Genomic DNA, 115,343 nt, shown 5'->3' with positions numbered 1-115,343 from the left:
ATCAAGTTTCCAATGCTCGTGTGTCAGTCTATGGTGTCACTTTCCTGGTGATTGCCTTAATCGTGTCAGGTTGCACAGTGAAGCTTATAAGCAGTTATGACGAAACTACTGATAAAGCTATAACTGCATTACACAAAAAAACAGAAATGCATTTGGTTGGTCTTGAAGTTATAGAGGATTTGCCAGAATGCAAATATGAAAATCAAAAGAAGTTTTATGAAGAGGCAAAGGTCGATGTGAGTGCTATTGCTGTTCGTGCCGCCGCTATCCCAAAAAATGAAATCACAGTAGATCAAACGACATTGCTATCGAAAAGCTTGGAGAATCTCGAGAGTCTCCACAAGATTGCGTGCCTATCTAAGAATGAAATTGCACCCTTACGGGTGCAATTTAACACTATCTTTACAGCAATTCTTAAGCTAGAGATCGCGAAACGTCGCGATGAATAATCCAATTTGAATTCTAATCTGAAGGAGAAATCATGAGTCTCGATGCAGCCCAATTAGGTAAAGACATTCTCAGCGCCATTAAAGGCGTCCTCGCAGAAAAATGGCCTGATGTTAAGGATTATGGCGAGGCCGAAGCCAAGAAGCTTGCTCAAACACTGGTCATGATCGAGGCATTAAGAATCTCGGGAAAGATCAATGAAGAGCAAGCAGCGCTTCATCTTGAAATACAAAAAAACGCCACACGCACGGTTTTCTTGACGCTTGAAGGACTGGGTATTCTTACCGCTGAAGCTGCAATCAATGCAGCGCTCAATGTTGTGAAGGATACGGTCAACACAGCTATTGGTTTTACATTACTTTAACTTATTACCCGAAAGCTTTGGTCAGTGGCTGAATCTGTATAGGAAGTACAGTCAATAAAATTAACAAAATATAAGGGGAAATGATAAATGGATATCTATTTTACGAAAAGAGTGAAATATTTAGTTGCTTATGTTATCGGTATCTTCCTAATAGCAGTTTCTTTACAAGGCTGCAAAACTTTAGAGGATTTTCAAGGCACTGTAGCTAATACCACAGGTCAAGTAACTACTCAGTTAGAAAATGCTATTACTCGACTAAGTGGAGAATCGGCGGATTGGCAGGCAACACTAAAAGAACTTGAGCAGCAGCTTGTTCTTGATGGTAAGGATATTATTTCAAATGATGTTTCTCGTTTAGTGCAACAAATCCCTGCTTCTGTCGGTGTAGAAGCCAAATGTGGTGCTGATTTTGTACGCATGCGAGTGAAGCAGGATCTTGAAAATTTACTAGCCAAAGTAACGAAAAAGCCTATACAAGAACCTGCCCCATATTTTTGTAATCCAATTCCACCCGTTGCTACGATAGGTACAGATAGAAGTATGCAATATTATGGTTTTAATCTAAAAGAAACAAACATGAAAGTATTTCTAGAGCATGATGGGGGCCAAGAACCATTAGGTCGAGCTGTGGCATACCCAACCGAATACTTGATGACTGTTAATTTAACAGATCCAATCTTCTGTGGTAAAGAAAATCGTAGAATAATTATAAACCATGATGGGCAAACCAAAAGTTTTCATATCATCAGAAAGATATGTCCAGGTCCTGTACCTCAACCAGCTAGGGAAGTTGAGAAACTTCATTCAGTTACTCCTCATGTTGAGAGTTGTGGGGCGTGTGGATTTAGTGTAGAACCAGAGATAGGAGGAGATTGTGCTCCGGGATATGAGCGTAGCCGATTTATGGTAACAAAATTGGGTGGAGATGGCTGGTGTTCTGCAGATGGGGAATACAATGGTAAACAACTCGGTTGGGCTGATCCAGGGAATCCGAATAACTGTAGAGTACGTGTGCATTTTGGAGGTGGATGGTTTCATAAACTTATATGCCAAATAACGATATATGAAATCGGCAAGGAAAAGCCGGTTCCTCCCACGCCTGATTGTGGGTGCTGGTAATGAAGAAATTTATTTCTTTCCCTTTTCTTGTGGCGGTGCTCATAGTCATGGGTTGTAAAAGCCCTCCGCCAAGACCGATAGGATTTGAATCTCCTTTTAACGAGGGACGTAATAGTGAAATTCCAATGACTCACCTGCTTGTTTCTAGTGATTGGGAAACGCTTGATGCTATAGTAGGAATAAACCCGCCATCGCGTTATATTTGTGTATATGAAGGGGGATTTAGATTACGCGTCAAAAGAGGACCGATTGCTACCTCCGGAAACCCCACTCCTGCTTGCGTGAATTATGGTGGAGCTTCCTCAATTGTTAGCCATACTGTTGAAATAATGGGTAATAAAGGGAGTGTAGTGAATTTCGTCCAAGGAGCCGGTAGTCTTAAATAATAATCTCTGCGGACTCAACTCACTACCTCTTGTGGTACGCTAAGGTTAGTTGAAAAACAGCAAGCTGAAGAGTGCAGTTAATACCCCGCCGCTTGCGGTGGAGTGCTTTATTGAATCTTTATAACTGGAGTTATGGCAATGAAAATTATAAATTTTGGTAATTTCCTGTTGTTTATCAGATCCACCGTTGCAAGCCTTGGGTTGTTAGGTTTTTTAGTTTTGGGAGGTTGTGTTTGGCCTGGGACTACTGTTCCCATTAAGCCTTCCACAACTGGTATTCTTGTGGTCAATATAGGATTTGGCGCCAGTGCTGCTTCTGGATATGAATGTAAAGGAAATGGAACTGTAAGAATTAGCTCGACAAGCGGCGCATCTCAGAACCAACTTTTCAGTTTTTCTGGCATTTCATCCAGCTCGTCACCAGCCTGCAATACTGCTGTCACATTTTCTAATTTAAATCCAGATACTTGGACAATTCAGATTGTGCCTGTTGGCATCGCATGCCCTAAACAGGTTGTGGCTAATAATGTTACAACCGCTACGATCCGGATGGATGGTGGCACGTGCCAATAGTGACGTATTTAATGTTGAGTAATAAAAATAGCCTATGAGATGCTAAAAAATAGTTTGGTTGCTAAGTTATCCTGCCGATCCAATTTTTGTTGATCTCAATAGTGACTTCACCAGCTTTGAGAAAAATTTAAAGCGATCTGTGGACGAATAAGGTATTTCAAGTAGATTTGTGTTGTGTTGTCAATTCTACGAATATGTATTTGCACTGTGGTGATCTATGAGATCTTATTATGTCATTGCAGTGTAGGAAGTGTGCGGCGATTGAGCCCATTATCGGTCAACTGAAATCGGATTACCGAATGGCCAGAAATTACCTGAAAGGCGCCATCGGTGATTGCTCAATCTGTTGATGGCTGTTGCAGAGTGGAATCTGAGAAATAGCTACTGGTCATTTTTTGGTTCTTCTTTCCGCGGTGAAAACTGCTGGCTTTACAAATTCTATGATGGAGAAAGATCAAATTGCTTGATTTTGTCTTTATTAACACTCCGTTTTTTGAGGCTACTGATCCGAGATAGCGATTGACGGGAATTTTTCAGGGCCGACTATGTACGTCTTGCGCCGCAACGGGAATGGAGAATATCAAGGCGAGGTGCAAAATGAAAAACTAAAACTTGAAATTTAGTGATTGCTTGCCGTATAAACTGGATTCTCTAGTGACGATACACTCAACGTACATGGGATTTAATCACCACCCTTAATAATCCTGAACTCTATTTCTGTCATTCACTTCTCTATGAAATATGGCAGGAGAATCCAAAATAATTGAATTGCTATACCGATTCAACTTCTAAAAGACACCATTTCCCAGGCCTTATTCTGTTTTTGATTACCTGCCCCCGCGGTTAAGCTAGTAGCTGAGAGTGGCAATACCGAATGTATTTGCCGCCAATGTGCCTGAAGATTCGGGCAAGCTGAACTTAGAGCCGGAGAAAACAATGGAAAACAATTTTTCTAAATTTGAATTAACCACCAGTCTGGTTGCGATAGGAAAGAAGCTACCGGTTATATCGCTGCCGACAAAAAAAAAATGTTCCGAAAAAAATCTCCTTACTCAACCACAGCTGGATACTCGGTCTCGTCGTGATGTTTTTTACTATATTGCTGCTGATTACACTGATAATGAGTGTGCTGCAGGCCAGAAACAATGGGGTGCAGCCCGAATTTGTTTCACAGTTGCAATTGCAGCATTTACGCTCATCAAATGCGGCTCAGCAAATAATCATCGGTAATGTATCAGCTTTTGCACAATTGCACGATAGCCGGAATCAACTGAATCGATATATCAGGCTGTTATCGCAAGGTGGTTCGTATCATGGCACGACTATTTCCGCTGTTGAGGACGCATTGTCGCCGAGCTTGGATGCGTATCTTGGAAACTGGCAAATTGAGGAAGGAAATATCCATCTGATTCTTAGTCAGCAAGAATCACTGTTACAGCTCATTAGCAGTATCCGGGCAATCCACATTGCGCATAGTCAACTTAACCGGCGCAGTGAGGAATTAATCAGCCGCATGGCGCAAATTGGCAATCTGTCGCATGAAATTCGCACACTCGAGGTCATAAGGATGCATGCACGCAACGTGGCAAGAAATGTTAGAACGCTATTGCCAATGGAATTGTCACTGGCGGAAGTTAGCGCGCAATTGGTGCAGGATCATGCCCATATTTCGGCGATCATGCACGCGTTAAGTCAAGGCGATAACGGCTTGGGCATAGCTTCCAGCCGGGATGAGATGATCCAGGATCTACTTTCGCATGTTTATGCCCAGGTAAGAAAATTCGACGACCACTTGCATGTTATCCAGAAAGAGATTTCTGCTGCAGCGACGGTGCAGTCGGCAATAGATGAGATGGTAAGCAAGAGCGATGTGATGTTGGACAGTGCACGCGTGCTGGGCGATGAGATTCGAGCGCAAACCATGCATACGATTTCGTGGTTAAATACACTGATGATAATACTCGGTGCCTGTGCGTCGCTTGCCTTGATCTTTTTTATCCGGATAGTGCGTCAGAATGCGCGCTATCAAGATTTGGCCAGCCGCAACGAAGTGGCCAGAACACAAAAGGCTATTGTGACTTTACTGGATGATATGAAAAGAATTGCCGATGGCGATTTGACGGTTCGCACCGACATCACCCATCACACAACCGGCGCCATTGCCGATGCCATCAATTGTACCATTGAGGAATTGCATACCCTGGTGGAGCAGGTTAATCAGGCTAGCGCGCTAGTGGTGAGAGCATCCAATCAGGCGCAACAGGTTTCATCCGGTTTATTGACCGCGGCGCAACATCAAACGGAAAAAATCGAACAAACAACGATTGCAGTTTTAAGTATGACGGAATCGATCAGCGAAATATCGGATATGGCCACTGAGTCTGCCAGAGTGGCGAAACAATCGCTGGCAACAGCGGAGAAGGGGGCATCGGCGGTGCGTGAATCGATTATCGGGATGAATGAAATCCGCACCTATATCCAGGATACTTCGAAGCGGATCAAGCGCCTGGGTGAGAGTTCACAGGAAATTGGCGAGATTGTCGCGTTGATCACCGATATCACGGACCAAACCAATGTTCTGGCTTTGAATGCAGCATTGCAAGCGACTGCTGCCGGCGAAGCGGGGCATGGATTCACCGTGATAGCCCAGGAAGTGCAGCGTCTTGCCGAGCGTTCGGCGGAGGCCAGCAAGCAAATCGGTGAATTGATTGTCACCATTCAAGGCGATACTCAGGATGCCATCGCTGCGATGGAGCGAAGCACGCTGGGTGTGGCAAAAGGCGCAAAGCGCTCGGATGCAGCCGGACGGGCCCTGGAGGAAATCGAACGAGTATCCAGGCAGCTCGCTCAATTAGTAGCGAATATTTTTGATGTGACTAATACGCAAACTCGGGCAGCACACAAGGTGGTTGCCAATATGGAAGAAATTCTTCATATTACCCGTCAGAATACCCAGGGAACCCTGAAAACCACCGGATCGATTAAACAGATTACTGGTTTTGCATCCGAACTGAAAGCATCGGTGTCTAATTTCAAGGTGTGATGGTATTGTCGATCTCACTATGAACTGATAGTAAGGATAAATGAGCGCTCAACCCAAACTTAACATTTCGGCCATTATCGGCATCAAAGACGGTATTTATCAGATATTTGCATTGATCGACCAGAATTTGGAGGTGTATAGCCAGCATCCCGGCAATGACAAGCTGATCAAAGACTGCCGGGATTATATTCATCAGCTGGATGGCTTGCTGGAGATGCTCAATCTGACGAGTATTACCATTGTCACCGAAAAGATGGAGCAAGTGGTTGATGCGCTGATTTATAAAAAGATTGAAATTAGCTCGCCGGTTATCGATGCGCTGAAACAATCCACCAAAGCTTTATTGTTTTATTTAAATGAACTCATTGATGGTGCCGAAGAAAACGCGTTGCGCTTGTTTCCGGCTTATCGCTCATTGATGCAAGTGTATGGTTTCGAGAATGCGCCCGAAAGTGATTTGTTTTTCCCGCGATTAACGGTGGATCCGGTGCTGAAAGCCCAAGCCGCGCATATTGATGCGGTATCCGTCAAATCCCTGGCCAAACAGTTGGGTACGGAATATCAGGCCGGTTTACTGACGTGGCTGCGTGATCCTTCGAATCAGCAGGGTTTGCAGCAAATGGCAGTGGCTGTGAATCAGATCGAGACATTCCCGGGAACTCCCGAGCAACGTGTTTTCTGGTGGGTGGCGGCTGGTTTCCTGGAAGATTTGCTGCATTTGGATAGTACTCATATTGACCTCACGATCCGGCGGTTGTGCGGGAAAATTGAGCAAGCGATTCGACATCTTGCTGCCGAAGCACCGGGTAACCCTGCAGTGTTAATGCGTGAATTGCTGTATCACCTGGCGCATAGCGCATCGATCGGACAGCGTATCGATGAAATCAAGCGCAGCTTTGCTTGGCCAGGCCTATCAGCCACCGGTGCGCTGACATTTGAACAATCGGAATCTCTGAATCCCGTGTTGGAAAGATTGCGCAGTACGTTGATGCAAACCAATGATATCTGGCGGGAGTTTTGTGCCGGGGATCAGGAAAGCCTGGTTTCGTTGTCAGAGTATATCGACTGGCTCTTGCACCAAGCGCAGCAAACGGAATGTGCGCCGCTGATAAAATTGATCGAAGCGATGAGCAATACCGCCGCGTATTTGCATGCCCAGCCGCAAGACATGAACGAGGAATTGGCCATGGAAATGGCTACCGCTTTATTGATGATTGAGAGCATTCTCGATGATTTCCACAAACTGCCGCCGGAGCTGCCACATCAGGTCGAGGTACTAATTACCCGCTTACAGGGTGTTACCGCCGGCGATGTCAACGTTAACGAATTACCGGCTCTTCCTTTTTTTAATGCGCTAGAAAGTAATACGCAGGACAAGGATTTGCTGGCGCGGGTGGCACAAGAAATGCTGACCAGTCTGGCGCAAATCGAGAGTATTCTGGATAAATTCTTTTTTGAACCCACTGAACGTTCCGAGCTGTCTTTGCTTTCAGGTTTATTCCAGCAAGTTTCAGGCGCCTTGGTGATGCTGCAATTGGAGCGTGCTCAAACTTTATTGAAACTTTGTCAGAATCTGGTTGAGAGATTGCTGGAACCCAACTATGAAATCATTGAATCAGAACAGATTCTGCTGGTGGATGGATTAAGCAGCCTGGGTTTCTTTATTGAAGCGCTCAGGAGCGGGCAACCCGATTGTATTCAGATAATCGAGGAAGCGCTTGCATTGTTTCAAATGACAGCGATACAAAAAGATGCTTTGCCGCCAAATCCGGAAAATGAAACTTTGCACGCTAACAAAGTTAAACCGGAAACAGTGCGTACTGAAACAACAAACACGGATATGGATTCGGAGTTGCTCGAGATTTTTCTGGAAGAAGCGGATCAGGTATTGGCAGAAATGACCCGTGATTTACAGCGATTTTGCGCCGATCCCGCCGATCGCGATGCACTTTCCAGCTTGCGGCGTGAGTTTCATACACTGAAAGGCAGCGGTCGCATGGTCAAGCTGGAGGAAATGAGCGATGTCGCATGGAATCTGGAGCAAGTGCTGAATCATTGGCTGGATGAGCAAAGACCGGTTACCGATCAATTAACAGATTTGATTATCCGTACGCACCAGGCTTATGCCGGATGGTGCAGGGATTTGCGCGCACAGGGTGCGGTTCATGTTGACGCAAAGGCATTGTTGCTGGCAGCAAAAGAATTGCTGGTTCAACAGACAAATGCCGGAGCTATGAGCGCTGCTGTCGATGCCGATGAACCCACAGTAAAATCCGAAGAATTGGCGGCATTACCGGAATCATCGCCTCGCCCCGCATCAGCGGGATATGCTGCGTTTTCCGATGCTGCCGGGAAAATCGACCCGGAACTGTTTCAGGCATTTCTTGAAGAAACGTATGACATTATTCCGCAAATCGGTAGCAAATTGCGCGCTTGGCGCATGTTGCCGGGGGATGACGATATTCACCGCGCGATGCTACGGCTGCTGCATACCCTGAAGGGAAGCGCCCGCATGGCGGGAGCGGTATTGCTGGGCGATTCGATTCATGCCATGGAAAGTCATGTCGAAGTGGCTTTCCGTGAGCGTAACATATCGGACTCTGCATTGGATCAGCTTGAAAATGAGTTTGATATCATCAGCAGTCAGATTGAACAGCTGCAAAGTATGAACGCTCCAGCGGTTTCGGAACCAGTCGATATCGCTAGTGCAGCGGATTCATCAGAGCAAGATCAGGCTTCACCCGAGAAAACTGATCTGCTTCAATCCAAGGCCATTTTACGCATCAATTCCGAGCTTATTGACCGGCTGATGAATGATTCCGGCGAAGCCAGCATTCTGCGATCCGGAGTTGAAGCGCAACTGAACAGTTTCAAGCAGTCTTTGCAGGATCTTGCCGAAAGCACCCACCGCCTGCATGATCAGTTGCGCGAGGTGGAAATTCAGGCGGAATCACAAATGCAATCCCACCTTGCGCAACAACATGAAAATCAACATGTATTCGATCCTCTCGAATTCGATCGTTTTTCCCGCTTGCAGGAATTGACGCGACTGATGGCAGAAAGTGTTGATGACATAATTACCGTGCAAAAGAGTCTACGCACAACCCATCATGCCGCTGAAGAATCGGTTGCGCAGCAATCCATCATCAACCGCCGGTTGCAGCAATCCTTGCTGCAAATCCGTACCCTACCGTTTAGCAATTATGCCGAGCGTTATTACCGCATTGTCAGGCAAGTTTCTGAGGATATGGGAAAAAGAGTTCATTTGGAAATTCTTGGCGCGGAAGTTGAGATAGATCGCAATGTATTGGAAAAAATTAACCCTCCGCTCGAACATCTGCTACGCAATGCCATTGCGCATGGCATCGAAGAGCCGGCACAAAGACAACAGATGGCTAAGCCCGAAACCGGGAAAATAACCCTGCAATTGCGCCAGGAAGGCAATGAAGTGATTATCACGCTCAGCGATGATGGCGGTGGCTTGAACCTGTCGCGTATCCGGGAGGAAGGACAACGGCTTGGATTGATCCGGGAAAAGGAGGCTCTGGACGACGCTGCGATCACGTCGTTGATTTTTGCACAAGGTCTGTCAACTACCGATTCCATCACCGGAATTGCCGGTCGTGGCATTGGATTGGATGTCGTGCGGAATGAAATCTTGATGTTGAGTGGTCGCATCAGCGTCCATTCCACCCCTCATCAGGGCACAAGTTTCACGATGTCTCTGCCGCTTACGCTGTCGGTGGCGCAGACATTCATGATTCGCGCGGGAAAACAAACCTATGCGATACCGGCTTTCATTGTGGAGCATCATCGGGAATTTGACCCGGACGAATTAAAGAAAGTCTATCAGGATCATTGTGTTGAATTTAACGGAAAAAAATATCCGTTTTCCCACCTGGCGCATGTATTGGGCGAATCCGATCGCAAGCCGGAAATTGCCCGGCACAACCCCGTGTTATTTCTGCATAGCGGTACCCAATATCTGGCGATTCAGGCTGATGAATTTCTAGGCGATACCGAGGTGGTGATCAAGAATACCGGCTCGCAACTCGCTCATGCACCCGGCATCGAAGGTGCCACCATCACCGGCGACGGCGAAATCATTCTGATCCTGAATCCGGTCAAATTGATGCAACGCAGTGATGTACAAAAAATGCTCAGCACACCGCTGCCTCAATTAACTGTCGTCACACAAAAGAAATCCGTCAAAACGTCCACCATCATGGTAGTGGACGATTCATTGACCGTGCGTAAAGTAACCTGCCGTCTTCTGGAACGTGAGGGTTGCAATGTAGTGATTGCGAAAAACGGCATCGAAGCGATCGAAAGTCTTCAGGAAATCATCCCTGATGTCATGCTGATTGACTTGGAAATGCCTAAAATGAACGGCTTTGAATTGATCGAAAAGATACGTGCAAACCCGGCAACAGCTCATATCCCGATGATCATCATTTCTTCACGAACCGCAGAGAAGCATCGCAAGATTGCCAAGGATTTAGGCGTTGATATATTTCTAGGTAAACCTTATAAAGAAGAGGAATTGTTAAATCACTTGTCCGAGTTGGTGAGAAATAAAGCGTAATTTGTGGCTAAATAACTTTGCTGACAGGAGCGTTTTGCCCTAATTTTTTCTTAATAGTTCATAATATCAATTTTGACAGTATAACCTTCTGATTTACCCAGATTCGGTTAATCTCATAAAATAGTAAAATCAATATTTGACTTTGAACTAACAAATACTTAGCTATTCTTTGCAAGAATCTATAAAACAATGAACGAGATAGAGCATGAAATTGAAATTGCAAAGCTAAAAGCCGATTTAGAGAAATCAAAATCAGCAAATCGCTATCAGTTGATTAGTACCGCTTTGGGAACATTTCTGGCATCGGTATTTGGCACTTCCTTACTATTTATTCAGAATACCGATAAAAATTTGCAGGAATTCGACGATGGCCATCGGGAATTTATTTCCAAATTCGTTGAAGTTGCCATGGACGCTGATATGGAACCAAGGCGAAGGCTTGCGCACTATTTCGCTTTTGTAACCCTTGATGAAAAGCAAAGATCTCGATGGGAAGAGTACGCGAAATACCTAGAAGAGTTGAATGAAGAAACTGAAAAAAAGGTTGACGTATTAAAAGAGCAGTTACATGAAACAATTTCTGATATCGATCGCTTAATTTTAGAAACCCAAATACGCAACTATCTATCCCAGCTAGAGCCCTTTAAGAGCAATGACGATGTATTACTCAAGAAAAAACTAGTGCAAGCTATTATATTAAATCGAGATAGTGAGAAGGAAAAAAGAATGTTCCAATCATTATCTCAAAGACTTTCCCATTTACCTGCATGCAAGAAACTTGACTCTATATCATCAAATAAGAAGGAGGCATTGCTTGATTGCATCAGAGAAATTGGAAGCAGATCAGAAACGGCCGCCTATGATCTTAAAGAATTTCAATTAATATCTAGTGAGGCCGGTTTAATATCTCCATAAACTTTACTAATATGAAGTCTTTCCTAAAAGTATAAATACAAAACTCTCACAGAAAAATCTCCTCATCGAATTGTATTAGCAATTCCAGAACTTCGCTCGAACACTACAAACTTGAAGCAATTGTGACAAAAATCACAGCATAGCTCTAAAAGCTGTGCTGTAATGTAACTCAATAATTTTAAATAAGATAGGGCGTTGCTTCATTGTTTTATTTAATAAAAACAGAGTCGTAAGAATATTGAGCTATTTTGATTAAAGCAAGCAACTAATCTAATGAATTTAACTTGATGTACTCACCTTCAACAATTATATTTGAAGCAAGGAAAATTTCTCATGGCTAGAAAATTGATCAGTATTGAAGCTCTGAATTTTCGTTCTACACCCGATACATCCTCCCTTGCTAATAGAATTGATATTTTGCATTTAGGTCAGTCGGTTACGGAAATTGGTCCAGCCACTAAATCGGGATGGGTGGAAATAGCGGTGGAGATCGACGGTATAACCAAGCAAGGCGTAGTAAAAGCAGAAATTAACGAACTACTTACCCTGAGGGAGCCGGTTTCAAATAGCCGTGAAGCTTTAGTTGTGGAAGCTATTAAGGAATGGTTGCGTTTCGAGCAAGGTCAAGCAAAAGATCATATTGATCCTTATTTTAGATTTGTGGGTGAAATGTGGAAAGCGATTGGAAAAGACCATCTAGATGGGCAAGATGAGAACCCTTGGTCGGCTGCTGCTATTTCATTCATGGTTCGTAATGCAGGCAAAAGTTTCCAGAAGTATAACAACTTCAAATTTTCGGGGAGGCATTCAGACTACATGCACGATTCAATAAAAAAACAAAAAGTGGCGGACATCAATGCACCCTTCTGGGGATTCCGATTATTCCAGAAAAAACCAGAGATTGGCGACATTGTTGGAAAATGGCGTGAGGAGCAATCTGATTTTGACGATGCTGAAGTAGGCCGCAATTTTTCCAGTCATTGCGACATCATTGTCAGTATTCATCCGGATTTTGTGCTCACCATCGGTGGCAACGTCAAGCACTCCGTCAGCATTAGCCGGTATGCAAAAACACCCAATGGCTATATTGATGACGAGAATGAAAACAACATTATTCTGATGGTTAACAAGGTATAAAAATTTAGCTAGTAGAGAACGGTCAATTTGTATTTCCTGCTAGTACTATCATCTTAACATTACATAGCAATATTATTGATGGAGAGATTTTCCATTTAACAATAATTGAGGATTACCATGCGTTTAATATCAAAATTCCTTTTAGTTACATTCTTCATAGCCATCTTATCTGGATGTGCTCTTTTAAAAGGAACCCCCAATGCACCTATTGATGTAAAGACAGTTGCAGAAAATATTGAGAAGAATCTTAATAATATTAATGATGTATATATTGATCCAGATACTAAAGAAGAGAAGAAAAGATCAATCACAAAAGAAACAAGGGATGGTCGAATAAATTCAGCGTTTATATTGATCGATCTACGCTATCAGGAATTTGTTAACGAGTCTGGTTTTGAGCATCGCTCTAAAACAATGGCATCAGAGTTTATTCAATTGTCGTTAAATCTTGCAGGAACAGCTGTTGGTGGCGCAGGTTTAAAAACACTACTGGCCGCACTATCCGCCGGTATTTCAGGTACCAGCTTAGCATTCGATAAAAATTTCATTTATGAATCGACAGTACCGGCACTCGTTATGCAAATGAATGCCGATCGATCAGTTATAAAAAGCCAAACTCTCAAGAGAATGGAACAAAATATATCTGATTATCCATGGGAAGCGGCGGTTCATGACTTAATCGATTATTACAATGCTGGAACTCTGCAGAATGCAATCAATTCGATCAAGAAAAATGCTGGCGCTATTGAGAAGCAAATGGAAGCAGAAATTGTAATAATCAAAAATATTGCCACGAACGACGATGTAGTACTCAAGAAAAAACTAACACAAGCTATCTTATCCAATCAAGATCGTGAGAAGGAAAAAAGAATGCTTAATCCATTATCTCAAAGACTTTCTCATTTACCTGCTTGCAAGAAACTTGACTCTGTATCATCAAATGAGCGCGAGACATTGCTTGATTGCATCAGAGAAGTTGGAAGCAAGTCTGAAACGGCCGCCTATGATCTTAAAGAATTTCAATTAATATCTAGCGAAGTCGGTTTAATATCCAATCCGTAGTAAGTTTAAAAAATTGTAACTTAAAGGAGCAAGGAGAATTGTTATGAAAATATTTGGTTATCAAGGCAATTTAAGCCTGGGAGAAATTCAAACACAAATACGTTTTCAAGAAGCAGGGGCTTTAAAACTCGTTGATTGTGTAGCTTCCACCGATAAAAGTAATCAACCGATTAATATTCTTAAATTCGAGGAACTTGCAGAGATACCCAATGATATTGTTTTAGTCAAAGCAAATGATCCGAAACCTACAGGCACAAGTGAAAAAGTTTTAACGGATGTTCTTGTGATTAATAACCAATTTACAACCATAGATTTTTATCGTTAATTTGTAATTTCCTGTGGTCTTGTCGCGGGGGATAGGTGCTGAAGAGAAGTGTTACATCGCAAGCGGTGAGTGCCTTACAGCGTAATCGTTAAGTTTATTAAAGAAATGGAGATATTAATATGCCTGAAAACCAAAAGCCAAGATCAGCAGATGTTCTGGTAAACACAGCAATTGAAACCCCGGGCGTAATGGATCAACTAAAAGCGCACCCAGAAGAAACCTTAAAAAAATTGGCTGAGCAATCAACTCAACAGGTACCGGCTTATGTCCCAGATACATGGATATATCGAATGGTTGTTGGTTCATTGGGCTTTGTTTGTATCGCTGTTGTTGTTGGGTCGATTGGCCTTGCATTTGTTTCAGATAGTAGTGAAGCAAAAATACCTGACATACTAACCGCCCTAGGTTCAGCTGCAATTGGTGCTCTAGCAGGAATTCTCGCGCCTTCGCCCTCAAGCAAGTAATAGGTGAATAAACACTAAGTTTTGTCATTTTTTAGGAGCGTTGCCATGAGCAAATTCAAATTTGGCGAGAAATCACTCAGCGAGTTGAAAGGTGTTCATCCGGAACTGGTTGCTGTTGTAAATAGAGCACTTGAGCTGACAGTACAGGATTTTTCCGTTCATGATGGTTTGCGAACGGTTGAAGAACAAAAGAAAATGGTTGCTTCTGGTGCTAGCAAAACAATGGATTCACGGCATTTGACCGGACACGCCGTTGATTTGGTTCCCTATATTAATGGGAAGCTCAGATGGGAATGGGTGCCAATTTATAGAATTGCTGATGCAGTAAGAATAGCCGCCATCGAATTGGGAACTCCAATTCGATGGGGTGGGGCTTGGGATATTACTTTTACGGAAAATCCCGATTCTCCGGAAGATATGGTAATCGACTATGTTGCTCGAAGGAAGAAGGCTGGAAAAGAGGCATTTATAGACGGGCCTCATTTTGAGTTGCCTAAGTCTAAATATTCATAAATACATACTAAAGTTCAAATTTGGAATGCTTATTGCATTATATAAAGCAATGCTGATGATTGATTCTGTGCTCTTGCGTTAACGCTTAAAACTGCTGGTTGTAATTTCTTCTTTTCCGCACAGTTTTGCGGTTTCATTGACGCAACCGATTGCGGCAGTCATTTCAAATTCCGCTGCTTTGGCTTCGGCGATTGCTCTTTCTATTGTTTCTGTTTCCGTATCAAGTGTTCGGGTCGGATCGTCGGCTAAACTGCGTATTTGTTCCGCAAGATTGTGAAGTACAGCAAAGCGTTTTTCCGCTGCATTCTTGGCTTGTTTCATAAAGGCGTGATATTCACCCAGCAATTCATATTTCATTGCTTCTCCTTCAAATTTGGATGCGAAGACGTCTGCTTGAAGTCAAGCAAACGGATAAATGGCAAAATCTGTACCGGGGCGTTTGCAAGTACAGGGTTTTGAGATCAAGAAAATGGAAATGCGTGAACTCGTATTTAAAGCCCTGATTAGCTTTTAACTACGCTCATGTGCGAACGAATATCAGATATAGCGTTGGATGTCCGTTCGATACGCACTCCCAGCTTTTTGACCCCTCGTATTATACCCAGCTTGGCAACACTGACCTTGATCCACGGGGATTGAAATTCCGTCAGAACAGTTTGAGCGATATGCTCGGCCAATGCTTCCAGCAGTGAAAAATGATGGGTCGCCAGAATCTCATTAATTTTCTCAACGATCAGAGCATAATCCAATGCGTCTGCAATGTTATCGGACTGACAGGCACGGCTGGTGGGCAGTGCGATTTCCAGGTCGATCCGGATGGTTTGCGGCACAATGCGTTCCCAGGGGTAAATGCCAATCAGGGTCTTGGCTTTAAAGTCATGCAGAAAAATAATATCCATCGGTGATTAAGCGCTAAAATACGAGAGTTATTCTGGAAGTATCAAAAGCTTCACGGGTGTGAACAAGTACGCGATTCTATTCTATTTTGTCCGGATGGTGCTAATTACATGACGTTATGGATATTTGCCATGTTGGCATATTTGCTGGGATCGGTTTCTTTTGCCGTGATATCCAGCTGGATTTTTAAATTACCGGATCCGCGCACGTACGGCTCAAAAAATCCTGGGGCGACCAATGTTCTGCGTAGCGGCAAGAAAACGGCGGCGATTTTTACCCTGCTGGGTGATGCCGGGAAAGGTTGGCTGGCAGTGATTCTGGCGCAAATTTACGCCCCATTCTGGGGATTGGAAAACGAAGCGATGGCGGTGGTTGCGCTGGCGGTATTTATGGGGCATGTGTTCCCGGTATTTCTACGTTTCCAGGGCGGAAAGGGGGTGGCCACGGCAGTGGGTGTATTGCTGGGATTGTATTTCTGGTTGGGCCTGTTGGCTATCGCAACCTGGATTCTGGTCGCATTGATCTGGCGCATTTCTTCGCTGGCGGCTTTGCTTGCAGCCGCGTTGGCGCCGGTATATGCTGCAGTGCTGCTGGGCTTTGGAAGCAATACATTAGCGGTGTTGTTGATGTCACTGATACTGATTTGGCGTCATCAGTCGAATATTGTTAATTTACTGGCGGGCAAGGAAGGGCGCATTGGCGAAAAAAAATCTCCCGGTATCTAAGGAAACACTGATTAATTGGCTTCCGGTTTCTCAAGCATTTCCAAATCCCAGCGTGCCTTGACGGTAAAACTGCCGGCCGGTTGCCAATTTTTTTCCGGCATTGCCTGGAGTCGCATTGCGCCGGCAAATGCAATCATGGCGCCATTATCGGTGCAGAATTCAAGTTCCGGATAAAAGACCGCCGCGCCTTTCAGGGCCGCTTTATAATCGAGACTTTCACGCAATTGCTCGTTAGCGCCGACGCCACCGGCTACCACCAGTTGCGTTAATCCGGATTGTGATAAGGCGGCCAGTGATTTTTGCGTCAATACCTCCACAACCGCGTCTTGAAATGCCAAAGCAATATCCGCACGGGTTTGTTCTGTAAGCTCCTGTTTGTTGACTAAAGTCAGAACTGCGGTTTTCAGCCCGCTGAAACTGAAATTGAGATCCCCGCTGTTCAGCATTGGCCGTGGCAATTTAAATTGTCCGGGGCGGCCTCGCCGGGCGAGTTTCGATAACGCCGCGCCACCCGGATAACCCAATTCCAGTAATTTGGCCGTTTTATCAAATGCCTCACCGGCAGCATCGTCTACGGTTTCACCCAGCAATCTATAGTGACCGACTGCGTCCACTTGCATCAATTGCGTATGTCCTCCCGATACGAGTAAAGCAATGAATGGGAAATTCGGTGCTGGGGTGGATAATAACGGGGACAGCAAATGCCCTTCCAGATGATGAATGCCCAATGCAGGAATTTTTAATGCAAAACTCATTGCCGCGCCAATGCTGGCGCCGACCAAAAGCGCACCGGCCAGGCCGGGGCCCTGCGTGTATGCTATTGCATTGATTTGATGCAAGTCACATTTTGCAGCGGCCAATGTTTGTTTAATCAAAGGTAATACGCGCCGGATATGATCGCGTGATGCCAACTCAGGCACCACGCCACCATATTCACTATGCATTTCTACTTGTGAATACAGTGCGTGACTCAACAGACCGCGCTCCGTGTCAAAAAGCGCAATTCCGGTTTCGTCGCAGGAAGTTTCAATACCTAAAACAAGCATTAGAAAAAGTCATGAAGGTAATATTTTGGGATCGATTGTCATGGGGTATGGGGTTATTTTAGCATTGCGATTCTCAATTAAAATTGTAACTTTTGCCTCATTCTCATTGATCATTCCGGCGCACATAATGCCCGATTCACGATCTTATTGCCTGGGTTCATTTCATATCGGGAAAGGCTGTCAGTAGATAAATTCCCACGGAGAAGATATAATTCTCTGAATAATTAGCCTTTACAACAAGAAACCAAAAACTATTTATTCTAACAATTCACCTCATCAAGATTACCTGCGTTGCTAATCCACGAATCACAGAATGCCTTAAGGGCACCTCTAAACTCATCCGGCATGTTCGTTAATTAGCGCTATTGAAACTTAAAAATTTATTAATTCTGGAGGAAAAATGAGTCACACGCTTTATGAAACCACCGTACAGCGGGTACAACGCTGTGAATTGGCCGTTCCGGGTTCCAACCCGGGTATGTTTGAAAAGGCATTGAACAGCGGTGTCGACTTTGTTTTTCTCGATTTGGAAGATGCTGTTGCTCCCGATGACAAAGTCCAGGCACGTAAGAATGTTATTCAAGCGCTTAACGATCTGGATTGGAAAGGGCATGGCATCACGGTTTCAGTGCGCATCAATGGCCTGGATACACAATACATGGTGCGTGATGTGGTGGATCTGGTGGAGCAGGCGGGAAGCAAGATCGATACGCTGCTGATCCCGAAAGCAGGTGTGTATGCCGATGTTTACATGGTGGAAGCCATGGTGACGCAGCTTGAGAAGCAGCAAGGCCTGACCAACCGCATCGGTCTGGAAGCGTTGATCGAAACCGCGCTGGGCATGGCCAATGTGGAAGATATCGCGCGTCATGGCGCAACCGCGCGATTGGAAGCGTTGCATTTTGGCGTGGCCGATTATGCCGCCAGCAACCGCGCCAGAACCACCAACATCGGCGGATTGAATCCGGATTATCCCGGCGACCAGTGGCATTTCGCCATCAGCCGTATGATCGTGGCCTGCCGTGCGTATGGTTTGCGTCCCATCGATGGGCCATTTGGCGATATTAAAGATCCGGATGGTTACGCGCTAGCGGCGAAACGCGCAGCTGCGCTGGGATGCGAAGGCAAATGGGCCATTCACCCCACGCAAATTGAACTGGCCAACGATGTGTTTACACCGCCTGAGAGAGAAATTGAAAAAGCCAAGCGCATTCTGGCCGCGCTCAAGGAAGCTGCTGCCCAAGGTAAAGGCGCTGCAGCATTGGATGGCCGCTTAATTGATGCCGCTTCGGAAAGAATGGCCAATAATGTGGTGAAAATCGCCGATGCGATTGCCGCCAAAAACGGCCGCCGATGAATGACTAAAAGAGCCGCTGATTGCGGCTTTTGTTTTTATCATGCAATGAATTGAATTTATTGAATTAACGCAGTTATTGCAATTGTTGGGGAAATTGAATTGAACATTCACGAATATCAAGCAAAAGAAATTCTGGCGGAATACGGCGTCAAGATTGCTGAAGGCGGTTTGGCCTACAGCGTTGTCGAAGCGGTACAACGTGCCAGAGAAATAGAGGGCGATGTATGGGTCGTCAAGGCGCAGATTCATTCCGGTGCGCGTGGCAAGGCGGGTGGTATCAAGGTGTGCAGAACGCATACGGAAGTCGAGCAGGCAGCTGAGGAATTAATCGGCAAAAAACTGGTGACCCACCAAACCGGCCCGGCTGGAAAAATTTGCTCCCGCATCTATGTTGAAGCCGGAACCAATATCAGCAAGGAGATGTATCTGTCCTTCATGATCGATCGCGCCAGCGAGCGCGTCATCATGATCGGCGCCGCCGAGGGCGGTATGGAAATCGAGAAACTGGCAGAGACCAATCCGGAAGCGATCATCAAGATTTATATCGAACCCGCCGTCGGGTTGCAGGATTTTCAAGCGCGTAAAATGGCATTTGGCCTGGGTATCGATCCGGCCCAACTGAACCATGCGGTGAAAACCATTAAAGGCTGTTATCGTGCGTTGCGCGATCTCGACGCCAATATCCTGGAAATCAACCCGCTGGTTATCACCGCCAATAACGAAATCGTAGCGCTCGATGCCAAAATGGTATTTGACGAGAACGCATTGTTCCGCCGTCATAAAATTGCTGAGTTGCGGGACAATACGCAAGTGGACAATCGCGAAGTCGCAGCTGCCGAAGCCGGTTTGAGTTACGTCGGCCTGGATGGCGATATTGGCTGCATGATCAATGGCGCAGGCCTGGCGATGGCGACCATGGACATGATCAAGTTGGCGGGTGGCGAGCCTGCAAACTTTCTCGATGTCGGTGGCGGCGCATCCGCCGAACGCACCGAAAAAGCATTTCGTCTGGTGCTTGCCGATTCAGGCGTTAAAGCGATGCTGGTGAATATTTTCGCGGGTATCAACCGCTGCGACTGGATTGCGGAAGGCGTAGTGCAAGCGGTCAAGAATATCGATATGAAAATCCCGTTGGTGGTTCGACTATCGGGAACAAACGTCGAAGAAGGCCGTAGCATCATCAAGAACAACGGCTTGCCTATCATCACCGCCGATACGTTAGCGGAAGCCGCGGAAAAAGTCGTCCGCGCGCGTAACGAAGTCGTCGCTCAAAAAGCCTAGGAGTTCAAAGTGGCCATATTAATCAACGAAAAAACAAAAATAATTGTGCAAGGTTTTACCGGAAGGATCGGTACCTTTCACGCCCAGGAAATGATCGACTACGGCTCCAACGTGGTTGGCGGTGTTACGCCCGGCAAAGGTGGACAAACGCACCTGGGATTGCCGGTATTCAACACCGTCAAGGAAGCGGTTGAACAAGTAGACGCGGAAGCCAGCATCGTCTTCGTGCCTCCGGCCTTCGCTGCGGATTCGATCATGGAAGCCGCCGATGCCGGAATCAAATACTGCGTTTCGATCACCGACGGCATCCCGACGCAAGACATGATGACGGTCAAGAATTTCCTGCGCCGCTTTCCGAAAACGGAACGCATGCTGCTGACCGGCCCGAATTGCGCCGGCACCATCAGCCCGGGCCGTGCCATGCTCGGTATCATGCCCGGCCATATCTATATTCGCGGCAATATCGGCGTAGTTGGCCGCTCTGGCACCCTGGGCTACGAAGCGGCTGATCAAATGCGTCTGCTCGGTATTGGTATTTCAACATCGGTCGGTATCGGCGGCGATCCGATCCCCGGCAGCTCGCACCGCGATATTCTGGAACGACTGGAACAAGACCCGGAAACCAAAGTCGCGCTGATGATCGGCGAAATCGGCGGCCCGCAGGAAGTCGACGCCGGAAAATTCGCCAAGGAACACATGACCAAACCGCTGGTGGCTTACATTGCCGGACTCACCGCACCCGAAGGCCGCCGCATGGGCCATGCCGGTGCGATCATCTCCTCCGCCGGAGAAAGCGCCGCCGAAAAAGTCGCGATGCTGAAAGAACTCGGTGTTACGATCTGCCCAACCCCGTCGCTGATGGGGCAGACGGTTGCGGAAGTGCTGGCGAAGTTGTAACCGTTACCATTGTTCAAAATAAAAACCCGGGAGCTGATGCTTCCGGGTTTTTATTTTGTCGAGTTAAAATCACGGTGTTTTTTACGTAATATACTGCGTCATTTCGGATGTATATTTTAGCTAGGTATCAGATGATGATAGCAAAGGTTACTGCAGATCGAGACATTAGTCAGAAAAGTATTCTTCGGCGATACATGGACTTGCCGAAGCTGCTAGATCTGCTTCATACGAGATCGTTGTACTTTCGACGCGCTGATGGATTCTCTGATCGCTTTGAAGGGGCTTTGTTTCCGAGTTTACGAAAATCGCTAGATGAGGCGTTTGTTCAAAAGTTGGCATCTGATGGTGCAGACTATTTTTATCGACGGGCAAGAGAAGGCAATTATGTCAGTTGCTGGACGATTGGTGCCACAGACAACATGGCTCTGTGGCAGCTCTATGGCGGATTGAAGACCTCCATTGCCGTGACCTCCACTGTAGATTGCCTATTTGAATGTGCGCTTTTCTGGAACCGCTCCACGCATTTTCATAAGGTAAGATATGTTGACCATCGCCGAGTCCGGAACTACGTCATAGGTAACTATACTGACGTCCTACAATACAAGAGCGATGCTTACAAATACGAAAAAGAGCTCCGAGTAATTGTGCCGCAACAGGAAGATGGATGGGAGAAGAATCCAATCGAAGTGAGGCTTGCCCTTCCGAGTGTCGATACGCTTGTTAGAGGTGTGATTGTGGCGCCAGAAGCCGATTCAAACTTTCTTGAGGCTGTGCGTGAGCTTTGCAAACGGTACGATCTGAAGGCTCCGGTCAAGCGCTCAAGGCTGTCCACTTATCCAAAATAATAATAACCTTCTAGCGAGGTGGGTTGAGCTGTCGAGGAAAGTCCAACATCAATCAGGGGTAAAACAAAGACAAAGGGTTCGTTTCGTAATTAATGATCCGAGTTATTGAATCGCAACCCCAAATTCCAGGCAAGAATCGGTTTTGAAGAGACTGAATTTTGTTTTAACCGTCGCTATGATAATCTTGCGCACTTTTGGATGAACAATGAATGATATGGAAAATAATTTACCCGGACGGCCGATAAAACGAACTCATCCGATAGCACAATTTCTTTTTCTCACCCGGTGGTTGCAGTTACCCTTATATCTGGGGCTGGTACTGGCGCAATGTATCTATGTGTTTCATTTCTGGGTCGAGCTGGTGGATCTCATCGGTGCCGTGATGGGCAATCAAAGCGCGTTACAGCATATTCTCGATACCGTTACGATTAAAGGTGCCGAAAGGCCGGAGAAATTGACTGAAACGGCCATTATGCTTGTCGTGCTGGGATTGATTGATGTGGTCATGATCTCGAATCTGCTGATCATGGTAATTATCGGCGGTTATGAAACCTTTGTATCACGTATGAACCTGGAGGGGCACCCTGATCAGCCGGAATGGCTGTCGCATGTCAATGCTTCCGTGCTGAAGGTCAAGCTGGCAACCGCCATCATCGGTATTTCGTCGATCCATCTTCTGAAAACATTCATCAACGCCAGTGCTTATGACGAAAAGACGCTGATTGCACAAACCGGAATACATATGGCGTTCTTGCTTTCTGCCATGGCTATTGCCTACTGTGATCGTCTGATCTCTCAAACCGGTCAACAATCGGGCGGACATTGATATTGCGCGCTTCCACATAAAACAGTAGCGACTGCCCGATTTCTACTCGTTTTGCGATGGTTTTTAAAGTAATGTATTTATTGCCACGCAAGACGATCTCCGATCAACCCAGTAATAAATCACCTCGCTGCGCTTTGGGGTTCATTTGGTAAGTTTCATAAGGTAAATTTATCAATGAAAACAGTGGTATATTTATTTATGAGCGCCCCTGCAAAAATTGAATTCTCAAATGAATTCAGTGCTATGATTTCACCTTGTTCCATCACAAACGGAACAAGCAGGCACAGCAGTTCCGGCCGGAATTCAGCCAAGGATATGCTGTAGCCAAAAACTAATAAAAGGCGATTTCAACGATAGCGCCTGATAAACTTTATAAGGATAATAATAATGACAACGATTCGAGTTGATGATGTTTTTGTTGATGAAAGCAATGCAACCGCAAATTTTACCGTGTGGCTGGATGTTGCAAATGCCGCTCCGGTAACCGTTAATTACCGGACAGATTTGAATACGGCCACTTACGCCGGTAACCAGGATTTTGTGTTTACTTCTGGAACCTTAACTTTTAATCCCGGTGAAATATCTAAAACGGTTAGTGTTTCTATCACCAATAATGCAATCGCTGAAGCGATTGAGAACTTTGAACTCAATCTATCTTCACCCAGCGCCAATGCAACCATTGCTGATGCTTCCGCACTGGGAACAATTTTCGATAACGATGCGCCATCGGGCACACCGGTGGTCTCGATCAATGACTTTACCGTGGACGAAGCGACGAAAGAAGCCACGTTTGTCATCGCGCTTGACCGGCCATCGACCAGCGTGGTGTCGATGAACTATGCCACGCAGAATGGCACCGCCCTGGCGGGATCGGATTTTGTCGCCAAGAGCGGCTCGTTAAGCTTTTCACCGGGGCAGACTGCAAAAACAGTTAAGGTTAGCTTGCTTAATGATATTGCAGCAGAGTCATCGGAAGCGTTCAATCTGGTGTTATCCGCACTGACCAACGCCACCACGCTGGATGCTATCGGCACTGCGATCATATTTGAGAATGATGCAGCCGCGGTGAGCAATTCCAGGATTTCCGTCGACGATATTTTTGTCGATGAATCACAAGCCTATGCGGACTTTCTGGTACGTCTGGATGCGCCGAATATCAATCCAGTCACGGTGAATTACCGGACAGACCTGAATACGGCCACTTATGGCGGTAACCAGGATTTTGTGTTTACCTCGGGAACGTTGAATTTCGCCCCGGGAGAGATGGTTAAAACGGTACGGGTCACGATGTCGAATGGTTCAATCGCCGAAGCGATCGAGAATTTCGAATTCAATCTATCTTCGCCCAGCGCCAATGCAACCATTGTTGACGCGTCCGCGCTGGGCACCATCATCGATAACGATGCACCGTCGGGCACACCGGTGGTCTCGATCAATGACTTTACCGTAGACGAAGCGACGAAGGAAGCCACGTTTGTCATCGCGCTTGACCGGCCATCGACCAGTGTGGTGTCGATGAACTATGCCACGCAGAATGGCACCGCTCTGGCGGGATCGGACTTTGTCGCCACGAATGGTTCACTTAAATTTGCGCCGGGCGAGACCGCCAAAACGGTGAAAGTCACGTTAGTGAACAACGCCGCGTTTGAAGCATCGGAAGCGTTCAATCTGGTGTTATCCGCACTGACCAATGCCACCACGCTGGATGCTATCGGCACTGCGATCATATTTGAGAATGATGCAGCGGCGGTGAGCAATTCCAGGATTTCGGTCGACGATATTTTTGTTGATGAATCGCAAGCCTATGCGGATTTTCTGGTACGCCTGGATGCACCGAATATCAATCCTGTCACCGTTAATTACCGTACAGACCTGAATACGGCCACTTATGGCGGTAATCAGGATTTTGTGTTTACCTCGGGAACGTTGAATTTCGCACCGGGAGAGATGGTTAAGACGGTACGGGTTACGATGTCGAATGGTTCAATCGCTGAAGCGATCGAGAACTTTGAATTCAACCTATCTTCACCCAGCGCCAATGCAACCATTGTTGACGCGTCCGCGCTGGGCACCATCATCGATAACGATGCACCGTCGGGCACGCCGGTGGTCTCGATCAATGACTTTACCGTAGACGAAGCGACGAAGGAAGCCACGTTTGTCATCGCGCTTGACCGGCCATCGACCAGTGTGGTGTCGATGAACTATGCCACGCAGAATGGCACCGCTCTGGCGGGATCGGACTTTGTCGCCACGAATGGTTCACTTAAATTTGCGCCGGGCGAGACCGCCAAAACGGTGAAAGTCACGTTAGTCAACAATGCTGCATTTGAAGCATCGGAAGCGTTCAATCTGGTGTTATCCGCACTGACCAACGCCACCACGCTGGATGCTATCGGCACTGCGATCATATTTGAGAATGATGCAGCCGCGGTGAGCAATTCCAGAATTTCCGTCGACGATATTTTTGTCGATGAATCGCAAGCCTATGCGGACTTTCTGGTACGCCTGGATGCGCCGAATATCAATCCTGTAACCGTTAATTACCGTACAGATTTGAATACGGCCACTTATGGCGGTAACCAGGATTTTGTGTTTACCTCGGGAACGTTGAATTTCGCACCGGGAGAGATGGTTAAGACGGTACGGGTTACGATGTCGAATGGTTCAATTGCTGAAGCGATCGAGAACTTTGAATTCAATTTGTCTTCGCCCAGCGCCAATGCAACCATTGCTGATGCTTCCGCGCTGGGCACCATCATCGATAACGATGCACCGTCGGGCACGCCGGTGGTCTCGATCAATGACTTTACCGTAGACGAAGCGACGAAGGAAGCCACGTTTGTCATCGCGCTTGACCGGCCATCGACCAGTGTGGTGTCGATGAACTATGCCACGCAGAATGGCACCGCTCTGGCGGGATCGGACTTTGTCGCCACGAATGGTTCACTTAAATTTGCGCCGGGCGAGACCGCCAAAACGGTGAAAGTCACGTTAGTCAACAATGCTGCATTTGAAGCATCGGAAGCGTTCAATCTGGTGTTATCCGCACTGACCAACGCCACCACGCTGGATGCTATCGGCACTGCGATCATATTTGAGAATGATGCAGCCGCGGTGAGCAATTCCAGAATTTCCGTCGACGATATTTTTGTCGATGAATCGCAAGCCTATGCGGACTTTCTGGTACGCCTGGATGCGCCGAATATCAATCCTGTAACCGTTAATTACCGTACAGATTTGAATACGGCCACTTATGGCGGTAACCAGGATTTTGTGTTTACCTCGGGAACGTTGAATTTCGCACCGGGAGAGATGGTTAAGACGGTACGGGTTACGATGTCGAATGGTTCAATTGCTGAAGCGATCGAGAACTTTGAATTCAATTTGTCTTCGCCCAGCGCCAATGCAACCATATCCGATCCTACTGCTCTTGGGACCATCATCGATAATGATGCAACCTCCGGGGTGCCGGTCGCAAGAATTACTGACACTGTTGTGGACGAGACCGACCAAACGGCAACCGTCACCGTCATTCTTGACAAACCAAGTGTTAATGGCACAAAGGTTAATGTGGCAGGGCAGGATGTGACGGCTAATAATGGTGGCGATTTTCGCAATCTGCACATTGGCACGGTTGCGTTTGCGCCTGGCGAAACAGCTAAAACGGTTACATTTGGCCTGTTGAACGATAATGCGGTTGAAGATGCGGAGCTATTTGATGTGATGTTAAGCAGCCCGGTTGGATTGACCGTGGGGGATGGGCGCGGACATGTCATTATCGCTGGCAGCGATAGAGCTGCCCTGGCTTCACCTGTGATCAATGTCGCCAATGTCGCTGCCTCGGAAGATAAAGGATTTATCGACTTCCAGGTTACGTTGGCAGCACCCAGTGTTGGCGGTGCTCGTGTAAATTACAGTACTGCTGCAGGGACAGCCAGTTCCGGTACGGATTATGTGCATGCCTCCGGAACCTTGGCTTTTGCACCCGGTGAAGTCTCCAAAATCGTTCGCGTTGCTTTGGTAAACGATCTCACTGTGGAAGCGCTCGAGAATTTTAGCTTTAACCTAAGTGGCGTCCTCAATGCCACGATCGGTAATGCCTCGGCCAGCGCGGCCATCATCGATAACGAAAGCGCCGCTCCTGCAGCGCCGATTGCAATGGCGGGTACCTCTGGAAATGATATTTTGCAGGGTACGCAATTTAGGGATGCTTTTACAGGGGGTGCCGGCAATGATACCTTCAACGGCGGTGATGGCAACGACAGTATGGTGGGAGGAGGGGGTAACGATACCTTTCTCCTGGAGAATGCAGGCGATACGTATTCCGAAGCGGGCGGCGGCGGTACCGATCTGGCGATCAGTTATCTGCCAAATCATACGCTGGGCGCTAATGTTGAGAACCTGCTTTTGGCCGGCACCGCAACAACGGGAATCGGCAATACACTCGCCAACACGATTACCGGCAATGGCGGAAACAACACGATCAACGGCAGTTCCGGGAATGACATCCTGAACGGCGCTGCAGGCTCCGACAATATTTCCGGGGGTACGGGTTCTGATTTCATCGTGTTCAATACCGCGCTGAATGCCGCTACCAATGTCGATACGCTGGCGGATTTTAACTTGATTGACGATACCATCCGTCTGGAAAATGCCATTTTTACCCAGTTTACGGCAACTGGCGCTATTCCCGCGAATACGCTGGTATCCGGCCCGGGCGCAGTGGCGTTGGATAGTAATGATTTCCTGATTTATAACACCACCAATGGAAATCTTTCTTACGATGCGGATGGCAATGGTGCCGGTGCGCAAGTGGCTTTTGCAATATTGACAGGAGCGCCCGCGCTGACAGCCGCGGATTTTGTAATCATTTAGAATCTTGTTTCCGGCATTGCCGATAGTTTCCTCGGTAATGCCTGGCGATGATACTCAGGGTGCTTGCGGGTACCCTGAGTATTTTTATTGCTAAGCATCATGCCATAACAATGGCATTATCCAATAAATGCAATATGCCTTGCAGGGCAGTCGTCACGGCTGAATACCGGATGCTTTCACGGCTACCCTTGAAGTGACGGGTTTCTTGTTGCACCAGACCATCCTTACTCGCCCACGCAAAACACACCATTCCTACCGGTTTTTCGGCTGTTCCGCCATCGGGTCCGGCAATGCCGGTAATGGATAAGCCTATTTGCGCATGGCTTCGTGTAAGCGCTCCGGCGACCATCGCCTGTGCGGTTTGCGGCGATACGGCGCCAAATTGATCCAGGAGTGCGGGTTGCACTCCAAGCATTTCGCATTTGGATCGGTTGCTATACGTGATAAAGCCCCGGTCATACCAGGTTGAACTGCCCGCCACCGCGGTAACCGCCTGACCCACCCAACCACCGGTGCAGGATTCGGCTGTCACCAGCATCCATCCGTGCTGCCTAAGGCTTTCCCCGACACATGCCGCCAGATCGAGAAGGGCTTGATCGTCATCAAAGTCAAGTGTTTTACGGGTCATGGGTCGGTTGCCTTCTATTTATTACAAAAATCAAACTAATTTATGGGTGACGCCAGATGTTCATCCATAAATGTTCTCAGAGCTTTTTGCCAGGCGGGTTGCATGAATATAAAGCCGTTATTGTGACCGCCTTGCAGGGTTAAGAATTGTTTTGGTCCAGAGACGGTTTGATACAATCGTTGGCCATGCTGAAACGGAACGATTTCATCTTGCGGGCTGTGCGCGATAAAAACCGGGCACGTCACCGATTGCAAGGATTCCAGCGTGTTGTACTCAAAACGGCTGATCCAGCGGACCGGCAGAAACGGATAGATTTGCGTGGCCAGATCGGAAACCGAAGTAAATGTCGAAGCCAGCACCAGCAAACCGGGATTTTCACGTGCAGCCAGCCAGGCTGCGATCGGGCCGCCGAGTGATTCGCCAAACAATATCATTTGCTCAGGTGCGATCTTTTGCGTCACGATCAAATGCTGCCAGGCGGCCTGGGCATCCAGATAGGTGCCGGATTCCGATGGTGTTCCGCTGCTCTGGCCATAACCCCGATAATCAAATAACAAGGTGTTATACCCCAACCGCCTGAACATGGTCAGATAATTGATGCGATGGGAAATATTCCCCGCGTTACCGTGAAAAAACAGTACCGTGCCTTTAGCATCCGGTACAGGCACCCACCATCCATGCAGGGTTTCGCCATCAGCGGTGGCGATACTAACGGATGAATAATCCAGGCCGAACATGGCTGGTGTATTGCTGAGCTGCTTGTCGGGAAAAAATACCAAGCGGGATTGACCCAGATAAACCAATAAAACCAGTGCGAGATATGTAATCGCCAGAAGAATGAACAGGTTCAGCAGCATGCGCATGGCACAATGAATCAGGGTTGCTTCAGATTGATCACGATGTCCGCACCCAGGCCGGTTGCAGTAAATGCGGAATCGCTGAATTTCGGAAAGCCCATGTGCTGCTCAGGATTGTTCGATAAGCCGAATGGTTCTCTCGGTAACAGATTCCACTGCCTTTTTAATTTACGGTTCCCGTCCAGATCATGATAAGCCGCGACGGCGTAGGTTCCCGGCTGTTCGAGATTGATACAGACTTGCTGCGATCCCTCTTCCGCAGGCGTGCGAACCTTGCGCTTGCGTCCCTTTTTAAACAGAAAATGCTCCGGATCATCATACAACTCAACGTTCAGTACACCGCGTGGTTCAATGCCATGAACGGTTACCCTGATTTGTGCGAGGTCTGCATTGCAGGTATCGGGGATTTCCTGTGGCCTGATACTCAATGATTCAGCAGAATAAGCCTGAGCGCAGATTAAGAAGCCGAGCACCAGAGCCCATACCGGTTTTTTGGGAGAAATAAATAATAGATGAAGTGTTTTGAATTTCATGGTTTTCATCAGTGTGGTTTTTTGTTTTGTACCGAATGGATGGTTCACTATAACCGATTCGACAAGAATAAAGCCATACAACCGAAGAAAAACGCAATTCGTCCCGAAGATGTATGGACAATGATTGAAGAAATAAATACAAAAGCCGGATGATTTCTACTTAATCAGATCCTTAGTTCAAATGCTTGAGTTATTGCCAGCGGAGACAGGGGCATAGTAAACATTATAGCCGCATTAAAAAAGAGAATAGCTGCTATGTTCTTGTCTTAACTGCTTATGGCAGAGGCGTTTCCATTCATGATGTCGATGGTCTTCATAAAACCCTCGGGGTGCATCGGATAAAAATAAACCCAGATTGTTTCCATCGAAAGTCAGATTTTTATATGAGGGAATAGAAAAGGGAAGAACGGTTTCGCCTAATTCGAGTAAATTCATAATAATTCCTTATATTAAGATTGAAATCATTATTATCCGAATTTATAAAAATACTCATTGTTGGATTGCGTACCTATAAACCTGCCGGAGCAGGTTTATAAGGCTGGTTAAAAATACTTATACACTCCACAAAATTAGACCTGCAATTATCTGACCATATATCAAAATATAATACATGACGGGTACATTAACACGGTCAGTTTTATGATAATGAAAGATTTGTGTTGACATGATACACCTCCAAATAAGTGGGTGAGTATTGATACTAACAACTTAAGCTAATGATTTATATACGGTATGACACTTAAGGTATAGTACTTACTGATTGGAATGAGCTATTTATAGTGAATTGAAAATACCTCTAAGGTTTTCGGTATGCCCATCAACTCACAAGCAAGCTTCATCCTTATCAACCCCGCGGTAAGCATATCTCACATGATCGGCATCTTAATCCCTTCTTAATCAGGTCTTTAGTTCAAACAGCTATCAAAGCTTGGTGTGATGATCCGAGTTGTCTTAATCCCTTCTTAATCAGGTCTTTAGTTCAAACAACGCTTACTGGATAATCCCCGACGATCCGCTGCGGTCTTAATCCCTTCTTAATCAGGTCTTTAGTTCAAACATCTAAGCATGTTTAAATCACTAATTAATTTTTGTCTTAATCCCTTCTTAATCAGGTCTTTAGTTCAAACAGCTCGGAAGTATAAAACTGTTTAACTGCATCCGCGTCTTAATCCCTTCTTAATCAGGTCTTTAGTTCAAACAAGTAGAAGGATTTAAAGTAGAAGTATTTTGTTTGTCTTAATCCCTTCTTAATCAGGTCTTTAGTTCAAACCCCAAGGCTATAAGAACTATAATGTTTTATATTGTGTCTTAATCCCTTCTTAATCAGGTCTTTAGTTCAAACGCCAAAAATTTCACGAATTTTAAGGGCAGTGAAAAGTCTTAATCCCTTCTTAATCAGGTCTTTAGTTCAAACTCACCACATACAGAAGGTTACTTAGATGATGAGTCTTAATCCCTTCTTAATCAGGTCTTTAGTTCAAACCAACGTTCAGGTTAGTACTTAATGCAGGAGCGTAAGTCTTAATCCCTTCTTAATCAGGTCTTTAGTTCAAACTACGTGGGAAAATATCACTCGCTCAAGATGAATTAGTCTTAATCCCTTCTTAATCAGGTCTTTAGTTCAAACAATTTAAAAATGGCTGTTACTATTGGAAAATGGTCTTAATCCCTTCTTAATCAGGTCTTTAGTTCAAACCATAATATAAAAGATGCTACTTTTATACACTTGCGTCTTAATCCCTTCTTAATCAGGTCTTTAGTTCAAACTTCAAAAGAGCAGGATATCCTTATTGCTTTAGAAGTCTTAATCCCTTCTTAATCAGGTCTTTAGTTCAAACATTAGAAATTATTAAGTAAAGCAGTAAAGCAGGTCTTAATCCCTTCTTAATCAGGTCTTTAGTTCAAACTTAAGTAAAGCAGTAAAGCAGTAAAGCAGTAAAGGTCTTAATCCCTTCTTAATCAGGTCTTTAGTTCAAACTTTACAAAATAATCAAACTAACTGAATTAGTTTTTGTCTTAATCCCTTCTTAATCAGGTCTTTAGTTCAAACGAATATATATTAACTGGTACGATGCAAAGGAAGTCTTAATCCCTTCTTAATCAGGTCTTTAGTTCAAACCGCATGATTCGTTTCTGCATTATTTTTCATAGGCTTATAGAGAGGGTTGACAAAAAATTTCATTTTTAAAAAGTTAGCCTCGCGTGGTTAGCCAATTGGTTAGATGTTGCTGTAAGTGCTTCAACTCAGTTTTACAACACAAAGAAACATTGAGTTCCCTGGCACGGGCGCGGCTGGCTTTGCCGAGATTGTTGAAACTGACCAGCATCGTACGGCCCTGCAGACCGCCCATCAAATCACGCAGACTATCCAGTTTATACAGCATATCTGCATCCTTTTCAAAGTGCCTCGTTTTGCACTCGATCAAATGCAAGCGGTTGGCATGAATCAGGCCAACATCGATTTCATTTTTTACCGCAGTTTTACCTGCCGGATGGCGTTGAATAACAATGTTGCACGCCACATCCTGAATACCACATTTCTGTTTGAGCTGAAGACAGGCCGCATACGTATGCATTTCAAGCCAGCCGCCGTTGGCGATGAAGCGCATCTGCGGATCGGAAAAACGGATCAGTCGGTGTTCGAGGCAACAGATACCGGCAGCTTCAAATAATTCCAGCAATTCCCATAACACCGGACGGGATTGGCGGCTGTGGCCGATTTTGGCGCTTAACTGTGCATTATCCGATTGATACGCAAGATAATTCAATGTACCCAATTCGTCCGCGTAACGGTCGATACCGGCCAGTAATTCGCCGGTTAATTCCTGAATCGCTGGCGGCACGCTTTGCATTCCGGCGGGAATATCAACCAAGTCGGCGCCATAAGCCATCAGATAATCCTTCAGCTTCAGACGGTCAGCCAGTTCATGTGGCGGCAGTTTCGGCGACAGCCATAGCAACCGATCATACCGTGGATGCACATAGTAAATCGGCGCATTTGCCGAGCGAAATGCCTCACAGGCGGCGATACTCATCAGCTTGGTGCCGCCGGTGGCATTGAGCGCGATACCGCCATCAGGGTAATGGCAGAGGATGTCGAGAACTTTGTCGCTGATCAACTCTGCATTCCACGGGTCTGCGATGGCATAAGACTCAATACCGATACCGCGTGGCTTGAAAATATTCTCCAGCGCCCGCGCCCGTTCCTGCATGTCCGGACTGACCAGCATGACAACTTTTTTAGGCTTGACGGCATCGTCCAGCATGGGGGTGATGCTGGGAATGGGTTGGGCGGAGACGAGGATGAGATGGGTGTTAAGTTTCATCAGATTTGCAGCACTCAAGGGTTGCCGGTTTAGCCGGGATAATCGTCCGGGAGCTGTGATGGTAAGGTTTTGATGCCCGACTTTGCGGTTTCTTCCAGAAGCATGGGTATAAATTGACTTTCCAGCCAGGCATAAATGGGCTGCCATTGATTGTTTTGAATGGGCGTAAAACCATGCGCAAGTATCGAAGTATTGCGTGCTTCAATGTGGCTGCGCAGGATGTTTTCCTGCTCGGAGATAAAAATCGCCGCAGGCCCTTTTGTATAATGCTTAACCAATTGCCAGGCGTTAAACAGCCCCGCTTGCCACTGGCCTTTACGGTTTTGCGTCAGGGTTAGATGATCAGGAATTTGCTCCGGCTTAACATCGCCGGTCTCGATACCGGCTTGTACTTTCAATAACCATTGTGCGCTCCATTCAATAAGCCGGTAAATGCGGGCAACCGCATCATCATAGCGGCCTTGGGCAGCGCGACGCTCGGCGTTGCGGTAGAGGTCGAACAATCGGGCGGCATCGCATTTATCCGTACTTTTGTCGTTGAGTTGCCTTGCGTTACCGATGTATTGTTTCAAATGATCCGGCAGGCTCGGCGCATACGATTGCAAGATGCTTAGCGCCTGCATATGGTTGAAATTATCCCATTCGGCAAACGCACGGCTCAATTCACGAAAGCGCGTGTATTCATTCCGCAGACCACCGGGCGGCTTGAGTCCGACCAGCCCCGCCACCGCCTCGCTATAGGCATAGCGCTGCCATGCCCGCCGATAAGGTTCGGTTAATCGCCGGTAACGTACCCGTTCGCAATCCGCTTTGTCGGAAAACTGCGAGCCATCCTGCACCTTGATCAAATCGGCGCGGCTGCCGGTAACAAGTTGCAAGTCAATGCCGGGACTTTCCACCACAGCCATCACCAGCCCTGCGCTCATCGACTTGGTGCCGCCGGTATAATCGGCCGTTATCCGGGCATACGGAAAGCGGCGGCTGATGCCATCAATCGCGGCAATACAATCCAGGTAAGTGCGGTCGAGATTGTCTGAAAGGGTCAGCACCGTTTCGTACTGTTCGGACGCAAGACCGGTTTGGGTTGGAATGTTGGGCAAGGTGGGATTGGCGTCGCTGTTGTGCGCTTTAATGCAGTTACCCTTACCTTCGATTTGTACGCGGGAACCGGGCTGATTGGTCGCCGGGTCTTTGTCGGTACAGATAAACACCACGAAATCCGGCCGCAAATCGTTAATCGCACTAACGATGGGCTGGTGGCTGCCACCGACGGTACAGATGAGGATTTGGGTCATGAGGCTAATCTATTGGATTATTTAGAATATTATTCATTCTGGATACTTTCAACCGGTTTGTCAGCTTGAAATTGCTAATGCATTAGCAAGGTTTTTATCAGCTCCTTAGCTTTTTTATTGTCCGCAGCGCCAATAAATTGCACGATATTTTTTGCCACGGCTGAAAGCTCTAATCTGGCTTCATCAGGCCAATCAGCGGCCTGTTCGATCAACCTGCGTAAATCGCCGTAGAGCTGTCCGCTAATCTGCTCGCGTACTTTGTTGGCCTGTTTTTGCTCAAACTGCTGGCGCAGGGTTTCGATTTGCAGTTGTTGCGGCGTTAGGGCGGCGCGGCGTTGTTCTTCGGCCTGCTGCTCGGCAATCCGGGCTTGTTCCTCTTCCAGGAGGCGCTGCCGCTCAATCGCTTGCTGCTCCCGGTGCTGTTCTGTCGCCAGACGTTCTGCGGCACGTTTCTCAGCCCATTGCATTGCCTGCGCGTGCTGACTGCGGCAGAGCTCGGCCAGTTCCGTCCAGTCATTGACTGGTGTGTTGCTAGGGTGGACTTCGACCAGCAACCAGCCGAAGGGAAACAAGCCGGTGCGCTGTTTGGGATCATTGGCAGCCAGCCAGAGGGTTTTGGTTTTCGATTGGTACTCGGGATTGCCTTTCATGATTTTAATATGGCGCACGCCTTCGATGGTGACGGCCTCGGCTCCGGAATGCCGACCAACACGTAGTAAAAAAACCCGCTCGCTGATTGATTTGGCTGATAGGTTACTTAGCAGTGCCTGCATATTCTTGTCCCATTCGCTATCCAGAAAGCCGCGCTCACGCATGACTTCTATTTCTGATTCCAGAATAGGTTTGTAGTGATCATTACAATAGGCGGCTATTTGCCTGATGTTGAATAACAGATTTTCATTCGGTAGTTTTTCTTTGCTCATCACACCGACGGTGGTTTGTAAATTCAAAGCCCCTGAAAACGCCCGATAACGCCATGCCGGAACTGACTCCAGTAATTTGCAAAGATTTTCGTTTTTTTCCGCCTGACCAAAGATTTCGTTGCCGTGTTTATCGCGCTTCAATTCCTTTTTGCGATTGACGCTCACCAAAATTTGAGCCGTAGGTAATCCATCACAATCATTCCACGCGGCGTCAGCAAATTGCAATAACCGCAACGGATCAAGTTCGAATTTGCCTGCACTGAATTGAAACAGCGTTTGGTTGAGCCTGGGAAAAATGTTTTTTTGCTCGCGTTCGCGTTGTTTACGCTCGTAAGGTGACAGATTTTCCAAATTAAACTTTTCCGCATCTTGCTGGGACAGTGCTTGTTTACCGTTGACTTGGCTGAGCAACGCTGTGCGTATCGCACCTTTAATTGACGAACCGAACAATACCGGATGCCGGTTGATCGGGTTGTAAGCGGTCCGGTCGATTTCCAGTTTGTTGAACTTTTGGTTGCCACCGCCTTTATGGTTGTCAGTTTGTCCAATACGCTCGGCGTAATAATTTGCCACTCCATCCAATACTGGCATCGTATTGATCGCCCAGGGTTTGAGTCTATCGCGACGCTCGTAAAAAAAGCGCTGCACGGCTTTCAGCATGTCCTCGCTGGCGCGGGCATTGACGATTCTGTTCAGTTCGTTGCGGTCGGTTTCGGTCAAGGCCGTCAAAGCGCCGCCGGTGTCGAATTCGTACAACGTACCATTGTCGATAACATAGTTGGTGGGCTCGTAACTATCGCCGGTACCGATATGAATGGGCGACAAAGGCGTGTAAGTCAGGGTGTAGTGTTGTAAAAAATCGCTCATATTCTTTCCTGGAGATGAATGGCGATGCCGGGTGCATAGCCCTGATGCACAGTGGCGGACAGCGTTTTCGACAATTTACCGTTACCACCGATGCCCTGGCCGATAAAGCCGGATGCAGATGGTTGGGCAGCAAACACGGCGGCGGTCTGCGCCAGCAGCACCGGGTTTTTGAAGGGTTTGCCTTCCTGATGCACCGCGATATCGCCATGACGGCCGAAGCGGGTGAACAATTGATAAAAGCTGTTTTTACCGTCAAAGCCCAGTCCTTGCGGTGCGCATGGGGCTAGTGTCAGGCAGGCGTTGGCTCCGGCTTGACCGGGTAGCGTAGTTTCCGCAAACCCGATTACCGAAAATTTGCCCAGACCGATACTGGCGTCGCGGCCAAAGCCAATGTTGCCGATGTCTTCCAGGCATTGCCGGCAGTCATCCAAGCTTAAGCGATCGGTGTCGAGCAGCAAGTAAATTGACCAAGCTATATCGGGTACAAACCATTCCTGCTCGATGCTATAGGGCGCAAAACCGCCTTCACCGGTAGTATGAGTCTGGCGGTTGATGGTGTTGTGCGGTTGCGGGTGTTTTTCACTGAGGTTTTTAACCTGGCCGATAACGTCTGACACCGTTTTTGCCTGTACCAGCCATTGTGTTACCGGCACGCTCGCAGCTTCTTCCGGCAGCCAGCAGCGTTTTTTAATGGCTTTCCTGTCTATGCCATCAATCTTATCGTAAAAACGACCGGGCAGTTTCGGCAGCGGCAAATAGTCTTGTGGAAAGGCATCCGATACTACGGCAAAAGGCTGACCGCGCGTATAGCCGTCCAACAGTCCGGTCAAACGGTTTTCACCCAACCGGTTTCTGATCGCCCAGCATAGTTGGCCGAACAGGGCATCACCTTTCAACGGGGTGGCGAAAGCCGATTCCAGATTAAGCGTGATTCGATAAGTTTTCATCTCGCTTTCCAGTGTGGCGCGTTGATAGATTTAACTCTGACCATTCCGCTTGGGTCAGGGGCCAGATTATGATTTCCACAGGCTGGTGACGCAATTCTTCCGGTATATCAATGCTGTCGGGTGCATCCTGGTAAATTTTGCGTATCGGTTTCATCTTGCCTCCCCTAGGGGTTAATCGTTTCAAGTTTGTCCTGAACGGATTGATCGTCCAATTTCAAGCCAGTGAATCTGATTTTGCCGTAACCGCGCGAACCGGAACCGCCCAAACCGGTTAATTCCAAGAGTTTCAAACCCTGCAACACGGTATCTAATAAATCCTCGTTGTCATGGACGCGGATGGTCAGATTGAAATCGAATTTCGCGGTAGCCGGGACGCGCTCGGTGTTGCGAGGATGTTCGGCTACGCCACGGATGCGGTCAATCATGTTTTCCATTTTGGTTTCGGTAAGTAGCAGATTTTTCTCATTCATCTCCGTAACCCATTTAGGGTCGAGCGGACAATCCCAGAACGACAAGCGGCTGGGGCCGATTTTCTTTACCAGATCATCGTTATTGTTGCTGTCAGGTGCACCGCCAAACAAGCGAATCAAATTTTCAGCCTTTTCTTTAACGCCATTATTTATATCGTTCAGGTGTTTGAAGCTCAATGGCTGGCCCTGGGTAATTTCGACCACGCCCAAATGCCATTCCAGCAAACTGCGCATTTTGCCTTTAATGCTGGAGCCGGGAATGTAAGGCTCTTGAGTAATCGGGTTTTTGATCACCGGATTGTCGGTACCGCCGATGTGAATTTCGGTGTTGCCGCTGCCGATGTGCAGGCCACTCAGGAGTTCGATTTGTCCGGTGAGTTTTTGGATTTTAGTGAGTTGCATTTCTGGCTCCTTAATCTTTGGGTCTTTTTTCTTTGTAAAAGCCCATAAAGGCTTCCATGAACAGTTTGAAGTGGCGCAAATCATTGGTTGTTTCCACTTGTTTCAGACAATCAGCTATCAACTTGACATAGTTGTCATCGATCAGCTTTCTTCCCCGCGCATAAGCCGCTTTGGCATTGATCATACGGACGAATGGCAGATATTCTGGGAATTTGCTTGGATTGAGGCTGGCTTTGTTCTCCCACATGACGATTTCATCGTAAAAACGGCGAAGTTGCGTCGGTTTGTTGCTGTTTTTGTTTTCGGCGATCTTTTCGGCTGCTTTTCTGGCAACGTCATCGAATAAATCAGAAGCGATGTTTTTAAACAATACTTTTGAAGTGTCGATAGGCGTCGGCTGCCTATCCTCGTATCCGCCCCGGTTCTGGCCAGTTCTTGATTGCGATTGGTATGTCATCGAAATTCTCCTTTGTAATTTTAATCAGACTGCGGGAATAACGCTCTTACAAGCTGCATCAGTCACGTTGCTGGTACAGATGACAAAACAATGCGACGCGATAATTGCCACCATGCATTCCGATACCGGCACTGGCGATTTCTTCCGCCAGCTCGTCTTGTCGGTCTTTGCGCTGGTCTTTGTTGAGTTTTTTGTTGCGTTCCAGCATTCGCGCGGTGCGATAGGCGAAATAACTGTGCCAGAGCGCATTCTCGGGTTTTTTGCTGACTTTCTCTGCCATGTCGATCAGATGTAGCAAGCCATAGACGTAGCCTGTACTCAAAGTATTCTCCTCAACCAGGCTTTGAAGTCGCGGCAAACGCTGCGTCAGTAATTCTTGAAACTCAACCCAGGATACGGTTCGTCCGAAACAGGTCACGGCATTTTTCGGCGGTTTATCGGCTTTCTTAGAATTATGCGCCTTGGCTTCTTCCAAAGCCTGTTCCGCCAAGCCGCCGATTTGATTGATCGGCAATCCGGGCTTGGTGGTGCTGATACCTGCGGAAAAGTGTACGCCGGTATTGTGCGCCACGTAATCTTGGAAAGCTTGCCGCATAGCGTTGGCCAGTTTGATCTGCGACAGCCACGGCCCGATCAGGAAGAAATCATCGCCACCGGCAAATACGGTGTAACTATCGGGATATTCGCGCTGGCATAGCCAGGGCAGATAAACAGTAAAGAAGTTATTAAGCTGACGCGACAGGGCAGCGGTTTTGCTGAAGCTGGCATCGTCACCCAGGCCAGACTGAAAGATATTGCCCAGATTGTCGACATCGCCTTTCAGAGTGGATAAAGCGCTGATGCCGATCCATCTGTCTTCTTTGTCTGGATGGGGCCGCCGATCCTTACAAGCCAGATGATTCAGGGTTTTGGCGGCACCAATTTCAAGTTCTTCATCGATGCCAATGTATTTTTTCCATTGCTTTTCCAGTAAGTCTTTTTCCGACGCAGTGGGTACATAGGCGTTGATATTGCGGCGGGCGTAACCGTTCCAAAGTTCTTGATCGGGTGATTTGGGCAAAGAAAAATCCCAAACACGCAGCAGATTACCGTTTCTGGCTTCGGCACCGAATTCACCTTTTGCGCTTTCATCGTCGGTGAAACTGATGGCATAGCCAAAAATCGTCAAACCCAGGGTACTCAGTTTCTTATCTTCCCGCAGTTGTTCGCGGGTGATCAGGATGCGTTGTTTGTTGGATTTAACCAGCCATGAACCAACGTCGATTTGATCATTGGCCAGTTTGCTGATCCATTCGCCATCTTTTTGCACTTTAGCCGGTGAGCGCCCATCGATTTTGCACTCACCGTGTTCGAATTCGTCGAGAAAACCATCGAAAATGATCCGTTCGCTATTACATAGGTCGAAACGCTGGCATTTTTTGATTTCCATTTGCGCGAACAGCTTGTCGATCAACTGACGGTAAGGACTTCTCTCGTTTGTTTGATTTCCAGCTTTGCGGCGAAAATCGTTGCAGCAGGTTTCCGTCCAGGCCAGACCGACACTGGCCTGACCGAAACTATGGGACAGAAACCACTGATCGAGTTCATTCTGCACCTGCTGCAATTTAGCTTTGGTTTGGTCAGTATTTGGCGCGACAATCATGAATTTACCAGCTGCGTTGATGACCTGACTGGTAGCTGGCAAATCCAGTGCGTCCAGCATTTTCAGCGCCGCACATTCGGTCAGCAGCGACACATAAAACGATCGTCCGCGCAGCAATTTGGCTGCACGCTTGCTGGTTTCGCCGCTGCTGGCGAAGATAAAATCCTGAATACCGAAAAAATCGCCTTGGATCAGTAAAAATTTTTTCTCATCCCAGCTTTCCGCCTGTTCGCTCAGTTGCTTGCGAGTATTGTCATCGGTTTGGTTTTTTTCGTGGTGGAAACGCCATAATGCAGTCGCCAACGCGGCAGTTACACGGGAATGATCGTACAGCGAAACGTCCGGGCGCACATTGAATGCCGTTGCGGATGGGATGGCATGGGTATAAACACCCCACACCGTTTCGAAATGATCCAGCCAGAGTGACCAGTTATTGCGGTGCGATTGCGGTATTTTCTGCAACGCTTGGGTAAATCCATTCCAAAGCGCAAGATATTCCTGCTGGGCTTTATCTTTATCGTTGTGTTCGTAATTCCCCGCACTGACAGGAAAAATGCTGTCCGGCGATAGCGGTTTGAGCGGATAACGATAAGCGAATTGTTGCTTATCCAAATCTACTTTGTGGATTTGCTCAAATAGCGTCAACTGCCGGGCGGTATAATGATTTTTCCCGGTTGCCGTGCCTTCTTCGGCCTGGTTGTATTGCTCGAACTCCTCACGATCAAAACCCGAGGCAACCCGGTCTGCTGTGGCGATGATCCATTGCAGAAATGTTGTTGGCTTATGGTGCATTGCAGCAGCGTTGATAAACGAATCGTCGGCATCTTTGGTTTTCCAGGAACCGAAAGGCGCGAAATCAGTGCCGGTTAAATCGGGCAAATAATCTTCGATCAAGTCCATCGCCAAGCCGGTATAGGCGGCATGAACATGGGTAAATCGAACATTTTTGTCGTCAGCAAATTTTTTCTGCCTGGGACAATACAGATGTTTGTTCGCTTCTATAGCTTCCTGGTTATTGGATATTCTTGCCCGCTCGGCAAACTTGCCGAGATCATGCAAAAACGCCGCCAGGGCAATGCGGCTGGATTGTTCCAGCAAAGAACTCATACTCATCCAATGATCTCCTGTTGAATTTCAATTTGATTGTGTTCCAGTGTAATTCGATACTGCGTCCTCGGCCGCTTCCCTTCCGGCGCAATCAAATACGGTTGCGCGGCGTAAGCCAGAGTTTGTGTCAGCATTTTATTGATTCTGGATTTGCGCTGCTCGAAAAAGGTTTTACTCATACCATCCTTCAAAGTATCGATAGTGCGGTCGGCACCGCCGAGTTCGCCGTTGATTCGGCGGTAGTTCTGTAGAAACTGGCTTGCATACATTTCGTCCGGCGCGCCGTCACTGGGACAGCTTGGTGCAGGAAGGCCGGTTTGCTGGCGATCGAGCAGCCACAGATAAAATGCCAGATCGGCTGGGCTGAGTTTGACCGGCTTGCCGTGCGCAATGAACTGGCGGGGTTTCGGATTGATGATCAGGTGCGGCGGGCCGAGCGCCTGTTGCGCGGCTGCCACCGACTGGCTGAAACTCGCTTTACCTTCCAGTAAAGCCTGATCGAGCCCATGCCGCAGGCGCACGAAGGCGATGTCGGCCAGCATGACTTCTGCATTTTGCGTATCCAGCGGCTTGCGGCTGGGATCGTTGCCGTAGATGACGTGCGAATACGGCGTCGGGTAATAAAACTGCGGGTGCGACTCATAATCAGGCGATACCAGCACATGACTGAGCCGGTCTCTGGCGCGGCCGTACAGTGACAAGGCGTAACCCGCGTAAAAACCCATAGTTTTTCGGCCACCCGCAATCGATACATGTAAATCGGTATGCGGGTCGGCGGTAAAAGTCCTGATCCATTCGGTAATGGCATCGGCCATGGCCCGATTGTCGGCCTGTGTTCGGATGTCGGCGAGTGGTTCGCCATTGGCTTGCCGCAGAACATGGATACTGGCTACTGTAAATTCCGGTTGCTTAAGATGATAGTCCCGGCAGAAACGCGCCAGCCAGCCATCATTGATCAGCGTCAGTCTGGCGTGCTGAATGCCTTCCGCTGTGGTCAGGATATGAACGGCGGACGGCAGTTGTTCGCCCTGATCATTCAGGGCATACAAGGTTTCGGTGACAACCTGCGGAGTCAGCCCGGTTACAGCCAGTAAGATGGATTGCGTGTCCATTGCGTCAGTATAGTCTTTTTATTTAAAAATCAGGTATCCAACAAGCTTGTGAAATCAATCGTGTAGGCACCCATGCCCATGCTGGTGCCCTTGCCGACATGCGTCCATTGTCCGAGCCAAAGGTAGGGCCAGAAATCGCCCAGACCTTGCATGTCCAGGCTGACACTGCCCAGCACCCCCCCCATTTGCATTTCGGTTTGCTGGCGCGAGGAATAGCGGGTCCAATCGTACCAATGGAGATTTTGCGTACTGAATTGGATGTTCCGGGCAGCGGCGGCTAGTTCGGCAAAATCCGTTTCCAATGGCGTGTCGGTGTGAAAGTAGCAGATCATTGAAATACGCCGCAATAAGGAACCGAACAGCGCGCCGAAGTTGAAATGATTGTCGCCAAGATTTTTATTGTCTTGCTTGATACGCACCGGCGAATGAAAAGTGATGTTGATTTTTTCCGGCATTTGAGGCGGCGATGGGCTTTGCAGCGGCGACTGGTTGCGTAATTCCGCTTCCTGATAAACCGTGATAGGCGGGCCCTGAAAATCAATCGCGTCAATCCTGTTCAAGCGAAACGGCTGCCGGTTCCCCCCGATGCCATCCTGTCCCGCCATGTGCATGGCGTGAATAATATAAGGAAAAAAGCGCTGACCATGACCGAACAGATTCATATCGAGGCTGTATTCCTCTGTTGTGGGTTTTTCAGCGAAGCGAAAAACAAATGGATGCGGCGTACTGTTGTATTTGCGCATCTTTTCGGTATTGCTCGGCGGTGGAGTCTCGAAGATATAGCTATAAGCACAGGCATGTTTCAACAGGCATTGATGACAAGGCGTATTTCGGATCACGCAAACTGTTTTTTTCAAGGCATGGCCAAAAGCACCTCGCCAGGCTGATCCGGGGTAATCAGGTAGACGGACTGGTTGATGCGTATCGAAGTAAAAGCGATAGGTCATGAGTGGAATAGAAGGGCTGTTGATGGCTGACATTCGCTAATCTCCTTTATTCATATAAGCCGGTGCGGATCATGCTTTACTGGGTGTTCCATATTATTTTCCTTGGTAAGTGTCGCCAATCCGGGAACAATGTTGTTTATTGGTGAGCTGTGCAGATTTCAATGATCAGTTTAATCGCCTTGCCGTCGATCGCAGCAACAATTATGCCAGTCAATAGTAAATACCGCGAAAGTCAAATTCGATCAATGCTGTATCCATATTCGATTAACCCCGTTGGTAAACAGCATCACATCTTCTGGAAAGAATTGTCGACCCAGCGCATCAGCCTCGTTATTTTCCGGCAAATGGTAGCAACGAACATCATCTTCGCGCTTATTAATCAGTGTGCTGATGCGTGCTAGTAAACGTAACAAGGCCTTGCGTTTTAAAACTACAATAAATACGGAATATTGAACCGGTAATCCTTGCTTCTTTAATGCTGAATGAATTCGTGTCAAACGTTTGGGATCAGCGATATCGTATGCCACCAGATATAAACTGTGTTGATTATCAGCCATTAACTCACCTTCAATAAAAATTGGTGCAATTTATTGATGCTACTTCGAAACAATGAGTAGCAACGATCATTTTGCAATTGAAATAAGGCGGCGATGGATTGCAATGAGGTTTCATCCTTCGATTCAGTTCGCTTTAGCAATGTCAAATAGCAATCCCACATTAGCAATTTACTCAAATCAGCAGCTAAATCGAATTCCGCAGATATTAAGACTTCATTGTCTCGTTCGAAGCCGTATTTCGGCAACCAGATCAATAATTCACCGTAGAGGATGCTTTGGAGTAGCTGAGCACATTGCCATCCTCCGCTGCCTAAACTTATTTTTAGTCGTTGGCGCAATTCCGCTACGGGATTCTCGCGCCAGTCTGATAATCCTATTCGGCGTGCGAAGCTGCGTGCTGCCAGCTTTTCCATTGATAAATACCAGTTCGTATACAATTCTGGTCCGTTAGCACGAGATAGCAAATCTACCAGTCGCTGAGTCAATGATTGTCGCTCACCACTCCAACTTAGCCAGCGCGCGCGAATCTCCCCATTGTTTTTTAGAAACAAGAGCTGAATATCTTTGTCGGCACAGACCAATAATGCCGACATTGACCAATCCACGCATCCCTGACAAACCACCCGGGAAATTCTCTGTAAAGGAAACAGCTGATCCGCTTGCTCCGGAACTATTACTCGCAAAGCCGGGTCATCAAACACTACCCGGCAACCGCTAACTCCATCGATATACAGTGGTCTCATCATTTATCATCAAGTACTAATTGATATTGCTTGACCAGCGCATATCGATAACGTCTCAGCAAGCGCCGCATCGCGTCACAATGTGATTCATAAAATTCGTAGAAATGCCGCCGTCCAGCCTTATGCAACACGCATCGTCCGTTATCATCACTGAAATATTCCAGGCGTAAATGCCGATCGTAAAACATTTGCCACACCCAGCTATCTATCAACGGACGCAGAGGTTCGATCAAGTCGCAAGCCAGAGATTCTCTCCCGAAACTGACTTCATGATAAAAACCCAGCATTGATCCAAACCGGCAATATGACAAGCATGTACTGCTTCATGGTGCAACAAGGTATAGCCAAGCGACAAACACGCATTCACGGGGTCACGGGGAGGGCGTTTGTTTCGTCCGGTAAAATTCAAAGTTGAAGCGAATAATCGTGTGAATCCTGAGAAATAAACTGCAGCAGCGGCACCTTCGAAACCTCTCAAACTGGGCACAGTATGTTTGCCGGATTCCTCCTGTAAACGATCGGCGATGTTATTTAGGTTCTGCAACGCAGTGGTTAAGGGGTGTCTCAGATCAGCACGTGCTGACAACGCCTTCTGTAACATAGAATGCTGAGCCTTTATCTTTAGCAGAACCAGTTGATGCGCCAATGGAGTGCGCAAGCTATCATCCGTGCTAATACGGTATTGTCCAAGTCTACGGTAACTATCACTATGTGTTCTTCCTGCCAGCATGGCAGTGGCTTCCGCATTGCGTCCTGATAGCACGAGAAAGCTGATGTTCCGTGATGATAATGCCCCCAATACCCTGCTTTCCAATTGCACATTGCCGCGTACAATTACGCGTTCCAGTAAATGTAAAGGCACTGATCCCTTTCGTATGCCATCTTCGTACAAGGCTAGGGCCTGCCCATCAAGCTTGACGCCAAGATTTTTTCGATCAAGATATAAACAGCTCATTCGTCACCCCACATAATAAAAAGAACCGTCCTGAGGAAGTGTCGCCTTGCCAAGTGCATGGATATACTTGGCACCGCTCAGTCGAATTAAAATGAAACGATCTTCTTCAAGATTTATGACTAAATTGATATCCTTGAGCAAGATAGATTTTTCGGAGTGTGTCAAAAAACATTCGAATACTGATTTTTGACCACCTGATGCATAGCCTCGAAGCACATACAATGCTTGCCGTAATCTTCGATTACATGAAATATCGTAAGCTGCCAAATAAAGTTGTCGTTGAGTCATGGTGTCAGTCTACGAAGAAAAACGTTTTGCATCAGCCTTGAAAAGCTTGTCAGAAATGCAAACGAATGGTTTTGAATTTTTCGGGAATGAAATGATTTAAGAGAGTCAGAGATGAAAAACCAAATCGGTTATTCAGTGGGAGTAAGAGAGTGAGCAGTGTGCTTGGAATTTGAACAACAAAGATGCATGGATCATAGCGATCGACGCACAAATCAATTGTATTGAAGATTGGTCGCGTAGCAGTAGAATCCGTTCTACACGATTAGACGTATGGCTCACTTCATCCATTAGGGTACAGCAATAAAAAGGATTACGTATTATTGACCCGAGTGTTCTTCAACAAAAAAATGGAAAGAAATTAAAAACGGAAATGAAAGTATAAAGCCCATAGGTACTATCAATTTATTTGATACCCCTTAAATTCCGTTTCTCGCAAGAAATCATTCCAGACAAAAACAGGATCAACCAACGGGTTGGTTGGAATCATAAAGGTCACAAGGTCCACTACACCGCATCCAGTACGATTGATGGTGTACCAGGCACCTTGCAATACGCCTAGGGTTACGGCGGTCAATCCTGAAACCGGGGTATCTTTTTGGCCGGTTAAATTTATATTTTTGGGCAATTCTACCCATCCGGTAGCCACGTTGACCAAACCGGAAAGAAATTTCAGACCCGCTTTGTTAAGGTACGAATCTCCGCTAATTTCTTCATTGGCAATGGCTTGAGACGAAAAAAGAAAAGACAGGGAAACCACTAAAGCTAATTTGGATATTGATTTCATCAAAACTCCGTTTTAATTGTAGGATTCTTAATATTGTCGACGATGGTCAGCTGATTATCATCAATGAATGCGTTTTACTGTTTTTTGATCGGCAGATTGCCGGGTTGACTATATCCAGTACGATGCCTAAATGTAATGCATCTGAAAGATTGTCATAAAACAGCAGGTTAATGATTGATCAAATTCATATCTGTAGCAACGATGGTTGTAAACCAACGTTAAAGTATAAAACACATCTGAAATGCGCAGTACATGGAAATAGCATAAATTTTTTGCCGGATGAGATCATTTCAATTTTTCTATGCCGACGGTTACTTAAAACTAATTATTCTTCCAATTCATAGTTTCTCCATAGTCAGGCAATTCCGGGAAATATCGTATATTGGTCACTCCAAACAAGCCTTGTAGAAAATATGTGCGTTTCAAAGGCGATTAACAATAGCTTACTTTTGTACGGTTTGGGTGGGTAGCTCCGCAGTTTTTAGCTCTACGATCTACGTTATAATATCGCATTCCTACCTTTTACTCATTTTCAAATTCATGACTAGAGATTCCCGCACTGCTTTATTGGAAAGCTTATTCGCACAACGCATTCTGATTCTGGATGGTGCGATGGGTACAATGATCCAGACATTCAAACTTTCAGAGGCGGATTTTCGCGCGCAGCGTTTTGCCGATTTCCCGCATGATCTAAGAGGGAACAATGATTTGCTGACCTTGACTCAGCCGGACATTATACGGTCGATCCATATTGGATATCTTGAAGCGGGTGCTGATATTATCGAAACCAATACGTTCAATTCCACCGCGGCTTCGATGGGCGATTATCATTTGCAGGATGTGGTTTATGAATTAAACGTTGCTGCGGCAAAACTGGCGTGTGAGGCAGCACGGATTTATGAAGAAAAAACACCGGATAAGCCGCGTTTTGTTGCTGGCGTGCTCGGTCCTACTACCAAAACCGCGTCTATTTCGCCCGATGTCAATGACCCAGGCTTTCGCGGCATTACATTTGATCAATTAGTAGCTGACTACACTGAATCGATTCATGGATTGGTCGACGGCGGAGTTGATATTCTGCTGGTTGAAACCATTTTCGATTCGCTCAATGCAAAAGCGGCCTTATTTGCTATAGACCAATACTTTGAAGATCATGACATACGCCTGCCGATCATGATCTCGGTTACCATAACCGATGCCTCCGGGCGCACATTGTCAGGGCAAACGCCGGAAGCGTTCTGGAATTCGGTCAGTCATACCCGGCCGTTATCGGTGGGAATCAATTGCGCTTTGGGTGCCGAATTGATGCGTCCGTATATTGAAGAATTGGCTGGTGTGGCGGATGTGTATACCAGCGTGCATCCCAATGCCGGTTTGCCGAATCCTTTGTCCGAAACGGGTTACGACGAATCGCCGGAATATACTGCGAATCAGATCAAAGGTTTTGCCGAATCCGGTTTTGTCAATATTGTCGGGGGTTGCTGTGGCACGACACCGGCGCATATCAAAGCCATCGCACAAGCGGTTTCCGATATCGCGCCACGCCGGGTACCCGAAATCCCGAAGAAATTACGCCTATCCGGACTGGAGCCACTGAACATCGGTGATGATTCATTGTTCGTCAATGTCGGGGAACGTACCAATGTTACCGGCTCCAGAGCCTTTGCGCGCTTGATCCTCAACGACGATTACGCGGAAGCGTTGAACGTGGCGCGCAGCCAGGTAGAAAATGGTGCGCAGATCATTGATATCAATATGGACGAAGCCATGTTGGATTCGCAGAAAGCCATGGTGACTTTCCTGAATCTTCTGGCTGCCGAACCGGATATCTGCAAAGTGCCCATCATGCTCGATTCCAGCAAATGGACCGTAATTGAGGCTGGTTTGAAATGCGTGCAAGGCAAACCCATTATCAATTCCATTAGCATGAAAGAAGGCGAAGCGGAGTTCTTTCATCATGCAAAATTGGCGCGCCGTTATGGTGCAGCGGTGATTGTGATGGCATTTGATGAGCAGGGCCAAGCCGATACCTTGCAGCGCAAGGTGGGGATTTGTAATCGCAGCTATCGCTTATTGGTGGATAAGATCGGTTTCCCACCCGAGGACATCATTTTTGATCCGAATATTTTTGCCATTGCGACGGGAATTGAGGAACATAATAACTACGGTGTCGATTTCATCGAGGCGACCCGCATCATCAAGCAGACTCTTCCATACGCCAAAGTAAGCGGCGGAGTCTCCAATGTCTCGTTCTCCTTCCGCGGCAATGAGCCGATTCGCGAAGCGATTCACACCGCTTTCTTGTATCACGCGATTAAGGCCGGTATGACGATGGGTATCGTCAATGCCGGACAATTGGGGGTTTATTCGGATATTCCTGCCGAGCTATTGGAAAAAGTGGAGGATGTCATCCTCAATCGGCGCACGGATGCAACCGAGCGCTTGGTTGAGTTCGCGGAAAATTTTAAAGGCCAAAAGAAAGAGCAAGTTGAGGATCTGGCGTGGCGCGATGAGCCGCTGCAACAGCGCTTGACGCACGCATTGGTTAAGGGCATATCTACTTTTATTGTGGAAGATACGGAAGCCGCACGTTTGGAAATCGATAAGCAGGGCGGCCGTCCGATCCAGGTGATTGAAGGGCCGTTGATGGAAGGCATGAGCGTGGTTGGTGATTTATTTGGCGCCGGAAAGATGTTTTTGCCGCAGGTAGTTAAATCGGCGCGCGTGATGAAACAAGCGGTGGCACATCTCTTACCTTTTATCGAGGCGGAAAAGAAATTATCGGGAGATAATAAACCTAAAGGAAAAATTGTTATTGCTACTGTCAAAGGTGATGTGCACGATATTGGCAAGAATATTGTTACCGTGGTTTTGCAATGCAATAACTACGAAGTGATCAATATGGGCGTGATGGTACCAAGCGCACAAATTCTTGATATGGCGCGGCGTGAAAAAGCCGACATCATCGGTTTATCCGGCTTGATTACGCCTTCTTTGGAAGAAATGGCGCACGTTGCCAAGGAAATGCAGCGTGAGGGATTTACCATTCCGTTGCTGATCGGTGGCGCAACGACGTCGCGTGTTCATACCGCAGTCAAAATTGCGCCACACTATGAAGGCCCGACCGTTTGGGTGCCGGATGCCAGCCGTGCGGTGGGTGTGTGTAGTAATCTGCTGTCACAGGATTTGCGGGTAAATTATGTACAAGAAATAAAGGACGAATACGAGAAAGTGCGCACTCAGCACAAAAACAAGAAAGGGCCGGCTAAATTGTTGACGCTTGCTGAAGCACGTGCCAATGCGTTCAAGACTGACTGGATAAATTACCATCCCTATCAACCGGAATTGATAGGTATCCGTACGTTGAATAATTACCCGCTGGAGAAAATTGTACCGTATATCGATTGGACACCTTTCTTCCAAGCCTGGGAGCTTGCTGGGCGCTATCCGGATATTCTGCAAGATGAAGTGGTTGGGGAAACAGCAAGTCAGCTATTTCGCGATGCGCAAACGATGTTGAAGAAAATAATCGAACAGAAATGGTTGAGTGCTAATGCAGTGATTGGCTTGTTTCCAGCTAATTCCGTCGGCGATGACATCGAAATTTACACTGACCCTTCACGTAACAAGCTTGCCATGACTTATCATTGTTTGCGGCAACAAGATCAAAAACCGTCAGGTAAGCCGAATCGGTGCTTGTCTGATTTTATCGCACCCAAGGAAACGGGTATTCAAGATACGATTGGCTTGTTTGCGGTAGGCGCGGGATTTGGTATTGACGAGCGCGTTAAAGCCTTCGAGGATGCTAATGATGATTACAGTGCGATTGTACTCAAAGCATTGGCGGATCGTCTGGCGGAAGCGTTCGCCGAACACATGCATGCGCGAGTGCGCCGTGAATTCTGGGGCTATGCCAAGGATGAAGCTTTAACCAACGCGCAACTGATCAACGAAGAATATCGCGGCATTCGTCCCGCGCCTGGATATCCTGCTTGCCCGGATCATACTGAGAAAGGTGCGCTGTTTTCGACTTTGAGTGCAACCGAGAATGCCGGAATCATCATTACCGAATCGTTTGCCATGGTTCCGACTGCTGCGGTATCTGGTTTCTATTTCGCACACCCTGATTCAACATTTTTTGCTGTCGGCAAGATCGGCAAAGACCAAGTGGAAGACTACGCCAAACGGAAAGATTGGTCCGTACAGGAAGCAGAACGGTGGCTGGCACCGGTACTGGCGTATGAGCGTTAAATGCCATGATCTTGCAATTATTCATAGATGTGGTGGCACGTATAAAACGCAGGCGATAGTGTTGTGGGGGCGGGTGTTTCCCAACCGACTTTTTCTTGTACCTCACGTATCTTATAAGATATAGTTAAGAGTGAATTGGGTGTAGGCCTGCTTAATTTTTAGTTTGATGGTAATTCATTCTTATCTTGATAAATTTTCTGGAGGTTGCGATGAAATCAAAATTGATGCGCTTCATGATCATTCTACTCATTATTCCACTGATGTCGGGATGCTGGCTTCTTGCTGCAGGGGGAGCCGGTGCATATGGCGGCTACAAGGCTAAGGAAGAAGGCTATGGGCTGCAGAATCCTATTACAAAGGAAAAGAAGAGTAATATTGAGGAACAGAAAAAGTAGCAAGAAAGTTTTTGGTAAAATCCCGCTTGCCCTATGCGGATTTCTGTTTAGGGAAGTGGGGATCAGGCTTGAAGTATTTGATTTGTAATTTAATTACTTTTGAATGCCACTAGAATGGTTGGAATAATGGCTAGAGATTACAGAAGGTTATTTCAAATGCTACATCATTTTCATAAATTTTGTTTTTTTGCCCTGCCTGTGTCGGAACAAAACGAATGTTTAATGCATATTTATTAGCGCTGATTTCGGGTACGCAGGGAAGTTGATCGCTTAAGTTAAGTCTGAGCATATGCGCTGAATATTCTGCGCCGGTCTGCTGAAAAACCCCCTGATTCGCAACGACTCTTAGAGTTCTTCCGCTCTTGCGTAACAACAGCAACACAATTCTGAATGCATTACGGATGGGTTGGAATGGGGATAGCCATTCGTTAAAATCTTCGTGCCGGTATATAGGATCCAAATTGAGCCAATAATGATAGGATGGTAAATCAAACACACAACAGCCACCCGGTATTCCGATGCGTTGTTTAATCGCCATCAACCATTCATTTTCACGCAAGTGTTCGCCAACTTTACCTGGAAAATCCAACATTTCCCTGAATGTGATTTTTATGTCATTGAGCACACTATCAAGAGCTGCTTCAGAAACATCCGGACTTTTTCGTAACATCTCGAGTAGCAGTTTTTGCCGTTCCAGTTCCTGTAATAAATCTGACTTAATATCTGCACGATTGGTAATTTCAAGAATCTCAAATAAAGCGATAAGTGAAGCATGATGTTCAGACGCGCTCTCTTTAGTTGAAAAGAAATCAATTTTATTGAATAAGTCTTCAAGCCGGAGAAGGGTTCGTATGCGCTCATTAAGGGGGTGTTCATAACAAATCACAATAACTATGCATCCACAACAAAGATTAGAAATATTGAATCCAGCTTCAGGGACATTATTTCACAAAAGAAGTAAATTTCCCAGTTATATTCTTGGGTGTTATTGTGTAACGTGATGTTTATTATGATAAAGACAAATATTTTTTGTGTAGCTGAGCTACCTGTACTTTCAGATATGCAATATCCAGATTGTTGACGATAATATCATCGGCTTTTTGCAATCGACTTGCTCGTGAAATCTGGGTGGCGATGATTGCTTTTATTTGATTTTCAGGCAGCTTGCTACGTTTCATTGTCCGTAATATTTGTTGTTTCTCTTCACAATCAACAACTAAACTGCGTTGGATTAATTTGTTGAAGTCATCCGTTTCAAATAGAAGCGGAATGGCGATTATGATGTAGGGCGATAGAGCTTTACTGACTTGTTGAAGAGTTTCGGCAAGAATGAGGGGATGAAGAATATTTTCTAATGCAAGTTTATAATTATTATCTGAGAAGATTAAATTGCGCATCTTTTCTCTATTTAGAGAACCATCCGCAGCTAACATGGTTTGTCCAAAAGAGTCTTTAATTGAATTCATGGCTAAACCATCGGGTTCAGTTAGCATCCGAGCGATTGCATCAGTATCAATAACATCAATACCCAGATCTACGAAATATTGGCCTACAGTTGATTTGCCACTGCCAATTCCTCCAGTTAGCCCTACAATCAAAGTCATTAATTAGAACAATCCAAAGTAAGCATGATTTAACTTTTCTCCCCAGAACAATGCAATAAGTGCCCCACCAGCAAGGTAAGGGCCAAAAGGGATGGGTATATTCTTATTGAGTTTTGCAGCGACGATCATTCCGATTCCTACGATAGCACCCACCAGCGAGGAAAAGAGTATGACCAGTGGAAGCATGCTCCATCCTAGCCAAGCCCCAATAGCGGACAGCAATTTAAAGTCACCAAACCCCATACCTTCTTTTCCGGTTATCAATTTAAAACACCAATAAATTGACCATAAGGAAAGATAGCCTACTGCGGCGCCAATTACGGCTGATTGAATATCGGTAAAACCATTATTAATATTTACCAATAATCCCAGCCATAATAACGGCAAAGTTATATCATCCGGCAATAGTTGTGTATTGAGATCAATCACTGTCAAAGTAATGAGTGCCCATACAAAAATCAATGCTGCGATGGTTATCAGACTGTATCCATAGTACCAAGCAACGATGCCGCTCATTAAAGCTGTTAGCGCTTCTACAGCTGGATAACGAAAAGAAATGCGCGCGTTACATTGGGAGCAACGGCCGCGTAACAGTAGGTAGCTGATCACTGGAATATTTTCCCATATATTCAGCTTGTGCCCGCAATGAACACAAGCTGAACGCGGACTAGTGAGATTAAATGCTGGTGATGTTTTGCTTGTTTGGTGACCTTGCAACTCTGCACATTGTTGCAGCCAACTTCTTTTAAGCATCTCGGGCAGTCGATAAATCACAACATTCAGAAAGCTACCCACCATTAAACCCAGTAGTGCTATCAAGGAAATAAAAAGAACAGGAGAATCTTGCAATATGCTGAGTAAGGTCATGGCTATTTTGTATAGATGAGAAAAAATAAAACCTAACTAACGACCATTCCCATTTTGAAAATAGGTAAATACATTGCGATCACCATACCACCAATGAGTGTTCCCAGAACAACCATGATCATGGGCTCCATTAAGCTAGAAAGTGCGGCAACAGCATCGTCGACTTCCGCTTCATAAAAATCAGCTATTTTACCAAGCATGGAATCAAGCGATCCCGCTTCTTCACCGATAGCTACCATTTGAATAACCATATTGGGAAATACGGTGCTGTTGGCCATTGATGACATTAAACTATTACCTGTGCTAACTTCAAGCTGTATATTTTTTGTGGCTTCATAGTAGATATGATTTCCAGCAGCACCCGCGACGGAATCTAATGATTCTACCAAAGGAACGCCTGCTGCAAACATTGTAGAGAGTGTGCGTGCCCAACGTGCAATAGTAGCTTTACGAATTACTTCTCCAAAGACAGGAATCTTAAGTGCGACACGATCGATAATCCGCTGCATGGGGATAGATCTTTTCCAAGTATAAAAGAAAGCATAAATTCCGCCACCCACGATACCAAAGATTGCCCACCAATAGTCGACGAAGAAATCTGAGATAGTCATTACAAAGAGTGTTGGAGCAGGTAGATCTGCACCAAATCCCTCAAATAAATCCTTAAAGGCCGGAATCACAAAAATCATTATTATTGCCGTGATGACAAATGCAACTACAATAATTGAAATAGGGTAAAAAAGAGCAGACTTAATTTTTCCCTTGATAGCTTGGATTTTTTCTTTATAAGTAGCTAGGCGGTCTAAAATAGTATCAAGAATACCTGCTGCCTCCCCTGCGCCAACAAGATTGCAATATAGCGCATCAAAATAAAGCGGGTATTTGCGGAATGCATCCGTAAGATTACTGCCCGTTTCGACATCAGCTTTAATATCCATCAACAACTTACTCAATGCCCGATTGCTATGGCCTTTCCCTATAATATCAAATGCCTGTAGCAGTGGTACACCCGATTTCATCATGGTTGCCAGCTGACGCGTAAATAGCGTTATATCTTTCTCAATAATTCTACCATTGGACTGCATTTTTTCTATTTTTGTAACTTTAATGCCCTGTCGGCGCAATGTGGAAGTTACAATTACAGTTCCTGCGGCTCGCATTTCACCTTTTAGTTGCTTTCCAAACTTATCTTTTCCTTCCCACGAATAATTGATTTCTTTTATTCTTTTCTCGGTGCTTGCGGTTACAGTTGCCATAATAAACTCCTTCAAAACTCAATATACGATTGATAGCTAAGAATTATTAACAGATACATCACAAAAATTCTAATTTATCTTTTTTGATAACAGAATCAGAAGATTGTTTTAAAATTGTGCGGATTTAACGGCATCGATTGACTATTACTTAGTGCGAGCTAAAAAATTGACGAATTAATAGCAGACTGAGTGTTTGATTTACTGATTATTAATCAATGCTGCTTTAACGCCGTCATGGACTGTGGGATATAGCAAACTTATATGTAATTCTTTTTTTATTCTGACGTTTCTAAGCCGCCTCGATTCTTTCATAAAAGATAGCATACCGGGCGTTATTTGTTCTTGAGCTTGATCTCGAGTGATACGACGAGGATGCGGCAAGCCAGAATAATCAGCTACTAAGTCAAAATATTCCCCCATCTTTAGATGAGAATCATCACAGGCGTGATAAATTCTATTGGTTTTGGCAAACCGTATGGCAGCAAAAATAATCTGAGCGAGATCATCAGCGTGTATATGATTGGTATAACTATCCTCAGCGTCCAATAATGTGGGATGGCCGTCTCGCAAACGTTGCAAAGGTAATCTATTGGCTGCATAGATTCCAGGTACCCGCACTATGCAGGTCGAAATGTGATTACGTTTCCCCCAGTTACGTATCTGTTTTTCAGCAAAGACACGTCGTATTGCTCGATCATTCTCAGGCTGAACAGGATGAGTTTCATCAATTAAATCTCCCCGGCAGTCACCATACACCCCGCTGGTGCTGATATAGATGAATCGTTGTGGTAAAATCGTTGAATTGGTTTTCGTTTTTTTTGTTAGAGCAGACAATAAATGCAGTGTTCTTGTGTCCCGTTTTCCATAATTGGGCGGAGGGGCCAAGTGTAATACCAAATGTGCTATTCCCTCGAGCTTCTTAAGACTTTTGGGGCAATCTAAATTACCGTAAATTGGAGTAATGTCATTTGCGCGTAACAGATCAGCACGGTCTGCGTTACGATATAAACCGAGGATACGGTAGTGTGTTTTTAGCAGTGGTACTGTCCGCAAGGCGACATCACCGCAACCGATAATTAACAGTGTTTTTTTCATACAATCTATTTTATTTCCAAATAGTACTCATTCTTATCTGCTACCCAATGTCGCATCAAATCTTTATCCAACCTAGCGGACATATATTAACAGTAAAGTCAGGAGAAACCATTCTTGATGCGGCTCTGCGCGAAGGTTTCTCGCTTCCCTATGGTTGTCGTAACGGTTCCTGTGGGGTTTGTAAAGGAAAAATCATCCAGGGGTCGGTGAATTATGGAGGATATAGCGAAGAAACCCTGACTAAAGAAGAAAGAGAGGGTGGTAAAGCTCTATTTTGCTGCGCTTCTCCATTGACTGACTTGATCATTGAGTGTCAGGAAATCAACGCGATCAAAGATATCGAAATAAAGACGTTGCCTTGCCGTGTGCATAAGCTCGATCTTGTTGCTCCCGATGTTATGGTTATCTCATTAAAGCTTCCTGCCAAACAGCGATTACAATTTTTACCAGGTCAATATATCGACATCTTGCTTAAAGATGGGAAACGTCGGAGTTTTTCTTTGGCAAATGCTCCTCATAATGATGAGTTTTTGCAATTACATGTGCGCAATTATCCCGGCGGTGCATTTACGGAATATGTTTTTAACCAAATGAGGGTTAAAGATATTGTTCGCTTTATTGGGCCGCTCGGATCGTTCTTTTTGCGGGATGCACCTGAAGATGCTGCAATAATTTTTCTAGCTAGTGGAACAGGATTTGCGCCAATAAAAAGTATCCTTGAGCACGTTTTATATCAAGAAAATGATCGAAGCAGCAAAAGAAAAATGATTCTCTACTGGGGTGCCCGCACAAGAGCTGATTTATATTTAGCTGGGTTAGCTGATAGCTGGCAACAACAGCATAAAAATTTCACCTTTGTGCCTGTATTGTCCGAACCCTTGCCCATTGATAACTGGGAAGGAAGAACGGGATTAGTTCATGAGGCTGTGATGCAGGATTTCAAGAATCTGGAAAAATATCAAATTTACGCCTGTGGCGTCCCTGCTATGATAAAAGCAGCGTATCAAGACTTTACTCTTTATTGCAATTTGCCTAAAAATGCTTTCTTTTCGGATGTATTCACGCCATCGACTAGCAATCCTTCAAGCCCAAGCAGTTAAGTTCATTTAAAGAAAAGGCCGCTGAATAGCTAAAAATGTAATCACAGTTATGTAAGCTAGCACAGATTCTTGTAATTTTAGTTATATTCTTTTCTTCTGTTCTTGCGGCCTTTTCATCAACCTTCCGGAAAAGAAAGCGCTTTTTAGCGATCTATTAAATGAGCTGCTTTAGACATGGTTCGAGCCCTTTATTATAATGACTCATAGCCAATTCATGTTTGCCGAGCTTCTCGTTTAGTTGTGCCAATGCGAAATGTGCTTTATAACTTGGCTCAACCGATAAACTGGCTTCTAGATAATTTTGCGCTTTGCCCCACAGTTCACAATGTGTGCAGAGTTTACCAAGCGTCAGTAACAGTTGTGCATTATTGGGCTGTGATTTCAACCATACTTCAGCGCATTCAATTTGCCTGTTGACATGATAACCTAGGCACTCCGCATAAAGTTCAATTAGGTCGTTATCCCATGTGATCGGAACATTCTGTTCAATAATCCGATTTGCGGTTGCACAATTTCCTAGAGAAATGTATGAACGTACTGCAGCTGCACAAAGCTTACTATCCATTTTTTCCAGTGGTGATATGTGCAACCAATACTGATTCAAAGATTGCGAATCGATTGCTTTGCTTCTAATATTTTCTATTTGTGCATCGTGTTTTAATTTTTTTATGTATGTTTTATTAGCCGATTGACGTTTTTCCAGCACTTCAGTTAATTCCAACACCGCATCCCAATTTCTGCCACGTTGCTGAGCTTCCAATTCTAATTGCAACACAGCAGTTGGCTGTAATCCTCCTCCTGAATATAATGACTGTAAGGTTTTAAGTGCATCCTGATAATTTCCGTCATTCAATTGGAATTCAGCTTTTGTGGCAAGGCATAAGGACTTCTCACTTGGTACTTGATTGAGTGCATTATTTAAATATTGATCTCGTGCGTTAACTTGATTGAGTTTGTGCGCTGAACGAGCTGCAATAACGGCACTGATGGCTTTCACAGTTGCTGAATTTGCTAATTTTAATGCTACGGTGGCATTCTTTTGTGCTTTAACAAAATCGCCTTCAAAGTAAGCTTTCAGCCCGGACAACAGCATTTCATCCGTTTTTTTATGGCGATGCCTTTTGCTGAATCCGAATATCCCCAGGACGAGTCGTACTAGAAAATAGAAAACTAGAAAAGCTACGATCACTACAATAATAAACTGGTCGAGCGGTAGTTCTAATTGATAAGGCGGCATCACCAATGAAGCATGCCCGGTGATGTGTTTAGCAGTAAGTGTAACAGCTACAGCAGCAGCGAATAGTGCTATTAGCCAGACTATCAGTTTCATATATTCTCCTCATTGCAATAGAGTCGATCATTATTAATTCATATCACGGATTATAGATACACACCCACCCACCGCTGCGGTGAGTACGATTGATATGCGACTATTTATACTTTATTTAAGGTCCTTTTATATATTTCATTCAAAAAAACACTGTCTTTCCATTGACTGAAAGTATATATACAAACCTTTCAGTAAACCTTCATCACCTGCGTATGGCACTTTCACGATTTTCTTCAATCCTAATTCTCTGGCTGCTTGGGCGATGCGTTCATGCGCTGTAAAAACCGGAGTTGTTTTCAGCAATTGTTGGCCAAGCGTGCCTATTATGTCAAATAAATTATGCAATCCCTCACTACTTGTAATGATTACTGCGTGTATTTTTCCTTGCGACCAGGCAGCAAGCAAGGGTGCGCTATCAATGTTGGGTTTTCTGCGCAGGTAACATTCTGCATATTCGATGTGCGCACCGCGTTGTGCGAGCGTATCACCCAATAACGCTCGCCCGCCATTGCCACGAAAAATTACCACATGTTTTTCGGTCATGTTTTGTAACTCTTCCGACTTAAGCAATGCTTCACTATCAAAACGCTCGATTGGAATAAGAATCTCGTTGACTCCATACCGTCTTAAGGTATCCGCAGTGCCTTTTCCAACGGCAGCTATTTTTAAGTAAGGAGGTAGCGTGCGTTGCTTGGTAATTAAATCCATGCTTTTGGTAACAGCATTAGGGCTGACAAATACCGCCCAATCAAATTCATCCAAACGATTAATCAGATCAATCAAGGGAGTAATATCCGTGACATCAGCAATTTCCAGTACTGGAAGTAAAATCGGATTACCACCGCTAACGTGAATGCTTTCTGCAAGAAAAGTGGATTGATGAATTGGACGAGTAACCAGTATGTTAATCCCGGTCAGTTGTTTGCGGATAGGCAATGTTATTTCCAACCTTCTGCGGCAGGCACCAAAGCAGCCAGAATTTCATCTGCGCCTTGTTTAATTAGCTTTTGCGCCAATTGTTGCCCCATTGCAATACCGGTTTCAGGTTTACCCTCTAAAGCTCCGCTCACTATGCGTTTTCCATCGGGCTGAGCAACGAATCCACGGAGTCGAAGCTTATCGTTGTCAATCTCAGCAAATGCTCCGAGCGGTACCTGGCAACTGCCTCCCAGTACACGACTCATCGAACGCTCAGCTTCAACGCAATAAGCAGTTGCCTGGTGGTGTAGTGGCTGCATAAGCTGAACCAGATCCATGCGATCAGCTCTGCACTCGATTCCCAAGGCGCCTTGTCCAACTGCAGGCAGGCTTTGTTCAGGATTGAGTAGGGCGGTAATGCGATTGGAGAGTTCAAGCCGTTTTAAACCGGCGGCAGCCAGAATAATTGCTGCATACTGATCTTCATCGAGTTTGCGTAACCGGGTTTGAACATTTCCCCGCAGCGGTTGTACTTGAAGTTGCGGAAAATGTGCACGCAATTGACTTTCGCGTCGCAAGCTTGATGTGCCGACGATACTGCCGGCAGGCAACACGTCCAAGCTGGCATAGTGATTAGAAACAAACGCGTCGCGAGGATCTTCTCGCTCAGTTATGGCAGCTAGCTTGAACCCTTCCGGAACATTCATGGGCATGTCTTTCATGGAATGCACCGCAATATCAGCACGGTCATCTTCCAGAGCTTGCTCAAGCTCTTTGATAAATAGGCCTTTTCCGCCAATTTTAGATAATGATTGATCCAGTATTTGATCACCGCGCGTTGTCATACCAAGTATGCTGATTTCAGTTTGCGGGTATAATTCACTTAGGCATTTCTGAATGAACTTGGCTTGCCACATAGCAAGCAGGCTTTCTCGTGAAGCAATAACGATTTTCTTGGGAAATAAAAATGAATTGGGCATTAATAATATAAAATGAAAAAATTACAAAAAATTCCTATTGGCAATCATTTTAACATGGCCGACCCTGACTTGGCGTGCCGGAAATGGATATTGGTTTCATTTTTTATAGTGGATGTAGAACGTAATGAATGATGTTGATTCAGAGAATTATGATATTAATAAGTTAGCCAATGATAAAGATTTGCCATTGCGCGAGGATATCCGTTTCCTTGGACGTATGCTGGGTGACACGGTACGTGAGCAAGAAGGAGATAAGGCTTTTGAGCTGGTAGAAAATATACGTAAAATAGCGATTCGTTTTCATCGAGAGCAAGATCCCACTGCGCGGCATGAACTGGAAGCGATACTCAAGCAATTAAGCGATAAGGATTCATTGCCGGTCGTTCGGGCTTTTAGTTATTTCTCGCTGCTTTCCAATATTGCAGAAGATGTGCATCATAACCGGCGGCGGCGGGCTCACCTACGTGCCGGCTCAGCGCCGCAGGCCGGAAGTGTGACATTAGCGCTTGAGCGTGTATTGGAGAGCAGTAGTAATGCACGCACAATCCTTGCCGATTTTTTCAAGCAAGCGATCGTTTCTCCAGTACTGACAGCACATCCAACCGAGGTGCAGCGTAGAAGCATACTGGACTGCCAACTCGCCATTGAGCGTTTGTTGAAAGAACGAGCCTGGGTTGAGTTGACTCCGAACGAATTACGCCATAATGAAGAAAATCAACGCGCTACAATTCAAATTTTGTGGCAAACGCGTATGTTACGTCCGACTCGCTTGTCCGTTTATGATGAGATTGAGAATGGTTTGGCGTACTACAGTTATACCTTTCTAAGTGAAATCCCATACATATACGCAAAGATCGAAGATCTGCTCGAGCGTCGACTGGCTAGCGATATTCCATTGGTGACTTCATTTTTGCGAATTGGGAGCTGGATTGGTGGTGATCGCGATGGCAATCCTTTTGTCACACATGAAGTCATGTTGCGAGCTATGGAACGTCAATCAGCCGTGGCATTGGAATATTATATGGATGCTGTGCAAAAGATTGGTCGTTCCATGAGTTTGACTGAACGTTTGGTAGAGGTCAGTGACGAAGTCAAAAAATTGCTTGCTACCGCTCCGGATATTCCTAATCGATCTGATGAGCCTTATCGGCGAATATTCTTGAGCATTGGTGCTCGTTTGGTTGCCACTGCAAAAAAATTCGGACATCAAGTTTTGCAGCTTAGTACCGAAGAAACCAAAGAACCCTATGCTGATAGTGCTGAATTTGTACACGATCTTGAAGCGATCATTCAATCCCTGAAGCAGCATAAATCTTCTTGGGTGGCGCGTGGTGCATTACGCAACTTGCGGCGAGCTGCGGAGGTGTTTGGTTTTCATCTTGCGCCTCTGGATATGCGCCAACATAGCAAAATTCATGAACAAGTTGTAAGCGAGCTATTTGAATATTACACAGGTCACAAGGATTACCTGCAACTGAGAGAGAAAGAGCGTATCGATTGGTTGCTATCAGAAATTAATCGATTACACCCATTATTGACTATTCCTTCGGAGTTCTCGGAAACGACGCAATCCGAATTGCGCATTTTGCAGTGTGCGGCTGAGATTCATCGACGTTTCGGACGTGCAGCAATGCCGAATTATATTATTTCCATGACAACCGGGGTAATCAATATACTGGAAGTAGCATACTTGTTGCGGCAGGTGGATTTGCTGCAAACCGGAGAAAACCCCCAGTTGCATCTTAATATCATCCCGTTGTTTGAAACCATCTCTGATTTGCAAAGTTGCGGCAAAATTATGGATCAATTATTTTCATTGCCGTACTATCGCAAGCTTTTAAGTTCAATGGGTAGTGTGCAGGAGGTGATGCTGGGGTATTCCGATAGCAATAAGGATGGTGGATTTATCGCCTCAAATTGGGAGATTTACAAGGCGGAGATTGTACTGACCAAGGTTTTTGCTAAGCATCATGTTGGATTACGTCTATTTCACGGCCGTGGCGGCACAGTAGGGCGTGGCGGTGGTCCCAGCTATCAGAGCATTCTGGCACAGCCTCCAGGTAGTGTAAATGGTCAGATACGAGTAACCGAACAGGGCGAAGTCATTAGTAGTAAATATGCTGAGCCTGAGATTGGACGCCGTAACCTTGAAACTTTAGTGGCCGCAACGATGGAGGCAACCTTGCTGGGGCACGATTCGATCGGTAGAAATGCAGATCGATATTACCCTGCGATGAATAAACTTGCAGCGATTTCTTTTGCAGCTTATCAGGATCTGGTTTTCGGAACTACGGGATTCAAGCAGTTCTTTCTGGAATCAACACCCATCCGGGAAATGGCAGGTTTACACATAGGCAGTCGGCCGCCCTCTCGCACAAGTTCTGATGATATTGAAGATTTACGTGCAATTCCATGGGTATTCAGCTGGAGCCAGAGTCGGATGATGTTGCCTGGCTGGTATGGCTTCGGGCATGCAGTGGAAACATTTGTGAATCAGAAAGATCAAAACGAACAGGGGTTGGAGTTACTGCAGGAAATGTACCAGAAATGGCCCTTTATGCAAACGCTGTTGTCGAATATGGATATGGTGCTAGCGAAGACAGATATGGGTATTGCCTCACGCTATGCTGAATTGGTTAATGATGTTGCACTGCGTGAGCAGATTTTTGCACGAATCCAAGAGGAGCGCGCGAGAAGTGAGAAATGGCTATTTGCGATTACTGGTAATGTCGAGTTACTGCAAGATAATCCAACATTAGCGCGCAGCATCCGCAATAGAATCCCTTATATCGATCCGCTCAATCATTTGCAGGTGGAATTGCTGCGTCGCTACCGATCTGGCGAGGACAGCGAAGAAGTTAAACGTTCTATTCATCTCACCATCAACGGTGTAACAGCAGGATTACGCAATAGTGGTTAGCGGCAAATTTTATGACATGCTCTTGCTCTTATGAGTGCACGGTAGGAGGCTATGGTACCAATGAAGCAATTCTTTTTTTTAATACTCATGCTGTTCGTTTTTTATTCACAAGGGGCATTAGCTTCGCTATCCATCCAATTTTGGCAGGCTTCTTCCGGTGCGCGCGTATATTTTGTGGAAAATCATGATCTCCCGATACTGGATGTTAGTGTCGAATTTGCGGCAGGTAGCAGCATGGATATTTCCACTCAATCAGGTTGTGCCAGCCTGGTGCAGCAGCTGCTTAGTCTGGGTGCTGGTGGCTTTTCTGAGGATCAAATTGCCACTGCGTTAGCCGATGTTGGAGCGCAAACTAGAAGTCATTTTGATCGGGATCGCGCTGGCATCGTTTTACGTACTCTGAGTAGTGAACGAGAGCGCAAGCAAGCGCTGGATGTATTTGCACGAATTATTCAATTTCCAGAGTTCCCGCAAGCTATCTTATCGAGGGAGAAAGCGCGAACTATTTCAAGTATAAAAGAATCCAGCACTAAACCGGATTATATCGCCGAACGTGAATTAATGAAGATGTTATACGGTAATCATCCCTATGGATTCAATGAACAAGGCGAGATTGAGACACTTAGTAAATTACAGCGGGAAGATCTGCTAGCTTTTTATCGTGCTCATTATGTAGCAGAGGGTGCTGTGATAGCGATCATCGGGGATGTAACCCGGCTGGAGGCGGCGGCAATTGCAGAAAAATTGACTGAAGGCTTACCTTCAGCCGGGCAATCAAGGGACGTTCAGCCTGTCGCAATTCCTGTGGCGGAAACGAAAAGATTGCCGCATCCTGCCGCACAAAGTCACATTCAACTGGCTTACCCTGGATTACGCCGAAACGACCCTGACTATTTCCCCCTGTTGGTTGGAAATCATATCCTAGGAGGTGGAGGGTTTGTTTCACGTCTGATGGAAGAAGTACGTCAACAACGTGGTTTGGCTTATAGTGTTTACAGTTTCTTTGCACCATACAAAGAACAAGGACCGTTTCAAATTGGCTTGCAAACAAAAAAAGAGCAGTCAGAAGAAGCACTTGCTTTAACCCAGAAAGTACTTAAAGATTTTGTATTGAATGGCCCTACGGAAAAAGAGCTGGTAGCAGCCAAACAAAACATTATTGGTGGTTTTCCGTTGCGAATTGACAGCAACAGCAAAATATTAAGTTTCCTATCCGTAATTGGTTTTTATCAATTGCCACTTACTTATCTGACAGATTATCTGGTGGCCGTTGAGGCGGTAACTGCAGAGCAAATTCGGCAAGCATTTCAACGGCGAATTCAACCCGATGGTATGGTCGCTGTAATTGCCGGAGCGATTGAGTAAAGAATTTTCGGTATGACGTTAATTCAGGGAAAAATCCGCATTATCGGTGGCCAATGGCGCAGCCGTTTGTTGACATTTCCAGAGCATCCTGATTTAAGACCTACCCCCAATAGGGTACGTGAAACGGTCTTTAATTGGCTGGAGCAGGATTTAAGTGGTTTGTGTTGCCTCGACCTATTTGCAGGCAGTGGTGCATTAGGCTTTGAGGCTGCGTCACGCGGTGCGGCACACGTAGTTATGGTTGATAATGACATGCGGGTATATAAGGCACTGAAAGAGAATAAAGGGAAGTTACAAGCGATGCAGATTGAATTGCTCCTGATGAATGCGCTAAATTTTATGCAATCTGATGTACGTAAATTTGATGTCATTTTTCTTGATCCACCTTATCGACTTGATTTGTTTCCTCAATTAATGTCACTGCTGCCGTCACATCTTGAAAAGGACGGGCTGGTTTATTCTGAAGCCAGAGATACATGGACTCCGGATAAGCAATGGAAGGTACATCGCAGTGCAAAGGCGGGAGCTGTTCGTTATCAACTGCTGAAGTTTGTGCACTATGGATAAAGCGATCTATCCCGGCACGTTTGATCCAATAACCCGCGGACATGAGGATTTAGTTAGACGCGCTTCACGTTTGTTTGATCAGATTGTTGTTGCAATTGCTGTAAGCAGCAGCAAGAAACCTTTTTTTACCTTGGAAGAAAGGGTGGAGATGGCACGAGAGGTTCTCTCAGACTGCTCCAATGTCAAGGTTATGGCATTTTCTGGTTTATTGATGAATTTTTTGCAGCAACAAAGGTCACGGATAATTGTGCGCGGCTTGCGTGCAGCTTCGGATTTTGAATATGAATTCCAAATGGCTGGGATGAATCGTGGGTTATATCCTGATGTGGAGACTTTATTCATGACGCCATCAGAGCAGTATATGTTTGTTTCTGCAACCATCGTGCGTGAAATCGCATCGCTTGGCGGGAATGCTGATACGTTTGTACATCCACTGGTCGCAAAAAAACTAAGTGAGAAATTAACCCCATAATTGTGAGAATATAAATGGCACTAATTATTACTGATGAATGTATCAATTGCGATGTTTGCGAGCCTGAGTGTCCTAATGGCGCAATTTCTCAAGGTGAAGAGATTTACCAAATTAATCCTAGTTTATGCACAGAATGTGTCGGGCACTACAATGAGCCTCAATGTATAGAGGTTTGCCCGGTAGATTGCATTACACTTAACCCTGCCATCGTAGAAAGTAAAGAACAACTCCAAGCAAAGTATATGGGTCTTGTTTCTGAAAAATCAATATCTTGAAGTTATTTTCTTAGATTAAATCATGCTTTTCTGAGAAATCAGACAATTTTCTCCGTTTAATCATTAATGCAATACGAGTGATCTTCGTTTAATCTTTACTTTGCATACTGATGCCATCAATTATGATTTCAGTTGGCAACGGGCGTGGTTGTGCAGTACTACCGCCCTAATATGCACAACAAAGTTAAAATTTGCGTTAGTTTAAATTTTCTGAGACTTAAATGGATCCATGCACAATAGTTACTAATGTTCGATCTATTTTTTCCTTACCGGATGTTGTGTTTCGCATTAATGATTTAATTGATTCAGAGGAGGCAACGAATACGGAGTTAGAACGTATTATCTCCAGTGATCCTGCACTAACGGCAAAACTGTTGAAGTTCGCAAACAGTACTTATTTTGGTTTCTCCGGCAAGATTGAAACTGTTATGAAAGCCATTTCCATTATCGGGCATCAGGAATTGCGTAATCTGGTGATTGCATCATCAGTAACAACAACTTTTAAAGGAATTCCACCTGATCTGGTCAATATGGATACATTCTGGAATCACAGCGTTACGAGTGGTGTAACTGCGCGCCTACTCGCGTCAAGTGTTGATAGTCGAGAGCGCTTTTTCATTGCAGGATTGTTGCATGACGTTGGGAGATTAATTCTTTTCAGTCAGTTTCCGAAAGAATCTGCAAAGGTATTGAATTGCTTGAATCAAGGTGAAGATGTTGCAATGCAAGAAGAGCGTAAGATTTTTGGTTTTACGCATGCACAATTAGGCGCCGAACTTTTAAAACAATGGAAACTACCACTTAATATATGGAAAATGGTCGAGTATCAATCTGATCCCATGAGAAGTGGAGAGTATCAATCCGATGCCAATACACTGTGTGCAGCCATAAGTATCGCTAACTATATCCAGCCTTGTACTAATCAACCGCTAAATCTCGAAACAGTTATATCCGATCATGCTCTCAAAACTTGGAGTTATCTTGGCTTGACGGCAGAAATTGTAGAATCAGTTATTACCGTAGCTAAATTACAAGTCATTGAAGTATTCAATGCTATCCATTAGCCATCAATTTGAAAGTATATATTTTTGAGGCAATCCATATTCTCATGCCTTGTATTTTATTACATAAGCTTGTGATGTTTTATAAAACTCATTTGTTCTAATTCCGGACGATAAGCAAATGCATACAGAATAACGTAAAGTTATAGAGGTGAGTAGAATGGAAGTTTATCTGGGTAGATTGCCAATTCTGGATAGTAAACAAAATTTAGTAGCGTTTGAACTTTTATTTCGTTCCAATCAAAATAACGGTGTAGACGTTACCGATAATTCCGCTGCTTCAGCCAATGTCATCATTGATACTTACGGACAGCTCGGCATAGAAAATGTGATAGGCAAACGGCGCGGATTCATTAAAGTTGATGCTAAGCTATTGATGAATGATGTAATTTGTATGCTTCCAAAGAAACATGTAGTACTTGAAATTTTGAGAAATGTAGAAATTAATGATGAAATCATACAACGCTGTTTATTCTTAAAGCAAAAAGGCTATCAATTGGCACTTTCTAATGTCGTCCAACTGGATCAACGGTTTGAACGCATAATGCCGCTTATCAATATAGTTAAAATTAATATTACTGCATTAAATCAGAGCAACCTTCACAATCTTATAAATAAGCTAAAGCGCTGGCCTGTGTTATTGCTGGCTGAAAAAGTTGAAAGCAAGGAAATCGCCAGAAATTGTATTGCATTGAACTTTCAGATGCTGCAAGGCTTTTATTTTGCAAAACCCGAAATTATTTCGGGAAAACGCATTGATCCTTCGAAGCTATCTTTATTGAAGCTATTGCTATTAGTTGTTAAAGACGGTGAAGTAACTGAAATTGAGAATGAGCTTAAGTTTCAACCCGGCTTAAGCTATAACCTGCTGCGTATGGTAAATTCCGCTGCAAGCGGTTTACCAAGCACGATTAATTCTATCAAACGGGCCATTATGATTATTGGCCGGAAACAGCTTCAGCGTTGGATACAGATATTGCTCTATGCCGCCAAGCAAAGAGATGGTGGCGCGTCGGATGCATTAATGCAGACAGCTACCGTACGTGGCAGATTATTGGAATCAATCGCCATTGCGGATCGTCCGCATGATAAAAATCATCAGGATCGTGCCTTTATGGTAGGGGTTTTATCATTACTCGATACGTTGCTTGGGATGGAAATGTCCGAGCTTGTAAGCACGCTTAGTATCCAAAAAGATATGGGTGAAGCTCTTCTGACCCGACGGGGCTATTTGGGTCATCAGCTGGAATTAATTGAAGCCCATGAAAAAGGTGAATATGAAACAGTTTCATGCATGCTGTCAGATATGGGATTTATCAATATGGATGAGTTCATTAAGATGGAGTTAGAAGCTACCGTGTGGGCCAATCGAATCAAGGATGCGGTCAATCAGTCCGTCTAGAAAATTGTATTCAATAGCGCAGTGTGAACAAGTATCAATACAATTCAGGCATCCTTCAGTACAACATGCCCTAAGAATTTCTGATTTGCCAGAATAATAACGCCGGAACTATCACCCTGATGCAATACGATTATTAATTTGACCCAGTGATTGCTCAACTTGATCTACAAGAATTAGGCATAAATCGCCATCCTGTAAATTGGATAATGCTGTATCAATTGCAATAGCTTCACCAATGATTTCTCTTATTTTTTGTGTACGCTTCGCGTTTTCCAAGCCTTCCCGCAATAAAGATAAAACCTCACCATTTGCCCGTCCTCTCTGGCATTTGTCTTGATATAGAACGACCTCATCGAATGCATCACCGAGAATTCGTGTTTGCTGGCGAATATCTTCGTCACGGCGATCACCGGCTGCACTAATAACCACAGATCGTTTTCTGGATGGAATATTTTCGATTGCGCTTACCAACGCCTGTATGGCATCTGGGTTATGCCCGTAATCCGCAATTAAGGTAGCATTGCGGTAATTGAAAAGATTAAATCGACCTGGTGCAGTTTGGGTATTATTTACAAAATTAGTTACACCCTCACAAATATCTGACCATTCTATTCCTAGTGCCCAACTAGCTCCAACAGCTGCCATTACATTTTCGATTTGAAACCGGATTGTGCCATTTTTTGTCAATGGAATTTTGTTCAACGGAATGCGGTATTCACTGCAATCGCTCGCAGCAACAATATAGCCATTTTCGGCATAGACCACACGCTTATGTTGGGCGCGATGCATCGCCAATATCGGATGATGGCTCTCGTGTGCAAAGAAAATGACGGAACCGGGACAATACTCAGCCATGCTGGCGACGAGTTGATCCGCTGCATTAAGCACAGCAAAACCAGTCTTAGATTTCACATTCTGGACAACAACTCGTTTGACTAAAGACAGCTCTTCCACAGTATTGACATAAGCTATGCCGAGATGATCGCCCATGCCAATATTCGTTACAACAGCTACATCACAGTGATCGAATCCCAAGCCTTCGCGCAATAATCCACCTCGTGCAGTTTCTAGCACTGCAGCATCAACATCTGGATGAGAGAGAATATTTCTGGCACTTTTAGGACCACTGCAATCTCCAGTATCGATGCATTGCCCGGCAATAAAAACGCCATTTGTACACGCAATTCCTGTTCGTTTATTACTTTTTTCCAGAATACTGGCTATCAGCTGAGTAGTGGTGGTTTTGCCATTGGTGCCCGTCACGGCGATGACCGGAATGCGCGCGTTTTCGCCTGGTGCAAACATGTAATCAATGATAGCTTTGCCTACAGCGCGATCTTTGCCGAAAGAAGGTTGTATATGCATACGCAAGCCCGGTGACGCATTAATTTCTATTATGCCGCCCCCTTGGTCTTCCAAAGATTTCATCACGGTGTTACAAATTACATCAACCCCGCAAATATCCAGCCCCACCACTCGTGCTGCAGCAATCACATGTGCTGCTAAATCGGGATGAACATCATCAGTCACATCAGTAGCCGTACCACCTGTAGATAAATTGGCATTATTTCGCACTACAACACGCATTCCTTTCAGTGGAACTGACTCCGCTGTCAATCCCTGTGTGGCAAGATGAGCGAGAGAAATTTCATCTAGTGGAATCTTAGTCAATGAAGCGATATGCCCTTCCCCTCTCATTGGATCACGATTAATTTGTTCTACCAATTCTTGAATGTTACGAATGCCATCTCCAATTACCTGCGGCGGATCGCGTCGTGCTGCTGCGATTAATCTGTTACCTACGATCAGCATACGATAATCATATCCGGCAATGTAGCGCTCTACGATCACATTATCGCTGATTTCAGATGCCATCATGTAAGCCGTTTTTACATCGTTTTCATTAATCCGGTTAACAGTTACACCTTTTCCTTGATTGCTATCCCGTGGTTTTATGACTACCGGCATACCTACTTCGCGTGCGGCTGCCCAAGCGTCTTCTGCGTTACTCACGTTTCGGCCCACAGGGACAGGTATTCCAGCTGCATGCAACAAAGTTTTGGTTAATTCCTTATCCTGCACTATTGACTCGGCTACTGCACTAGTCCTGTCGCTCTCGGAAGCCTGAATGCGGCGTTGCTTACTACCCCAGCCAAGTTGCACTAAACTACCCTCTGTTAATCGGCGGAAAGGAATTCCACGCGCAACAGCAGCCTGAACAATTGCGCCTGTACTGGGGCCCAGACGAATATCTTCATAGAGTTTGCGTAGTCGGTGCAAGGCATTGGCTAAATCAAAATCGGTATCGTTGATAGTTGATATACATAAGGTCTGCGCTAACTCAAATGCAAGTTGCCCTACTTTTTCTTCACTGTAACCTACTATGACATGAAATGTATCAACCTCGGTTGTTTGAACCGTGCGACTGAAGTTTATCGGACAACCTGCTTGCAGTTGCAAATCCCGTGTGGCTGATTCGAGCACATGCGCTATTGTGATGGTTTCATACTGATCGGAAAGCCGTGGCAAAGAAATTTCAGGAAAGCGATTACATAATCGTGCCTTAAAATCTTGGATGTTTTCTATATTCTTTTCAGAATCAACACAACGAATAATAGCTTCAATAGAAGAGTGCTGATTCCATAAATTAGGTCCACGCAATAAACGAATACGCAGTATTTTCATGAACCATTTTCCTGAGTCTGTAAATCGATTGCAACAGACTGATTCTCTGTTACATATTTTTCTTGGAGGAAACCAAAAGCGTTAATTCCCGCGCGCATAAGATCGGGTTCAATTTCCAGTGCCCACGCCGCCCCGACAGCTGCAAGAATATTTTCCAGAGCTTGGGCATTATATGCACCGGTTATAGTACCAATACTTATCAGGGGCAACTCATTTGCACCTGTTGCAAGTATAATCACGTCATTGCGCATTATGACGGCACGTTTGCCAAGACGCGGTCCGGTTCCATGCGTGCGATGTTGCACAATCACTGGTAATTCGGGTTCAATACTGAAAAAAATCACCTCACCGTGACAGAGTGTAGATATCTCGACCAGCATCTCATCCTGTGCATTGAGCACCGCGGCTCCAATAGGTAACTTTACCGCCTTATCGACGTCATCAATAGCCGCGGCTGTGGGTGTTACCACATCGACTTGTGTGCGGAATACCGTGAAAATTTGTTTGTGCGTTTCGATTCCATGACGACCCAAATGATTGATCGGATGAACATTGGTAATTACGCCGACATGACAGCTATCGTATGCCAAACCTTCATTCAACAGAGCATCAAAGCCATTCTCAAAAACTGCGGCTTCAACCGTTGGATTGATTAGTGTGCGGTTTGCTGCTGCCCAATTGGCACAATTGTGTTTATCAATTTGCCGATAATTAAGATAAAGTCCATCACTACATGCTAAACCGGTTTGTTTCCCAGAAAGAATAAGCAGTCTTGCAATCAATAGGGCTACTGATGTTTTACCATAACTGCCAGAAACCCCGATTACAGGAATCCGGCCATTCTCTTGATCCGGAAATAAGTGATCAACGATGGCTTTTCCAACCGGTCGAGGCATGCCCACTGCTGGCTTGATATGCATCAACAAGCTAGGGCCCGCATTGACTTCAACAATAGCTCCTCCTTGTTCATTCAGTGGGCGCGAAATGTCCCCGGTTACCAGATCTATGCCGGCGATGTCCAGACCAATGATACGGGCGGCTAATGATGCTGCAGCTGCGGTGCTAGGATGAACCTGATCTGTCACATCAAATGCATGATTACCATTTCTTTGAATCAAAACTTTGACCCCGGCAGGCACAATGGAATCACTCTGATATCCTTGATGTGCAATTTCCATTTGGGCAGCACTATCCAAACGGATTGGATTCAGCGGGTGATCTTCTGTTGATCCGCGGCGTGAATCAGAGTTGATTTGTGATTCGATTAATTCAGCAATAGTGGCCACGCCATTCCCGGTTACCGAAACTGAATCACCCTTGGTCGCAGCTATCAGTTTTCCTCCAATAATTAATAGGCGATGTTCAGTACCTGCAACATAACGTTCAACCAGAACACCCGAGCCTTCTTTTAAAGCAATTTGATAAGCGGATTCAATCTCACTCTGTTGAAATAATTCAATGAAGACTCCGCGCCCATGATTTCCATCGCATGGCTTGATGACAACTGGCAATCCGATATCTTTAGCTGCCTCCCATGCGGCCTCAGCACTTTCCACGATGCGTCCTGCAGGAACAGGAACGCCACAGGATTGCAGTAGTGTCTTAGTTAAGTCTTTATCACGTGAAATACCTTCTGCAATGGCTGGAGTAAAATCTGTCTCGGCAGTCCAGATATGACGGCAATGAACCCCATAGCCAAGCTGGACTAGATTTCCTTTTGCGGTAAGGCGAGTTGCCGGAATATTGCGTGCTACCGCTGCATCGACAATACATGCTGTTGATGGACCAAGCCAAAGTGAATCAACCAAATCCCGTAAATGCTCAATAGTGCTCTCGACATCGAAAGCTGCAGTGTGCAATTGTTGAAAGTTCATTGCCGCCAGGGCTAATTCACGCGCTGCATACAGCGCAGATTTTGTCACTTCTGCATGCCAGGCGCTTACAATTACTTTATAGACACCGCGCACTGCAGTTTCGCGCGCTCTGCCGAAACCGCCGCGCATACCGGCCAGATTCTGCAATTCCAGTGTTACGTGCTCAAGAATATGGCACGGCCAGGTGCCTTCCTTCACTCGGCGCAGGAAACCGCCACGTTCTTCATAACTGCAGCGATGCTCAATTAAAGTTGGGAGCCATTGTAATAGACGGTCATAAAAACCTGGAATCTTATCGGAAGGAAAGTCTTCAAGTTCGCCAATGTCAACTATTGCTTCAAGTACAGGGTAATAAGTCCAAATATTCGGGCCATTCAGGTGCTTAATTTCCAGAAACTTGATATCTTTTATACCATTATCATTGGAAGTAAAGCTGTCAGACATAAGTTTTGAAATTAGGAAGAAAACCTCATCTTAACGCTTTCCAAATCAATTGGTTTACAAGTGTAGAACAAATTCTCAGAACTATTATAGATTGCGCTGCTATTCAGAATTTTGATCGTTGATGTATATGGGTTTATAAGATGAGCACGATGAATTATTATTTTTCTTATTGACAAACATCCGTTTGAATTCAGAATAACAAAAGTTTGTTAAAAATTACTTTCAATTTATTACTTCAAATAGAGGTGCTCCTTGGATGATATGCCATTGCACATCATGTTGATTACATTGGTAATCCTGTTGATTGTGTCAGGTTTTTTCTCGTTATCCGAAACCAGTATGATGGCAATTAACCGCTATCGATTAAGACATCTTGCCAAGCAAGGTCATCGTGGCGCCAGATTAACGGTAAAATTACTTGAAAAAACGGATCGGCTATTGGGTGTCATATTGCTCGGAAATAACTTACTCAATACCGCTTCTGCCACGCTGGTGGCGGTTATTATTGCTACACTCTTTGTGCAAGATGAGTTTGCGCTGTTTATGGGAACAATAGCAGTAACCTTTGCCATTCTCGTATTTAGCGAAATTACTCCCAAAGTGATTGCTGCTGCTTATCCCGAGCGTATCGCTTTAGCAGCAAGTTATGTGTTGACGCCTCTGCTGATTATTTGTTACCCCATTGTGTGGTTTGTCAATTTGTTTGTCAGCGGATTATTAATCCTGTTTCGGTTGAAGCCTCAAAGTACAGAGCTGGAGCAAAAAATAAGCACGGAAGAGCTTAGGATGCTGGTGTTGGAGGGAGGACATTTTATACAGAATAAACACCAAAACATGTTGTTGAATCTATTTGATCTTGAACAAATTACAGTTGATGATGTCATTGTGCCACGTAACCAAATTGAGGCGATTGATCTAAATGCGGATGATGAGCTTATTCATGCGCAATTGTTAACATGTCATCATACACGCCTGCCAATTTACCGCGAGCGCATGGATAATATTGTGGGTCTTGTGCATGTGCGCAAGGTATTGAATCAAATGCAAGGCGGCAGAATCACAGCTTCCACTTTGGAAAAAGTGATGCGCAAACCTTATTTTATTCCTTCGGGTACTTCATTATTTTCACAACTACAGCTATTTCAGGAAAACCAGAAAAGAGTGGGATTAGTCGTTGATGAATATGGAGAATGGATAGGGTTGATCACATTGGAAGATATCATTGAAGAAATTATTGGTGAATTTACGACGCAAGCGCCCACCCAAACCAGTATTTTTCTGAAGCAGGAAGATGGCAGTATTATTGTCGAAGGAAGAACATTATTGCGTGAATTGAATCGCAAGCTTGATTTTCAGTTTCCGCTAGATGGACCGAAAACTCTCAATGGATTAATTTTAGAATATTTTGAAGATATACCCGAAGCAGGGACGGGTCTCAATATTGCTGGTTATCCAATGGAGGTTATTCAAACTAAAAATAGAATTGTAAAAACTGTTAAAATTTTTCCAGCTTCTGCTGAAGTTGAAGCAAAACATTCTGAGTGATCCGATGAGAAAAAACATTAGTTTTAGTGCTTCTACTACAGAGGATTGTTATACCCTGCATAATCCCGGTTGGACGGGAATAATAAAAGCGGTTATTCTGTCGCTCGGCAAATATTTAACCCGTTTGTTTATCAGAGCGCCCATAGCTCAGTTGGATAGAGTACCGCCCTCCGAAGGCGGGGGTCGCACGTTCGAATCGTGTTGGGCGCGCCAAATTTCGTCAAAAACTACTACCTGGCGTTCGCTTCGCAAACATGGGTGCCCCAGTTTTTTTCTGTCATATGTGAGAGTTCTTTTGCTAAACTAGTGCTTACTCCAAGCTTAGTTCTTCCATGTTATATAGCATTGAGTTATTGATTTTAAATCAAAGAAATTAAGAATTATTTTGCTGAATGGGATCCAACCTTTCAGGTTGGTAACAATGAGAGTTATTGATCTATTTATTGATGATTTCCTATTTACGCATTGGGTATGGTAAGGTGTAAAGGGTGTTTTTAGCAATTTGTGTACTGCACAGAGTGCTATTTTTTATCCAAAAGAAGTAATAGCTATTTTCAGTAGTCTCAAAAGCTGTATTGCCTGAAGCGTTTTCATTATGGATTATCCTGCACTGAAGTGAGCCTCAGGATTTTCGCTATGGAATTAAACCAAGAAAGTGGTTGGTAGCCATGACCTTTATCAGATCGGAAAAAATAATATTATTCGGGGAAGTTCTGGCAGACATATTCGATGACCGAAGAGTGTTTGGTGGTGCTCCGTTTAATGTTGCGCGTCACTTGAAAGCATTTGGCCTGCATCCGGTATTAATATCGCGTATCGGAAATGACGAACTAGGCCGCGAACTGCTCGCTCGGATCAAAGATGCGGGGATGGATGATTACGGGATACAGCTTGATGATTTACACCCGACTGGCCAAGTCATGGTTCACTTGGAAGAGCGTGGGCATCGTTTTGAAATTTTGCCAGAACAGGCCTATGACTTTATCCATGCAGGTATGTCGCATAGCATTGCTCTAGCCGTGCGCCCGCAATTAATTTACTTTGGTACCTTGGCGCAGCGCAAAGCAATATCCGCTCATGCTCTGGTAACATTGCTTCTCAGTAACCAAGGCAAGGTACCATGCTTACTGGATATCAATTTACGTAAGCCTTGGTATGACCTGCACACTATAGAGCATTCTTTGATACATGCAAATCTGATTAAAATAAATCAGGAAGAACTGGATGTATTGGCGCTACTTTTTCGGCTAACCGGTGTAAGCCGAGTACAAAAAGCAGCGGCGCTGCTCAAGCAGTTTGACTTGGATAGCATGCTGATCACGTGTGGCGAAGAAGGCGCTTGGCAGCTCGATAAAGATGGCAAAGTGAGCACTATAAACGGATTGATATCTTCACGTCCTGTGATGGATACCGTCGGTGCCGGGGATGGTTTTGCTGCTGTGTATATCCTTGGGCTTTTGCGCAAATGGCCTATTATGCTTACCTTATCGCGCGCTAATGCCTTTGCTGCAGCTTTGTGCGAAATACGAGGAGCTATTCCTGATTCTTCTGATTTTTATGGACCGTTTATTGCGGATTGGAACCGATAACGATGGATTGGAACAATAATGAGAATGCCTTGTATATTTTGATGATTAGTCCGCATGGATTGATCAGGGGAAAAAATATGGAGCTGGGGCGGGATGCCGATACAGGCGGGCAAACCACCTATGTAGTGGAGTTGATGCGTGCATTGGCTCGCCATCGCGAGATCGGACAAGTAGATTTATTGACTCGGCTGATCACAGACCCCGCACTATCGTCAGATTATTCGCAGCCTGTTGAAGATATCGGTAATGGCGCGCGTATTTTGCGTCTGCCTTTCGGTCCGTCGCACTACGTGCGAAAGGAACTGTTATGGCTTCATCTCGATCAGTTGGTGGATCGCAGTCTGCATTTTTTGCGTCAGCAAGGCCGATTGCCGGATTTGATACACACCCATTACGCGGATGCCGGGTATGTGGGGCAACAATTATCGCAGCTTCTGGGCATACCGCAAATACATACAGGTCATTCATTGGGACGCCCCAAGCAATCCCGCTTGTTGGCAAGCGGGCGAAAAAAAAACCGCTATTGATCGACAATTCAATTTTGAGCGCCGTATCACGACAGAAGAGGATTTACTGGTTAACGTTGCCATGGTGATTACGAGCACCAGACAGGAAGTTACCGAGCAATACGGAATGTATCACAATCACGCAAGTGCTCGTTTTGTCGTAATTCCTCCAGGCACCGATATTGCTCGTTTCTCACCACCGGGGCGAAGAAAAATTAATCCCAATGTCACGCATATGGTGGATAAATTTCTTTCTGATCCTGCCAAGCCGATGATACTTGCAATCTGCCGCCCTGCCATCCATAAGAACCTTAAAGGGCTGATCGATGCCTACGGGAGCAGTTCAGCATTACAAGAAAAGGCCAATCTGGTTATTGTTGCAGGCAATCGCGACGATATACGCGAACTCGATGAAGCATCACAAAAAATTCTGGGGGAGTTGCTGCTGGATATTGATCGCTATGACTTATGGGGTAAGGTTGCGATACCCAAGCATCACAACGCTGAAGATGTTCCGGAGTTATATCGCCTTGCTGCGCGTCGTCGCGGCGTATTTGTCAATCCTGCATTAACCGAGCCTTTCGGTTTAACCCTGATTGAAGCAGCTGCTAGCGGCTTGCCTTTTGTGGCTACGGAAGACGGTGGACCACGAGACATTGTAGCCAATTGCTGTAACGGCCTGTTGGTAAACCCATTAGATTCAACCGCCATTGCTTTTGCGCTTGACAGCGCGCTATCGGATAAACAGCAGTGGCGATTGTGGGCAAAAAATGGCGTCGCGGGCGCGCGCCGTCATTATAGTTGGGATGCTCACGTAAACAAATACGTGAAAGAGGTGCGCAAGTTGCTGCGCCGCGATCGTAAACGCATGCGTCGCCAGATTGCGTTTACCATGCAAGATGGCAAATCACCCATGCCATTGGCGCGCAAAGCATTGATCAGTGACATAGACAACACCCTGATAGGTAATAAAAATGGATTGCAGCAACTGATTGCCTGGCTGAAAAATCATGCGGGTTCAATTGTCTTCGGTATTGCGACAGGGCGTTCTCTGGAAAGTGCGGTCAATGTGCTCAAAAATGCACGGGTTCCCATTCCCAATGTATTAATCACTTCAGTGGGCAGCGAAATTAATTATAGCTATAAGCTTCAACCGGATATTGGTTGGGCGAACCGTATCGCGCATTTGTGGCGACGGGAAGCCCTGGAGCAAGTATTGTCCGACATTCCCGGGTTGACGCTTCAGCCTGCCGTAAATCAACGTAAATTCAAGCTGAGTTATAACGTCGTATCAGAGAAGATGCCGTCGCTGCAGGATCTTTACCGGTTACTGCGGGAACATCGTTTGCATGCACGGCTTATTTATTCGCATGACAAGTTTCTGGATGTGTTGCCGGTACGTGCTTCCAAGGGGCATGCTATCCGCTATCTGGCCTACAAGTGGGAGTTACCTCTGGAGAATTTTCTGGTCGTAGGCGACTCTGGTAATGATAAGGAAATGCTGCTGGGTGATACGCTGGGTATAGTGGTTGGCAATCACGGCATGGAGCTTGAGCAGCTGCGGGGTATGGAACGAATATACTTTGCTCGGGGCCATCAGGCGGATGGCATTCTGGAAGGGCTAGCACACTATGGTTGGCGAATTGCGGATCACTGATAATTCTGGGTGTATAAAATTATGTATGAACAGATTTCACATTCATTGCTAAATGATATTTTGGTTGAATTGAGGCAAAAATCAAAGCCTCAGAATCTGCAACTTTTTTATACGCGCCTAGGTGCGAATTTCTATGCGATTTACTCTCTATTTCATACGCTTTACGGGAATCGCCCGGATTTCAAAGAGCATATGCGAAATCTGGTGGAAACGCTTATGCGCCAATACGTCAATCGGCCAAGCCATTTAAGGAAAACGGATCTGGAACGGGAAAAGGATCATAACTGGTTTCTAAGCCAGAAATGGGTGGGTATGGCACTGTATTGCGATGGATACGCCGACAATCTGAAGGGTATGCTCTCAAGATTAAATTACCTGCAGGAGCTGGGCGTTAATTTGGTGCATATCATGCCTATTTGTGATTGCCCTCAAGGCAAGAGCGATGGTGGCTATGCCGTAAGAGATTATCGCAAGATCGATAGTCGATTCGGCACCTTTAAGGATTTTGATAAATTGGTCGCCAGCATGAAAAAGCGCGATATGTTGCTAGTGCTGGATGTGGTGGTGAATCATACTTCCGATCAGCATGAATGGGCCGAAAAAGCGCGCGAAGGTGATAAGACCTATCAGGATTACTACTTTATCTTTGACGATCGGTCGATTCCGGATATCTATGAAGAGTCAATGCCGGAAGTGTTCCCGGAAACCGCACCAGGTAACTTCACTTGGGATGAAAAGATGGATAAATGGGCAATGACTGTATTTAACCACTATCAGTGGGATTTAAATTATCAGAATCCGGCAGTGCTGATAGAAATGCTCGACATTATTTTGTTTTGGGCCAATCATGGTGCCGATATTCTCCGGCTGGATGCAGTAGCATTTCTATGGAAAAAAATAGGCAGCTCCTGCCAGAATGAGCGTGAAGCGCATCTGATCCTTCAACTCATGAAAGATTGTTGTCAAGTTACTGCCCCAGGCGTGTTGTTTATTGCGGAAGCCATAGTCTCACCTACCGAGATTATTAAGTATTTCGGTGAGGATGCTATCAATGCGAAAGAGTGCGAGATTGCCTACAATGCAACTTATATGGCGTTGTTGTGGGACGCCGTTGCGACAAAAAAAGCCATACTGCTCAATATCGGTATACAGAATATTCCTCAGAAATTGGAACGAGCCACTTGGCTCAATTACGCACGTAGCCATGATGATATTGGTTTGGGATTCAGCGATGCGGATATTGTCTCTGCCGGATACGAGCCGTTATCGCATAGACGTTTCTTAATTGATTATTTTACTGGGAATTTTGAAGGATCACTGGCAGCCGGACTCGCTTTTGGGAGAAATTTGGAGACGGGCGATGCGCGTATTTCAGGATCGCTGGCTTCGCTCGCGGGACTTAAGCACGCGCTGGCGAATAATGACGCTAATGCCACGAATACGGCTATTAAAATTATTCTCCTGTTACATGGAATGATTCTTTCTTTTGGCGGAATTCCGATGCTTTATTATGGAGATGCTATCGGAACGCTCAATGATGATTCCTATCTTGATGATGAATCAAAGAGTACAGATAACCGTTGGGCGCATCGTCCCAAAATGGACTGGAACAGGGCAATGCTAAGGACCCAACCGGGAACGGTCGAATACAGCATTTTTTGCGCGGTGAAGAAAATGATTGCTGTGCGCAAGGAGATACCAGCTTTTGCAGATAGAAACAATCGAGAATTATTGAATGTGGACAATCCCCATCTTTTTGTATTTTCGCGATTTGATCAAATTAATAATAGTCCGCGAGTCCTGGTGGTTGGAAATTTTGATGATGAACCGCAACCCCTGAAGCTTCCTCCACTTCAACACATGGGTTTCTTTCAGTACGAGTTAATCAGAGATTTATTGAGCGGAGAAACCTTGCATGTAGCAGATGAGAGCTTAATCTGCCCTGCACGGTCTTTTTATTGGCTGCAGGTCTAACCAGAAATATGTGGTCGGATTCTTATACCCTGACGAGTCGCGGAAAATGATATTCCGTTAGTCTATTAATTCCCTGTTGTTCTATTTATTGGAGCTCGAGTGTCAGTCGACCAATAATTTGACTTCAAGTAAAAATTTGCCAGAGATAAGTATTTACAATTTCAGCAAGGTATACTTGTAAAAGCTCTAGCGAACGGGTTATTGAACGAACATTGATTCCCAGTCCTTGTCACCTTTTTTGTCATTCGAAGCAAACACATAGCGAGATGTTTACCGGAATCATACAAGCGGTGGGTGAAATAATTCAAACCCGACCTATTATTGATCATGGCAATAATGGTTTATCCCTGTGTATCTCTACCGGAGAGCTTGATCTGAGTGATGTTAAGATCGGTGATAGCATTGCTGTGAACGGTGTTTGTCTCACGGTTACTTCATTGATCATTGGTAAATTTACCGTGGATGTTTCGCAAGAAACGTTAAGCTGCACTGAAGGGCTTAATCAGACCGGCATGCGCGTCAATTTGGAGAAGGCTTTACGCTTGTCAGACCGATTGGGTGGCCACCTGGTTAGCGGTCATGTGGATGCGATTGGTCTCGTAGTTAAATTTGAACCCGTAGGAGAGAGTTATGAATTGATTATTCGGGCGCCGGATTCAATACTGCGATATCTGACACATAAAGGTTCGATTACAGTAAATGGTGTTAGCCTGACGGTTAATCAGGTTGAAGGAAATGAATTTTCTATCAATCTTATTCCGCATACTTTAGCGATGACCACTTTAAGAGAGCTTGCGCCGGAAATGCGTGTCAACCTGGAAACTGATATGTTGGCACGCTATGTAGCAAAGTTGTTAAGCATTTAACGTACTTCGGAAAGAGCGAATATGAGCATCAGTGCGATTCAGGAGATCATTGCCGATCTAAAGTCGGGTAAAATGGTTATCCTGATTGATGAGGAAGACCGAGAGAATGAAGGTGATCTGGTTCTCGCAGCGGATTTTGTTACACCGGAAGCCATCAATTTTATGGCTACCTATGGTCGCGGATTGATATGTTTGACCTTAACCGAGGAGAAATGCCATCAACTGGATCTCCCTTTGATGGTATCTTCTAATCGTGCGGCGCTGGGTACGAATTTTACACTTTCTATCGAAGCGGCTAGTGGCGTCACAACGGGCATTTCGGCGGCGGATCGTGCACGCACTATCCAAGTCGCTGTTAGGAAAGATGCAAAGCCAGAGGATATTGTGCAACCAGGGCATATTTTTCCGTTGATGGCCCAGAAGGGTGGGGTGCTGATGCGTGCCGGACACACCGAGGCGGGTTGTGATTTAGCCAGGATGGCGGATTTAAGCGCGGCTTCGGTAATCTGCGAAATTCTGAAAGAAGATGGCGATATGGCGCGATTACCCGATCTCTTGGCATTTGCGCATAAGCATCAGCTTAAAATTGGCGCGATCGCGGATTTAATTCAATACCGTAATCAGACAGAAAGCCTGGTTACTCGAGTAGCTGAGCGAGTCATCCAAACTTTGCATGGCGAATTTCAGCTAGCAGCCTACCGTGATGAGATAACGCATATGACCCATTTGGCATTGGTCAAAGGCCAAATAAATCCCGCAACCGAAACATTGGTGCGCGTGCATGAGCCATTATCGGTCATTGATTTGTTGGATATTCATGACAGCACGCATTCCTGGAGCATCCATGCGGCGATGAAATTGATTGCTGAAGAAGGGCATGGTGTTATCGTACTATTGCATCGCAAAGAAAGCTCGACCAGACTGATCGAACGTATTCAATCACAGGAACCTTATTTTTCCAACCCGATTAAGACAGATTTGCGCGATCATGGCATTGGAGCTCAAATTCTCAAAGATCTCAACGTAGGAAAAATGCGCTTAATGGCAGCTCGAAGAAAAATGCCCAGCGTGACAGGGTTTGGATTGGAAGTGACGAGTTACGTTGAGACGCACAAACAATAAACTTTAAATTTTTATTAATTAATAGTAATCCTTATACTAAATAAACAGGAGCTTGTGATGCCGTATTATGACGATATTCTTGAATTTGAACCGAATCTGGATGGATCGGATTTACGTGTTGGTATTGTCATGAGCCGCTTTAATATTGATATTGGTGAAGGACTCCTAAGTGCTTGTACCGCAGAGCTCAAAAAAAATGGCATGCAGGATTCAAATATTCTCATCGTAACCGTGCCAGGTGCATTGGAAATTCCGCTCACGATCAAAAGAATGGCCATGTCCGATCAGTTTGATGCGTTGATTGCACTGGGCGCCGTGATACGCGGCGATACGTATCATTTCGAAATAGTTGCCAATGAATCCGCACGTGGTTTGCTCATGGTGCAGCTTGAAGCTGAGATCCCTATCGCCAATGGCATATTGACGACCGATAATGAAGATCAGGCAATTTCCCGGATGAGCGCTAAAGGTATGGAAGCCGCCCAGGTTGCACTGGAAGTGGCCAATTTACATATCAAAATTGATGAAGTCGATATATGAGTGGCATACTTCCTGATACACCTCTCCCCGCAGCAAAAAATACGGAGAAATATAAAAGCCGTCGGCGGATTGCGCGTGAATTTGTATTGCAGGGCATATATCAATGGCGGACTGCGGGAGGTACAACGAATTTTATCGAACAGCAGTTGCGTGAATCCGAGGAATTCAGACATGTCGACGAAAAGCATTTTACCCATGTGCTGCAAGGTGCGCTGCAACAGGTTGACGAGTTGGAAAAGATTATCCAGCCTTGTTTGGATCGCCCCCTCGATGAACTGAGTCCGGTAGAGTTTGCAATTTTATTATTGAGTACTTTCGAACTCCTCCACCATCCGGAAATTCCTTATCGTGCCATTCTCAATGAAGCGATCGAATTAGCCAGAACCTTTGGGGGGAGTGACGGACACAAATACGTCAACGGTGTGTTGGATAAATTGGCTGCTCAATTGCGCAGCATTGAAATTCAAATGCAAAAGGCGACTAAGAATCGCGTGTGATTTTCCAGCATGTGCTCAGAATTCGATATTATCCACCGTTATTTCAAGCGGTCTGTGTCAGGCGCAGTGCTGGGAATTGGTGACGATGCGGCGCTCATTGCACCAACGACAGGAATCGAGCTTGCCATTTCAACGGATACGCTGGTGTGTGGCAAACATTTCTTTCCTGACGCAGATCCTTACAAGCTCGGATATAAATCCCTCGCAGTTAATTTGTCCGATATGGCGGCAATGGGCGCGAAGCCACGCTGGGTATTGCTGACCCTGACATTGCCTGAAGACCTGGTGAAGCAGAATATCGCTTGGTTATCCGGATTCAGTGATGGTTTCTTTGCCTTGGCTGATTGGTATCAAATCGAATTGATCGGCGGAAATACTACTGCCGGAGCACTGAATATCGGGATACAAATTATTGGTGAGGTTGCAGCAGGTAAAGCGCTACGACGAAGCGACGCCAAGTTGGATGATGATATTTGGGTTTCCGGTAAAATAGGCGATGCGGCTTTGGCCCTGCAGCATGAATTGGGGCAATTAGCTTTGCATCCCACTGAAATTGAACAATGTCTGCCAGCGCTACTGACACCGATCGCCAGGGTGGAGCTGGGCCAACGCTTGATCGGTCTGGCGCATAGTGCTATCGATCTCTCTGATGGATTAATGGCCGATTTAGGGCATATTTTGACGGCTTCAGGGAAAGCAGCTTGGATATATATGACTGATATACCTTGCTCTTCAGTATTGGAAAAATATCGTCAGCAATCTGTAGTAATGAATTGTCTGCTGGCTGGCGGGGATGATTACGAGTTATGCTTTACGGCACCCAAAATAAATCGCCGGAAAATTGATATGCTTTCCGCCGAGTTGGCTATACCGCTTACCCGCATCGGCGAGATTTATTCAGGGGAAGGTTTAAGTGTGAGAGATGCGCAGGGAAACGCAATGACTTTGGAAATCCGAGGCTATGACCATTTCAGATCCTGATATTCACAACTCATCCAATACTTCACCTGCATCATTCCGACCGAATGTGGATTTCCTTTACCGTCACCCCGCTTATATGATTGCATTCTCCGGCGGGGCGGGATTAAGCCCTGTTGCTCCGGGAACAGTGGGAACATTGGTTGCTTTCCCGTTATTTTCTCTATTTAATCATTATCTCAGTCCTGTTTATTTTTTGTTGCTGATTGATGTTTTTTTTATCTTAGGTATCTGGGCCTGCGGTATTACCGGTAAAGCACTGGGAGATCCCGATCACGGCGGCATGGTATGGGATGAAACGGTGGCATTTCTTTTGGTGCTGTACTTCACTCCGGATCACTGGGCGTGGCAATTAGCCGCATTTGCTTTGTTTCGTCTGTTCGATATCGCCAAACCTCAGCCCATCCGCTATTACGATAATCATCTTAAAGGCGGATTTGGCGTTATGTTCGATGATTTACTGGCTGCATTCTTTACCCTCTTGTGTCTGGCCGGGTGGAAGGCGTGGGTGTTATCCGAAGGCTATTTCTAGCTCCAATATTTTCCGTATTATTCATTCAGGCTTCGAATTCGCTATGTAACTAATAAATAACACACTATTGTAATCACTATAACGCCGATAAAATTCAATACTATTCCCTCTCTCACCATATAGGCTATAGGAATATGACCACTGCCAAAGACAATGGCGTTTGGTGCGGTGGCAACGGGTAGCATAAAGGCGCAGCTCGCGCTCATCGCAGCGGGCACCATCAACAGACTTGGCTCAATGCCTGCCGCTAATGCCGCGGGCGCCAGGATCGGCATCAATAATATAGTGGTCGCGGTATTACTTGTGGTTTCAGTAAGAAAAGTCACACTCAGTGCGATGACAGCAATGATGACCAGTGGATGTAAGCTGGCAAGAATCGCGAGTTGATCGCCGATTGCGCGGGATAGTCCGGATTCGACAAAGGCTTGGGCGATAGAAATACCTGCGGCAAACAAAATCAGAATGCCCCAAGGAACTTTCTCTGCAGTTTGCCAATCGAGCAGCTTGCCACCGCGACCGTTGGGTACCAGAAATAAAATTACTACAGCAACTAAAGCGACAATCGCATCATTCGCCCCTTTGAGATCAAACCAGGTGCTCCAGCCGCCGAATGGTTCAAGGCGCGTAATCCATGCCAAAGCGGTCAAGCCAAAAATGATTAGCACGCGGCGTTCTTCGGAACGCCAATTACCTGTCGGAGGAATTACCAATGCACCGCGATAATCCAGTGTGCGCGTGAGCCATAGTCCGGCAATCGGGATAAAGATCACTACGACAGGTAATCCCCAACTCATCCAGTGTGAAAAACTCACTGCCGTTCCGGTGAAATTCTCATACTGCTGCATGAAAACCAAGTTTGGCGGTGTGCCAATCGGTGTTCCCAGACCACCGATATTACTGCCGTAAGCAATCGCCAATAGCAGAGGCATGGCTAATTTCTTGTCGGGACTCTGCGTAATGACCGCCAGTGCAATCGGCAGCATCATTAACGTTGTTGCAGTATTTGAGATCCACATGCTTAATGCGGCAGAAGCCACCATAAATCCCAGCACAATGCGGCGGCTGCTGACACCGCCGACTAGACTGACCATTCCAAGCGCAATGCGTCGATGTGCACCAGAACGTTCCATTGCCGCTGACAAGATAAAACCACCGAGCATCAATAGAATCAGCTCGTTACCATACGCCATGGCTATTTTTTCCTGCGGCAATACACCGAGGAGTGGGAAAACCGCTAACGGAACAATCGATGTTGCGGGAATCGGAATCGGTTCAAAAATCCACCAAACTACGCACAAAATGGCCACAGCTCCCGTCCAGCAGGCATGTTCCTCCCAACCAAACCGAGACATCGCAAAGAACATAGTGATTGCAAGCAACGGGCCGACAATCAAAGCCCACTCGCGATTGGGAGTAATGGTCATAAAATTTGAATTTTAGTGATGAGATATCTGCGAGAGACGCTGTGGCATCAAAGGACTTGCATCATGCCGGAGTGACGGAGGCGCGTCAATCATGCTGTATGAGATTGAAGCAGTGGTGTGACGGTGCTACGTTCTTTTATGTGTGTTGCGGGACGCTCAGTTATATCGTGGAATAAACAGGAATATTAATATAATGCCAATTGCATATGGGTAGGGAAAGTTATGATAGTTTCTATTATTATGGTTACGGAAATGTCGTTATCGGAATAAAAAAGCCATCGGTAAATCGATGGCTTTTTTCGACTGGATTCATTCCAAATCCGATTGCGGTACGGTTAGGCTATCTGATTGCTGATGTATCTTGATTGAGATTAAGTTGAGCCTTGTTGACTGCTGGACTACCTTGACCCATCGCTATTCTTTTGTGCAGGTCTGCATTATTCAGACTTTCTGCCAACACTGCCTCGTATTCGCGAATATTCGCGGCTGTGTGGGATTTGAAATCCTGACCTCGTCTGCCATAGTAATAAGAATGTGCTTCGTATTCTTCGAGTGCTGCTTTATTTTTTTGCAATTTTGCTTCGGTTTCCTTAGCAACATTTTCATAATATTGTGCCAATGTAGCATGATCGTTGTCATCAATACCTTCTACTGCGAATGCTGATGAAATAGTTAAGCTGAATGCCAAAACAGAGATTAATGCAAAGAATTTTTGTGTTTTCATGATCAGTTCCTCCAGTAATAAAATTGATGACTGTCATAATAATGCACTTGATGGAATGAATATATTGGGGAAACTCTGTTTTTTATCTAATGGTTTCCATTGGAAGAATTAGCTTTTTTACGTGTTTTTTCCGGCTTAATCGGGAAATTCCATCCGTGCCGGAAGATTTGGGTATCGAACCAACTGTACGATTGTGGCCCTGTGTATGTCCTCGTGATTTTTTGCCAAACTACTGCTTGGGCTTGCAAACAGCGATATGCTGAATTAGTCCAGTCGAAGTGAAGTAAATGCGTTCCAGCCCATGCCGTGTCACCGGTTCGCCGGTAGAGGCATCCGTGCCGGTCATTACAAATGTGAATTCAACTCCATTTTGCTCGTTGTTGCGATAGTCAGGGATTTCCCAGTATGCATCGGGAAAGCGTGCAAAAAAGCTGGTCATCATGGCATGAATCGCGTCGCTACCCTGGTATGTACCGAAATAATCGGAGTGGTAGGTGGCATCATCAGCAAATAAGCATTTTATGCTCGCAAGATCGTGATCGTTGGATAACGTCACATATTTTTTAGCCCGCTCAATGAATGGGTCGGTGATCATAGCATTTTCCTGTCGGAAGCCTTTGAAATTGTGTGTTGCCAATCACGCTGCTTTCGATTCTGCGCGAGTGAAAACCCACTCATCGTGATTGCTGTTTTTTGCGTCAAATTGATAACCTGCAACATCAAATTTTTTAATGGCTTCGGGATTTGTAAGTTTGTTTCGGATGATATAGCGACTCATCATGCCTCTGGCTTTCTTGGCATAAAAGCTGATGATTTTATAAATTCCATTTTTTTCGTCTTTAAAAACAGGTGTAATGATACGCGCTTCCAGGTTTTTCGTATGTATAGATTGGAAATACTCGTTGGATGCCAGGTTGATCAGAATACTATCCTTCTGTTTCTTTAAATCCAGATTCAGTGCTTGAGTGATTTTATCTCCCCAGAACTCGTACAAGTTTTTGCCGCGCGAATTTTTAAATTGCGTACCCATTTCCAGCCGATAAGGTTGCATCAAGTCCAGCGGGTGCAATACACCATATAACCCGGATAAAATGCGCAAATGATCCTGAGCAAAAGCCAATTCCGCAGTAGTCATAGTTTCAGCGTCCATGCCGGTATAAACATCCCCTTTGAATGCAAGAATCGCTTGTTTTGAATTTCCCAGCGTAAACGGTCGATTCCAGGCGTAATAGCGGTTTGAATTCAAAATGCCCAGTTTGGGACTGATCGACATCAACTGACTGATTTGCTGTGGTTCCAGTTTTTTGAGTGCGCTGATCAATTTGGCCGAGTCATCGAGAAAAACAGGTTGCGTATATTCCTGAGTGATGGGCGGGGTTTCAAAATCCAGCGTTTTGGCCGGTGAGATAACAATAATCATGTATTTTCATCCCGAAGTAATAAACATGGTTCTAGACGAGTAGAGATTAATGATATCTGGTAATTTGTCATAATTCACCAATTAGCGCATCAGGTTGTTCTTTTAGCCGGCATCATTTCTGATGCGGAGTGTATTCTCAAACCTGACCTGATTAAATAAAGTTTGATCTGACACTCATTGTGTTAAATCGGGTAACTGTCATATGCAGCTGCGATACTACGTTTTGGTAGTGGTGGAAAGAGATCTTTCGGTTGTGGGGGTTGATTTTGAACTACGCGGTAATTGATTTCTTGTGCCTGAGGAGGCTATGTCGTTGCGGGAATGTCCTGCAGCGGCAATCTCTGCCCGTATTCTTATAGTAGCTGCTGCGGTTGCTTCTTTATCTGCTTGAGAACGGGCAAACAGCGCTTCTTTTGCCATTATCTCAACAGCTTCTCTGGCTGCGGCGGCTTCCAGTGCGACTGATTCCAGGGTGATACGTTCTTGCATGGCGGCTAGAGCTGCGGATTCTTTTCTCGCTTTCTCCAATGCAATTCTGGTAGCATTCTTTTCGGCTTCAAGTTGTCCTCTGGCTTTATTGGCAGCCATAATTTTGGCTTGCGCTCTGGTGATTGCCAATCCTGTGATTTTTTGTTCGATCTCAAGACGTTCGGCTGCTGCCTGCTTTGCATCTGCTATCGCCTTGGCACGAATTGCTGCATCTTCATGCAGGCGTTGCTCCAAGTCAGCTTTGCTATTGGTCTCTTGAGCAATAAAAATGTCCATTTGTGTCTTTGTTTCTATGGCTACTTTTAATTTTATTTCAGCTTCGGTTTTTCTTTTCGCAGCATCCCGTGCGGGCTTTTCAGCTTCGGCGCGTGCTTTGGCCTCTTTGACGGCTTCTTCATCTGCCTTGGCGCGTTTTTGATATTCTTTTGTTGCAGCAACTTCGGCCTTTTGCTTCTCTTTTGCAATTGCTGTAGCTTCTTTTTCTGCATTTAAAGCCATTTCCGCAGCAATCAATGCCTCTGATTCAATTTGCATCCGTTGCTTGGCTTCTTCAAGCAACGTGGATTCTAGAGTCAGCCGGGTTTGGATAGCTGTAGTCGCAGCATTTTCTTGTGCGATAATGGATTCTGCTATTTCTGTCGCAATTTTCTCTGCATCAATTTTCTCGCGCGCGGCGACGGTTGCTCGAATATCTGATTCAGTTCTTTTTCGAGCCTGTTCTGCAGCGACAGCTTCAACCTCAGCTCTTTCCAGTGCTGCATTTGTGGCAATCGTTTCAGCTTTCAGCCTTTCTTCTTCCATTTCTCTTGCCTGCTTCTCTCTTTCCAAGCGTCGGGAAGCTTGTGCCAAGGCTTGTGCTTCAATTCGTGAGCGCATTTGCAGCTCTTCGAGCGCTTGCTTTTCAGTTTCTTCCTGTGCTCTTGCCAACGCAATGATTTTTTGCTTTTCCTGGATTCTGGTTCTTGCCAGCGCAGTAGCTGCGGTTTCTGCTTCGATCGCAGTCAGCGCGGCAAGATGGGCGTCATTTGCTACTTGAGCCCGATATTTCGCCACTTCCGTGGCTTCTTTTTCTTTTTGTGCAGCTGCATGTGCCTTATCCAGCATCGCTGCTTCTTGTTCAACACGTTCCTGCATTTTCTGAACAATCGAGGCTTCTGCTCTGACTTTAGCTTCCAATAAGGCATTCAAGGCCTTTTCAGCCTTCACTTTCTCATCCGCAAGGAGCTTGGTTTTTATTTCAAGTTCCCGGCGAGCATTGGCTTCTCTAAATGCCAGGGCTTCAGTTTTTGCTCTAGCGCGGGCTTGATCAGTAGCCATAGCTTCAGCCTGGATGCGGGTTTCAGCGGCAATTCGGGCATTGGCCTCTGCCCGGGCTCTTGCTTCAGCGGCCACTTTGGCAATATTCTCTGCTTCAATTCGTCTGTGCGCTTCTTTAATCGCTTGATCTTCAACACTTAGTCGATCGCGGAATGCGGTGTCAAGTAATAGTTTGATCTCCTCTGCCGATGCAAACTGCTGATTCTCACTCGACACATTGCAATACTCTGAATCCTCGACGGATAAAACCACCGTATCATCTAGATGTGATTCCGTCGATGAAGAGAATTTACGCAGTGAATTGAATAAGCGTGACTTGAATGTCATAATTTTTTAACCAAACCAGCAGTTATTTGAACTATCGATGTTTATAAGCAATTTCCAGAAAACAGATAACTACTGTAGCAGTTTTTAGACCATAGATTTGCCTTGAAAAAGAAGGCAAATATTGCCTGTTTATCCGAGAAAAATTTAAATGAATTGATATCAAAATTTGTTTCGGCAATATCTCATTACTTCTATGGCATATTGATATCGTCGATATTAAGAATACCCATCATCAACTTCAAACCATCGTGCACCAAATATTCCAGAATGGGGGTATAAAAAGGCATGCTGAGCCCTAAAACAAGGAAACCAATAGCTAGAGTTAATGGAAAACCGACTGCGAAAATATTGAGTTGCGGTGCGACCCGGGTCAGGATGCCGAGAGCCAGGTTGGTAATCAGTAATGCTGTCAGGACAGGAAGTGACAACTGCAACCCGGATTTGAAAATTTCTCCTCCCCAGTTTGCGAGTGTGGTAAATGTAACATCAGTTAATGCCGCTGAGCCTATCGGTAAGGTGCTGAAGCTTTGTGAAATTAGGGCAATCATCAGCAAATGACCATCCATGGCAAGAAATGCCAAGCTGGCGATGACTCCCAGAAAGCGTCCAATGATGTCAATCTGCCCGGAATTCTGAGGATCAAAGAATACTGCGAACCCTAGTCCCATTTGCAGGCCAATTAACTCGCCTGCCATTTCAACAGCAACAAAAACAACCCGCATGACAAATCCGATGGCTACGCCAATCAATACTTGCTGCAATAGGATCACCAAACCGATCCCGGAAGCGGGGTCAATTTGCGGCAAGGATTTCTCGACGAGGGGCAGAACCAGAATGGTAATCATGATTGCCAGCCCCAACTTCACTCTGACCGGAGTGCTGGGGTTTCCTAAAATAGGAGCGCTTGCGATCAGCGCCAGAATTCTGCTTAGCGGCCAAAGAAATGCTGCAAGTAATGTATTGAATTCAGCAGTGGTTATGTTGATCATGCGATTAGCCCACTACTCTTTTGGCCAAAGAAAATTAAATTGATCATCAAGTCCTAACCAATTGCCAACCAGGGAATACTTGTGAACAATCGTTGCATATAATCTGTCATGACAGCGATCATCCAGGGTCCGGCTAATACCATAACCAAGAACATGACTAATAGTTTTGGTATGAATGATAAGGTCATTTCATTAATCTGAGTTGCCGCTTGAAAAATGCTGACGAGCAAACCCGTCGCTAAAGCCGCAAGCAGTAATGGCGCAGAGACCATGAATGTAATTTCAAGCGCCTGCCGACCGATGGTCATTGCTCCTTCTGGAGTCATGATAAGGTTCCTTTTAGGTATAAAAGCTTTGGGTTAATGATCCAATAATTAAATGCCAGCCATCGACCAAAACAAAAAGCATTAATTTAAAGGGTAGTGAAATAATCATTGGAGACAGCATCATCATACCCATCGCCATTAATACGCTGGAAACAACCAAGTCGATAATCAAAAACGGGATGAAGATAACAAAACCAATCTGGAACGCCGTTTTCAATTCGCTGGTGATATATGCCGGCACAAGTATTTTCAGCGGCACTTCATCGCGGCTTTCAAGCTCTTCACTTTCGGAGATTTGAACAAAAAGCGCCAAATCCGTTTCCCGGGTTTGATGCAGCATAAATGATTTCAACGGCACGCTCGCTTTTTCAGCCGCTTCCATGATGCTTATCTTATCTTCGGAAAAAGGCAGGTAAGCTTCCGAATAAACACGGTCGATAACCGGCGACATAATGAAAAAAGTTAGAAACAATGCTAATCCAAGCAACACTTGGTTAGGTGGGGAAGATTGCGTACCCAGTGCCATTCTGAGCAACGACAATACAATGATAATGCGGGTAAAGCTTGACATCATTAACACCAGGGCAGGCAAGAATGTCAGTGATGTTAGCAACAATAACGTTTGTAAGCTCAACGTATAGGTTGCACTTCCATCGGCATTAGCTGTGCTGGTAAATGCTGGAAAACCGGATTGCTGCGCAAATGCAGGTAGGGCGATAAAGCCGACAAGGAAAAATACTATCCGCAACAATCGGGACATTCTTGTCCTGCTCGGATACCGTAAGCGATCTGACGACAATCCATGGATAATTCTAGTGAGGTTTGAAGGTAAATGAATAATCGGTGCAGGAAGCTTGTTATGCATTTTCTTTTTTTATACTCTGGTTAAGTTGCTCGGCAAAAACCACGGCGGATGATCCCTGCAATATTGGATCGGATGTTTCAGCTGCGGGCTTGATCATTGCGTGTAATTTACTCACGCGACCGGGTGCCACGCCAAGAACCAGCCAAGTGCTATCAATTTCAACTACCACCACTCGCTCTCGTTGCCCCACTCCGGTAGCTGCAATAACTTTAACAATGCTTGCAGAAGTGGCCGGTATCAATGAGAATCGCCTAAGCAGCCAAGTAATGCCTCCTATAAGCGCCAATACCAACAGTAATCCTCCCATCATTTGTAACGTGCTCTCGGTTGAGATCACGGCGGGAGGAGGGAGGTAACCTGGTTTTCCAGTTTCGGCAGCTGCCTGAAACGGAACGGTCATAATAAAAAGCAATAAATAACGGCTTAACATTGTATGAGCCCTAGCGATTAAGTTTGCGAATCCGTTCACTCGGCGTAATGATATCGGTCAAGCGGATGCCGAATTTATCATTCACCACTACAACCTCGCCTTGTGCAATCAAGCAACCATTAACCAGCACATCCATAGGTTCCCCCGCCATACCGTCCAGCTCTACTACAGAGCCTTGCGCAAGTTGCAGCAGATTCTTGATGGCAATCTTGGTGCGACCGAGTTCCACCGTCATTTGTACTGGAATGTCCAGAATCAAATCTATGTCATGGCGGGTTCCATGTGATTCACCATCCTTTGAGAATTCCTGAAATACTGATGGACTGGAGTTTTGTGAGCCAAATACAGATGTATTTGGTTCTTTGCCACTCGATGCCAGAGAATTTGTGCTGCTTTGTTCTGCAGTTGCCTGTTCAGCCATGGCTGCGGCCCAATCATCGGTAGTATTTCCATCGCTGCCACTGGCATCAATTTGTGTGGCTGTCGCTTGTTCAGCCATGGCAGCCGCCCAATCGTCGGTTTCTGTTTGTTCATTTTCTGTTGATTCTGACATCTTGCTCCCCAATAAATTATTCGAATTCTGATCTGGAAATCATTGAATTAACCCTAAGTGCATAGTGCCCGTTCATAGTGCCGTAGCGACAATCCATTACGGGCACTCCATCAACGCATACTGAAATGGATTTTGGGATTTCCAGCGGAATAATATCCCCGGATTGCATGCTCAGAATTTGTTCAAATGTAACTTTTGCACCCCCGAGGTTGGCAACCAATTCCACTTCAGCGCCTTGAACTTGTTGCGACAATAACTTAATCCAGCGTTTGTCGACTTCCAAATGATCCCCTTGCAATGCGCTATACAAAGTATCTCGAATCGGTTCGACCATGGAGTAGGGAATACAGACATGCAACCCTCCGCCTTTATTTCCCATATCGATATCAAATGTCACGCAAACCACCACTTCGTTCGGTGTGGCGATCGTAGCAAACTGAGGATTCATCTCAGACCTGAGGTATTCGAACTGAATCGGGTAAACGGATTTCCACGATTTCTCATACTCATCAAAAACCACACCTAATAAACGCTGAATAATTCGCTGCTCTGTCTGAGTAAAATCTCTTCCCTCAACGCGCGTGTGATATCTGCCGTCACCACCAAACAGGTTATCCACAATCAGAAAAATCAGTTCGGGATCAAAAACAAACAACGCTGTACCCCGTAATGGTTTCATATGAACCATATTGAGATTAGTGGGGACAACCAAGTTACGGACAAATTCGCTGAACTTGATTACCTTAACCGGACCAACTGCGATATCCACAGTGCGGCGCATAAAATTGAATAAGCCGATACGTAGTAATCTTGCAAACCGTTCATTGATAATCTCATAAGTGGGCATCCGCCCCCGGACAATGCGTTCTTGTGTCGCAAGGTTATAATTACGGATACCCCCTTTCTCTACCTCTTCTTTTACCTCATCGGTTTCACCAGTGGTACTTTTGAGAAGTGCGTCAACTTCATCCTGTGAGAGAAAATCTTCGGCCATGTTCGACTTACTGAATCACGAACGAGGTGAATAATACTTCTCGCACATCTTCTTGCAGATCTTCGGAGTCAATGGATTGTCTGATTTCATCAGAAACCTGTTGGCTTAATTGTTGCTTGCCGGCAATGCTCGAAATATCAGCCGCTTTTTTACTGGAAAGCAACATAAGAATGCGATTGCGAATGAGTGGCATTTGTTTGGCTATTTCTTGCACGACTTCGGATTCTCTGGTTTTGACAGTTAATCCCACCTGCAAGTATTGATTGTTTTCTTCCGGCTGAAGATTGACAGTAAAAATATCGAGATCTATGAAGGTGGTTGGTTTTGCTTTTGGCTTTGCTTTCTCAGTTTCGCCTTCGCCGTCCCCAGACATTTGCATGAAGTACCAGGTACCGCCTGCACCGGCGCAGATTGCGATGATTGCAATTAAAATAATAATTACCAGACCCTTTTTGCTCTTTTTGCCTTCAGCAGGGGGTGTTTCATTAGATTTTGACATTTAGTTCAACTCCGCTATTTGACGAAATTTATTATCTTCGACGTAACAATAAATCGATATGCCAAATAACAGTGAAATAGTGTCGCTATTTTCAGATACCCAAACTCATTGGAGAGTCTTCAGGTATTTAAAGGTTTCGGTTTCTAAAAGGAAGCAGATAGTCACAGGGATATGAAAACAAAGATTTTTACCACACAATTCAATTCGATTTTGTCTGTGTGTTAGATAAAGCAGGATTGTCGGATAAGTTCTTTGTCTTGACTGTTTTCCGGCAATCCCATGCTCAATACATGAGGGGTAAATATTTGGAAATCGAATGGCGCGGGTCTAGTGAAATATTACGCATAAGTATTGACCATGCCAAGATGCCTCCCCGGCATAGTAACTGTTTCAATATGTTTGCCGGTTTCTGCTTCCTGGCCAGGTATGTTAGTTGCATTTTTTTCGGATTGATAGCTCTGTTGTTGTTTGTTTTCTTGTTGGAATGAATCAGCGCCGACCATGACATTACCTAGTTGGATGCCGTTATCAGCCATCATCTCTCTTAGTCTTGGCAAGGCTTCCTGGATAGCTTCGCGTACCGCTAAGTGCGGGGATACAAATTGGGCGGTTGCCTGATCCTGCGTGATGGTCAACATCACTTCAACAGGACCCAAATGCGCTGGATTCAGATGAATCTCAGCCACTTGATTTTGCTGAGAAGTCAACCAAACTACTTTCTGAGCGAATTCACTTCCCCATTTTGGCTGATTTATTGGAAGATCAACATGAATATCCTGCGGTGCAGTGTTTACCGCACCAGTACTGCTTAGGCCAAGTGATTGTGATGAAAGAGATTGTGAGGTAAATGATTCGTTTTGTGTGGAAAATATCGATTCTTGCGCAGCACTCTGAGTGATTAAGCTCATTTCTGAAGAGAATGGCAATAAATTGCCGTCAACGGCAGAATTTTCCGCACTCAATGATTGCCAGATATTATTGGGCAGCGAAAAATAATCATTCGCCATTAAATTATGTTGTGCCAGTTTTTGCTGAAACATTGGATTCGCAGTTGGAACCATAACACTCAGAGTCTGTTTACCCTCCTGGGGAATCAATGAATTCGAAAACATCGTATCTGATACTTGTGGCATATTCGGCAGTACAGTCTTTGTAGGGTGATCGAATATTGAATCCACTGGAAGTTGTGAGTGATTAAGGTTGGCTGGATGTGTCGAATTATTCAGCAGAGTATGAATAAAGCTAACCGTATCACCCGCAGTTACCGGTTCAGGCACGGTTAAGATGGTATTGTTATCGTTATTATTATTATTTTCTTCCAGGGATACTGGATTATCGGAGCGTTCACTGGTAGTGGGCGTATCGTTTTTCTCATGCTTGTTTTCTGCTTCGGAGACTTCACGCTGCAAGACTTTTCCAAACTCTTCACCGTCGGATTCATTCTTTCCTGATGGATTCGAATTGCTCGTTATTGCAATATTATTTTCAGCTGAAGCGTTAATTTGCGGTGCAACAGATAGGTTTAACATAAGTTTCTGGTCTCATACGATTAATAATGCTACCAATCAAAAAGCAATATTCATACCAGTGTAATAAGCACTGGATGCGGTTAACCATTTTTGGGTGGAGATGAATTGCGATAAAAGGAGTTTGAGGTAAATTCATCCTGTATTTTCTGTTCGTTCTTTGCTTGTATTAAATCTTCCGCACTTCTTTTTCGTTGCGATAACGTATCGTAGGATTTTAATTTTTGTTGGCTGGATAGAAACTCATCACCTCCGGCAATCTTTTTGTTTTGGGCAAATAGTACGGCCTGACGCTGTTCTGTTATTGCCGCATCAAGCTTGTTCATGAAGGCCATAAAATTGAGCCACTCGATATGATCGAGTCCGGTTCTTGTTGAATCCTGCATATAAGATTGATAACTATGACGATACTGCAACAGCAGATTTAATTTTTTTTCTGCCTCTTGCTGTTGGGTATTTAGCTTACCCAATTTTCTTGCTAAAGCATCTGTTTTCTGTTGCGCTAAATCCAGAAGAATCTTTAGTGATGACTTTGTTGACATAAGAAGGCTTTCCTTGGGTGCCGTATTTTCTATCTTTCAATTTCAAATAATTTCGTGAGTTTCACAAGGCTATCGGCAAAATTCTCGTATTGCGACATGGTCTGATGTAAAAATTTTTCAAATGACGGGTAAAGCCTGATGGCTCGATCAAGCTCTGGGTCCGTGCCAGCGACATACGCGCCGACACTGATCAAATCATGACTGCGCTGATAGCGTGCATACAGGCTTTTAAATTGCCGCGCCATATCGATTTGTTTCTGCGGCACCACGCTGGTCATCACGCGACTAATCGAGGCCTCAATATCGATTGCTGGATAATGTCCTGCTTCCGCCAATCTTCGTGATAAAACAATATGTCCATCAAGAATAGCGCGGGCACTATCCACGATCGGATCATTCTGATCGTCTCCTTCTGCCAACACAGTATAAAAGGCTGTAATTGAACCGCCAGCTTGATTGCCGTTACCGGCGCGTTCCACTAACTGGGGTAATTTCGCAAATACCGAGGGCGGATAGCCCTTAGTGGCAGGGGGTTCACCGATAGCCAATGATATTTCTCTTTGTGCCATAGCATAACGGGTCAATGAGTCCATAATGAGCAATACATGCTTGCCGCTATCCCGGAAATATTCGGCAATGGCTGTTGCATAAGCAGCGCCTTGTAAGCGTAATAATGGCGATGTATCCGCCGGTGCGGCAACAACCACTGAGCGTGCGAGCCCATCTTTGCCGAGAATATTTTCAATAAATTCCTTAACCTCGCGCCCCCGTTCCCCGATTAAACCGACGACAATCACATCGGCAGTGGTGTAACGCGCCATCATTCCCAGTAAAACGCTTTTTCCCACCCCGCTTCCCGCAAATAAACCCATGCGCTGCCCTCTACCGACAGTAAGCAGCGTGTTAATGGCTCTTACCCCAACATCAAGCGGTTCACTGACAGGAGTGCGTTCCAATGGATTAAAAGGACGACTGTAGAGCGGGACGCTATGCTCCGCATGGGTTGGTCCAAGTCGATCGAGCGGTTCGCCCACACCATTTAGTACCCGCCCCAGCAACTCCGGCCCAACGATTACATGCTTTGCACGATCTGCAGCGCGTCTTCGGGGAGGTTGAAAATTACCGATGCGAGGAGGCTCGTTGAGAACTTCGGAGGGAAACACTCTGGCTCCGGGTGACAATCCATAAACATCACTTGATGGCATCAAAAATAAACGTTCTCCCGAGAACCCTACTACTTCAGCCGAGACGTTTTGCCCGTTCGCTAAGAAAACGGTACAACTGCTTCCAACTGCCAACCTGAGACCGACTGCTTCCATGACCAATCCCGTAACCTTAGTTACTGTTCCGCTGAGTAAGAAAGAATTGGCGGGATTAATTACTTGCGTGCAATTTCTTAGAAAACTGCTCCATTGTTCATGTCGTGACATTCTAGTCTTCCATTTCAAGCCATTTGTTATCGTGACCAATAGTCGATAGGGCTCTGTGCCAACGAATTTCCATACTGCCGTCGATTTCGCTGCCATCCGCTTCAATACGGCAACTACCCCGAGATAGTTTTTCATCTTCACGGATGCACCAGTTGTCCTGCTCCACTTGCACCTGCAGGTGTGCGGCAACAAGTTTGGCATCTTCAGGGTGTAAATAAAGGCGTGGATGTTGCATTGAATGCGACAAATTACGAATAGCTTCTTGCACGATGGGTATGATCAATTCAGGTTTTATCCTTAATGCTGTCGTCACTAGCTTCCGTGCAAGTGTAAGCGATAAATCCAGCAAGCTGTCCGCAACCTGTTGATCCATATATTGAAGATCCTGAGACAACTGTGTGAGTAGTGATTGAATGTGTGCCACTTCGCCCTTCACTTCCATTTCCGCCGCTTTTCTACCTTCTGCATATCCGGCTGCGTGGCCTTGTTGAAGTCCCGCTGCATAGCCTGTTTCTTGAGCATGCTGATAGACGGCAGCAATTTCTTCCTCATTTGGTAGGGCGATCGTTTCCTGTTCAGCAGTATCTTCTTCTAGGTGATGATTTTCATTTTTCTGTGGTTCTGTCAATAAATCAGAGTCTTCCAAAGAATCCATTTCCCAGCGTTGATAAGTGTTGAGCTCCGCTTTGGGAACAAAATTATTGGTTATCATCGGTACGCCTTAAGTTTTGAACTAAATAGTAAGAAGCTATTGTCATTAATTGAGATAATTTGATGGAAACACTGCCGGCTAGATAAAACCATCATCACCCTTTCCACCCAAAACAATTTGTCCATCGTCCGCCAATTGACGCACAATCTTAAGAATTTCCTTTTGTTCGGTTTCAACTTCGGAAATACGTACTGGACCCTTACTTTCAAGGTCTTCACGAAGAGCTTCAGCAGCGCGTTGCGACATATTTTTGAAAATTTTCTTGCGCAATTCTTCCTGCGCTCCTTTCAACGCAATTATCAAAGAATCCGATTGAACTTCTCTGAGTAGTAGTTGAATGCCCTGATCATCAATGTCAATCAGGTTATCAAATACAAACATTTCATCCATGATTTTTTGTGCTAGTTCTTCATCGTACTGCTTGATGTTTTCAATAACGCTGGCTTCATGAGCCGATGGAGCGAAATTGAGAATTTCGGCAGCCGCGCGGACTCCGCCCATAGCTGCTTTGCGGACATTGGCGCTGCCGGATAGCAATTTAGTTAATACATCGTTGAGTTCACGTAACGCATCGGGCTGAATACTATCGAGCGTGGCTATGCGTAGTAACGTATCGTTGCGCAAGCGCTCGGTAAACAGACTTAAAATTTCACAAGCTTGATCGCGCTCCAGATGGACGAGGATAGTCGCAATAATTTGCGGATGCTCGTTCTTAATCATCTCAGCCGCTGATACTGCGTCCATCCATTTCAGTCCTTCAATACCGCTGGTATCTCCGCCTTGTAGAATGCGATCGATAAGATTGGCTGCTTTTTCGTCACCCAGTGCGCTGGTTAAAACTTTACGAATATAATCTGACGAATTTTGCCCTAAGGTAGTTCTGCCTTCAGCTTCATCACAAAACTCGGATACGATGTTTTCAATTTCTGACCGCGTAATATTCTGCAGTGTGGACATGGTTTCACCCAGTCTTTGCACTTCTTTCGGGCCCAGTAATTTAATGACCGATGCCGCTTCCTGTTCACCCAAGGTCATCAGCAGAATGGCACTTTTCTTGAGTCCTTCATCATCCATTTTTAACTATCCAATCCTTAACAACGTTAGCGACTATGGCTGGCTCATCCATGGCCAATTGTTTAGCACGCTTGAGATTCTCATCAAACATCGATTTCTGAATCGCCTGCATCGCAGTTCCATCCGTTTGCCCCGGTAATTGTTCCAGCGCAGTTCCATCCGCAGCAACCTGCGTTGTATTATCGGTTAAGGCCGGGACCGGTGGCGGTGGCGCCAGACTCTTGAGAAATGGTCGCAGAATTTTTAACAGGAAAAATAAGACAACGCCTATGATTAATAGCTGTTTTGCAAAATCCTTTGCCAGCATGATGACATCGGGATCTTTCCAGAACGGGACTTCCAGGGCTGTTGCAGTTTCGCCCGTGAATAAACCATTAGTAACCGTGAGCGAATCTCCCCGTTTCTCGTTATAGCCCATCGCTTCTCGTACGAGATTATTAATTTCTTTAATTTCTTCGGCGCTTAATGGTTCATAAGTAATTGCCCCGTTTTCATCTACTTTCTTGCGGTAATTGACCACCACTGCGGCGGATAGTCGTTTGATATTTCCGGTCGATTGTTGGGTGTGCTGAACGGTTTTATCTACTTCATAGTTAATTGTTGATTCTTTCTTTTTGTCGGTAGGTAGCGGGGGAGTGCTATCCGTTTCCTCTTCATCACCATCAGCTTTATCCCCGGCAGGTTTTTTCCCGCCCGCTTCAATGGGTGCAATCGCAGGTTCTGGCGGCCGGTTTGTCAGTGCTCCAGGGATTCCTCCATCGAATTTTGAGCCTATAGACGTAGATTCATGGGTTTGCTGACTGCGAATCGAGGCACGATCCGCCTCTGTGTTATTGGGACGGTATGTTTCTTCCGCACGTTCGATACGGGAAAAATCGACATCAGCCGTTACCTGCGCGCGAACATTAGGGGCTCCGGTAATGGGGGTTAATATGGTTTCAATACGCCGGATATAGTTTTCTTCAAGCTCCTGTATATACGCTAATTGTTTGGCATCAAATCGGGAATCTTCTTTTTTGTCGTTTTGGGAACTTAGCAAATTTCCATTTTGATCTATAACAGTCACATTCTTTACTGGCAGATTGGGAACACTGCTGGACATCAAATGTACGATCGCACTGACCTGTTCAATACTCAATACACGGCCAGGATATAAATTAAGCAATACAGAAACGCTCGGTTGTTGTTTTTCTCTGGAAAAAACGGAGGGCTTAGCTATAGCTAAATGTACGCGCGCACTTTGCACTGCCGACAGTGATTGAACCGAGCGCGCCAATTCGCCTTCTAGCGCACGCTGATAATTGACTTGCTCAAGAAATTGACTGGAGCCAAATTTCTGATTTTCCATTAATTCAAATCCAACCAGTCCTCCTTTAGGTAGCCCCTGGCCTGCCAGTTTCAGGCGGACTTCATGAACCTGTTTCTCAGGAATCAGAATCGTGCCTCCGCTTTCTGAAAATGTGTACGGCACGTTCATTTGCTGCAATGCGCTGATAATGGCTGCACCATCATGATCCGATAAATTATTATAAAGGGCACGGTATTCCGGGGCCTGGCTCCACATCAAAGCGCCTACTAATAAAGCAATAACTGCGGCTGCAGAAGTGATCAATCCAAGTTTTTTTTGATTGGACAACGCACTGAGGTGTTCCAGTCTATTGGTTGGAGCGGGGCTTGCTGCATTGGATTCACTAGGTACTGTTGCCACGTACTATTCTCCTACTTATATTTCCGGTTCACTTTTCAATGTGAGTGATATTTTTTCAAGAAAATTACTTATCTTATGTTTGCAAGAAACTGATGTTATTGGGTGCTTATTTAACAAGTAATATATTTCGGCATTCATGATTCCATAAAAATATTTATTGTATTGATATCCAGATTACGTAAGTTCCGAATAGATTTTTATTAGTGTGATGATTATCGATAAATTCGCAAAATCTGATCGCTTAAAAAGAATAGGTTTGCCTGCCCTATTCGTATCATTGTCAAGGCTGGTAACAATGTTAAGCTACCGGCAATTTCCACTAATGGCTAATCCAAATCAGTGCAAACAAGAAAATCTATTGATACGCAATCGGTACCATTGGATCCGCAGCAACTACAGCTTGCATTTGCCGCATTTAATGAGGCATCGGAGCAATTGTCCGGTGTCTATCAGGAATTGCAGCATCAAGTCGCGGAGTTGACCCAGGAATTGGCGCTTGCAAATGGTGAGTTGCATAAACAACTCACTGCGAAAGAAAACTTGTCTCAGCAATTAAGCCTTCTGTTAAATGCCTTACCGGGCGGAGTAGTCTCTCTTAGTGCGCAAGAATGCATCGAGCAAGTCAATCCTGCGGCAATTCATATACTCGGCGCCCCCTTGCTGGATATGACATGGCAACAGGTGTTGCAGAAGCGGCTAACATCGACAGGGCTTGTTAATGAATGGTACGTTAAGTTGCAAAAAACCTCCGAGCAGCGACGCATCCGTATCGAGAGCAGCGCGACCGATTCAGCCGGAAGAAGAATTCTGTTAATCAACGATATTACTGAAGCTTATGCGGTACAGGAGCAAATCAGACGAAATCAACGGTTAACCGCCATGGGAGAAATGGCGGCGAATCTGGCACATCAATTGCGTACCCCGCTTTCAACCGCATTAATCTATGCCAATCACTTGGGAGGCGATGCCTTAGCCCCGAACGAGCGTAAAAAGCTTGCTGCAAAAACGATCGAACGCTTGCATCATCTGGAGCATTTAACAAAAGATATGCTGCGTTTTGTAAAAGGTGAGACAAACCAACTTGAAACGGTTGTCATTAGTAGCTTAATAACAGAGCTGCAACAAGTTATCGAGCCACAGATGAAACAACATAATTTGCAATTTACGGTGAATGATTATAGTGCGGACGAATTTTTGATCACAGATCGCCAGGCCTTGTGCGGCGCATTGATTAATCTTCTGGAAAATGCAGTTCAAGCATCGCCTGCGGGCAGTCAGATTTCTTTCACAATCCGCTTGGAAAAATCAAATATCGTTTTCAGTGTCCTGGATAACGGGCCAGGTATTGATTCGATGCTGCAGGAAAGGCTGTTTGAGCCTTTCTTTACCACTCGTTCCGAAGGCACTGGCTTGGGTTTGGCCATTGCTAGAAGCGTTATACAGTCTATGGGCGGCAGTATACAGATCAACTCTTCAATCGAGAGGGGTACTGAGTTTGTAATACACCTGCCCAGATGCAATGGAGATTAAAGCAATGAAAACATTACCTATTCTAGTCGTAGAAGACGATCAGGATTTATTGGAAGCGGTTTGTACTTCCCTGAACTTGAGCGGCTATGAGACCTCCGCCGCGTGCAATGGAGATGATGCCATGCAAGTGCTGCAAGCGCGTCAGATAGGAATGGTTGTTAGCGACGTTCAAATGAAGCCTGTTGATGGGTTTACATTGTTAACCAGAATCAAAGCATTTGATCCGGAATTACCCGTATTGTTAATGACCGCTTACGCAGATATCCAAAAAGCCGTTGCCGCTATGCGTATCGGGGCTTGCGATTATCTGCTGAAACCTTTCGATCCGGACAGTCTGCTGGCCCAAATTAAACGCCACGCATTATCCGAGTCCGAACAGGACGATAAAGTGGTGGCTAAAGATCCGCGCACACGATCATTATTGTCACTGGCCAAACGCGTTGCGCAATCACCGGCGACCGTCATGTTGACAGGTGAAAGTGGCTGTGGAAAGGAAGTGATTGCGCGTTTTATTCATCAACATTCAGTACGTTCCGCAAAACCCTTTGTAGCGATCAATTGTGCGGCGATTCCGGAGAATCTTCTGGAAGCTACTTTATTTGGATATGAAAAGGGTTCTTTTACAGGTGCGGCACAGGCTCAACCCGGAAAATTTGAGCAAGCGCAAGGGGGTACACTGTTATTGGATGAGATTTCTGAAATGCCCTTGGAGTTGCAAGCAAAACTATTACGCGTATTGCAGGAAAGAGAAGTGGAGAGAGTAGGCGGGCATAAAACAATCAAATTGGATATCCGTGTTTTGGCAACCTCGAACCGTGACATGATGGCAATGGTAAAAAATGGCCGATTCCGTGAAGATCTGTATTACCGGCTCAATGTGTTTCCTATTGAAATTCCATCGCTGCGCGAACGACCATTAGATATAGAGCCTCTAGCGCAGCGTATACTGGCAACAGCGGCAATCGGTTCGGAAAAAAAACCATCTTGTAGAATGACTCAGCCAGCAATTAAAAAATTGACCCGATATTTCTGGCCGGGCAATGTTCGAGAACTGGAGAATGTCATACAGCGCGCCATGATTCTGGCAATGGATAACATAATTGACATCGAACATGTCCATTTGCCGGAAACGGTTTCAGCGCATGAGAAAAATCAAATTACTGCAGAATCATCGATTCAGGATATCAAGGCGCTCGAACGAAAACATATTCTGGAAACACTTGAAGCTGTTAATGGTTCGCGTAAACTGGCCGTTAAAAAGTTAGGTATTTCAGAGCGAACCTTGCGATATAAGTTGCAACAATATCGTATGACAACGTAACACATATCGCCTATAGACAATTACGTGCAACTTTATATAATATTTGAATATTTCTGGATTCTGGGCGATAGTTTGAAAAATTGGTACTGAGGTGAATCATGGACAAAAACGGAATTGATAATATTTTGCAGCAGTTGCAAGCGGCTTCAGCACTTGCTTCCGGCACCAAAAAACAACCGGGCATTGATGAAGTAGCCAGCGTTGATTTTAGCGAGAAGCTTAAATCCGCTATTGATCAAGTCAATAAATCGCAGGTGAGTGCTGATAGATTGAGCGAACAGTTTGTCAGCGATCAATCCAATGTGGATTTGCATGAGGTAATGATTTCGTTGCAAAAGGCCAACGTTTCCTTTCAATCGATGGTTCAAGTCAGAAACAAGCTGGTAACCGCGTACCAGGAAATTATGAATATGCAGGTTTAACCGGACCCTGCCCGCAGGCGGTGCAAATATCGTTTGCGCTATTCTTCCAGCGCCATTTCCAGTTCCAGCCAATTTTCCTCCAATTCCGCTACTTTCTTCTCGAGCTTGACGAGCGTTTCACTCAGTTGATCAATTTCATTCCGGGAACAGTTCACATAAGTAGCCGGATCGGCTAAACGGCGATTTGCCTCGGCCAATTCTTTTTGTGCAATCGTCAAAGTAGTTTCAAGCTTAGATTGCTTGGACAGCAGGATCTTTTTGTTAGGCTTGGTCGTCGTTTTGATTTGGGTTTTAGGTGCGATTGACCGTAATTCTTCAGCTTCTCTGGCGCGGCGGGCTTCTATCCAACGTTTATAATCTTCCAAGTCGCCATCCAGCAATTGCGCTTGGCCATCCGCCACCAGCCACAATTCATCCGCTACCGCACGCACCAGGCTGCGATCATGCGAAACCAACACCACAGCCCCGGTATAGGCCTCCAACGCCAGCGTCAGCGCATCGCGCATATCCAGATCCAGATGATTGGTCGGTTCATCCAGCAACAGGAAATGCGGTTTTTGCCAGGCCAGCATTGCCAGAGCCAGACGGCTCTTTTCTCCACCGGAGAAGGTCGCTACCGGACGATCTTCGTGATCCCCGCCCAGGCCAAATCTGCCGAGAAAATTACGCAAACTCAATTCGGTTTGTGCCGGATCAAGTCGTTTCATATGCTGTAAAGGAGTCGATTCACTATCGAGATTTTCCAACTGATGTTGGGCAAAGTAACCCATGCCGATGTTAGGCGCCTGCTCAATAAAGCCTGAAGTGGGCTTGATTTCCCCGGTCATTAATTTTATCAAGGTGGATTTTCCGGCACCGTTCGGTCCCAGTAATGCAATGCGCGAACCTGCTTGTAACACAAGATTGACATGCTGGAATAGCTGCTGATCACCGTAACCAAAGCTCATATCCTTTATCCGCAGCAAAACATCCGGGCTACGTTCTGGCGCTTCAATCTGCAGCCCAAAATGACCATCTTCAATGTGCACCGGTGCAAGGCGCGCCAGCCGATCCAGGGCTTTGATCCGGCTTTGTGCTTGTTTGGCTTTGGTTGCCTTGGCGCGAAAGCGCCGCACAAAATCTTCCATATGCGCAATTTGCTTTTGTTGTTGTTGAAACGCTTGAGCATGTTGCGCAAGATGTTCAGCACGCGCGCGCTCGAAATCATCGTAGTTACCGCTATAGCTATCAATTTTTCGGTTGTTGATATGCGCGATGCGCTGCACGCAAGCATTCAGAAACTCACGATCGTGAGAAACAACGATCACACTTCCCGGATAACGTGCTAAATACTGCTCTAGCCAAAGAATGGCTTCAAGATCCAGATGATTGGTAGGCTCATCCAGCAACAACAAATCAGCACGATGCATTAAGGCTCGAGCCAGATTCAAACGCATGCGCCAGCCGCCGGAAAAATGATTGACCGGTTTTTCCAGAATAGCATTGGCGAACCCCAGTCCATTTAGTAACTGCGCCGCGCGTGATCGTGCGCTATAACCACCGATCGTTTCGTAACGTTGCTGTGCCTCAAACCAGGCTGCATCATGTTCAACCTGCGCCAGAATTTTTTCCAGTTGACACAGCTCGACATCGCCATCCAACACAAATGAAATTGCCGATTGATCGGAATCGATGATCTCCTGTTCGACAAAAGCGACCGTTTTTCCGGATTGGAAGCTTACTTCCCCACTATCCGGTTTAAGCACGCCGCGAATCAATCGGAATAAAGTCGATTTGCCACTGCCATTCTTACCCACCAGCCCCACACGCTGATTGGAAAAAATTTGCAGATTGCAATTCTCCAGCAACGGAATGCCGCCCTGCAGATACGTTAAAGATTGAATGTCTAGCACAATGCCTTGGTTATAAATTGGTTAATTTTGTGATATTTTGACTGAGAGCTGATGTCAACAGAACCCGATACAGATAAGTATCTTCTAGTTTGGGTTCCCCTATTTATTTATCTAATATTCAGAATAGGGTGAATAATACTCTTGTTGCTTATGAAATTAGAATTCATCGCCAACACGAGGATGGAATGTATTGAAAGGAGGCCCGGCTGTCAAACACTGAATAATCAATTGAAGAAAACTTTAAAAAAGTGAGAACGGGATCCACGATTGGCTCGAAAAAATCATTGATTTGTGTGAATGCCTTAAATGGTGCCAGAACCGGCAAGCTCGGATACTCGAGAATCTGTCAATTCGTCGACTTCTACAAAATGGCGGTGATGATTCTTCACTTCTTACTCCAATGCGGGCATGCCTTCATTTCAATACCCTGTACTCGTTTAAATGAAGCGTGGAGAGGTCGCAAATTGAAAATATTGTCGATTAAGCGCAAATATTTATGCTTAATAATCTATATTCTCGATTTTGTATCTGTGATACTTTGCTTATTCGAGCATGAGCGTTACCTTTTTGTTTCATTTGATTTAAGGATTAACCCATATCAAACTCGGTAACACTCTTTATTTAAAATGCTTTATACGATTAAATCTGAACTAGTACAAATTATTTGTAAGATCTAAAATACCTCGAAACTTGAGTTCTCTCAGAGAGATTGATTATTTAGGAAGCCGCATATCGGCTATTTCTGGAAGCTTTTTTCTAATATTATCTCGAATATTGATTAGTTCATTTTCATTTGAAAATTTACTATCTTTACAATATTCAATGTAATCATCCTCAATACGTTTATATATCTCAAGAAGCTTGGCGTCTAATTTATCAAATTCTTTTTTTGTATTGTTCCATGCACTTATTAAGGCTGTTGCGTAGTTTTGATGATTACTAGCTTGATTCTTAATTGTACGTGTTAATTCCTCGATGGATGCTAGTTCTTTAACGGATAGATAGAGAGTCATTTGTTTCTTAAAATCATCAAGATTATCTTCCAGGTCTTTGGACAACATATAAACATAAATCACATGCGAAACGACTGCCTTATCATCAAATACAGTTAATAAATTCATATCATGTGCACATTGCCTAAAAGTATGCAGGTCACTGGATTTAAATGTAGTCCTAAAGAGGCTCTGGACATCTGAATTCTTAAAAATTTTGTTGAAATCTTCAGCGATACCTTTATCTTTGTTCCAACGCAATACTATTTCATCACCTAATAGTGCAGAGATAAGCTTTCTTTGCTTTTCTCGGTTTTTATTTTGAACGCTGACTTCGTACTTTCTTTCTTCTGATTTAACTACACCATGTATAAGATAGCCTAATATATTTCCAACTAGAGCAGCAATTATTATAAAAAATAAATGATGATCCATTGAAAAAGTTTTCCCAAGAATTTCTGTTATTTCTTTTAATCCAGGAGAGAATTCTTTAAGAGTCTGATTAATCTGATCTAGTATAGGGACGAGATTTTCCATGATAAAACCCTTAAAAAGAAATTACGATAATTATCAATTTAACTTTTGATTGTTGGAGATCAATAGTATAAGCGATTTGAGCGTTCCGAAAGGGATCAGATACAGAATCACCAGCATAGATTAAGGAACAGAAATATATCCAACTCATCAATAATATCCTCGATTCGCGACCTGTCTCCAAGCAGAGCTCTTTTTAGCTTTTGTTAAATCGTAAGAATTCCACCCGCACAAGATTTTGCCTGTTCCAGACGCACCAGCGTCGGCAGCAGATTGAGGTCGGTTTTCGCCTTCAATTCGTGTGCTTGTTTCTTGAGTTCATTCAGTGCGATCTCGATTTTCTCTCCGGTAGTGGCTATGGCAATGACGTTGCCGCTGTCGCAGGAAGGGAAAGCCAGAGCGCGTTGGTCGAACGAGGTTTTGATGCGTTCCAGGCTAGACTGGTACCCGCGGCTGCGCCCGAGCAAATTCACCACAAGAATGCCGTTATTGTTCAAGCGCGCGCGGCACATCCGGTAAAACGGCAGTCTATTCAGTTCACCGGGACGCGCATTGGCATCGAAACCATCCACCAGGATCAGGTCGTAAGTCTTGTCATGATTGGCGATATACTGTGAGCCGTCTGCAATCACGATATTAAGGCGGGACGCGTCTTCCGGCAGTTTGAAAAATTGCCTGGCTGCGGCAACCACGCGCGGTTCGATCTCAACCACGGTCAGTTCTGTTAGCGGATAGTGGCGATAAATAAATTTGGTCAGGGATGCTGCGCCAAGGCCGATCAGCAGCACGTTGCGCGGAAAGCGCGCAGCGTCTCTCAGTAACAGGCTGGCCATCATCTCCCGGGTATAGTCGAGTTCCAGACGCCAGGGGCGCGCGATGCGCATTGCACCCTGGATCCAGTCGGAGCCGAAATGCAATGTGCGCACTCCGGCTTGTTCACGGATATCGATGGGAAAGCTCATGTGCGGAAATTTCTTATCAGATCGGCTAAATCAAAAACAATAACGCCAATCCTATTCCGCCAGCTGTTGCCAGCATGCCCGAAATACACTGCCTTGCTAGTAAACGGTGACCGAAGAAAAAAATGAGACCAAGTTTGAAGCCGATGTTGGAGAGCAATCCCAGTGAAATGGCCATGACGGTTTGCGTGATGTCCAGTTTTCCCAGTTCGTATAAGCGCAAGCTTGATAAGGTGATAGCATCGACATCGGTTAAGCCGGAGATCACTGCGACTGCGTATAATCCACCGCTGCCCGCGATGTCGGAAAGCCATGCGGAGCAGAACAGGACAATGCCATAAATCAGTCCAAAGGTTGCTGCTGTTCGGATCTCGGTAGGATTCTTGATTTCCGGCATGGGCGCTTCTTCTTGCAGCGCGCTGAGCTTGTGCCACCAGTAAGCCGTAACGCTGGCTCCCAATAGAAAGCCGCTGCCCAGAACGGGTAGCAATTGCGGCACTATGGCAGGAGAAGCCACCGCACTGATTATGGCTAAGCGGATCAGGACGGTCAGGTTGGCGATCAGGATAACCACGACGGCCAGTTGAGTAAAACTCTGATTCTCAACGCTGCGGCGCGCGTATACCAGCGTTGTGGCAGTACTGGAAACCAGTCCGCCGAATAAACCCAAAATAGCGCCATGACGTTGTCCCAGGAGTCGGAGTGCGATATATCCCGCAAGGCTGACGCCCGATATCAATACCACCATAAGCCAGATCTGATAAGGATTAGTTGCCTCATAAGGCCCAAAATTCTTATCCGGCAGGATCGGCAGGATGATAAACGACAGTACGGCAAACTGTAATACCGAGATCAAATCGCGTCGACTCAGATTCTGCGTGATGCCGTGCAATTCTGCTTTGAAATACAGCAATATCGTGGTGATAATCGCCAGCATGACAGCCAGGTTATGGTAACCGTACCACACGGCAGCGCCCAGACCATAGCAGACCAGAATCGCGGCTACTGTCGTAGTGCCCGGATCGGCGTTTTTGTCTTTGGCGCGGAGATAAGTGGAAATGGTCATCAGACCGACAATCACCAAACCGCTCGGCAGCAGCCAGGGCGTGGCTTTTTCCGACAGCATTGCAGCCAGCGTACCGAATAATGCAACCAACGCAAAAGTTCTCAATCCTGCCCGAGATCCCGGGCTACGCTCACGTTCCAACCCGATCAGCAAGCCGATCGCCAAGCTGGTTAGAAAATGCGGCAAAGCGGCCAATTCGCCATTGAGTGTGAATTCAAGATGCATTGTTGATTATGGATAAATCTGCCTGAAACCAGTGTTCAAGCAGAAATTGCAAAGATGTTTTTCCATTATATTCATTGACCTGTAATCGATAAACGGCGTCGATGATATCAGGCAGCGGATCGTTCTGGAAAAACAGGATACCGTCGAAAGTATTATCCGATTTTCGTAATTGATCGCTGTCTGCGCAATCCAGTTTTCTGAGCTTCAATTTCAAGTGTTTTTCGCCGACAATGCGTTGACTTTCGACATAGAACCGGGCATTGAACGAAGGTTGGGGGAAACCTTGCCCCCACACCTGGCGATCAAGATATGCCGCTAATTCAAGGTTGATTTCAGCGGGCTCCAGATCGCCATCGGTTTCGATGATTTGTGTCAAATTGGCAGGTGTCAGCAAAATTTGCGCCACGTGCTCAAAGGCATCGCGGAATTTTTCAAAATCTCCGGCATTGATAGTTAATCCGGCTGCAGCAGCGTGACCCCCGAATTTGCTAATCAACTCGGGGCGTTGTTTAGCGACCAGATCCAGTGCGTCGCGCAAATGTAAACCGTTGATTGATCGTCCGGAACCTTTGATTTCGCCGTGACTGCCCGGTGCGAAAATGATGACCGGCCGGTGATATTTATCCTTGATGCGCGATGCGAGTATGCCGATGACGCCTTGGTGCCAATCTTGATCAAACAGGCAGATACTATAGGTGGTCTGGATTTCTTCATCACGGATTTTAAGGATGTCATCCAGCTTGATCAACGCGCTTTCCTGCATGGAGGATTCAATTTCCCGACGCTGTCGGTTCAGTTCATCCAATTGTTTGGCAATTTCCAATGCATAAGTTTCATCATCGGTAATCAAGCATTCAATGCCAAGTGACATATCGTCTAGGCGCCCGGCTGCATTGAGCCGCGGTCCCAGCATAAAACCCAGTTCATAGGTGGAGATTTGCGCATAGTCGCGCCGTGATACTTGCAATAGCGCATTGATGCCCGCACAAGCGCGCCCTTTCCGAATCCGTTCTAAGCCCTGCTGTACCAGGATGCGGTTATTACTATCCAGTTTGACGACATCGGCGACGGTACCTAATGCGACCAGATCCAGGAAACCGGCGAGATTCGGTTCCTGACCTGTTGCGAAAGCGCCCCGTTGACGCAATTCCGCGCGTAACGCCAGCATTAGATAGAAAATGACTCCCACACCTGCAATACTTTTGCTGGGAAAGGGACATCCCGGCTGATTGGGATTGATAATAGCCATGGCCGCAGGTAATGCATCGCCAGGCAAATGATGATCGGTGATGATCACTTGCATACCCAGACGGTTGGCGGTTGATACGCCTTCAACGCTGGCGATACCGTTATCGACGGTAATCAGTAGATCAGGTTGTTTGGTTTTGTGCGCCAGATGTACGATTTCCGGAGTCAGGCCATAGCCGAATTCAAACCGATTGGGTACCAGATAATCAATGGTGGCACCAAACTTGCGTAAAATACGGATACCGATCGCACAGGCCGTAGCACCATCGGAGTCGTAATCAGCAATTATTAGCAGACGCTTCTCTGCGGCAATGGCATCGGCAAGCAAGGCCGCAGTTACCGTGATATTTTTGAGTTGTGCGAATGGGATCAGGCGTATCAGTTCAGTTTCGAGCTGGCTTGAGTTTTCAATACCGCGTGCAGCAAAAATACGGGCAAGTACCGGAGGTAATCCGCAGTCATGCAGTGTTTGGAAAGACTGTAAATTATACGAACGAGTAGTGATTCTAGTCATGTATCGGAGAAGTAATAGTACGCAAAATTTTTAAGAACGAATTTATTCTGCGGGTATTTCTGCTTCTGCTGCAAGTTTTTCCACTTTAAGCACATGTAAGCGACGGCTATCAACCCGTTGCACAGTGAATTTGAAGTGACCGATCACGACATTTTCGCCGCGATTAGGCAAGCGGCCAAATTTGTTGAGCACCAGCCCGCCTATGGTATCGAAATCATCGTTGCTGAAGGGTGCGCCAAGTGCTTCATTGAAGCTGTCAATCTCGGTGATCGCCTTGACACGGTATTGTCCATCCGACTCCATGACGATGTTATCTTCCTCATCATCAAAATCGTATTCGTCTTCAATTTCTCCCACAATCTGTTCGAGGACATCTTCAATCGTCACTAGGCCGGCTACCCCTCCATATTCATTCACGACGATGGCCATATGATTGCGATTACTGCGGAATTCCTTAAGCAGGATATTGAGTCGCTTGGATTCGGGGATGAATACAGCCGGACGCAACATGTCGCGGATATTGAATTCTTCCGGATCGGCGTAATAGCGCAGTAAATCCTTCGCCAGCAGAATACCGATAATTTCATCTTCGCTGCCTTCTATAACCGGAAAACGGGAATGCGCAGCTTCAATGACAAAGGGAATGAATTGTTCCGGCTTCTTGCTGATGTCGACAACATCCATTTGCGAACGCGGCACCATGATATCGCGTGCCTGCATTTCGGAAACTTGCATGACCCCTTCGATCATGCTGAGTGCATCGGAATCGAGCAAATTGCGTTCAAAGGCGGAGTGCAACAGCGTGATCAGTTGTTCGCGATCTTCCGGTTTGCGGATGAGCATTGCCCCTAACCGCTCCAACCAGCCGCTTTTAGGTGGGGGTTCGTCCATGATGTATTTGAAATCCAGTGGGTGTGAGAAAAAAATGAAGCAGGAATTTTCTTTGGCAGCTTCGTGGGAATAGGAGCATTACAGGACTATTACACGATATTTGCATTGCCATATTCTAAATAAGGATTTGTAAAACCAAGCTTGGTTAGTATTTGTATTTCCAATTGTTCCATACATGCAGCATCGGAATCTTCAATGTGATCATAGCCTTGTAAATGCAATATGCCATGAATGGTTAGATGGGCGTAATGTGCCATTAGATTTTTGTCCTGTTGTTGTGCCTCTTTGTTGATCACAGGTGCGCATAGTATGATATCGCCCGTTAAAGGTTCTGCATCGTCATAAACAAAGGTTAGCACATTAGTGGCGTAATTTTTATTACGAAATTGCTGATTAAGTTCTCGTCCTTCCTTTTCATCCACAAGTCGTAAAACAACCTCGGCTTCTTGCATCAATGCAATTTTGGTCCAACGGCGGAATTGTGGTCGACTGGGTACTGCCGTGCATTCTGTTGCGTATTGCACCATCAGTCTGAATGAATTTGTTCTCTGGACAAAACGATCAGGATTGCCGGGTTTGTTTGTCGTGCTTTTCATAGGCGGTGACAATGCGTTGAACGAGCGGATGCCTTACCACATCTTCAGACAGAAAATGGGTAAAGGCGATGCCGCGTATGTCTTTTAGGATGTGTTGGGCCTCGATTAAACCGCTTTTCTGATGTTTGGGCAGATCAATTTGGGTGACATCACCAGTGATGACTGCTTTGGAGCCAAGCCCCATGCGGGTTAGAAACATTTTCATTTGTTCTGGCGTAGTGTTTTGTGCTTCATCCAGAATAATGAAGGACTGATTCAGCGTGCGTCCACGCATAAAGGCCAGTGGCGCGATTTCGATGGTATTGCGCTCAAAGTGCTTGGTTGTCTTATCAAAGCCCATTAAATCATATAGCGCATCATACAGCGGACGTAAATACGGATCGACTTTTTGAGTCATATCGCCGGGTAAAAAACCTAAGCGCTCACCGGCCTCAACAGCCGGGCGAACCAAAATCAAACGGGATACCAGGCCGCGTTCAAGTGCATCGACTGCGCTAGCTACCGCTAGATAGGTTTTTCCGGTACCGGCGGGACCGATGGCGAAGGTGATGTCGTGCTCCTGAATTTGCTGCAAGTATTGAACCTGACGCGGTGTGCGGCCATATAAATTAC

At 45.5% G+C, this 115,343-nt stretch carries 99 protein-coding genes, 1 tRNA gene, 3 pseudogenes and 1 CRISPR repeat array (2 of these 104 only partly in view); of the genes and pseudogenes, 46 read left to right on the top strand and 57 right to left on the bottom strand.

Translation table 11 applies throughout. From position 1 onward, the window contains the following. The 15 genes and pseudogenes from ATY38_RS03840 to ATY38_RS03780 all read left to right on the top strand — a co-directional run. Positions 1-449: the 3' portion of a hypothetical protein gene (locus tag ATY38_RS03840; RefSeq protein WP_062558138.1), read on the top strand. 13 nt of this gene lie to the left of the window's left edge; the window shows 449 of its 462 coding nt (coding positions 14-462); the start codon falls outside the window, past its left edge; the stop codon is at positions 447-449. A gap of 32 nt (positions 450-481) precedes the next feature. Next, a complete protein-coding gene (locus ATY38_RS03835; RefSeq protein ID WP_062558137.1) occupies positions 482-811 on the top strand; it encodes a hypothetical protein in 330 nt (109 codons plus the stop codon). 87 nt (positions 812-898) lie between these two features. After that, positions 899-1,930, top strand: coding sequence for a hypothetical protein (locus ATY38_RS03830; protein ID WP_062558136.1), 1,032 nt, complete (start codon positions 899-901; stop codon positions 1,928-1,930). Next, positions 1,930-2,316: a hypothetical protein gene (locus ATY38_RS03825; RefSeq protein WP_062558135.1), complete on the top strand. Its 387-nt coding sequence runs from the start codon at positions 1,930-1,932 to the stop codon at positions 2,314-2,316. Before ATY38_RS03830 ends, ATY38_RS03825 begins: the two co-directional genes overlap by 1 nt. A 138-nt stretch (positions 2,317-2,454) precedes the next feature. Continuing rightward, positions 2,455-2,889, top strand: a complete 435-nt coding sequence (locus tag ATY38_RS03820) for a hypothetical protein (protein ID WP_062558134.1) — start codon at positions 2,455-2,457, stop codon at positions 2,887-2,889. A 245-nt stretch (positions 2,890-3,134) separates the two neighbouring features. Beyond that, positions 3,135-3,265: pseudogene (locus tag ATY38_RS17015) on the top strand (IS5/IS1182 family transposase); the annotation flags it as partial. A 560-nt stretch (positions 3,266-3,825) separates the two neighbouring features. After that, positions 3,826-4,119, top strand: coding sequence for a hypothetical protein (locus ATY38_RS16395; RefSeq protein ID WP_235590383.1), 294 nt, complete (start codon positions 3,826-3,828; stop codon positions 4,117-4,119). Beyond that, complete coding sequence (locus ATY38_RS03815) at positions 4,070-5,932, top strand: methyl-accepting chemotaxis protein (protein ID WP_235590382.1); 1,863 nt, start codon at positions 4,070-4,072, stop codon at positions 5,930-5,932. Before ATY38_RS16395 ends, ATY38_RS03815 begins: the two co-directional genes overlap by 50 nt. 40 nt (positions 5,933-5,972) lie before the next feature. Next, the gene (locus ATY38_RS03810; RefSeq protein ID WP_062558133.1) at positions 5,973-10,517 is read left to right on the top strand and encodes a hybrid sensor histidine kinase/response regulator; all 4,545 of its coding nucleotides are present in this window, start codon (positions 5,973-5,975) and stop codon (positions 10,515-10,517) included. Positions 10,518-10,706: 189 nt separating this feature from the next. Then, positions 10,707-11,432: a hypothetical protein gene (locus ATY38_RS03805; protein WP_062558132.1), complete on the top strand. Its 726-nt coding sequence runs from the start codon at positions 10,707-10,709 to the stop codon at positions 11,430-11,432. A 333-nt stretch (positions 11,433-11,765) separates the two neighbouring features. Beyond that, positions 11,766-12,569: a DUF2272 domain-containing protein gene (locus ATY38_RS03800; protein ID WP_062558131.1), complete on the top strand. Its 804-nt coding sequence runs from the start codon at positions 11,766-11,768 to the stop codon at positions 12,567-12,569. A 117-nt stretch (positions 12,570-12,686) separates the two neighbouring features. Further along, the gene (locus ATY38_RS03795) at positions 12,687-13,631 is read left to right on the top strand and encodes a hypothetical protein (protein ID WP_062558130.1); all 945 of its coding nucleotides are present in this window, start codon (positions 12,687-12,689) and stop codon (positions 13,629-13,631) included. A gap of 43 nt (positions 13,632-13,674) precedes the next feature. Beyond that, entirely contained in the window at positions 13,675-13,956 is a 282-nt protein-coding gene (locus ATY38_RS03790) for a hypothetical protein (protein ID WP_062558129.1), read from the top strand. Between the two features lie 119 nt (positions 13,957-14,075). Then, on the top strand, positions 14,076-14,420 hold the full coding sequence (locus tag ATY38_RS03785; RefSeq protein WP_062558128.1) for a hypothetical protein: 345 nt from the start codon (positions 14,076-14,078) through the stop codon (positions 14,418-14,420). Between the two features lie 45 nt (positions 14,421-14,465). Next, positions 14,466-14,933, top strand: a complete 468-nt coding sequence (locus ATY38_RS03780; RefSeq protein ID WP_062558127.1) for a M15 family metallopeptidase — start codon at positions 14,466-14,468, stop codon at positions 14,931-14,933. Positions 14,934-15,011: 78 nt separating this feature from the next. On the opposite strand, the gene ATY38_RS03775 is transcribed toward ATY38_RS03780, so the two are convergent. Both ATY38_RS03775 and ATY38_RS03770 read right to left on the bottom strand, forming a co-directional pair. Further along, the gene (locus ATY38_RS03775; protein WP_062558126.1) at positions 15,012-15,290 is read right to left on the bottom strand and encodes a hypothetical protein; all 279 of its coding nucleotides are present in this window, start codon (positions 15,288-15,290) and stop codon (positions 15,012-15,014) included. Positions 15,291-15,436: 146 nt separating this feature from the next. Beyond that, on the bottom strand, positions 15,437-15,832 hold the full coding sequence (locus ATY38_RS03770; protein WP_062558125.1) for a dihydroneopterin aldolase: 396 nt from the start codon (positions 15,830-15,832) through the stop codon (positions 15,437-15,439). Positions 15,833-15,940: 108 nt separating this feature from the next. Here ATY38_RS03770 and plsY point away from each other — a divergent pair, with 108 nt between their 5' ends. Further along, positions 15,941-16,555, top strand: coding sequence for a glycerol-3-phosphate 1-O-acyltransferase PlsY (gene plsY, locus ATY38_RS03765; RefSeq protein ID WP_062558124.1), 615 nt, complete (start codon positions 15,941-15,943; stop codon positions 16,553-16,555). Between the two features lie 11 nt (positions 16,556-16,566). Here the strand turns inward: plsY and tsaD are convergent, their stop codons facing one another. Continuing rightward, positions 16,567-17,601: a tRNA (adenosine(37)-N6)-threonylcarbamoyltransferase complex transferase subunit TsaD gene (gene tsaD, locus ATY38_RS03760; RefSeq protein ID WP_062558123.1), complete on the bottom strand. Its 1,035-nt coding sequence runs from the start codon at positions 17,599-17,601 to the stop codon at positions 16,567-16,569. Positions 17,602-18,001: 400 nt separating this feature from the next. Between tsaD and ATY38_RS03755 the strand changes: the two genes are divergently transcribed. From ATY38_RS03755 to ATY38_RS03730, 6 genes are all read left to right on the top strand, one after another. Next, positions 18,002-18,958 carry an HpcH/HpaI aldolase/citrate lyase family protein gene (locus ATY38_RS03755; protein ID WP_062558122.1) on the top strand — a complete coding sequence of 319 codons (957 nt, stop codon included), beginning with the start codon at positions 18,002-18,004 and terminating at the stop codon, positions 18,956-18,958. A 99-nt stretch (positions 18,959-19,057) separates the two neighbouring features. After that, a complete protein-coding gene (locus ATY38_RS03750; protein WP_062558121.1) occupies positions 19,058-20,239 on the top strand; it encodes a malate--CoA ligase subunit beta in 1,182 nt (393 codons plus the stop codon). Positions 20,240-20,248: 9 nt separating this feature from the next. Then, positions 20,249-21,136, top strand: coding sequence for a succinate--CoA ligase subunit alpha (sucD, locus tag ATY38_RS03745; RefSeq protein WP_062558120.1), 888 nt, complete (start codon positions 20,249-20,251; stop codon positions 21,134-21,136). A gap of 194 nt (positions 21,137-21,330) precedes the next feature. Next, positions 21,331-21,981, top strand: a complete 651-nt coding sequence (locus ATY38_RS03740) for a hypothetical protein (protein ID WP_143023473.1) — start codon at positions 21,331-21,333, stop codon at positions 21,979-21,981. A gap of 205 nt (positions 21,982-22,186) precedes the next feature. Continuing rightward, positions 22,187-22,807, top strand: coding sequence for a YqhA family protein (locus ATY38_RS03735; protein ID WP_082632994.1), 621 nt, complete (start codon positions 22,187-22,189; stop codon positions 22,805-22,807). Positions 22,808-23,194: 387 nt separating this feature from the next. After that, positions 23,195-27,685, top strand: coding sequence for a beta strand repeat-containing protein (locus tag ATY38_RS03730; protein WP_062558118.1), 4,491 nt, complete (start codon positions 23,195-23,197; stop codon positions 27,683-27,685). 97 nt (positions 27,686-27,782) lie between these two features. Here the strand turns inward: ATY38_RS03730 and ATY38_RS03725 are convergent, their stop codons facing one another. The 18 genes and pseudogenes from ATY38_RS03725 to ATY38_RS03640 form a co-directional block, all read right to left on the bottom strand. Then, positions 27,783-28,313 (bottom strand): CinA family protein, encoded by a 531-nt coding sequence (locus ATY38_RS03725; protein ID WP_062558117.1) that lies wholly within the window; start codon positions 28,311-28,313, stop codon positions 27,783-27,785. Positions 28,314-28,348: 35 nt separating this feature from the next. Then, positions 28,349-29,176 (bottom strand): alpha/beta hydrolase, encoded by an 828-nt coding sequence (locus tag ATY38_RS03720; protein ID WP_062558116.1) that lies wholly within the window; start codon positions 29,174-29,176, stop codon positions 28,349-28,351. Between the two features lie 11 nt (positions 29,177-29,187). Beyond that, positions 29,188-29,703: a DUF2141 domain-containing protein gene (locus tag ATY38_RS03715; protein WP_062558115.1), complete on the bottom strand. Its 516-nt coding sequence runs from the start codon at positions 29,701-29,703 to the stop codon at positions 29,188-29,190. A gap of 879 nt (positions 29,704-30,582) precedes the next feature. After that, positions 30,583-31,822: direct repeats of the CRISPR family, unit length 37 nt; unit sequence GTCTTAATCCCTTCTTAATCAGGTCTTTAGTTCAAAC. A 73-nt stretch (positions 31,823-31,895) separates the two neighbouring features. Next, entirely contained in the window at positions 31,896-33,176 is a 1,281-nt protein-coding gene (locus ATY38_RS03710; RefSeq protein ID WP_082632993.1) for a Card1-like endonuclease domain-containing protein, read from the bottom strand. Further along, positions 33,059-34,324 carry a TIGR02710 family CRISPR-associated CARF protein gene (locus ATY38_RS03705; RefSeq protein ID WP_062558113.1) on the bottom strand — a complete coding sequence of 422 codons (1,266 nt, stop codon included), beginning with the start codon at positions 34,322-34,324 and terminating at the stop codon, positions 33,059-33,061. The genes ATY38_RS03710 and ATY38_RS03705 overlap by 118 nt, the downstream gene beginning before the upstream one ends. Before the next feature lie 74 nt (positions 34,325-34,398). After that, positions 34,399-36,114: an RAMP superfamily CRISPR-associated protein gene (locus tag ATY38_RS03700; RefSeq protein ID WP_062558112.1), complete on the bottom strand. Its 1,716-nt coding sequence runs from the start codon at positions 36,112-36,114 to the stop codon at positions 34,399-34,401. Further along, positions 36,111-37,061 carry a type III-A CRISPR-associated RAMP protein Csm4 gene (csm4, locus tag ATY38_RS03695; RefSeq protein WP_062558111.1) on the bottom strand — a complete coding sequence of 317 codons (951 nt, stop codon included), beginning with the start codon at positions 37,059-37,061 and terminating at the stop codon, positions 36,111-36,113. Before csm4 ends, ATY38_RS03700 begins: the two co-directional genes overlap by 4 nt. After that, positions 37,036-37,215, bottom strand: coding sequence for a hypothetical protein (locus ATY38_RS03690; RefSeq protein ID WP_062558110.1), 180 nt, complete (start codon positions 37,213-37,215; stop codon positions 37,036-37,038). The genes csm4 and ATY38_RS03690 overlap by 26 nt, the downstream gene beginning before the upstream one ends. A 10-nt stretch (positions 37,216-37,225) precedes the next feature. Further along, the gene (gene csm3, locus ATY38_RS03685; protein ID WP_062558109.1) at positions 37,226-37,933 is read right to left on the bottom strand and encodes a type III-A CRISPR-associated RAMP protein Csm3; all 708 of its coding nucleotides are present in this window, start codon (positions 37,931-37,933) and stop codon (positions 37,226-37,228) included. A gap of 10 nt (positions 37,934-37,943) precedes the next feature. Further along, positions 37,944-38,390, bottom strand: coding sequence for a type III-A CRISPR-associated protein Csm2 (gene csm2 / locus ATY38_RS03680; RefSeq protein WP_082632992.1), 447 nt, complete (start codon positions 38,388-38,390; stop codon positions 37,944-37,946). 58 nt (positions 38,391-38,448) lie between these two features. Continuing rightward, positions 38,449-41,145, bottom strand: a complete 2,697-nt coding sequence (gene cas10 / locus ATY38_RS03675; protein WP_062558108.1) for a type III-A CRISPR-associated protein Cas10/Csm1 — start codon at positions 41,143-41,145, stop codon at positions 38,449-38,451. Beyond that, the gene (gene csm6, locus ATY38_RS03670) at positions 41,142-42,251 is read right to left on the bottom strand and encodes a CRISPR-associated ring nuclease Csm6 (protein ID WP_062558107.1); all 1,110 of its coding nucleotides are present in this window, start codon (positions 42,249-42,251) and stop codon (positions 41,142-41,144) included. Before csm6 ends, cas10 begins: the two co-directional genes overlap by 4 nt. A gap of 29 nt (positions 42,252-42,280) precedes the next feature. After that, positions 42,281-43,231 carry a CRISPR system precrRNA processing endoribonuclease RAMP protein Cas6 gene (gene cas6 / locus ATY38_RS03665; RefSeq protein WP_062558106.1) on the bottom strand — a complete coding sequence of 317 codons (951 nt, stop codon included), beginning with the start codon at positions 43,229-43,231 and terminating at the stop codon, positions 42,281-42,283. Between the two features lie 209 nt (positions 43,232-43,440). After that, positions 43,441-43,755, bottom strand: a complete 315-nt coding sequence (cas2, locus tag ATY38_RS03660) for a CRISPR-associated endonuclease Cas2 (protein ID WP_062558105.1) — start codon at positions 43,753-43,755, stop codon at positions 43,441-43,443. Next, the gene (locus tag ATY38_RS03655) at positions 43,755-44,501 is read right to left on the bottom strand and encodes a CRISPR-associated endonuclease Cas1 (RefSeq protein WP_201011909.1); all 747 of its coding nucleotides are present in this window, start codon (positions 44,499-44,501) and stop codon (positions 43,755-43,757) included. Before ATY38_RS03655 ends, cas2 begins: the two co-directional genes overlap by 1 nt. After that, positions 44,498-45,453, bottom strand: a pseudogene (cas1, locus tag ATY38_RS03650) (CRISPR-associated endonuclease Cas1). Before cas1 ends, ATY38_RS03655 begins: the two are co-directional and overlap by 4 nt. 3 nt (positions 45,454-45,456) lie before the next feature. Continuing rightward, positions 45,457-45,741: a CRISPR-associated endonuclease Cas2 gene (locus ATY38_RS03645; protein ID WP_062558103.1), complete on the bottom strand. Its 285-nt coding sequence runs from the start codon at positions 45,739-45,741 to the stop codon at positions 45,457-45,459. 397 nt (positions 45,742-46,138) lie between these two features. Further along, positions 46,139-46,525, bottom strand: coding sequence for an exosortase system-associated protein, TIGR04073 family (locus tag ATY38_RS03640; RefSeq protein WP_062558102.1), 387 nt, complete (start codon positions 46,523-46,525; stop codon positions 46,139-46,141). 540 nt (positions 46,526-47,065) lie between these two features. Between ATY38_RS03640 and metH the strand changes: the two genes are divergently transcribed. Together metH and ATY38_RS03630 are read left to right on the top strand one after the other, a co-directional pair. After that, entirely contained in the window at positions 47,066-50,776 is a 3,711-nt protein-coding gene (gene metH, locus ATY38_RS03635) for a methionine synthase (RefSeq protein WP_062558101.1), read from the top strand. Between the two features lie 209 nt (positions 50,777-50,985). Further along, positions 50,986-51,171: a hypothetical protein gene (locus ATY38_RS03630; protein WP_062558100.1), complete on the top strand. Its 186-nt coding sequence runs from the start codon at positions 50,986-50,988 to the stop codon at positions 51,169-51,171. 130 nt (positions 51,172-51,301) lie between these two features. Here the strand turns inward: ATY38_RS03630 and zapD are convergent, their stop codons facing one another. The 5 genes from zapD to ATY38_RS03605 all read right to left on the bottom strand — a co-directional run bounded on the left by zapD (position 51,302) and on the right by ATY38_RS03605 (position 55,993). Beyond that, positions 51,302-52,057 carry a cell division protein ZapD gene (gene zapD / locus ATY38_RS03625; RefSeq protein ID WP_062558099.1) on the bottom strand — a complete coding sequence of 252 codons (756 nt, stop codon included), beginning with the start codon at positions 52,055-52,057 and terminating at the stop codon, positions 51,302-51,304. Positions 52,058-52,178: 121 nt separating this feature from the next. Continuing rightward, entirely contained in the window at positions 52,179-52,775 is a 597-nt protein-coding gene (coaE, locus tag ATY38_RS03620) for a dephospho-CoA kinase (protein WP_062558098.1), read from the bottom strand. A 3-nt stretch (positions 52,776-52,778) separates the two neighbouring features. After that, positions 52,779-53,642, bottom strand: coding sequence for a prepilin peptidase (locus ATY38_RS03615; RefSeq protein ID WP_062558097.1), 864 nt, complete (start codon positions 53,640-53,642; stop codon positions 52,779-52,781). Positions 53,643-53,674: 32 nt separating this feature from the next. Then, positions 53,675-54,898 (bottom strand): type II secretion system F family protein, encoded by a 1,224-nt coding sequence (locus ATY38_RS03610; protein WP_062558096.1) that lies wholly within the window; start codon positions 54,896-54,898, stop codon positions 53,675-53,677. A gap of 198 nt (positions 54,899-55,096) precedes the next feature. Beyond that, positions 55,097-55,993 carry an SDR family oxidoreductase gene (locus tag ATY38_RS03605; protein WP_062558095.1) on the bottom strand — a complete coding sequence of 299 codons (897 nt, stop codon included), beginning with the start codon at positions 55,991-55,993 and terminating at the stop codon, positions 55,097-55,099. Between the two features lie 47 nt (positions 55,994-56,040). On the opposite strand from ATY38_RS03605, the gene ATY38_RS03600 reads away from it, so the two are divergent. Further along, positions 56,041-57,093, top strand: coding sequence for a CDP-6-deoxy-delta-3,4-glucoseen reductase (locus tag ATY38_RS03600; RefSeq protein ID WP_062558094.1), 1,053 nt, complete (start codon positions 56,041-56,043; stop codon positions 57,091-57,093). Positions 57,094-57,247: 154 nt separating this feature from the next. On the opposite strand, the gene ATY38_RS03595 is transcribed toward ATY38_RS03600, so the two are convergent. The 3 genes from ATY38_RS03595 to hemC all read right to left on the bottom strand — a co-directional run bounded on the left by ATY38_RS03595 (position 57,248) and on the right by hemC (position 60,321). Then, positions 57,248-58,423, bottom strand: coding sequence for a heme biosynthesis HemY N-terminal domain-containing protein (locus ATY38_RS03595; RefSeq protein WP_062558093.1), 1,176 nt, complete (start codon positions 58,421-58,423; stop codon positions 57,248-57,250). 135 nt (positions 58,424-58,558) lie between these two features. After that, complete coding sequence (locus tag ATY38_RS03590) at positions 58,559-59,359, bottom strand: uroporphyrinogen-III synthase (protein WP_082633062.1); 801 nt, start codon at positions 59,357-59,359, stop codon at positions 58,559-58,561. 2 nt (positions 59,360-59,361) lie between these two features. Next, a complete protein-coding gene (gene hemC / locus ATY38_RS03585; protein ID WP_062558092.1) occupies positions 59,362-60,321 on the bottom strand; it encodes a hydroxymethylbilane synthase in 960 nt (319 codons plus the stop codon). Between the two features lie 124 nt (positions 60,322-60,445). On the opposite strand from hemC, the gene ppc reads away from it, so the two are divergent. From ppc to ATY38_RS03550, 7 genes are all read left to right on the top strand, one after another. Continuing rightward, the gene (gene ppc, locus ATY38_RS03580) at positions 60,446-63,241 is read left to right on the top strand and encodes a phosphoenolpyruvate carboxylase (protein ID WP_062558091.1); all 2,796 of its coding nucleotides are present in this window, start codon (positions 60,446-60,448) and stop codon (positions 63,239-63,241) included. 60 nt (positions 63,242-63,301) lie between these two features. Beyond that, positions 63,302-64,606, top strand: coding sequence for a M16 family metallopeptidase (locus ATY38_RS03575; protein ID WP_082632991.1), 1,305 nt, complete (start codon positions 63,302-63,304; stop codon positions 64,604-64,606). Between the two features lie 12 nt (positions 64,607-64,618). Beyond that, positions 64,619-65,173, top strand: coding sequence for a 16S rRNA (guanine(966)-N(2))-methyltransferase RsmD (rsmD, locus tag ATY38_RS03570; protein ID WP_062558089.1), 555 nt, complete (start codon positions 64,619-64,621; stop codon positions 65,171-65,173). After that, positions 65,166-65,645 (top strand): pantetheine-phosphate adenylyltransferase, encoded by a 480-nt coding sequence (gene coaD, locus ATY38_RS03565; protein WP_062558088.1) that lies wholly within the window; start codon positions 65,166-65,168, stop codon positions 65,643-65,645. The genes rsmD and coaD overlap by 8 nt, the downstream gene beginning before the upstream one ends. Positions 65,646-65,659: 14 nt before the next feature. Beyond that, positions 65,660-65,920 (top strand): YfhL family 4Fe-4S dicluster ferredoxin, encoded by a 261-nt coding sequence (locus ATY38_RS03560; protein WP_062558087.1) that lies wholly within the window; start codon positions 65,660-65,662, stop codon positions 65,918-65,920. A gap of 221 nt (positions 65,921-66,141) precedes the next feature. Then, positions 66,142-66,984 carry an HDOD domain-containing protein gene (locus ATY38_RS03555; protein ID WP_062558086.1) on the top strand — a complete coding sequence of 281 codons (843 nt, stop codon included), beginning with the start codon at positions 66,142-66,144 and terminating at the stop codon, positions 66,982-66,984. A 157-nt stretch (positions 66,985-67,141) separates the two neighbouring features. After that, complete coding sequence (locus ATY38_RS03550) at positions 67,142-68,383, top strand: EAL and HDOD domain-containing protein (protein ID WP_062558085.1); 1,242 nt, start codon at positions 67,142-67,144, stop codon at positions 68,381-68,383. Positions 68,384-68,494: 111 nt separating this feature from the next. On the opposite strand, the gene cphA is transcribed toward ATY38_RS03550, so the two are convergent. Next, positions 68,495-71,068 (bottom strand): cyanophycin synthetase, encoded by a 2,574-nt coding sequence (gene cphA / locus ATY38_RS03545; RefSeq protein WP_062558084.1) that lies wholly within the window; start codon positions 71,066-71,068, stop codon positions 68,495-68,497. Continuing rightward, the gene (locus tag ATY38_RS03540; protein ID WP_062558083.1) at positions 71,065-73,386 is read right to left on the bottom strand and encodes a cyanophycin synthetase; all 2,322 of its coding nucleotides are present in this window, start codon (positions 73,384-73,386) and stop codon (positions 71,065-71,067) included. The genes cphA and ATY38_RS03540 overlap by 4 nt, the downstream gene beginning before the upstream one ends. Positions 73,387-73,647: 261 nt before the next feature. Between ATY38_RS03540 and ATY38_RS03535 the strand changes: the two genes are divergently transcribed. From ATY38_RS03535 to ATY38_RS03485, 11 genes and pseudogenes are all read left to right on the top strand, one after another. Continuing rightward, positions 73,648-74,931: an HlyC/CorC family transporter gene (locus ATY38_RS03535; RefSeq protein ID WP_082632990.1), complete on the top strand. Its 1,284-nt coding sequence runs from the start codon at positions 73,648-73,650 to the stop codon at positions 74,929-74,931. 136 nt (positions 74,932-75,067) lie between these two features. Beyond that, positions 75,068-75,144, top strand: a tRNA-Arg gene (locus tag ATY38_RS03530). Between the two features lie 455 nt (positions 75,145-75,599). Continuing rightward, positions 75,600-76,520: a carbohydrate kinase family protein gene (locus ATY38_RS03525; protein ID WP_062558081.1), complete on the top strand. Its 921-nt coding sequence runs from the start codon at positions 75,600-75,602 to the stop codon at positions 76,518-76,520. A gap of 2 nt (positions 76,521-76,522) precedes the next feature. Beyond that, positions 76,523-78,683 (top strand): annotated as a pseudogene (locus tag ATY38_RS03520) (HAD-IIB family hydrolase). 21 nt (positions 78,684-78,704) lie between these two features. Beyond that, positions 78,705-80,657, top strand: coding sequence for an amylosucrase (locus tag ATY38_RS03515; protein WP_062558080.1), 1,953 nt, complete (start codon positions 78,705-78,707; stop codon positions 80,655-80,657). A 266-nt stretch (positions 80,658-80,923) separates the two neighbouring features. Next, on the top strand, positions 80,924-81,523 hold the full coding sequence (locus ATY38_RS03510) for a riboflavin synthase (RefSeq protein ID WP_062558079.1): 600 nt from the start codon (positions 80,924-80,926) through the stop codon (positions 81,521-81,523). 21 nt (positions 81,524-81,544) lie between these two features. After that, complete coding sequence (gene ribBA, locus ATY38_RS03505) at positions 81,545-82,645, top strand: bifunctional 3,4-dihydroxy-2-butanone-4-phosphate synthase/GTP cyclohydrolase II (protein WP_062558078.1); 1,101 nt, start codon at positions 81,545-81,547, stop codon at positions 82,643-82,645. Positions 82,646-82,702: 57 nt separating this feature from the next. Continuing rightward, positions 82,703-83,185 carry a 6,7-dimethyl-8-ribityllumazine synthase gene (ribH, locus tag ATY38_RS03500; protein ID WP_062558077.1) on the top strand — a complete coding sequence of 161 codons (483 nt, stop codon included), beginning with the start codon at positions 82,703-82,705 and terminating at the stop codon, positions 83,183-83,185. Next, the gene (nusB, locus tag ATY38_RS03495; protein WP_062558076.1) at positions 83,182-83,682 is read left to right on the top strand and encodes a transcription antitermination factor NusB; all 501 of its coding nucleotides are present in this window, start codon (positions 83,182-83,184) and stop codon (positions 83,680-83,682) included. Before ribH ends, nusB begins: the two co-directional genes overlap by 4 nt. Before the next feature lie 9 nt (positions 83,683-83,691). Further along, positions 83,692-84,663 carry a thiamine-phosphate kinase gene (thiL, locus tag ATY38_RS03490; protein ID WP_062558075.1) on the top strand — a complete coding sequence of 324 codons (972 nt, stop codon included), beginning with the start codon at positions 83,692-83,694 and terminating at the stop codon, positions 84,661-84,663. Next, positions 84,644-85,192, top strand: coding sequence for a phosphatidylglycerophosphatase A family protein (locus ATY38_RS03485; protein WP_062558074.1), 549 nt, complete (start codon positions 84,644-84,646; stop codon positions 85,190-85,192). The genes thiL and ATY38_RS03485 overlap by 20 nt, the downstream gene beginning before the upstream one ends. A 41-nt stretch (positions 85,193-85,233) precedes the next feature. On the opposite strand, the gene ATY38_RS03480 is transcribed toward ATY38_RS03485, so the two are convergent. The 18 genes from ATY38_RS03480 to fliF all read right to left on the bottom strand — a co-directional run bounded on the left by ATY38_RS03480 (position 85,234) and on the right by fliF (position 102,541). Further along, positions 85,234-86,616: an SLC13 family permease gene (locus ATY38_RS03480; protein WP_062558073.1), complete on the bottom strand. Its 1,383-nt coding sequence runs from the start codon at positions 86,614-86,616 to the stop codon at positions 85,234-85,236. A 340-nt stretch (positions 86,617-86,956) separates the two neighbouring features. Next, a complete protein-coding gene (locus ATY38_RS03475) occupies positions 86,957-87,340 on the bottom strand; it encodes a hypothetical protein (RefSeq protein WP_062558072.1) in 384 nt (127 codons plus the stop codon). A gap of 229 nt (positions 87,341-87,569) precedes the next feature. Next, entirely contained in the window at positions 87,570-87,977 is a 408-nt protein-coding gene (locus tag ATY38_RS03470) for a nuclear transport factor 2 family protein (protein WP_235590381.1), read from the bottom strand. Continuing rightward, positions 87,978-88,760: a peroxide stress protein YaaA gene (yaaA, locus tag ATY38_RS03465; protein ID WP_062558070.1), complete on the bottom strand. Its 783-nt coding sequence runs from the start codon at positions 88,758-88,760 to the stop codon at positions 87,978-87,980. It lies immediately after the preceding gene. A 216-nt stretch (positions 88,761-88,976) separates the two neighbouring features. Further along, positions 88,977-90,893, bottom strand: a complete 1,917-nt coding sequence (locus ATY38_RS03460; protein ID WP_062558069.1) for a coiled-coil domain-containing protein — start codon at positions 90,891-90,893, stop codon at positions 88,977-88,979. 191 nt (positions 90,894-91,084) lie between these two features. Continuing rightward, on the bottom strand, positions 91,085-91,882 hold the full coding sequence (gene fliR, locus ATY38_RS03455) for a flagellar biosynthetic protein FliR (protein ID WP_062558068.1): 798 nt from the start codon (positions 91,880-91,882) through the stop codon (positions 91,085-91,087). A gap of 53 nt (positions 91,883-91,935) precedes the next feature. Next, positions 91,936-92,208 carry a flagellar biosynthesis protein FliQ gene (gene fliQ / locus ATY38_RS03450; protein WP_062558067.1) on the bottom strand — a complete coding sequence of 91 codons (273 nt, stop codon included), beginning with the start codon at positions 92,206-92,208 and terminating at the stop codon, positions 91,936-91,938. Between the two features lie 13 nt (positions 92,209-92,221). Beyond that, positions 92,222-92,968: a flagellar type III secretion system pore protein FliP gene (fliP, locus tag ATY38_RS03445; RefSeq protein WP_062558066.1), complete on the bottom strand. Its 747-nt coding sequence runs from the start codon at positions 92,966-92,968 to the stop codon at positions 92,222-92,224. 97 nt (positions 92,969-93,065) lie between these two features. Beyond that, positions 93,066-93,503, bottom strand: a complete 438-nt coding sequence (gene fliO, locus ATY38_RS03440) for a flagellar biosynthetic protein FliO (RefSeq protein ID WP_062558065.1) — start codon at positions 93,501-93,503, stop codon at positions 93,066-93,068. Positions 93,504-93,513: 10 nt separating this feature from the next. Further along, a complete protein-coding gene (fliN, locus tag ATY38_RS03435) occupies positions 93,514-94,056 on the bottom strand; it encodes a flagellar motor switch protein FliN (protein WP_201011906.1) in 543 nt (180 codons plus the stop codon). 16 nt (positions 94,057-94,072) lie between these two features. Further along, the gene (gene fliM, locus ATY38_RS03430) at positions 94,073-95,050 is read right to left on the bottom strand and encodes a flagellar motor switch protein FliM (protein WP_062558064.1); all 978 of its coding nucleotides are present in this window, start codon (positions 95,048-95,050) and stop codon (positions 94,073-94,075) included. 7 nt (positions 95,051-95,057) lie between these two features. After that, complete coding sequence (gene fliL / locus ATY38_RS03425) at positions 95,058-95,549, bottom strand: flagellar basal body-associated protein FliL (RefSeq protein ID WP_062558063.1); 492 nt, start codon at positions 95,547-95,549, stop codon at positions 95,058-95,060. 338 nt (positions 95,550-95,887) lie between these two features. Next, positions 95,888-97,078 carry a flagellar hook-length control protein FliK gene (locus tag ATY38_RS03420; protein WP_062558062.1) on the bottom strand — a complete coding sequence of 397 codons (1,191 nt, stop codon included), beginning with the start codon at positions 97,076-97,078 and terminating at the stop codon, positions 95,888-95,890. 80 nt (positions 97,079-97,158) lie between these two features. Further along, positions 97,159-97,617, bottom strand: coding sequence for a flagellar export protein FliJ (gene fliJ, locus ATY38_RS03415; RefSeq protein WP_062558061.1), 459 nt, complete (start codon positions 97,615-97,617; stop codon positions 97,159-97,161). A gap of 29 nt (positions 97,618-97,646) precedes the next feature. Further along, a complete protein-coding gene (fliI, locus tag ATY38_RS03410; RefSeq protein ID WP_062558060.1) occupies positions 97,647-99,047 on the bottom strand; it encodes a flagellar protein export ATPase FliI in 1,401 nt (466 codons plus the stop codon). A 1-nt stretch (position 99,048) separates the two neighbouring features. Beyond that, positions 99,049-99,759, bottom strand: a complete 711-nt coding sequence (locus tag ATY38_RS03405) for a flagellar assembly protein FliH (protein ID WP_062558059.1) — start codon at positions 99,757-99,759, stop codon at positions 99,049-99,051. A 78-nt stretch (positions 99,760-99,837) separates the two neighbouring features. Then, on the bottom strand, positions 99,838-100,833 hold the full coding sequence (gene fliG / locus ATY38_RS03400; RefSeq protein ID WP_062558058.1) for a flagellar motor switch protein FliG: 996 nt from the start codon (positions 100,831-100,833) through the stop codon (positions 99,838-99,840). Beyond that, positions 100,826-102,541 carry a flagellar basal-body MS-ring/collar protein FliF gene (fliF, locus tag ATY38_RS03395; RefSeq protein WP_062558057.1) on the bottom strand — a complete coding sequence of 572 codons (1,716 nt, stop codon included), beginning with the start codon at positions 102,539-102,541 and terminating at the stop codon, positions 100,826-100,828. The genes fliG and fliF overlap by 8 nt, the downstream gene beginning before the upstream one ends. 339 nt (positions 102,542-102,880) lie before the next feature. Here fliF and ATY38_RS03390 point away from each other — a divergent pair, with 339 nt between their 5' ends. The 3 genes from ATY38_RS03390 to fliE all read left to right on the top strand — a co-directional run bounded on the left by ATY38_RS03390 (position 102,881) and on the right by fliE (position 105,814). Further along, entirely contained in the window at positions 102,881-104,071 is a 1,191-nt protein-coding gene (locus tag ATY38_RS03390; protein ID WP_062558056.1) for a sensor histidine kinase, read from the top strand. Positions 104,072-104,075: 4 nt separating this feature from the next. Then, positions 104,076-105,392, top strand: a complete 1,317-nt coding sequence (locus ATY38_RS03385; protein WP_062560080.1) for a sigma-54-dependent transcriptional regulator — start codon at positions 104,076-104,078, stop codon at positions 105,390-105,392. 98 nt (positions 105,393-105,490) lie between these two features. Then, positions 105,491-105,814, top strand: a complete 324-nt coding sequence (gene fliE, locus ATY38_RS03380) for a flagellar hook-basal body complex protein FliE (RefSeq protein WP_062558055.1) — start codon at positions 105,491-105,493, stop codon at positions 105,812-105,814. A gap of 38 nt (positions 105,815-105,852) precedes the next feature. Here fliE and ATY38_RS03375 read toward each other — a convergent pair whose 3' ends face one another. The 8 genes from ATY38_RS03375 to ATY38_RS03340 form a co-directional block, all read right to left on the bottom strand. Beyond that, positions 105,853-107,706: an ABC-F family ATP-binding cassette domain-containing protein gene (locus ATY38_RS03375; RefSeq protein ID WP_062558054.1), complete on the bottom strand. Its 1,854-nt coding sequence runs from the start codon at positions 107,704-107,706 to the stop codon at positions 105,853-105,855. Between the two features lie 713 nt (positions 107,707-108,419). Then, the gene (locus ATY38_RS03370; RefSeq protein ID WP_062558053.1) at positions 108,420-109,235 is read right to left on the bottom strand and encodes a hypothetical protein; all 816 of its coding nucleotides are present in this window, start codon (positions 109,233-109,235) and stop codon (positions 108,420-108,422) included. 203 nt (positions 109,236-109,438) lie between these two features. Beyond that, positions 109,439-110,194, bottom strand: a complete 756-nt coding sequence (locus ATY38_RS03365; RefSeq protein WP_062558052.1) for a fused MFS/spermidine synthase — start codon at positions 110,192-110,194, stop codon at positions 109,439-109,441. A gap of 25 nt (positions 110,195-110,219) precedes the next feature. Beyond that, positions 110,220-111,482, bottom strand: a complete 1,263-nt coding sequence (locus ATY38_RS03360) for an MgtC/SapB family protein (RefSeq protein WP_062558051.1) — start codon at positions 111,480-111,482, stop codon at positions 110,220-110,222. Next, positions 111,472-113,244 (bottom strand): single-stranded-DNA-specific exonuclease RecJ, encoded by a 1,773-nt coding sequence (gene recJ, locus ATY38_RS03355; RefSeq protein WP_062558050.1) that lies wholly within the window; start codon positions 113,242-113,244, stop codon positions 111,472-111,474. Before recJ ends, ATY38_RS03360 begins: the two co-directional genes overlap by 11 nt. A 42-nt stretch (positions 113,245-113,286) precedes the next feature. Then, complete coding sequence (locus tag ATY38_RS03350) at positions 113,287-114,135, bottom strand: HlyC/CorC family transporter (RefSeq protein ID WP_062558049.1); 849 nt, start codon at positions 114,133-114,135, stop codon at positions 113,287-113,289. A gap of 89 nt (positions 114,136-114,224) precedes the next feature. Beyond that, positions 114,225-114,731, bottom strand: coding sequence for an rRNA maturation RNase YbeY (gene ybeY, locus ATY38_RS03345; RefSeq protein ID WP_074701576.1), 507 nt, complete (start codon positions 114,729-114,731; stop codon positions 114,225-114,227). Next, positions 114,697-115,343: the 3' portion of a PhoH family protein gene (locus ATY38_RS03340; RefSeq protein ID WP_062560079.1), read on the bottom strand. The gene runs 352 nt beyond the window's last position; 647 of the gene's 999 nt are visible here — the last part of the coding sequence; its start codon lies off the right edge, out of view; its stop codon occupies positions 114,697-114,699. The genes ybeY and ATY38_RS03340 overlap by 35 nt, the downstream gene beginning before the upstream one ends.

The organism is Nitrosomonas ureae (assembly GCF_001455205.1).
Classification (GTDB): domain Bacteria; phylum Pseudomonadota; class Gammaproteobacteria; order Burkholderiales; family Nitrosomonadaceae; genus Nitrosomonas; species Nitrosomonas ureae.
This window is presented reverse-complemented; position numbering and strand designations above follow the sequence as displayed.

Bases quoted from the DNA above. Each gene is read 5' to 3' on its own strand.
- ATY38_RS03475 (WP_062558072.1), bottom strand. From the start codon at position 87,340: ATGAAAACACAAAAATTCTTTGCATTAATCTCTGTTTTGGCATTCAGC.
- ATY38_RS03705 (WP_062558113.1), bottom strand. From the start codon at position 34,324: ATGACCCAAATCCTCATCTGTACCGTCGGTGGCAGCCACCAGCCCATC.
- coaD (WP_062558088.1), top strand. From the start codon at position 65,166: ATGGATAAAGCGATCTATCCCGGCACGTTTGATCCAATAACCCGCGGA.
- ATY38_RS03720 (WP_062558116.1), bottom strand. From the start codon at position 29,176: ATGCGCATGCTGCTGAACCTGTTCATTCTTCTGGCGATTACATATCTC.
- ATY38_RS03550 (WP_062558085.1), top strand. From the start codon at position 67,142: ATGGAAGTTTATCTGGGTAGATTGCCAATTCTGGATAGTAAACAAAAT.
- ATY38_RS03715 (WP_062558115.1), bottom strand. From the start codon at position 29,703: ATGAAATTCAAAACACTTCATCTATTATTTATTTCTCCCAAAAAACCG.
- ATY38_RS03820 (WP_062558134.1), top strand. From the start codon at position 2,455: ATGAAAATTATAAATTTTGGTAATTTCCTGTTGTTTATCAGATCCACC.
- csm3 (WP_062558109.1), bottom strand. From the start codon at position 37,933: ATGCAACTCACTAAAATCCAAAAACTCACCGGACAAATCGAACTCCTG.
- fliP (WP_062558066.1), bottom strand. From the start codon at position 92,968: ATGTCCCGATTGTTGCGGATAGTATTTTTCCTTGTCGGCTTTATCGCC.
- ATY38_RS03645 (WP_062558103.1), bottom strand. From the start codon at position 45,741: ATGACTCAACGACAACTTTATTTGGCAGCTTACGATATTTCATGTAAT.
- ATY38_RS03740 (WP_143023473.1), top strand. From the start codon at position 21,331: ATGGACTTGCCGAAGCTGCTAGATCTGCTTCATACGAGATCGTTGTAC.
- ATY38_RS03655 (WP_201011909.1), bottom strand. From the start codon at position 44,501: ATGATGAGACCACTGTATATCGATGGAGTTAGCGGTTGCCGGGTAGTG.
- ATY38_RS03700 (WP_062558112.1), bottom strand. From the start codon at position 36,114: ATGAGCGATTTTTTACAACACTACACCCTGACTTACACGCCTTTGTCG.
- ATY38_RS03830 (WP_062558136.1), top strand. From the start codon at position 899: ATGGATATCTATTTTACGAAAAGAGTGAAATATTTAGTTGCTTATGTT.
- coaE (WP_062558098.1), bottom strand. From the start codon at position 52,775: ATGACTTTGATTGTAGGGCTAACTGGAGGAATTGGCAGTGGCAAATCA.
- cas2 (WP_062558105.1), bottom strand. From the start codon at position 43,755: ATGGCTGATAATCAACACAGTTTATATCTGGTGGCATACGATATCGCT.
- ATY38_RS03555 (WP_062558086.1), top strand. From the start codon at position 66,142: ATGGATCCATGCACAATAGTTACTAATGTTCGATCTATTTTTTCCTTA.
- ATY38_RS03735 (WP_082632994.1), top strand. From the start codon at position 22,187: ATGAATGATATGGAAAATAATTTACCCGGACGGCCGATAAAACGAACT.
- ATY38_RS03600 (WP_062558094.1), top strand. From the start codon at position 56,041: ATGTCGCATCAAATCTTTATCCAACCTAGCGGACATATATTAACAGTA.
- hemC (WP_062558092.1), bottom strand. From the start codon at position 60,321: ATGCCCAATTCATTTTTATTTCCCAAGAAAATCGTTATTGCTTCACGA.
- ATY38_RS03460 (WP_062558069.1), bottom strand. From the start codon at position 90,893: ATGACATTCAAGTCACGCTTATTCAATTCACTGCGTAAATTCTCTTCA.
- ATY38_RS03785 (WP_062558128.1), top strand. From the start codon at position 14,076: ATGCCTGAAAACCAAAAGCCAAGATCAGCAGATGTTCTGGTAAACACA.
- ATY38_RS03810 (WP_062558133.1), top strand. From the start codon at position 5,973: ATGAGCGCTCAACCCAAACTTAACATTTCGGCCATTATCGGCATCAAA.
- ATY38_RS03575 (WP_082632991.1), top strand. From the start codon at position 63,302: ATGAAGCAATTCTTTTTTTTAATACTCATGCTGTTCGTTTTTTATTCA.
- ATY38_RS03755 (WP_062558122.1), top strand. From the start codon at position 18,002: ATGAGTCACACGCTTTATGAAACCACCGTACAGCGGGTACAACGCTGT.
- ATY38_RS03805 (WP_062558132.1), top strand. From the start codon at position 10,707: ATGAACGAGATAGAGCATGAAATTGAAATTGCAAAGCTAAAAGCCGAT.
- ATY38_RS03385 (WP_062560080.1), top strand. From the start codon at position 104,076: ATGAAAACATTACCTATTCTAGTCGTAGAAGACGATCAGGATTTATTG.
- plsY (WP_062558124.1), top strand. From the start codon at position 15,941: ATGACGTTATGGATATTTGCCATGTTGGCATATTTGCTGGGATCGGTT.
- ATY38_RS03690 (WP_062558110.1), bottom strand. From the start codon at position 37,215: ATGAAACCGATACGCAAAATTTACCAGGATGCACCCGACAGCATTGAT.
- ATY38_RS03790 (WP_062558129.1), top strand. From the start codon at position 13,675: ATGAAAATATTTGGTTATCAAGGCAATTTAAGCCTGGGAGAAATTCAA.
- fliO (WP_062558065.1), bottom strand. From the start codon at position 93,503: ATGTTAAGCCGTTATTTATTGCTTTTTATTATGACCGTTCCGTTTCAG.
- ATY38_RS03540 (WP_062558083.1), bottom strand. From the start codon at position 73,386: ATGTCTGACAGCTTTACTTCCAATGATAATGGTATAAAAGATATCAAG.
- ATY38_RS03350 (WP_062558049.1), bottom strand. From the start codon at position 114,135: ATGGACGAACCCCCACCTAAAAGCGGCTGGTTGGAGCGGTTAGGGGCA.
- fliQ (WP_062558067.1), bottom strand. From the start codon at position 92,208: ATGACTCCAGAAGGAGCAATGACCATCGGTCGGCAGGCGCTTGAAATT.
- ATY38_RS16395 (WP_235590383.1), top strand. From the start codon at position 3,826: ATGGAAAACAATTTTTCTAAATTTGAATTAACCACCAGTCTGGTTGCG.
- ATY38_RS03560 (WP_062558087.1), top strand. From the start codon at position 65,660: ATGGCACTAATTATTACTGATGAATGTATCAATTGCGATGTTTGCGAG.
- ATY38_RS03595 (WP_062558093.1), bottom strand. From the start codon at position 58,423: ATGAAACTGATAGTCTGGCTAATAGCACTATTCGCTGCTGCTGTAGCT.
- ATY38_RS03365 (WP_062558052.1), bottom strand. From the start codon at position 110,194: ATGAGCTTTCCCATCGATATCCGTGAACAAGCCGGAGTGCGCACATTG.
- ATY38_RS03725 (WP_062558117.1), bottom strand. From the start codon at position 28,313: ATGACCCGTAAAACACTTGACTTTGATGACGATCAAGCCCTTCTCGAT.
- ATY38_RS03770 (WP_062558125.1), bottom strand. From the start codon at position 15,832: ATGGATATTATTTTTCTGCATGACTTTAAAGCCAAGACCCTGATTGGC.
- ATY38_RS03360 (WP_062558051.1), bottom strand. From the start codon at position 111,482: ATGCATCTTGAATTCACACTCAATGGCGAATTGGCCGCTTTGCCGCAT.
- ATY38_RS03515 (WP_062558080.1), top strand. From the start codon at position 78,705: ATGTATGAACAGATTTCACATTCATTGCTAAATGATATTTTGGTTGAA.
- cas10 (WP_062558108.1), bottom strand. From the start codon at position 41,145: ATGAGTATGAGTTCTTTGCTGGAACAATCCAGCCGCATTGCCCTGGCG.
- ribH (WP_062558077.1), top strand. From the start codon at position 82,703: ATGCCGTATTATGACGATATTCTTGAATTTGAACCGAATCTGGATGGA.
- yaaA (WP_062558070.1), bottom strand. From the start codon at position 88,760: ATGATTATTGTTATCTCACCGGCCAAAACGCTGGATTTTGAAACCCCG.
- ATY38_RS03525 (WP_062558081.1), top strand. From the start codon at position 75,600: ATGACCTTTATCAGATCGGAAAAAATAATATTATTCGGGGAAGTTCTG.
- ATY38_RS03640 (WP_062558102.1), bottom strand. From the start codon at position 46,525: ATGAAATCAATATCCAAATTAGCTTTAGTGGTTTCCCTGTCTTTTCTT.
- fliJ (WP_062558061.1), bottom strand. From the start codon at position 97,617: ATGTCAACAAAGTCATCACTAAAGATTCTTCTGGATTTAGCGCAACAG.
- tsaD (WP_062558123.1), bottom strand. From the start codon at position 17,601: ATGCTTGTTTTAGGTATTGAAACTTCCTGCGACGAAACCGGAATTGCG.
- ATY38_RS03795 (WP_062558130.1), top strand. From the start codon at position 12,687: ATGCGTTTAATATCAAAATTCCTTTTAGTTACATTCTTCATAGCCATC.
- ATY38_RS03485 (WP_062558074.1), top strand. From the start codon at position 84,644: ATGACCATTTCAGATCCTGATATTCACAACTCATCCAATACTTCACCT.
- fliL (WP_062558063.1), bottom strand. From the start codon at position 95,549: ATGTCAAAATCTAATGAAACACCCCCTGCTGAAGGCAAAAAGAGCAAA.
- ATY38_RS03825 (WP_062558135.1), top strand. From the start codon at position 1,930: ATGAAGAAATTTATTTCTTTCCCTTTTCTTGTGGCGGTGCTCATAGTC.
- fliR (WP_062558068.1), bottom strand. From the start codon at position 91,882: ATGATCAACATAACCACTGCTGAATTCAATACATTACTTGCAGCATTT.
- ATY38_RS03510 (WP_062558079.1), top strand. From the start codon at position 80,924: ATGTTTACCGGAATCATACAAGCGGTGGGTGAAATAATTCAAACCCGA.
- thiL (WP_062558075.1), top strand. From the start codon at position 83,692: ATGTGCTCAGAATTCGATATTATCCACCGTTATTTCAAGCGGTCTGTG.
- ribBA (WP_062558078.1), top strand. From the start codon at position 81,545: ATGAGCATCAGTGCGATTCAGGAGATCATTGCCGATCTAAAGTCGGGT.
- nusB (WP_062558076.1), top strand. From the start codon at position 83,182: ATGAGTGGCATACTTCCTGATACACCTCTCCCCGCAGCAAAAAATACG.
- cas6 (WP_062558106.1), bottom strand. From the start codon at position 43,231: ATGTCAGCCATCAACAGCCCTTCTATTCCACTCATGACCTATCGCTTT.
- ATY38_RS03630 (WP_062558100.1), top strand. From the start codon at position 50,986: ATGAAATCAAAATTGATGCGCTTCATGATCATTCTACTCATTATTCCA.
- ATY38_RS03800 (WP_062558131.1), top strand. From the start codon at position 11,766: ATGGCTAGAAAATTGATCAGTATTGAAGCTCTGAATTTTCGTTCTACA.
- ATY38_RS03835 (WP_062558137.1), top strand. From the start codon at position 482: ATGAGTCTCGATGCAGCCCAATTAGGTAAAGACATTCTCAGCGCCATT.
- ATY38_RS03780 (WP_062558127.1), top strand. From the start codon at position 14,466: ATGAGCAAATTCAAATTTGGCGAGAAATCACTCAGCGAGTTGAAAGGT.
- fliM (WP_062558064.1), bottom strand. From the start codon at position 95,050: ATGGCCGAAGATTTTCTCTCACAGGATGAAGTTGACGCACTTCTCAAA.
- ATY38_RS03405 (WP_062558059.1), bottom strand. From the start codon at position 99,759: ATGATAACCAATAATTTTGTTCCCAAAGCGGAGCTCAACACTTATCAA.
- ATY38_RS03610 (WP_062558096.1), bottom strand. From the start codon at position 54,898: ATGGCAACTGTAACCGCAAGCACCGAGAAAAGAATAAAAGAAATCAAT.
- ATY38_RS03730 (WP_062558118.1), top strand. From the start codon at position 23,195: ATGACAACGATTCGAGTTGATGATGTTTTTGTTGATGAAAGCAATGCA.
- ATY38_RS03710 (WP_082632993.1), bottom strand. From the start codon at position 33,176: ATGGCAGCCCATTTATGCCTGGCTGGAAAGTCAATTTATACCCATGCT.
- ATY38_RS03605 (WP_062558095.1), bottom strand. From the start codon at position 55,993: ATGAAAAAAACACTGTTAATTATCGGTTGCGGTGATGTCGCCTTGCGG.
- ATY38_RS03480 (WP_062558073.1), bottom strand. From the start codon at position 86,616: ATGACCATTACTCCCAATCGCGAGTGGGCTTTGATTGTCGGCCCGTTG.
- ppc (WP_062558091.1), top strand. From the start codon at position 60,446: ATGAATGATGTTGATTCAGAGAATTATGATATTAATAAGTTAGCCAAT.
- ATY38_RS03420 (WP_062558062.1), bottom strand. From the start codon at position 97,078: ATGTTAAACCTATCTGTTGCACCGCAAATTAACGCTTCAGCTGAAAAT.
- recJ (WP_062558050.1), bottom strand. From the start codon at position 113,244: ATGACTAGAATCACTACTCGTTCGTATAATTTACAGTCTTTCCAAACA.
- ATY38_RS03615 (WP_062558097.1), bottom strand. From the start codon at position 53,642: ATGACCTTACTCAGCATATTGCAAGATTCTCCTGTTCTTTTTATTTCC.
- fliE (WP_062558055.1), top strand. From the start codon at position 105,491: ATGGACAAAAACGGAATTGATAATATTTTGCAGCAGTTGCAAGCGGCT.
- cphA (WP_062558084.1), bottom strand. From the start codon at position 71,068: ATGAAAATACTGCGTATTCGTTTATTGCGTGGACCTAATTTATGGAAT.
- rsmD (WP_062558089.1), top strand. From the start codon at position 64,619: ATGACGTTAATTCAGGGAAAAATCCGCATTATCGGTGGCCAATGGCGC.
- csm6 (WP_062558107.1), bottom strand. From the start codon at position 42,251: ATGGACACGCAATCCATCTTACTGGCTGTAACCGGGCTGACTCCGCAG.
- ATY38_RS03775 (WP_062558126.1), bottom strand. From the start codon at position 15,290: ATGAAATATGAATTGCTGGGTGAATATCACGCCTTTATGAAACAAGCC.
- fliG (WP_062558058.1), bottom strand. From the start codon at position 100,833: ATGGATGATGAAGGACTCAAGAAAAGTGCCATTCTGCTGATGACCTTG.
- csm2 (WP_082632992.1), bottom strand. From the start codon at position 38,390: ATGACATACCAATCGCAATCAAGAACTGGCCAGAACCGGGGCGGATAC.
- fliN (WP_201011906.1), bottom strand. From the start codon at position 94,056: ATGTCAGAATCAACAGAAAATGAACAAACAGAAACCGACGATTGGGCG.
- ATY38_RS03370 (WP_062558053.1), bottom strand. From the start codon at position 109,235: ATGGAAAATCTCGTCCCTATACTAGATCAGATTAATCAGACTCTTAAA.
- fliI (WP_062558060.1), bottom strand. From the start codon at position 99,047: ATGTCACGACATGAACAATGGAGCAGTTTTCTAAGAAATTGCACGCAA.
- ATY38_RS03535 (WP_082632990.1), top strand. From the start codon at position 73,648: ATGCCATTGCACATCATGTTGATTACATTGGTAATCCTGTTGATTGTG.
- ybeY (WP_074701576.1), bottom strand. From the start codon at position 114,731: ATGAAAAGCACGACAAACAAACCCGGCAATCCTGATCGTTTTGTCCAG.
- metH (WP_062558101.1), top strand. From the start codon at position 47,066: ATGACTAGAGATTCCCGCACTGCTTTATTGGAAAGCTTATTCGCACAA.
- csm4 (WP_062558111.1), bottom strand. From the start codon at position 37,061: ATGAAAACTTATCGAATCACGCTTAATCTGGAATCGGCTTTCGCCACC.